General features: G+C 72.5%; 105 protein-coding genes, 2 pseudogenes and 1 riboswitch (2 of these 108 running past the window's edge). Of the genes and pseudogenes, 59 read left to right on the top strand and 48 right to left on the bottom strand.

All coding sequences use genetic code 11. From position 1 onward, the window contains the following. Positions 1-483 carry the 5' portion of a peptide deformylase gene (def, locus tag WBK31_RS19000; protein WP_364053151.1) on the bottom strand. It extends 51 nt beyond the left edge of the window, so the window shows 483 of its 534 coding nt (coding positions 1-483); the start codon lies at positions 481-483; its stop codon lies off the left edge, out of view. Between the two features lie 60 nt (positions 484-543). On the opposite strand from def, the gene WBK31_RS18995 reads away from it, so the two are divergent. Both WBK31_RS18995 and WBK31_RS18990 read left to right on the top strand, forming a co-directional pair. Next, positions 544-1428: a class I SAM-dependent methyltransferase gene (locus WBK31_RS18995; RefSeq protein ID WP_406675328.1), complete on the top strand. Its 885-nt coding sequence runs from the start codon at positions 544-546 to the stop codon at positions 1426-1428. A gap of 281 nt (positions 1429-1709) precedes the next feature. Further along, positions 1710-2054 carry a hypothetical protein gene (locus WBK31_RS18990; protein ID WP_378788291.1) on the top strand — a complete coding sequence of 115 codons (345 nt, stop codon included), beginning with the start codon at positions 1710-1712 and terminating at the stop codon, positions 2052-2054. A gap of 54 nt (positions 2055-2108) precedes the next feature. On the opposite strand, the gene WBK31_RS18985 is transcribed toward WBK31_RS18990, so the two are convergent. After that, entirely contained in the window at positions 2109-2624 is a 516-nt protein-coding gene (locus tag WBK31_RS18985) for a hypothetical protein (protein ID WP_364053142.1), read from the bottom strand. A 100-nt stretch (positions 2625-2724) separates the two neighbouring features. Then, positions 2725-3675 (bottom strand): hypothetical protein, encoded by a 951-nt coding sequence (locus WBK31_RS18980; protein ID WP_378788293.1) that lies wholly within the window; start codon positions 3673-3675, stop codon positions 2725-2727. A gap of 130 nt (positions 3676-3805) precedes the next feature. Between WBK31_RS18980 and WBK31_RS18975 the strand changes: the two genes are divergently transcribed. The 8 genes from WBK31_RS18975 (at position 3806) to WBK31_RS18940 (ending at position 14106) form a co-directional block, all read left to right on the top strand. Then, complete coding sequence (locus WBK31_RS18975) at positions 3806-4753, top strand: GNAT family N-acetyltransferase (protein WP_364053136.1); 948 nt, start codon at positions 3806-3808, stop codon at positions 4751-4753. Between the two features lie 140 nt (positions 4754-4893). Continuing rightward, positions 4894-6759 carry a propionyl-CoA synthetase gene (locus tag WBK31_RS18970; protein ID WP_364053133.1) on the top strand — a complete coding sequence of 622 codons (1866 nt, stop codon included), beginning with the start codon at positions 4894-4896 and terminating at the stop codon, positions 6757-6759. 96 nt (positions 6760-6855) lie between these two features. Next, on the top strand, positions 6856-9687 hold the full coding sequence (locus WBK31_RS18965; RefSeq protein ID WP_406675327.1) for an NACHT domain-containing protein: 2832 nt from the start codon (positions 6856-6858) through the stop codon (positions 9685-9687). 78 nt (positions 9688-9765) lie between these two features. Next, positions 9766-10125: a hypothetical protein gene (locus WBK31_RS18960; RefSeq protein ID WP_364053127.1), complete on the top strand. Its 360-nt coding sequence runs from the start codon at positions 9766-9768 to the stop codon at positions 10123-10125. Beyond that, positions 10056-11204 carry an MMPL family transporter gene (locus tag WBK31_RS18955; protein WP_406675326.1) on the top strand — a complete coding sequence of 383 codons (1149 nt, stop codon included), beginning with the start codon at positions 10056-10058 and terminating at the stop codon, positions 11202-11204. Before WBK31_RS18960 ends, WBK31_RS18955 begins: the two co-directional genes overlap by 70 nt. 48 nt (positions 11205-11252) lie before the next feature. Continuing rightward, complete coding sequence (locus tag WBK31_RS18950) at positions 11253-12140, top strand: hypothetical protein (protein WP_364053121.1); 888 nt, start codon at positions 11253-11255, stop codon at positions 12138-12140. Positions 12141-12175: 35 nt separating this feature from the next. Beyond that, positions 12176-13081, top strand: coding sequence for a hypothetical protein (locus WBK31_RS18945; RefSeq protein WP_364053118.1), 906 nt, complete (start codon positions 12176-12178; stop codon positions 13079-13081). Between the two features lie 20 nt (positions 13082-13101). Beyond that, positions 13102-14106, top strand: a complete 1005-nt coding sequence (locus WBK31_RS18940) for a hypothetical protein (protein ID WP_406675325.1) — start codon at positions 13102-13104, stop codon at positions 14104-14106. Between the two features lie 47 nt (positions 14107-14153). Here the strand turns inward: WBK31_RS18940 and WBK31_RS18935 are convergent, their stop codons facing one another. Further along, on the bottom strand, positions 14154-15311 hold the full coding sequence (locus WBK31_RS18935; RefSeq protein WP_406675324.1) for a UDP-N-acetylglucosamine--N-acetylmuramyl-(pentapeptide) pyrophosphoryl-undecaprenol N-acetylglucosamine transferase: 1158 nt from the start codon (positions 15309-15311) through the stop codon (positions 14154-14156). Between the two features lie 5 nt (positions 15312-15316). Beyond that, positions 15317-16132, bottom strand: a complete 816-nt coding sequence (locus WBK31_RS18930) for a formylglycine-generating enzyme family protein (RefSeq protein WP_364053112.1) — start codon at positions 16130-16132, stop codon at positions 15317-15319. 448 nt (positions 16133-16580) lie between these two features. On the opposite strand from WBK31_RS18930, the pseudogene WBK31_RS18925 reads away from it, so the two are divergent. Together WBK31_RS18925 and WBK31_RS18920 are read left to right on the top strand one after the other, a co-directional pair. Then, positions 16581-17539: pseudogene (locus WBK31_RS18925) on the top strand (Ppx/GppA family phosphatase). Positions 17540-17615: 76 nt separating this feature from the next. Beyond that, entirely contained in the window at positions 17616-18419 is an 804-nt protein-coding gene (locus tag WBK31_RS18920) for a hypothetical protein (protein WP_406675323.1), read from the top strand. Positions 18420-18457: 38 nt separating this feature from the next. Here WBK31_RS18920 and WBK31_RS18915 read toward each other — a convergent pair whose 3' ends face one another. Further along, complete coding sequence (locus WBK31_RS18915) at positions 18458-18946, bottom strand: ATP-binding protein (RefSeq protein ID WP_364053103.1); 489 nt, start codon at positions 18944-18946, stop codon at positions 18458-18460. Between the two features lie 36 nt (positions 18947-18982). Beyond that, positions 18983-19528 carry a helix-turn-helix domain-containing protein gene (locus WBK31_RS18910; protein WP_364053100.1) on the bottom strand — a complete coding sequence of 182 codons (546 nt, stop codon included), beginning with the start codon at positions 19526-19528 and terminating at the stop codon, positions 18983-18985. 126 nt (positions 19529-19654) lie between these two features. On the opposite strand from WBK31_RS18910, the gene WBK31_RS18905 reads away from it, so the two are divergent. Next, positions 19655-20584 carry a GNAT family N-acetyltransferase gene (locus WBK31_RS18905; protein ID WP_364053097.1) on the top strand — a complete coding sequence of 310 codons (930 nt, stop codon included), beginning with the start codon at positions 19655-19657 and terminating at the stop codon, positions 20582-20584. A 55-nt stretch (positions 20585-20639) separates the two neighbouring features. Here WBK31_RS18905 and WBK31_RS18900 read toward each other — a convergent pair whose 3' ends face one another. From WBK31_RS18900 to WBK31_RS18875, 6 genes are all read right to left on the bottom strand, one after another. After that, complete coding sequence (locus WBK31_RS18900; protein ID WP_364053094.1) at positions 20640-21917, bottom strand: AAA family ATPase; 1278 nt, start codon at positions 21915-21917, stop codon at positions 20640-20642. Continuing rightward, positions 21914-23341 carry a hypothetical protein gene (locus WBK31_RS18895; RefSeq protein WP_364053091.1) on the bottom strand — a complete coding sequence of 476 codons (1428 nt, stop codon included), beginning with the start codon at positions 23339-23341 and terminating at the stop codon, positions 21914-21916. The genes WBK31_RS18900 and WBK31_RS18895 overlap by 4 nt, the downstream gene beginning before the upstream one ends. Before the next feature lie 64 nt (positions 23342-23405). Beyond that, a complete protein-coding gene (locus WBK31_RS18890) occupies positions 23406-24536 on the bottom strand; it encodes a hypothetical protein (protein WP_364053088.1) in 1131 nt (376 codons plus the stop codon). Then, entirely contained in the window at positions 24533-25327 is a 795-nt protein-coding gene (locus tag WBK31_RS18885) for a hypothetical protein (protein WP_364053085.1), read from the bottom strand. Before WBK31_RS18885 ends, WBK31_RS18890 begins: the two co-directional genes overlap by 4 nt. Positions 25328-25420: 93 nt before the next feature. Then, complete coding sequence (locus WBK31_RS18880) at positions 25421-26107, bottom strand: class I SAM-dependent methyltransferase (protein ID WP_364053082.1); 687 nt, start codon at positions 26105-26107, stop codon at positions 25421-25423. Positions 26108-26138: 31 nt separating this feature from the next. Further along, entirely contained in the window at positions 26139-26573 is a 435-nt protein-coding gene (locus WBK31_RS18875) for an ATP-binding protein (RefSeq protein ID WP_364053079.1), read from the bottom strand. A gap of 168 nt (positions 26574-26741) precedes the next feature. On the opposite strand from WBK31_RS18875, the gene WBK31_RS18870 reads away from it, so the two are divergent. After that, positions 26742-28559 carry a glycoside hydrolase family 15 protein gene (locus WBK31_RS18870; protein WP_406675322.1) on the top strand — a complete coding sequence of 606 codons (1818 nt, stop codon included), beginning with the start codon at positions 26742-26744 and terminating at the stop codon, positions 28557-28559. Here the strand turns inward: WBK31_RS18870 and WBK31_RS18865 are convergent. Next, positions 28556-28978, bottom strand: coding sequence for a hypothetical protein (locus WBK31_RS18865; RefSeq protein ID WP_364053073.1), 423 nt, complete (start codon positions 28976-28978; stop codon positions 28556-28558). The two genes, WBK31_RS18870 and WBK31_RS18865, sit on opposite strands and share 4 nt — an antisense overlap. Beyond that, positions 28975-29589: a PadR family transcriptional regulator gene (locus WBK31_RS18860; protein WP_364053070.1), complete on the bottom strand. Its 615-nt coding sequence runs from the start codon at positions 29587-29589 to the stop codon at positions 28975-28977. Before WBK31_RS18860 ends, WBK31_RS18865 begins: the two co-directional genes overlap by 4 nt. 202 nt (positions 29590-29791) lie before the next feature. Between WBK31_RS18860 and WBK31_RS18855 the strand changes: the two genes are divergently transcribed. The 7 genes from WBK31_RS18855 (at position 29792) to WBK31_RS18825 (ending at position 36873) form a co-directional block, all read left to right on the top strand. Continuing rightward, entirely contained in the window at positions 29792-30934 is a 1143-nt protein-coding gene (locus tag WBK31_RS18855; protein ID WP_406675321.1) for an inositol-3-phosphate synthase, read from the top strand. Between the two features lie 190 nt (positions 30935-31124). Next, a complete protein-coding gene (locus WBK31_RS18850; RefSeq protein ID WP_406675320.1) occupies positions 31125-32039 on the top strand; it encodes an SCO3242 family prenyltransferase in 915 nt (304 codons plus the stop codon). Further along, complete coding sequence (locus WBK31_RS18845; RefSeq protein ID WP_364053061.1) at positions 32036-32926, top strand: sugar phosphate isomerase/epimerase family protein; 891 nt, start codon at positions 32036-32038, stop codon at positions 32924-32926. The genes WBK31_RS18850 and WBK31_RS18845 overlap by 4 nt, the downstream gene beginning before the upstream one ends. Further along, complete coding sequence (locus WBK31_RS18840; protein WP_364053058.1) at positions 32923-33528, top strand: EboA domain-containing protein; 606 nt, start codon at positions 32923-32925, stop codon at positions 33526-33528. Before WBK31_RS18845 ends, WBK31_RS18840 begins: the two co-directional genes overlap by 4 nt. Next, on the top strand, positions 33528-34382 hold the full coding sequence (locus tag WBK31_RS18835) for a TatD family hydrolase (RefSeq protein WP_364053055.1): 855 nt from the start codon (positions 33528-33530) through the stop codon (positions 34380-34382). Before WBK31_RS18840 ends, WBK31_RS18835 begins: the two co-directional genes overlap by 1 nt. After that, complete coding sequence (gene eboE, locus WBK31_RS18830) at positions 34382-35509, top strand: metabolite traffic protein EboE (RefSeq protein ID WP_364053052.1); 1128 nt, start codon at positions 34382-34384, stop codon at positions 35507-35509. Before WBK31_RS18835 ends, eboE begins: the two co-directional genes overlap by 1 nt. Further along, positions 35506-36873 carry an alkaline phosphatase family protein gene (locus WBK31_RS18825; protein WP_378788316.1) on the top strand — a complete coding sequence of 456 codons (1368 nt, stop codon included), beginning with the start codon at positions 35506-35508 and terminating at the stop codon, positions 36871-36873. The genes eboE and WBK31_RS18825 overlap by 4 nt, the downstream gene beginning before the upstream one ends. A 36-nt stretch (positions 36874-36909) precedes the next feature. Here the strand turns inward: WBK31_RS18825 and WBK31_RS18820 are convergent, their stop codons facing one another. Next, positions 36910-37110, bottom strand: a complete 201-nt coding sequence (locus WBK31_RS18820) for a hypothetical protein (protein WP_378788317.1) — start codon at positions 37108-37110, stop codon at positions 36910-36912. Positions 37111-37422: 312 nt separating this feature from the next. On the opposite strand from WBK31_RS18820, the gene WBK31_RS18815 reads away from it, so the two are divergent. Next, positions 37423-37875 carry a hypothetical protein gene (locus WBK31_RS18815; RefSeq protein ID WP_364053046.1) on the top strand — a complete coding sequence of 151 codons (453 nt, stop codon included), beginning with the start codon at positions 37423-37425 and terminating at the stop codon, positions 37873-37875. Positions 37876-37892: 17 nt separating this feature from the next. On the opposite strand, the gene WBK31_RS18810 is transcribed toward WBK31_RS18815, so the two are convergent. Genes WBK31_RS18810 through WBK31_RS18800 form a run of 3 tightly spaced genes read right to left on the bottom strand, consistent with a single transcriptional unit; the run spans position 37893 to position 39618 of the window. Further along, positions 37893-38108, bottom strand: coding sequence for a hypothetical protein (locus tag WBK31_RS18810; protein ID WP_364053043.1), 216 nt, complete (start codon positions 38106-38108; stop codon positions 37893-37895). Positions 38109-38154: 46 nt separating this feature from the next. Beyond that, complete coding sequence (locus WBK31_RS18805) at positions 38155-38763, bottom strand: acyl-CoA dehydrogenase family protein (protein ID WP_406675319.1); 609 nt, start codon at positions 38761-38763, stop codon at positions 38155-38157. Between the two features lie 51 nt (positions 38764-38814). Further along, the gene (locus WBK31_RS18800) at positions 38815-39618 is read right to left on the bottom strand and encodes a CPBP family intramembrane glutamic endopeptidase (protein WP_406675318.1); all 804 of its coding nucleotides are present in this window, start codon (positions 39616-39618) and stop codon (positions 38815-38817) included. A gap of 505 nt (positions 39619-40123) precedes the next feature. On the opposite strand from WBK31_RS18800, the gene WBK31_RS18795 reads away from it, so the two are divergent. Then, positions 40124-40474 carry a DUF6285 domain-containing protein gene (locus WBK31_RS18795; protein WP_406675317.1) on the top strand — a complete coding sequence of 117 codons (351 nt, stop codon included), beginning with the start codon at positions 40124-40126 and terminating at the stop codon, positions 40472-40474. A gap of 168 nt (positions 40475-40642) precedes the next feature. Here the strand turns inward: WBK31_RS18795 and mctP are convergent, their stop codons facing one another. The 7 genes from mctP to WBK31_RS18760 form a co-directional block, all read right to left on the bottom strand. Then, on the bottom strand, positions 40643-42250 hold the full coding sequence (gene mctP, locus WBK31_RS18790) for a monocarboxylate uptake permease MctP (protein ID WP_364053031.1): 1608 nt from the start codon (positions 42248-42250) through the stop codon (positions 40643-40645). Then, positions 42247-42456 carry a DUF3311 domain-containing protein gene (locus WBK31_RS18785; RefSeq protein ID WP_364053028.1) on the bottom strand — a complete coding sequence of 70 codons (210 nt, stop codon included), beginning with the start codon at positions 42454-42456 and terminating at the stop codon, positions 42247-42249. Before WBK31_RS18785 ends, mctP begins: the two co-directional genes overlap by 4 nt. 280 nt (positions 42457-42736) lie before the next feature. Next, positions 42737-43696 (bottom strand): WYL domain-containing protein, encoded by a 960-nt coding sequence (locus WBK31_RS18780; RefSeq protein WP_364053025.1) that lies wholly within the window; start codon positions 43694-43696, stop codon positions 42737-42739. Continuing rightward, entirely contained in the window at positions 43678-45291 is a 1614-nt protein-coding gene (locus WBK31_RS18775) for a CocE/NonD family hydrolase (RefSeq protein WP_378788328.1), read from the bottom strand. The genes WBK31_RS18780 and WBK31_RS18775 overlap by 19 nt, the downstream gene beginning before the upstream one ends. 233 nt (positions 45292-45524) lie before the next feature. Then, complete coding sequence (locus WBK31_RS18770) at positions 45525-49022, bottom strand: S8 family serine peptidase (protein ID WP_406675316.1); 3498 nt, start codon at positions 49020-49022, stop codon at positions 45525-45527. Between the two features lie 145 nt (positions 49023-49167). Beyond that, positions 49168-49767, bottom strand: a complete 600-nt coding sequence (locus WBK31_RS18765) for a TetR/AcrR family transcriptional regulator (protein WP_364053016.1) — start codon at positions 49765-49767, stop codon at positions 49168-49170. A gap of 40 nt (positions 49768-49807) precedes the next feature. Further along, entirely contained in the window at positions 49808-50140 is a 333-nt protein-coding gene (locus WBK31_RS18760; protein WP_364053013.1) for a hypothetical protein, read from the bottom strand. 409 nt (positions 50141-50549) lie between these two features. Here WBK31_RS18760 and WBK31_RS18755 point away from each other — a divergent pair, with 409 nt between their 5' ends. The 4 genes from WBK31_RS18755 to thyX all read left to right on the top strand — a co-directional run bounded on the left by WBK31_RS18755 (position 50550) and on the right by thyX (position 58380). After that, positions 50550-52676 (top strand): anthranilate synthase component I, encoded by a 2127-nt coding sequence (locus WBK31_RS18755; RefSeq protein ID WP_378788333.1) that lies wholly within the window; start codon positions 50550-50552, stop codon positions 52674-52676. Between the two features lie 45 nt (positions 52677-52721). Beyond that, the gene (locus WBK31_RS18750) at positions 52722-53927 is read left to right on the top strand and encodes an amidohydrolase family protein (RefSeq protein WP_364053008.1); all 1206 of its coding nucleotides are present in this window, start codon (positions 52722-52724) and stop codon (positions 53925-53927) included. A gap of 872 nt (positions 53928-54799) precedes the next feature. Beyond that, positions 54800-57430: a M4 family metallopeptidase gene (locus tag WBK31_RS18745; protein WP_406675315.1), complete on the top strand. Its 2631-nt coding sequence runs from the start codon at positions 54800-54802 to the stop codon at positions 57428-57430. Between the two features lie 167 nt (positions 57431-57597). Further along, positions 57598-58380, top strand: a complete 783-nt coding sequence (gene thyX, locus WBK31_RS18740; protein WP_364053002.1) for an FAD-dependent thymidylate synthase — start codon at positions 57598-57600, stop codon at positions 58378-58380. A gap of 145 nt (positions 58381-58525) precedes the next feature. On the opposite strand, the gene WBK31_RS18735 is transcribed toward thyX, so the two are convergent. Further along, positions 58526-58834, bottom strand: a complete 309-nt coding sequence (locus WBK31_RS18735; protein ID WP_364052999.1) for a molybdopterin synthase sulfur carrier subunit — start codon at positions 58832-58834, stop codon at positions 58526-58528. A 3-nt stretch (positions 58835-58837) separates the two neighbouring features. After that, a complete protein-coding gene (locus WBK31_RS18730) occupies positions 58838-59917 on the bottom strand; it encodes an exo-alpha-sialidase (protein ID WP_364052996.1) in 1080 nt (359 codons plus the stop codon). 142 nt (positions 59918-60059) lie between these two features. On the opposite strand from WBK31_RS18730, the gene WBK31_RS18725 reads away from it, so the two are divergent. Next, entirely contained in the window at positions 60060-60875 is an 816-nt protein-coding gene (locus tag WBK31_RS18725; protein WP_364052993.1) for a helix-turn-helix transcriptional regulator, read from the top strand. Here WBK31_RS18725 and WBK31_RS18720 read toward each other — a convergent pair. Next, positions 60862-62298 (bottom strand): sialidase family protein, encoded by a 1437-nt coding sequence (locus tag WBK31_RS18720; protein ID WP_364052990.1) that lies wholly within the window; start codon positions 62296-62298, stop codon positions 60862-60864. The two genes, WBK31_RS18725 and WBK31_RS18720, sit on opposite strands and share 14 nt — an antisense overlap. A 74-nt stretch (positions 62299-62372) precedes the next feature. Continuing rightward, positions 62373-63491: a globin domain-containing protein gene (locus WBK31_RS18715; RefSeq protein WP_364052988.1), complete on the bottom strand. Its 1119-nt coding sequence runs from the start codon at positions 63489-63491 to the stop codon at positions 62373-62375. 661 nt (positions 63492-64152) lie between these two features. Between WBK31_RS18715 and WBK31_RS18710 the strand changes: the two genes are divergently transcribed. Genes WBK31_RS18710 through WBK31_RS18700 form a run of 3 tightly spaced genes read left to right on the top strand, consistent with a single transcriptional unit; the run spans position 64153 to position 66417 of the window. Then, positions 64153-64710, top strand: coding sequence for a gamma-glutamyl-gamma-aminobutyrate hydrolase family protein (locus WBK31_RS18710; RefSeq protein ID WP_406675314.1), 558 nt, complete (start codon positions 64153-64155; stop codon positions 64708-64710). Positions 64711-64720: 10 nt separating this feature from the next. Further along, positions 64721-65635, top strand: a complete 915-nt coding sequence (locus WBK31_RS18705; RefSeq protein ID WP_406675313.1) for an alpha/beta hydrolase — start codon at positions 64721-64723, stop codon at positions 65633-65635. After that, on the top strand, positions 65632-66417 hold the full coding sequence (locus tag WBK31_RS18700; RefSeq protein WP_364052979.1) for an enoyl-CoA hydratase/isomerase family protein: 786 nt from the start codon (positions 65632-65634) through the stop codon (positions 66415-66417). The genes WBK31_RS18705 and WBK31_RS18700 overlap by 4 nt, the downstream gene beginning before the upstream one ends. A gap of 449 nt (positions 66418-66866) precedes the next feature. On the opposite strand, the gene WBK31_RS18695 is transcribed toward WBK31_RS18700, so the two are convergent. Continuing rightward, positions 66867-67454, bottom strand: coding sequence for an SAM-dependent methyltransferase (locus tag WBK31_RS18695; protein WP_364052976.1), 588 nt, complete (start codon positions 67452-67454; stop codon positions 66867-66869). Positions 67455-67583: 129 nt separating this feature from the next. Here WBK31_RS18695 and WBK31_RS18690 point away from each other — a divergent pair, with 129 nt between their 5' ends. The 13 genes from WBK31_RS18690 to WBK31_RS18630 all read left to right on the top strand — a co-directional run bounded on the left by WBK31_RS18690 (position 67584) and on the right by WBK31_RS18630 (position 82841). Next, entirely contained in the window at positions 67584-69188 is a 1605-nt protein-coding gene (locus WBK31_RS18690; protein ID WP_378788343.1) for a sensor histidine kinase, read from the top strand. After that, a complete protein-coding gene (locus WBK31_RS18685; RefSeq protein WP_364052970.1) occupies positions 69185-69859 on the top strand; it encodes a response regulator transcription factor in 675 nt (224 codons plus the stop codon). The genes WBK31_RS18690 and WBK31_RS18685 overlap by 4 nt, the downstream gene beginning before the upstream one ends. Before the next feature lie 155 nt (positions 69860-70014). After that, positions 70015-70431 carry a hypothetical protein gene (locus tag WBK31_RS18680; protein ID WP_364052967.1) on the top strand — a complete coding sequence of 139 codons (417 nt, stop codon included), beginning with the start codon at positions 70015-70017 and terminating at the stop codon, positions 70429-70431. A gap of 10 nt (positions 70432-70441) precedes the next feature. Next, positions 70442-71038 carry a phosphoribosylanthranilate isomerase gene (locus WBK31_RS18675; protein ID WP_364052964.1) on the top strand — a complete coding sequence of 199 codons (597 nt, stop codon included), beginning with the start codon at positions 70442-70444 and terminating at the stop codon, positions 71036-71038. Beyond that, on the top strand, positions 71031-72080 hold the full coding sequence (locus tag WBK31_RS18670) for a GNAT family N-acetyltransferase (RefSeq protein WP_406675312.1): 1050 nt from the start codon (positions 71031-71033) through the stop codon (positions 72078-72080). The genes WBK31_RS18675 and WBK31_RS18670 overlap by 8 nt, the downstream gene beginning before the upstream one ends. Before the next feature lie 597 nt (positions 72081-72677). Then, on the top strand, positions 72678-73259 hold the full coding sequence (locus WBK31_RS18665) for a CDP-alcohol phosphatidyltransferase family protein (protein ID WP_364052958.1): 582 nt from the start codon (positions 72678-72680) through the stop codon (positions 73257-73259). Positions 73260-73263: 4 nt separating this feature from the next. Next, positions 73264-75768, top strand: a complete 2505-nt coding sequence (locus WBK31_RS18660) for a mannose-1-phosphate guanyltransferase (protein WP_364052955.1) — start codon at positions 73264-73266, stop codon at positions 75766-75768. Between the two features lie 268 nt (positions 75769-76036). After that, positions 76037-76549 carry an FHA domain-containing protein gene (locus WBK31_RS18655; protein WP_364052953.1) on the top strand — a complete coding sequence of 171 codons (513 nt, stop codon included), beginning with the start codon at positions 76037-76039 and terminating at the stop codon, positions 76547-76549. A 23-nt stretch (positions 76550-76572) separates the two neighbouring features. After that, complete coding sequence (locus WBK31_RS18650) at positions 76573-77199, top strand: MerR family transcriptional regulator (RefSeq protein WP_364052951.1); 627 nt, start codon at positions 76573-76575, stop codon at positions 77197-77199. 131 nt (positions 77200-77330) lie between these two features. Further along, a complete protein-coding gene (locus WBK31_RS18645; protein ID WP_090771501.1) occupies positions 77331-77801 on the top strand; it encodes a bifunctional nuclease family protein in 471 nt (156 codons plus the stop codon). Between the two features lie 147 nt (positions 77802-77948). Continuing rightward, positions 77949-78569, top strand: a complete 621-nt coding sequence (locus WBK31_RS18640; RefSeq protein ID WP_364052948.1) for a MerR family transcriptional regulator — start codon at positions 77949-77951, stop codon at positions 78567-78569. Positions 78570-78764: 195 nt separating this feature from the next. Beyond that, positions 78765-78861: riboswitch (glycine riboswitch) on the top strand. Between the two features lie 179 nt (positions 78862-79040). Further along, a complete protein-coding gene (gcvP, locus tag WBK31_RS18635) occupies positions 79041-81872 on the top strand; it encodes an aminomethyl-transferring glycine dehydrogenase (protein ID WP_364052945.1) in 2832 nt (943 codons plus the stop codon). A gap of 159 nt (positions 81873-82031) precedes the next feature. Continuing rightward, a complete protein-coding gene (locus tag WBK31_RS18630; RefSeq protein ID WP_364052942.1) occupies positions 82032-82841 on the top strand; it encodes a hypothetical protein in 810 nt (269 codons plus the stop codon). A 37-nt stretch (positions 82842-82878) separates the two neighbouring features. Here WBK31_RS18630 and WBK31_RS18625 read toward each other — a convergent pair whose 3' ends face one another. Further along, a complete protein-coding gene (locus WBK31_RS18625; protein ID WP_406675311.1) occupies positions 82879-83226 on the bottom strand; it encodes a hypothetical protein in 348 nt (115 codons plus the stop codon). An 82-nt stretch (positions 83227-83308) separates the two neighbouring features. Between WBK31_RS18625 and WBK31_RS18620 the strand changes: the two genes are divergently transcribed. Further along, positions 83309-83899 (top strand): alpha/beta family hydrolase, encoded by a 591-nt coding sequence (locus WBK31_RS18620; RefSeq protein ID WP_406675310.1) that lies wholly within the window; start codon positions 83309-83311, stop codon positions 83897-83899. 452 nt (positions 83900-84351) lie between these two features. Here the strand turns inward: WBK31_RS18620 and WBK31_RS18615 are convergent, their stop codons facing one another. Together WBK31_RS18615 and WBK31_RS18610 are read right to left on the bottom strand one after the other, a co-directional pair. After that, positions 84352-84543 (bottom strand): DUF5999 family protein, encoded by a 192-nt coding sequence (locus WBK31_RS18615; protein ID WP_364052933.1) that lies wholly within the window; start codon positions 84541-84543, stop codon positions 84352-84354. Positions 84544-84740: 197 nt separating this feature from the next. Beyond that, positions 84741-85301 (bottom strand): TetR/AcrR family transcriptional regulator C-terminal domain-containing protein, encoded by a 561-nt coding sequence (locus WBK31_RS18610; RefSeq protein WP_364052930.1) that lies wholly within the window; start codon positions 85299-85301, stop codon positions 84741-84743. A gap of 136 nt (positions 85302-85437) precedes the next feature. On the opposite strand from WBK31_RS18610, the gene WBK31_RS18605 reads away from it, so the two are divergent. Then, the gene (locus WBK31_RS18605) at positions 85438-85815 is read left to right on the top strand and encodes a hypothetical protein (RefSeq protein ID WP_364052927.1); all 378 of its coding nucleotides are present in this window, start codon (positions 85438-85440) and stop codon (positions 85813-85815) included. A 347-nt stretch (positions 85816-86162) separates the two neighbouring features. Here the strand turns inward: WBK31_RS18605 and WBK31_RS18600 are convergent, their stop codons facing one another. The 3 genes from WBK31_RS18600 to WBK31_RS18590 form a co-directional block, all read right to left on the bottom strand. Next, a complete protein-coding gene (locus WBK31_RS18600) occupies positions 86163-87542 on the bottom strand; it encodes an RNA polymerase sigma factor (RefSeq protein WP_378788350.1) in 1380 nt (459 codons plus the stop codon). A gap of 177 nt (positions 87543-87719) precedes the next feature. Further along, positions 87720-88091: a hypothetical protein gene (locus tag WBK31_RS18595; protein ID WP_364052921.1), complete on the bottom strand. Its 372-nt coding sequence runs from the start codon at positions 88089-88091 to the stop codon at positions 87720-87722. A 43-nt stretch (positions 88092-88134) separates the two neighbouring features. Beyond that, complete coding sequence (locus WBK31_RS18590; protein ID WP_364052918.1) at positions 88135-89283, bottom strand: AMP-binding protein; 1149 nt, start codon at positions 89281-89283, stop codon at positions 88135-88137. Between the two features lie 336 nt (positions 89284-89619). Between WBK31_RS18590 and menD the strand changes: the two genes are divergently transcribed. Beyond that, on the top strand, positions 89620-91284 hold the full coding sequence (menD, locus tag WBK31_RS18585; protein WP_364052915.1) for a 2-succinyl-5-enolpyruvyl-6-hydroxy-3-cyclohexene-1-carboxylic-acid synthase: 1665 nt from the start codon (positions 89620-89622) through the stop codon (positions 91282-91284). A 202-nt stretch (positions 91285-91486) separates the two neighbouring features. On the opposite strand, the gene WBK31_RS18580 is transcribed toward menD, so the two are convergent. After that, entirely contained in the window at positions 91487-92380 is an 894-nt protein-coding gene (locus tag WBK31_RS18580) for a 5'-3' exonuclease H3TH domain-containing protein (RefSeq protein WP_364057440.1), read from the bottom strand. A gap of 49 nt (positions 92381-92429) precedes the next feature. Beyond that, positions 92430-93626, bottom strand: a complete 1197-nt coding sequence (locus WBK31_RS18575) for a SpoIIE family protein phosphatase (protein ID WP_364052912.1) — start codon at positions 93624-93626, stop codon at positions 92430-92432. A gap of 142 nt (positions 93627-93768) precedes the next feature. Between WBK31_RS18575 and WBK31_RS18570 the strand changes: the two genes are divergently transcribed. The 5 genes from WBK31_RS18570 (at position 93769) to WBK31_RS18550 (ending at position 98088) form a co-directional block, all read left to right on the top strand. Further along, entirely contained in the window at positions 93769-94878 is a 1110-nt protein-coding gene (locus tag WBK31_RS18570) for a M24 family metallopeptidase (protein ID WP_406675309.1), read from the top strand. A gap of 5 nt (positions 94879-94883) precedes the next feature. Then, a complete protein-coding gene (locus tag WBK31_RS18565; protein ID WP_364052906.1) occupies positions 94884-95648 on the top strand; it encodes a protein phosphatase 2C domain-containing protein in 765 nt (254 codons plus the stop codon). A gap of 319 nt (positions 95649-95967) precedes the next feature. After that, on the top strand, positions 95968-96741 hold the full coding sequence (locus WBK31_RS18560; protein WP_406675308.1) for a hypothetical protein: 774 nt from the start codon (positions 95968-95970) through the stop codon (positions 96739-96741). A gap of 256 nt (positions 96742-96997) precedes the next feature. Next, positions 96998-97591, top strand: a complete 594-nt coding sequence (locus tag WBK31_RS18555) for an ATP/GTP-binding protein (protein ID WP_364052900.1) — start codon at positions 96998-97000, stop codon at positions 97589-97591. A 23-nt stretch (positions 97592-97614) separates the two neighbouring features. Then, a complete protein-coding gene (locus WBK31_RS18550) occupies positions 97615-98088 on the top strand; it encodes an Lrp/AsnC family transcriptional regulator (protein ID WP_364052897.1) in 474 nt (157 codons plus the stop codon). Between the two features lie 6 nt (positions 98089-98094). Here WBK31_RS18550 and WBK31_RS18545 read toward each other — a convergent pair whose 3' ends face one another. Further along, a complete protein-coding gene (locus WBK31_RS18545; RefSeq protein WP_406675307.1) occupies positions 98095-98259 on the bottom strand; it encodes a hypothetical protein in 165 nt (54 codons plus the stop codon). 261 nt (positions 98260-98520) lie between these two features. Then, entirely contained in the window at positions 98521-99717 is a 1197-nt protein-coding gene (locus WBK31_RS18540) for an ROK family transcriptional regulator (protein WP_364052891.1), read from the bottom strand. Positions 99718-100029: 312 nt separating this feature from the next. Here WBK31_RS18540 and WBK31_RS18535 point away from each other — a divergent pair, with 312 nt between their 5' ends. From WBK31_RS18535 to WBK31_RS18520, 4 genes are all read left to right on the top strand, one after another. Further along, a complete protein-coding gene (locus tag WBK31_RS18535) occupies positions 100030-102222 on the top strand; it encodes a HelD family protein (protein ID WP_406675306.1) in 2193 nt (730 codons plus the stop codon). A gap of 770 nt (positions 102223-102992) precedes the next feature. After that, a complete protein-coding gene (gene lnt / locus WBK31_RS18530; RefSeq protein WP_364052885.1) occupies positions 102993-104540 on the top strand; it encodes an apolipoprotein N-acyltransferase in 1548 nt (515 codons plus the stop codon). Then, entirely contained in the window at positions 104537-105289 is a 753-nt protein-coding gene (locus tag WBK31_RS18525; protein ID WP_364052882.1) for a polyprenol monophosphomannose synthase, read from the top strand. Before lnt ends, WBK31_RS18525 begins: the two co-directional genes overlap by 4 nt. 210 nt (positions 105290-105499) lie before the next feature. Further along, the gene (locus tag WBK31_RS18520) at positions 105500-106006 is read left to right on the top strand and encodes an FxsA family protein (RefSeq protein ID WP_364052879.1); all 507 of its coding nucleotides are present in this window, start codon (positions 105500-105502) and stop codon (positions 106004-106006) included. Between the two features lie 240 nt (positions 106007-106246). Here WBK31_RS18520 and WBK31_RS18515 read toward each other — a convergent pair whose 3' ends face one another. Next, on the bottom strand, positions 106247-106591 hold the full coding sequence (locus WBK31_RS18515) for an RNA polymerase-binding protein RbpA (protein ID WP_364052876.1): 345 nt from the start codon (positions 106589-106591) through the stop codon (positions 106247-106249). A gap of 492 nt (positions 106592-107083) precedes the next feature. On the opposite strand from WBK31_RS18515, the gene WBK31_RS18510 reads away from it, so the two are divergent. The 3 genes from WBK31_RS18510 (at position 107084) to WBK31_RS18500 (ending at position 110226) form a co-directional block, all read left to right on the top strand. Then, a complete protein-coding gene (locus WBK31_RS18510) occupies positions 107084-107290 on the top strand; it encodes a cold-shock protein (protein WP_364052873.1) in 207 nt (68 codons plus the stop codon). Between the two features lie 317 nt (positions 107291-107607). Beyond that, positions 107608-108630 carry a universal stress protein gene (locus WBK31_RS18505; RefSeq protein ID WP_406675305.1) on the top strand — a complete coding sequence of 341 codons (1023 nt, stop codon included), beginning with the start codon at positions 107608-107610 and terminating at the stop codon, positions 108628-108630. A 333-nt stretch (positions 108631-108963) separates the two neighbouring features. After that, entirely contained in the window at positions 108964-110226 is a 1263-nt protein-coding gene (locus tag WBK31_RS18500; RefSeq protein ID WP_406675304.1) for an MFS transporter, read from the top strand. Positions 110227-110474: 248 nt separating this feature from the next. Here the strand turns inward: WBK31_RS18500 and WBK31_RS18495 are convergent. The 6 genes and pseudogenes from WBK31_RS18495 to WBK31_RS18470 form a co-directional block, all read right to left on the bottom strand. Beyond that, positions 110475-110579 (bottom strand): annotated as a pseudogene (locus WBK31_RS18495) (ArsR family transcriptional regulator); the annotation flags it as partial. A gap of 400 nt (positions 110580-110979) precedes the next feature. Further along, the gene (locus WBK31_RS18490; protein ID WP_364052861.1) at positions 110980-112413 is read right to left on the bottom strand and encodes an MFS transporter; all 1434 of its coding nucleotides are present in this window, start codon (positions 112411-112413) and stop codon (positions 110980-110982) included. 69 nt (positions 112414-112482) lie between these two features. After that, complete coding sequence (locus WBK31_RS18485; RefSeq protein WP_364057437.1) at positions 112483-113277, bottom strand: glycerophosphodiester phosphodiesterase; 795 nt, start codon at positions 113275-113277, stop codon at positions 112483-112485. A gap of 39 nt (positions 113278-113316) precedes the next feature. Further along, the gene (locus WBK31_RS18480; RefSeq protein ID WP_364052858.1) at positions 113317-113856 is read right to left on the bottom strand and encodes a TrmH family RNA methyltransferase; all 540 of its coding nucleotides are present in this window, start codon (positions 113854-113856) and stop codon (positions 113317-113319) included. Beyond that, on the bottom strand, positions 113853-114443 hold the full coding sequence (locus WBK31_RS18475) for a methyltransferase (RefSeq protein ID WP_364052855.1): 591 nt from the start codon (positions 114441-114443) through the stop codon (positions 113853-113855). The genes WBK31_RS18480 and WBK31_RS18475 overlap by 4 nt, the downstream gene beginning before the upstream one ends. 11 nt (positions 114444-114454) lie before the next feature. Then, on the bottom strand, positions 114455-115343 hold the 3' portion of the coding sequence (locus tag WBK31_RS18470) for a VWA domain-containing protein (RefSeq protein ID WP_364052852.1). Its footprint extends 59 nt past the window's final position; 889 of the gene's 948 nt are visible here — the last part of the coding sequence; its start codon lies off the right edge, out of view — the gene reads right to left on this strand; its stop codon occupies positions 114455-114457.

Below are 115343 nucleotides of genomic sequence, written 5' to 3'. Positions count from 1 at the left end.
CTGCTTGCGCCGCTTGGCCGGCAGGCGGTCGATGTAGAGGTGGCCGTCGAGGTGGTCGGTCTCGTGCTGCAGGCAGCGCGCCAGCAGGCCGGTGCCCTCGACGGTGACGGGCGCGCCGGTCACGTCGAAGCCGCGCACGATGGCATGGTCGGGGCGGGGGAGCGGTGCGTACTGGCCGGGCACCGACAGGCAGCCCTCGTCGCCCGCGTCGAGGTGCCGCTCGCCGAGGCTCGGCAGCTCGAGTTCGGGGTTGACGACCACGCCCTTGTGCTGCTTGCCCTCGGCGTCGGGGCAGTCGTAGACGAAGACGCGCAGCGACACGCCGATCTGATTGGCGGCGAGGCCGACGCCCTCGGCCGCGTACATGCTGGCGAACATGTCCTCCACCAGCGCCGCCAGCTCGTCGTCGAAGCGGGTGACCGGCTCGCAGGGATTGTGCAGGACGGGGTCGCCCACGAGGGTGATCGGCCGGACCTCTGCCACGGACTCCGCCTTTCATGCAGTTCTCGTACGTCGTCGGGAAAAGTCTACGTACGCTGATCGATGTCTTGTCATGTGAGACAATATCTCTTGAATGATGAGACAGCGGCTAGGGTGGTGGAGTCCGCGATTGGAAGGAGTTCACCGATGAACGCCGTCTACACCCACGGCCACCACGAGTCCGTGCTGCGCTCGCACCGCTGGCGCACCGCCGAGAACTCCGCCGCCTACCTGCTGCCTCACCTGCGACCGCACATGAGGCTGCTCGACGTGGGCAGCGGACCCGGCACCATCACCGCCGACCTGGCGGGCCGCGTGGGGCACGTGACGGCCTCGGAGGTGAACGACGACGCCCTGGCCCTGGCCAGGGCCGAGATCGCCGCCAGGGGGCTGACGAACGTCGACTTCGCCGTGGCCGACGTGCACGACCTGCCGTTCCCCGACGGCTCCTTCTGCGTCGTGCACGCCCACCAGGTGCTCCAGCACGTGGGCGACCCCGTACGCGCGCTGCGCGAGATGGGCAGGGTCACCAAGCCCGGCGGCATCGTCGCCGCCCGCGACAGCGACTACGCCGCCTTCGCCTGGTGGCCGCGGGTGCCCGCGCTGGACGAATGGCTGGCCCTGTACGAGAAGGTCGCCCGCGGCAACGGCGGCGAGCCGGACGCCGGGCGGCGGATGCTGTCGTGGGCCCGCGCCGCCGGCTTCGGCGACGTCACCGCCACCTCGTCCACCTGGTGCTTCGCCACCCCGGGCGACCGGGAGTGGTGGGGCGGCATGTGGGCCGACCGCATCCTCGCCTCCGCGATGGCCCAGCAGGCCCTGGCCACCGGCGCCGCGACCGAGGCCGACCTGAGGCGCATCTCGGTGGGCTGGCGCGAGTGGGCGGCGGCCGAGGACGGCTGGTTCTCCGTCCTGCACGGCGAGATCATCTGCCGCGTCCCCGCCTGACCCGCCGTACGCGCGCCGCGGGAGCCTGACGCGCAGGAAGGGTGGCGCGGCGGGCACCCGGTCACGATGCCACGGCCTTGATCGCGCGAGCCGAAGAGGCGGCATGCGCCGGGTAATGACCGCACAATGCCCGGCCGCAACCCTGGCCGAGAGACCGTTCCCGATGGAGATTTGAGCGGGCGGGGAGACCTCCCTCTCCCCGCCCTTCGGCCGCCCGCCGCCTGGCGGGTGCGGCGGGGAGCGCCGCAGAAGGTCCAGTCAGTCCAGGGAAAGGGAAAAGGATGTCCGCATTCGCCAGAGGTGCCGCCGCGATCGCCGCCGCGCTGGCGCTGACCGCCCTGTCAGCCGGGCCCGCGCAGGCCGCGGGATCGGCAGCGAGCGCCGGTACGGTGTGCGTGACCGCGGTCGAACCCGACCGCGCCGTCTGCGTCTCCGCCGATCCGGGCTTCCACCCGCTCCAAGCGTCCGTCACGCGAGCGCAGAACCTCAGTTTCAACGCCGTACGGCTGCGCCCCGCCGAGGGGATCAGCGTCGCCTGCCTCGCTCCCGGCGCTTCGGTCACCTACTCCCAGCCCCGCAAGATCCTCGGCATCGACGTGCTCTCCAGCAGCACGTGCGTCGTCTGACCGGCTGACATGATCCGGCCCCGGGCGAGCCGCCCGGGGCCGCAATCCGGACGTCTAGCGGCCGACGGTGCGGACCCGCTGCCACTGCGGGTCGCGGTAGAGGACCATGTCGGTGCCGATCATCTCGTCGGGCGCCGACACCATCGCGATCTCGCCCGCCGCCTGCAGCTGCAGCAGCAGGTCGCGGACGCGCGGGCCGACCGGCAGCCGGCCCGCGGGCAGGCCGAGGCCGTTCCTGACCGTGTCGGCCACCTCGGACAGGTGGAACGGGCCGTCGAACCCCGCGACGACGCCGCGCACGATGGTCATCGTGATCAGGTGCTCGGCCTCGGCGTGCGCGAGCTGCCAGGTCACCTGCTCCTTGCGACGGCCGGTGCCGGCGCAGGAGGTGCACGGGCGCACCAGGTCCGGCGCCACCTCCTCCTCCGCCGTGCCCAGGCAGGCCGAGCACAGCCCGCTCTCGGCGGCGTGCACCTCGGCCGTCATCCGGCCGGCCATCAGCGCGCCGCACACGCAGGCGAACGTGTCACCCAGGATGCCGGTCTGTGGGGAGATCGCATGCTTGGTCACCGAGCCGACTCTACCGGTGATCGCCGCGTGCGCCGTCCCACGTGTCCCGCATGTCACTCCGGTCACACGGCGGAGAACGGGCCACATGGCGAAGCGGCGGTCAGAGCCGGACGTCGGCGAGGCCGCGCAGGCGGCGCAGCGCCTTGCGGGCAGCCGACACGACCTTCTCGTCCGGATGGTGGTCGATCAGCACCTGTAGCACCCGTCCCGTCCACGGATGGTCGCAGAAGGCGAGGATCGCGATCGTGCCGGCCTGCTCGTCGGCGTCCATCCCCATCGAGATCGACTCGATGACCTCGCGGATCTCGCCGCCGAACTCCAGCAGCGCCGCCGCCATGTCCACCAGCACCCAGGACATCTCCTCGGGCGCGGGACGCCGGTTGTCGCGGCCGGTCCTCGCCGCGATCACCGCGCCGAGCTTCGGCTGGTCGAGCAGCCGGGTCAGCGCCAGCCGCCCCTCGTCGCCGAGCGCCGTGGACAGCACCTCCACGCCGACCGCGCGGGCCAGCGGGCTCACCGTGCCGAGCGCGGAGGCGATCTCGGCGGCCGCGTCCGCCTGTCCGCGGCCCTTGAGCCAGCCGGCCAGCTCCTCGGTGCGCTCGGCCTCCGGGTACGAGCGCAGCCCGTGCAGCAGCGCCGCCGCGTCCGCCTCGGCCAGCGAGCCCATGACGGGGATCTCCTGCCCGGTGGTCTCGGCGATGATCTGCCGCGCCACCCACAGGCCGAGCCAGCTCAGCGTGTACGGCTCCTCCTGCCGCACCAGGCCCAGCCCGGTCAGCGTGGCGGAAGGCGCGCTCGCGGCCGGCTCCCTGGACAGGAACAACCTGATCAGCTCCAGCAGCAGGCCCTCGTCGCCGGCCAGCCGTTCGCGGCAGTGCGCGGCCCAGAAGCCGAGCACGTCCGAGTCCTCGGCGTCCGGCTTCAGCTCCCCGGCCTGCTCGCTCACCTCCTCGAACGAAGGCGCCGAGCGTACGGCGGAGGCGAGCGTGGCCGCGGCGGGCAACCGGATCGGAGGCTGCAGGGGCAGTGTGTCGTCGTCGTAGGAGCTCACCCGCCCATCCTGGCGCGAGATCTGGGCTAAAGTGCCCTCTGACACCGAAAAGCCGGAAGAAAGGAGGCGCTGAGATGTTCCGCACGTCCAGGGGCGCGCTCCGCGCCCGCTTCTGCTTCTCGGAGGATGCATGCGTTTCCGTCCCGCCCGGCGAGACGATCTAGACCGCCTGCTCGGCTGCGTCGTCGACGAGCCGATCAGCTGGGCCCACCCGGATCGGCTGCTGACGTTCCTCGGCACCGGCAGCTACCGCTACGACCGCATCTGGCTCGCCGAGGACGAGCAGACCGGCGAGATCATGGCCCGCGCCGTCTGGTGGAGCTTCCCCGACGGCGACCGCCCGCTCGCGCTCGACTGCCTGTACGTCCACCCGTCCGTCACCGATCGCCGCGCCCTGGCCGCCGAGCTGCTGCGCCGCGCCCACGACGCCTACGGGACCGTGCCCGAGTACCACGTGTTCGTCACCCCGGGCTGGCGCGACGACCCGGGCACGCGCGCCGCCGTCGGCTGGCGATGGGAGGCGGCCGGCAAGGCCGGGCTGACGGAGGAGCTGGAGCGCCTGCGCTACGCCTGGACCGACGGCGAGGCCCCGGTGCCGGAGCCGTCACGGCGGCTGGTGTTCCGCGCCGATGACGACGACGAGGCGTTCGTGGCGGCGTTCCGCCGGGTGGCGGAGGGCACGCTCGACTTCCACACCCGCCAGGCGCTGGCCGTCATGGACCCGGAGGAGCAGGCGCGCGCGGACGTGCGCGACTACACGTCCATGCGCGGCGACCGGTCATGGTGGCGGCTGGCCTACGACCACGGCGGCGACCTCGTCGGGGTCGCGCTGCCGTCGGCCAACGACGCCGGTCCCGTGGTCGGCTACCTCGGGGTCGTGCCGGAACGGCGCGGCCAGGGGTACGTCGACGACCTGCTCGGCGAGATCACCCGCTTCCACGCCGGACGCGGGGTGCGGCGCATCGCGGCCGACACCGACGTGGGCAACGTGCCCATGGCGCGGGCGTTCGAGCGGGCCGGCTACCGCGTCTTCGCCGTCCGGCTGGTCCTGTCGGCCGCCACGGGACGTTCCGTCTGACACGCTGAGCGATCGCCGTACGGCCGCTCGGCGACGCCGGCCGACCGTACGGCGACGCTCATCGACCGTACGGCGATCGCCGCCCGAACTCCCGCGCGTCACGTCTTGCGCCATCGGCGCACGCTTGTTCTGATCGACAAGTGAGTGCTTACGAGGCGGTCTACCGGCGCAGCATCGAGGAGCCCGAGGCGTTCTGGGGCGAGGCGGCCCGCGGCATCGAGTGGGACACGGCGGCGAGCACCGTGTACGCCGGCGGACGCTGGTTCCCCGACGGGCGGCTGAACACCTGTCACAACGCGCTCGACCGGCACGTCGCGGCCGGCCGGGGCGAGCAGGCGGCGCTGATCCACGACAGCCCGGTCACCGGCGTCACCCGCACCTACACCTACGCCGAACTGCTGGAGGAGACGGCGAGGACCGCGGGCATGCTGCGCGGGCTCGGCGTCACCGCCGGCGACACCGTGGTCATCTACATGCCCATGGTGCCCGAGGCGGTGGTGGCGATGCTGGCCTGCGCCAGGCTCGGGGCGGTGCACTCGGTGGTGTTCGGCGGGTTCGCGGCCGGGGAGCTGGCGGTGCGCATCGACCACGCGCGGCCCAAGGTCGTGCTGTCGGCGTCGTGCGGGATCGAGCCGAGCCGGGTGGTGGCGTACAAGCCGCTGCTCGACGACGCGCTCGCGCAGGCGAGCCACCGGCCTGACCGCTGCGTGATCCTGCAGCGGCCGCAGTGCCGCGCCGAGCTCACCGAGGGCCGCGACCTCGACTGGGCGCAGGCCGTCGCGGCGGCCGAGCCCGCCGGGTGCGTGAGCGTGGCCGCGACCGACCCGCTCTACATCCTCTACACCTCCGGCACCACGGGCGCGCCCAAGGGCGTCGTGCGCGACAACGGCGGCCACGCGGTCGCGCTGCACTGGAGCATGTCGAACGTGTACGGCGCCGCGCCGGGCGAGGTCTTCTGGGCCGCCTCCGACGTGGGCTGGGTGGTCGGCCACTCCTACATCGTCTACGGGCCGCTGCTGGCGGGCTGCACCACCGTGCTGTACGAGGGCAAGCCCGTCGGCACCCCCGACCCCGGCGCGTTCTGGCGGGTGGTGGCCACGCACGGCGTGCGCACGCTGTTCACCGCGCCGACCGCGATCCGCGCCATCAAGAAGGAGGACCCTTCCGGCGAATACGCGAAAAAGCATGATCTGTCGGGGCTGCGGTACCTCTTCCTCGCCGGCGAGCGCCTCGACCCCGACACCTACCACTGGGCCTCCGGCCTGCTCGGCATCCCCGTCATCGACCACTGGTGGCAGACCGAGACCGGCTGGCCCATCGCCGCGAACTGCGTCGGCATCGAGCGGCTGCCCGTCAAACCCGGCTCGCCGACCAAGCCCGTGCCCGGCTGGGACGTCCACATCCTCGACGGCGAGGGCCGCGACTGCGCGCCCGGCGCCGAGGGCGCGGTCACCGTCAAGCTGCCGCTCCCGCCCGGCGCGCTGCCCACCCTCTACCGCGACCCCGAGCGCTTCACCCGCTCCTACCTCGACCGCTATCCCGGCCACTACCTGACCGGCGACGGCGGCCACTTCGACGCCGACGGCTACCTCTACGTCATGGGCCGCATCGACGACGTGATCAACGTCGCCGGGCACCGCCTGTCCACCGGCGCGATGGAGGAGGTCATCGCCGCGCACCCCGACGTCGCCGAGTGCGCCGTGATCGGCGTCGCCGACGAGCTGAAGGGCCAGCTCCCCGTGGGGTTCGTGGTGCTCAAGGCGGGCACGTCCCGCGACCCGCAGGAGGTGGAGCGCGAGCTGACCGCCCTCGTACGCGAGCGCATCGGCCCGGTCGCCGCCTTCCGCCGCGCCGTCGTGGTGTCCCGGCTGCCGAAGACCCGGTCGGGCAAGATCCTGCGCGCCACGATGCGTGACATCGCCGACGGCCGCCCGTACACCACCCCGTCCACCATCGAGGATCCCGCGGCGCTGCCGGAGATCGAGACCGCGCTGAAGGGTACGTGACGATCAGGGCGAACCCCGACCGTCCTGGCGAACCGCCTGCGGCGCTCGGGACCGACGACGCATGATGGGACATCCCCAGTCCCCCGGGAGAAGGCCATGATCGAAACCCCGAGCTACGCCGACGCCCTGAGGATCCTCGGATGCAAGGACACCAGGCTCGTCAAGGTCATCGGGCTGGCCTCGGCGGCCGAGCGCACCGGCTGGGCGCTGTCCGGCGGGCCGCAGCTCTCCGGCGGCCTGCGCGACCTGCGCGATGCGATCGTCGCCTACGGCGAGGACGTCGTACGCCGCCTGCCCGAGCTGCGGGCCGGGGTGGACCGGCACACCCGCACCCGCCGCCTGGCCGCCGCGCACGCCGCCGTCGTCGTGTCCGCCTACTTCGAGGCGCTCGGCGAGGCCAAGCTGCCGTTCACGCTCGACCGGCTCGACCGGGGCGAGCAGATCTCCCGGGTGGTGCCGGCGGCGGAGCGCTTCACCCGGCTGGTCGCCGAGCTGCTGCTGGAACGCCTGCCCACGCCCGAGCCGCACGTGCCGTACGCCGACACCCGCGCCGCCGTGGAACGTGCCTACCTGCGCATGTCGGAGTGCCTGGCCGCGTACGTGAGCGGCCTGTCCTTATGGGACGAGCTGCCCGTGGACGACCAGCTCCAGCTCCCGCGCCTGCTCGCCGACGGGCCGCCCGCGCACGCGCTGCGCATCTACGACGAGGACTACCGGTCGCTGGCGCTCGACAGCCACGAGTTCGGGGTGCGCAGCCTCGTCACCGAACCGCCGCCGCCCGCCACCGCCCTGTCGCGGGTGGCCTGGCTGCTCGCCGAGCTGGCACCGCCCCGCGCCGGCGACCGCCCCGTGATCCACCGCGTCAGGATGGCCGCCAACGCGCTCGACCAGCCGCTGCTCGTAGTCGGCAAGCTGCCGGAGGACGTCTACCTGCCGCTGCTCGGCGAGGGCTACCTGAGCCCCCGCTGCCGGGTCGCCGAGCTGACCCAGGAGTCCACGCCCGCGCTGCGCGGCTGGTGGGAGGGCCAGCGGATGCTGGCCGACACCGAGGCGTTCCTCGTCGGCCACCTCACCTCGCTGCGCGCCACCCAGGTGCCGCTGCTCGTGCTCGGCGAGCCCGGCTCAGGCAAGACCAAGCTCACCGAGGTGCTGGCCGCCCGGCTGGCCCGCTCGGAGTTCCTGCCGATCCGGGTGGAACTGGGCAGCGTGCGGGCGCGGGCGAGCGTCACCGAGCAGATCGAGCAGGCCGTGGCCGAGGCGCTGGGGGAGGAGGTGGCCTACGCCGACCTCGTCGCCGCCGCCGACGGCGCCATGCCGGTCATCCTGCTCGACGGCATGGACGAACTGGTCGCGGGCGCCGCCGCCCGCTACGACTACCTGGAGCGGGTACGCGAGTTCCAGGCCAGGGAGGCCGAGGCCGGGCGGCCGGTCGCGGTCATCGTGACCAGCAGGACGGTGGTGGCCGACCGCGTCCGCTTCCCCGACGGGCTGATCGCGCTGGAGCTGCGGCCGTTCGACGACGACCAGGTACGCCAGTGGCTCGACGTCTGGGACCAGGCCAACCGCGCCCTGCTGGCCAGGCGCGACCTCACCCCGCTGCCGCCCGAGGCGGCGCTCGCCCACGGCGAGATGGCCAGGCAGCCGCTGCTCCTGCTGCTGCTCGCGCTCTACGACGCCGGCGGCAACGCGCTCCAGCGCGACCACGGGCCGCTCGGCCGCGCCCGCCTGTACGAGGTGCTGCTGCGCGACTACACCGAGCGCGAGACAGGAGGCGCGCACCGCGTCCTCATCGACCAGGAGCTGGTGCTGCTCGGCGCGGTCGCGCTGTCCATGCTGGCGCGCGGCAGCCAGGTCATCACCGACGAGCAGCTCGAACGCGACGTGCCCGCCCTGTGCCGCGGCGGCGAGGACGAGCCGGACGACGACGTCGAGCCGGGCGGCTGGGCCCGCAAGGCCACCGAGCGGTTCTTCTTCGTCCGCCGCCGCGGCCACGCGTTCCTGCACGCCACCTTCGGCGAGTTCCTCGTCGCCTGGATCACCATGTACGCGCTGCGCGACCTCGACCGGCGCCGCCGCCTGGCCGGCGACGAGCCGCTCGCCCTCGTGCAGGCCGTGGACGACGACCTGCTGTACGCCGTCACCTCGCACTCCTGCCTGGCCGAGCGCACCCCCACCATCGGCTTCATCCTGGAGCTGCTGGCCGAGGTGCCGTCCGCGGTCCGCGCCCGCTGTGTGGACCTGCTCACCGGGCTGCTGCGCCGCGCCCTGCACGAGCGGACCCGCCGCCACTTCACCAAGTTCCGTCCGGTCCGGCTCACGATGACCCGCCGCCTGGCCGCGTACTCGGCGAACCTCGCCCTGCTCATCGTCTGCGCATCCGAGCAGCCCGTCGCGGTCTCGGCCCTGCTGGGCGGCCCCGACCACCTCGAACGCTGGTCCACGCTCACCCACCTGTGGAAGGGGGAGCTCGGCCAGGAGGGCTGGACTGGCCTCGTCACCACTCTGGCCGCCCGCCGCGTCGTCGTGGACGGCCGCGAGGACGTCATGCTCGGAGGCGGCGCCGACTCCGCCGGCATGGGCGACGTCATCACCGCGATCGCCACCGGCCACGACTCCCGGCACCGGCGCCTGCTCGACCTGCTGCTGCGCGCGCTGGGCGCGGGGGAGGCGCTGCCGTTCGGCCAGCGGGTGGCGCTCATCGAGGAGCTGCTGCGCACCGCCGGCGTCCGCTCGCCCGCGCTCTACCGCGCCCTGGGCGCGCTGTGGTACGAGGAGGGCGCCGACCGCACCGTCCTGCGGCCCCTGCTGCGCACCCTGCTCGACGACCCCGCCGACCGGATGGCGACCTGGGAGCAACTGGTCAAGGCCGGCATCCCGGAGAGCGCCCTGTGGGAGATCCAGCAGGCCGCCCTCCTGCAGGGCGAGTGACCGTACCCCTTGCGCGGTAGCGCGAGTACCGCCACGGCGGTATCGCGCGGGGCGGAGACGCCGCACTACGGTGCGGGTATGCGGACGACCGCTCTCGTGCTCGTCATGGCGGTGAGCGTGCACGCCTCCACCGTCATGGCGTACGCCAACCAGCCGCACGCCCGGCCGCTCGACCTGCTCGGCCACGTCCTGCTCGCCGCCTCCGCGCTCGGCCTGGCGCCGCTGCCCAGGCGTCCTGACCTGGCGCTGGCCGTGTGCGCGGGAGCGGCGGCGGTGATCTTCGCCCGCGGCTACGCGATCGCCCTGTGGCCGGTGCCCGCGCTCATCGCGCTGTTCGCCACCATCGCCGCCGGGCGCAGAACCGCCGGGTGGGCGGGGGCGGCGTGCTCATGGTGCTGCTCGCCTCGCTCACCCTGCTGCCCGCCCTGCTGGCGCTGATCGGCACCGGCATCGACAGGTTCTCCCTGCCGCGCAGGAGCGGGGGAGTGCCGCTGTCGTACCGGTGGAGCAAGGTCGTGCAGCGCCGCCCCTGGACGGCGGGAGCCGTGGCGCTGGTCGCGCTCATCACGCTGGCCCTGCCCGCCACGCACCTGCGCGTCGGCTGGTCCGACGCGCAGAACCGGCCGGTCACCGACACCACGCGCCGGGCGCACGACCTGCTCGCCAAGGGCTTCGGCCCCGGCATGGCGGGGCCGCTCATCCTGGCCGCGCCCGCCACACCAGAAGGCGGGGCCGAGCTGCGCACGGCCGTCCGGCAGGCGGCCGGCACACCCGGCGTCGCCCGCACCCTCCCGGCGGGGGAGAGCGCCGCGCTCGTGATCCCCGAGACCGGCCCCCAGGACGAGCGCACCGAGGACCTCATCCACCGGCTCCGCGCCGAGCTGCCCGAGCAGGTGCTGGTGACGGGCTCGACCGCGGCCGCCGCCGACTACGCCCGCCACACCGCCGACCGGCTGCCCTGGGTGGTGTGCGCCGTGCTGCTCGCCGCCTTCGCGCTGCTCGTGCCCGTGTTCAGGAGCGTGGTCCTGCCGCTGAAGGCCATCGTGGTCGACCTGCTGTCCATCGGCGCCGCCTACGGGGTGGTGGTGGCGGTGTTCCAGCTGGACGTGCTCGGCCAGGGCACCGCGGGACCCATCGACGCGTGGGTGCCGATGATGCTGTTCACGATCATGTTCGGGCTGTCCATGGACTACGAGGTGTTCTTGCTGTCGAGGATCAGGGAGGAGTACCTGAAGGACCGCGACAACACCCGCGCGGTCGCGGACGGGCTCGCCAGGACCGCCGGGGTCATCACCTCCGTGGCCACGATCATGTTCTGCGTGTTCGCCGCGTTCGGCGCGTTCGACGATCGCGCGCTGCGCATCATGGGCGTGGGACTGGCCGTCGCGGTGCTGGTGGACGCCACAGTGGTGCGGCTGGTGCTCGTGCCCGCTGCGATGGAGGTGCTCGGTGACCGCAACTGGTGGTTCCCCGGACTGACCTTTCGGAGGCTGACACCTGGGCAGAAATCTACGTAATATCCCAATATCACGAGCGTTGGGGGCGCCAGGGTGCCAGGGCAGAACGTGGGTGTGGTAGTGGATCCGGCCGTCCGGCTGGAGGACGCGACGACGTTGCGCGCCAACGCCCCGCTGCTGTCCAGGATCAAAGCCGGATGGGTGCCGCCCGCCGAGGTGGTCCCGGCCCGCCGCCGCAGCCCGTCGAGCGCGCTGCTCCTGGCCGCCACGCCGGTGGTCATCGCGCTCATGGCGGTGCTGCTGGCCTCCCGGTACGCCGCCGCCGGCTTCGTGCTGCTCGGCACGTACGTCTTCATCGTCCTCATCAAGATCGCCTCCATGAGCGAGGTCCCCGAGGACGACCGCCCGCACGAGCGCGCCGTCTACGAGAAGGCCCGCCTGTACGAGGGCCGCTACCTGCTCCCCGAGGACTTCGACGAGGAGGCCGCGGCCGTCCTGGCCAGGGCGCAGCGCGCGATCGGCACCGTGCTGCGCTCCCACGTCAACGCCGAGGGCCTGCTGGACGGCGCGCGCAACGGCGTGATGCTGCCCGCCCAAGAGTGGGAGATCGCCCGGCTGCTCGCCAAGCTGTCGGCGCTGCGGATGGAGCACCGCGAGCTGCTGGCCAGGGGCATCGCCCCCGAGGTCGCGCAGGTCATCGAGCCGCTCGAACGCGCCCTGGCCGGCAGCGAGGCAGCCGTGGTGGCCCGGGTTGAGGCGCTGGAACGTTACGCCGGCCACGTCGCCGAGGCCGAACGCGCGTACCACGCCCGCAGCCAGATCGAGGAGCTGCGCGCCCGGCTGCCGCGCTACGAGGAGCTGCTCGCCGAGTCGGGCGCCGACAAGCTGTCCGTACCCGAGATCGACCGGCTGGCGCAGGACGCCGACGCGCTGGAACGCACCTTACGCCGCAGTGTGAAGTCCGCCCACGAGGCGTTCCGCCACCTGGAGAGCTGACGACCGGACAGGAACACGCGCGGAGGATCGAGGACGTGCCCGGACGATACGCGAAGGTCATCGTCGATCCGTCCGTGCCGGACGAGGTCGCCGCGGTGCTCCGCGACAACCGCAAGCTCCTGCTCAGGATGCGGGCCGGGTGGGTGCCGCCCTCCATGGGCCGCCTGCCGCTGGCGGGCGCCGCACGGGCCGCCGCCGCGGTGACCGCGCTGATGGCGGCCGTCTACGGGCTCGTGCTGTTCAACGCCGAGCGCTACACCCCGTTCGTGGTGATCATGACGGCGTCGGCGCTGCTCATGGTCGCCGTCCTGCTCAAGCCGCGGCCCGACGCCCAGACGCGGCGGCGCATGGCCCTGGAACGCGAGGTCTACGAGATCGCCCGCGCCCACGAGGGCCGCTACGTGCTGCGCGACCGCCTCGACGAGCAGGCCAGGGCGCTGCTCACCCGCGCCCAGACGGCCATCGACCAGGTCATGTCGTCCAGCGTGCACGCCGAAGGGCTGCTGGACGGCGCGCGCAACGGCGTGATGCTGCCCGCCCAGGAGTGGGAGATCGCCCGGCTGGTGGCCAAGCTGTCGGAGCTGCGCGCCGAGCACCAGGCGATCATCGCCGAGGGCGTCACCCCCGAGGTCGAGGCGGTGGCCGAGCCGCTGGCCCGCGCGCTCGACAGCAGCGAGAAGGCGGTGCTCGCCCGCGTGGAGGCGCTGGAACGCTACGCCGGTCACGTCGCCGACGCCGAACGCGCCTACCGCGCCCGCAGCCAGATCGAGCGGCTCGGGGCCAGGCTGCACCGCTACGAGGAGCTGCTGGCCGAGACCGGCGCGGACGGCGCCGAGATCCCCGAACTGAAGCGGCTCTCCGACGACGCCGACCGCCTGGAGCAGGCGCTGCGCGACAGCGTCAGCTCCGCGCACGAGGCTTTCCGCCACCTCGGCGACTGACTTCGCTTAGGATCCGGGCTGTGGCGGACATGGTGATCGATCCGGAAATACCGCCCGACGACGCCCGGCTGCTCAGCGACGGCCGCCGTGTCCTGCTGAAGATGCGCGCCGGCTGGGTGCCCCGGCCCAGGGCGAGCAGCTCCGGCAGGCGCGTGCGCAGGGCAGTGGCCGCCAGTGCCGCTGTCTTCCTGTGCGTGCTGCTCGGCTTCGGCGCGCTGCGCATCGGCGTCAGCCTCCTGCTGCTCCTCGTGCTCGGCCTTCCCTTGCTGATGGTGGTGTTCACCCGCGACGACCTGTTCGAGGACGAGGTGACCGAGTACGAGCGCGGGCTCTACGAGCGGCTGCGCTGGTACGAGGGCCGCTACGTGCTCCCCGACGACCTCGACGAGTCGGCCGCCCGCCTGCTGGAACGCGCCCAGCGCGCCATCGCCTCCGTGACCGGCTCCCGCGTCAACGCCGAGGGCCTGCTCGACGACGTGCGCAACGGCGTGATGCTGCCCGCCCAGGAGTGGGAGATCGCCCGGCTGCTCGCCAAGCTGTCCGCGCTGCGCACCAAGCACAGGGAGACCGTGTCCAAGGGGCTCACCCCCGAGGTGGAGGCCGTGGCCGAGCCGCTGGCCCGCGCGCTCGACGACAGCGAGGCGGCGGTGCTGGCCAGGGTCGAGGCGCTGGAGCGCTACGCCGCCAACGTCGGCGAGGCCGAGCGCGCGTACCTGGCGCACCAGCAGATCGAGGAGCTGCGCGGGCGGATGCACCAGTACGAGGAGCTGGTCGCCGAGACGGCGCCGGCGGGCTCGCCGTACCGGAGATCGAGCGCCTGGCCCAGGACGCGGACCGGCTGGAACAGGCGCTCAGGCGGAGCATCAGCTCCGCCCGCGAGGCGTTCCGCTCCCTGGACCCGGGAACCGCCGAGCCGGACCCCGGATCCCCTAGCCGGCCCCGGATCTCGTGAGTCGGACCCTGGATCTCGTGAGTCGGACCCTGGATCTCGTGAGTCGGACCCTGGATCCTCCGAGGCGCCCTGACGGCGGCGGGCCGGAGATGCCCCGACCGTCCGCCAGGAGAGCGGGACCTACCGGCCGCCGGTGTAGACCTGCGGCATGCCGTAGCTCGCGGTCTCCAGCAGCAGGTCGCACAGCGCCTCGGCCGCGTCGAGCCGGCCCAGCTTGGCCGCCGCCTGCCCCATCGTGTGCCGCAGCTCAGGATCGGCGAGCAGCGGCATCAGCTCGGCCAGCAGCATCTCGCCCGTGGGATGCGGCTCCAGCAGCGCCCGCGCCGCCCCCGCCGAGGCCAGGTAGGAGGCGTTCTTGCGCTGCTCGTCGCCGCCGGTCGGGATGAGCGGGATCAGCACCGACGGCTTGCCGATGGCGGTCAGCTCCGACACCGTGCCCGCGCCGCTGCGCGAGATCACCACGTCGGCGGCGGCGAACAGGTCGGCCAGCTCGCTGCCGACGTACGGGACCGGGTGGTAGCGCTCGGCCAGGTCGGGCGGCAGCTCCACGGCCCGCATCTGGTCGATCCACGCCGGGCCGCACTGATGCACGATCTGCGCGTGCGGCAGCAGCCGCGGCAGGATCTCCATGATCAGCGTGTTGATCTGCTTGCTGCCCTGGGCGCCGCCCGTCACGTAGATCAGCGGCACCTCGAACGTCAGCCCGAACAGGTCGTACGCCGCCGCCCGGTTGCCCTGCAGCAGCTCCGGCCTGATCGGGTTGCCGGTCACCACGGCCTTCTTGCGGGCCTTGGCGGGCAGGTAGTCGAGCGACGACTCGTGCGACAGCGCGATCCGCGTCGCCAGCCTGGCCAGGATGCGGTTGGCCAGCCCCACCACGGTCGTCTGCTCGTGCATCACCAGCGGCCTGCGGATCAGCTTGGCCGCCACGCCGATCGGCACCGCCACGTAACCCCCCGTCGACAGCACCACGTCGGGGAGGTACCGGGCGGCGTGCCCCACCGCCTGCAGCACCCCGATCGGGATGCGGAACATGTCGGCGATGTTGGTGCCCAGCTCCTTGAGGTTGGGCAGGCGGCGCAGCTTGCCCGTGGTGATCGCCTTGAACGGAATGCCGTGCTCGGCCGTGATGCGGGCCTCCAGGCCGTTGGCGGTGCCCACCCAGAGCACGTCGTGCGGCACCTGACGTCGCTGGACGGCCGACAGGGTCGTCAGGGCCGGGTAGGTGTGACCACCGGTGCCGCCGCCGGTGATCAGCAGTCGCAGGGTTCGTGACATGACGCTCAGACTATGGCCGCGCAGCGGAAGCCGGTGTGCCCGGTCGACGAGTCGGGCGTGTTCGACGTGCGCGCCGCCACGCGGTAACGGTTGCAGTAGGAATCGTGACACATGTACGAGCCGCCCCTGATCACCTTCGCCGTGCCGTCCGCCGGGCCGAGCGGGTTCTCCGCGTACGGCTCCCACTCGGTGCCCCACCAGTCGGCCGTCCACTCCCACACGTTGCCGGCGACGTTGTAGAGGCCGTAGCCGTTCGGCTGGAACGACTTGACCGGCATCGTCCCCTTGCTCGGCGCGGTGGGGAAGGGGCCCTGCCAGATGTTGCAGCGCTGCCGGCCGTTCGGCGCCAGCTCGTCGCCCCACGGGTAGCGCTTGCGCTCCAGGCCGCCCCTGGCCGCCATCTCCCACTCGGCCTCGGTGGGCAGCCGCTTGCCCGCCCATTCGGCGTACGCGGCGGCGTCGTTCCACGACACGTGCACGACCGGGTGATTCTGCCGGTCGCCGATCGACGAGCCGGGCCCCTCGGGCGAGCGCCACGTGGCGCCCTCGACGCCGACCCACCAGGGCGCGCCCGGCACGGTCGCGTCCATCACCCCGGCCCTGGCGAACTGGTAGAACACGAACGACCAGCCGATGCGCTCGGCCTCCGTCACGTAACCGGTCTCCTTGACGAACGTGGCGAACTGCGCGTTCGTCACGCATGCCGCGTCGATGAGGAACGGGTCCAGGCGCACCTCGCGCACCGGCCCCTCGCCGTCCTCCGGCCTGCCGTCCGGGTCGTCGCCGCCCATGAGGAACGTCCCGCCGGGGATGCGCACCATCCCGCGCGTCGTCGCCTTGCGCTTACGCGCCGGCGTGGGCGCGGCGAGCCGGACGGCCTCGTGTGACGGCCCGGCGGCCTCCTGAGACGGCCCGGCGGCGCTCTCCCTGCTCGGGCCACAACAAGCGGTCAAAGGTCCCCCAAACGTGTCATGCCACCAAGGAAGGGTAGTGCCTGGAGCGTGCCCACGATCACGCGGCGGGGCGAGACGGCGGTGGGCGCCGCGGTCGGTCCGGGAGATCCCCGCCCCGGGAGTGTGCCCCCAGGGTGCAGCGGGGGCTCCAGCCGGTCGCATCGCGAGAGCAACGTTCCGGGAGGCTCCGCACCCGGTCACATCGCGAGAGCAACGTTCCGGGAAGCTCCGCACCCGGTCGCATCGCGAAGGTGGCGTTTCGGGAGGCTCAGCCCGATCACCTTGCGAAAGCCGCAGAACGGTAGCGTGTTCTCCCATGCGACTCGGCGTGCTGGACATCGGCTCGAACACCGTCCATTTACTGGTCGTCGACGCCCACCGCGGCGCGCGCCCCATGCCTGCCTTCTCCCACAAGGCCGAGCTGCGCCTGACCGAATACCTCGACCAGGACCAGAACCTCGGCAAGGAGGGCGTCGAGCGGCTCGGCGACTTCGTCGAGGAGGCCGTCCGCATCGCCGAGGACAAGGGCGTAGAGCACCTGCTCGCCTTCGCCACCTCCGCCGTACGCGAGGCCGCCAACGGCGAGGAGGTGCTCGCGCGGATCGACCGGCGCTGCGGCGTGCACATCGCGGTGCTGTCCGGGCGTGACGAGGCGCGGCTGACGTTCCTCGCCGTGCGGCGGTGGTTCGGCTGGTCGTCGGGGCGGCTACTGGCCTTCGACATCGGGGGCGGCTCGCTGGAGATCGCCGCGGGCGTGGACGAGGAGCCCGACGTCGCCGTGTCGCTGCCGCTCGGGGCCGGACGGCTGACCCGCGACTGGTTCACCGCCGACCCGCCGGCCCCGAGGAGGTGCGCGGCCTGCGCAAGCACGTACGCGCCGAGATCGCCCGCACGGTCGGCGACGTCATGCGGTACGGCCGTCCCGACCGCGCGGTCGCCACCTCCAAGACCTTCAAGCAGCTCGCCAGGATCGCCGGCGCGGCGCCCTCCAGCGAAGGCCCGTACGTCGCCCGCTCCCTGTCCCGCCAGGACATGGCCGACTGGGCGGCCAAGCTCACCACCATGGAGTCGGCCGCGCGCGCCCGGCTGCCGGGGGTGTCGCCGGGGAGGGCCGCGCAGCTCGCCGCCGGGGCGCTGGTGGCGGACGCGGCGATGGACATTTTCGAGGTGGAACGGCTCGACGTGTGCCCGTGGGCGCTGCGCGAAGGCGTCATCCTGCGGCGGCTCGACCTCATGCCCGGACGGCTCGACCAGCTCGACGCCGGGGCGAAGTAACCTTGATCTATCCCAAATTCCTGGAATAAACCGCTGGTAGGCGGGCATTGTCCGGCGAATGATGACCGTGCTCGGCTTGATCGGGACCCTGATGGTCGTCCTGGTCCTCATCGTCTCGGCGGTACTGCTCATCGCGGTGGCCTCGATGCTCACCTTCCTCGGCCTGGCCGCCACGATGATCCGCTGGCGAAAAGCCATGACCCGCCTCCTCCGGCTCCTCCGCCTCCCCACCGGCCAGCGCTCCACCCAGAACCCCCGCACGACATCACCCCGCCCGGCAGCGGCCAGGGCCGGCTCGGCGGCGGAAGCCGGCCCGGCGTCCCGCCCGGCCGCGAGCCCGGACCTCGCGGAGCGGAAACCGCACGCGCGGCCCGCCGCGGGGCAAGCGGGCGTCGGACGGGAGTCTCGCGCCGGGCAGGCGGGCTCGGGCGTGGGACGGGAGTCTCGCGCCGGGCAGGCGGGCTCGGGCGTGGGACGGGAGTCTCGTGCCGGGCAGGCGGGTTCGGACATGGGACGGGAGTCTCGTGCCGGGCAGGCGGGCTCGGGCGTGGGACGGGAGCCGCACGTCGGGCGAGCAGGCCCAGGCGTGAGACCGGAGCCCCGCAGCGGGGAGACGGGCGGGCTGGAGCTGAAGCAGGCGAACGGCCGGGCCGGCGACAGCCTGGGCCGCGCGAACAGCCGGGCCGGTGACCACGCGCACCGCGTGGCGGGCCGGAGCGACGACCGGCTGGAACGTGCCGGACGCCACGCCGACGATCAAGAACCGGGCGCGCAGGACCGTCGTGACGACCGTCCGGCGGGCGAGCAAGCACCGGAGAGCGCAGTGAGCGGGCGTCCCGAGAGCAGCAGCGTGGGGGAGCGGATACCCCAAGGGCGGTGAGCGGTCGGCCAGGGGGAGGGGGCCGCCAGGGGGAGGGGTCAGGTGGCCATGAGGTGGCGGCCGGCGGCGCCGGGGGCGTAGCGCAGGCGCTTTTCCAGGCAGACGACCGCGCCGTGCTCGCGGCGGTTGGTGAAGCGGACGTCGTCGGCGAGCGCGCGCATGATCTGCATCCCGCGCCCCTGCTCGGCGCCCGGCTCGGGTTCGAGCAGGCTGCGCGGGTCGAAGCCGCCGCCGGTGTCGATGACCTTGATGACGCACAGGTGGTCGTGGACGGACGCGCTGACCGTGTAATCGTCGCTGGGCCCCGCGTGCTTGATGACGTTGGAGCACGCCTCGGTGAGCATGAGCTCGATGTCGTCGCGCACCTGCGGCTCGACGCCGAGCGACCGCAGCGTGCCGTCGAGCAGCTGCCTGATCAGCGGCACGCTAGCCGCATCCCTGGGCAGTCGGAGCGCTATCGTAGCCTCCACCACGTCTCCTCCCCTTTGGATGCGTGACGGGTCACTGCCCCGAAAATGCCGCCCCATTCGTCCGTATAGGGGGCATCGCGCCGGAAATCGCGGTCAGGCGTCCAGGAGCCGGAGCGCCACCTCGACCGTCGCCTTCTGGATCTCCTCCTCCGGCAGCTCGTCCTCTTTCAGCAGCCACTTGCCCGCGTGCAGGGCGAAGAGCGCCAGCGAATAGCTGACGCGCTCGGTGGGCGTGGCGCCGGACTCGCTGAGCTCGGAGATCAGCTCCATCATCCGTTCGCGGATCTTGATGAGCGTGGGGTGGTCGCGCAGCGCGGTCTGGTTGCGCTCCAGGAACCGGGCGATGCCGTGGTGGCGGGAGTCGCGGAGGTCGGCGGCGTAACGTTCGACGAGCTCGCGGCGCGTCTCCGGCGTCTTCGGCCGGCTGCGCACCCACTCCAGCAGTTTCTCCAGCTCGATCAGCCGCTTCTCGACCAAGCTGGCCACGATGTCGTCCTTGGTCTTGAAATGGTAGTAAAGTGCGGCCTTCGTCACCCCGAGCTCCTCGGCGATCTCCCGCAGCGAGGTCGCTTCGTATCCCTGCTCCGTGAAGCGCCGGAGGGCGACTTCCTGGATGCGGGTTCGGGTGTCTTCGCGCACTTCACACCTTTTCGACTTGTCGGCCGGTAAGTATGCGCCTTCATTCTACGGCGCATGCCCCCCGCCCCCGCCGCCGGTACGGAAAAGGAGAGGCGGTTTCGCCGGGGTTTGGGGACAATCCGGAGCATGTACACCATCAGGCGGCCCACGGCGGACGACGCCCCCGCCATCTTCGAGCTTGTCTCGGCGCGCAACACAGAGGTCATCGGCGAGCCGGACACCACGCTCGCCGACATCGTGGACGACCTGAACGAGCCCGGCTTCCACCCCGCCAGGGACGGCTGGAACGCCTACGCCCCCGACGGACGGCTCGACGGGCACGCCTGGGTCTACCGCAACGGCGACAGCGACCTGGTGGACGTGGACGTCATCGTCCGCCCCGGCGTCCAGGACCTGGCGGACGAGCTGTGGCGGCTGGTGCTCGACCGCGCCGCCGAGCTCGGGGCCGCGTGCGGGCACGAGAGCGTCACCCTGCACTCCGGCGTCTACCGCGCCGACCGCGAGAAGCAGGAGACGCTCGGCAGGTTCGGCTTCGAGCCCGGCACCTGCTTCCACCGCATGCGCATCGACCACGACGGCCCGGTCGAGGCCCCGGAGGTGCCCGGCGGCGTCACCCTGCACACGGGGGAGAGCGAGGAGGTGCGGCGCCAGGCCCACCAGGTGCACCAGGTGGCGTTCGCGGAGCACTTCGGCTTCGTCGCGGTCCCGTACGAGGAGTGGTACCAGCGCCGCCAGGCCATGTCCGCGACCGACTGGGCGCAGCTGACGCTGGCCAGGGTGAACGGCGACCCGGCGGCGGTGGTCGTCGGCAACGACCAGTTCGTGGCCGACGAGCAGTGCGGCTACGTCGCCACGCTGGCCGTGCTGCCCGAATACCGGGGCCGGGGGCTCGGCCGGTTCCTGCTGCGGCACGCGTTCGCCGCCGACGCCGCCCGCGGGCGCAAGGGGACGCTCCTGCACGTCGACTCCAACAACACCACGCCGGCCCTGGACCTGTACGAGTCGGCGGGCATGCGCCCGGTCCTCATCGTCGACGTCTGGCGCCGCCGCCTATGACCGGCCTCTCCGACCCGGCGCCGCCACCATGCCGCCTGCGATGGACGTCCCGGCCTCACACGCGGTGCTCGGCCAGGTGCTCGAGCACCGCCTGGTTGGCCTCCCAGCCGTCGGGGAACTTCACCGGCACCCCGAGCTGCACCGGCTCGGCCGACGGGTGCGCGTCCAGCAGCTCGGCGATGCCCGCCCTGGCGACCACCACGCAGGCGTGCCGGTGCCGGGACGTCAGCACGCACAGCCGCCCCGACTCCAGGTGGAACGCCGTGGCGTCGCGGCGGCCCGACAGCGGGTGCAGCACGATCGTGACGTCGTACTCGCGGCCCTGTAGCCGGTTGGCGGTGTCGACGGTGATCTCGGGCGGCAGGCCCGCGGCGCGGATGGCGGCCACCTGGTCCCGGTGCGCCGCGCCGACCGCGATCCTGTCGGCCGTCACGGGCCGTTCGCCCTGCTCCGAGCCCGCCACCGCGCCGCGCTGCAGCAGCCGCTCGGCCAGCATCGCCACCGCCTGCACGGCCTCGCCGTCGGTGCGCACGGTGTGGCGGTTGGGCAGCTCCAGCAGCGCCCACCCGGACCTGGCGGCCTCCTCGAGCGCCCGGTCGTGCACGGTGCCCATGCCGCCGGTGGACAGCTCGAGCCACCGCTCGCCCTCCGAGGTGCCCGAGCGGAACCCGGTGAACGGATAGAACGCCTGCGACACCACCGGCGCCGCCGACGCGGGCAGCCGCCACGACACCGGCAGCCGGTGCACGGGCAGGTCGGGATTGTGCCGCAGCAGCACCGCGACCGCGCTCTGCAGCGGGTCCCACGACAGGCCGGACCAGCGGTCGCCGTCCACGATCGAGAACGGGTCGAGCTGCCCGGGATCGCCCACGAACAGCGCCCGCTCGAACAGCCCCGCGATGCGCAGCAGCTTGTCCGAGCGCATCTGGTACGCCTCGTCCACGATCGCCCACGGCCACACCCGGTCGCCGATCCACGCCCACTTGTCGGCGGTGGCGATGACGATGTCGGGGTCGCCGAGGTCCTGGATGCGGGTGCCGACGCGGACGCCGGGCAGCTCCAGCATGCGCAGCGGCGGCACGTACCCGCTCGCCGACAGCCGCCCCACGGTCAGGTGCGGATGCTTGTCGCAGATCCTGGCCACCAGGTCGTCGACCTGCTCGTTGGTCTGGGCGACGATCATCAGCGGCTCGCCGGTCGCGGCGATGTGCGCGGCGGCGCGTACGACGAGGGTCGACTTGCCCGCGCCGGGCGGCGAGTCGACCACCACGCCGCGGTGCCTGGGCAGGTCGGCCAGGACGTTCCTGATGACCTGCTCGGGGCTGTCGGTCACGACCAGTCCTCCAGAGCGTCCTCGTCGTCGGGCACGTACTCCTGCGGCGGGCCGCCGTGCGTCCACGGCGTGGCCTCGGCCTCGGGCAGGGCGGGCGAGCCCTGGAAGTCGTCGGTGAGCGAGGTGTAGCAGACCCGCTCGCCGACCTCGGGCACCGCTCCGGGCGCGGGCGTCTTGCCCCGGCCCATGCCCTTGGTGATCTTCAGGGTGACCAGGCCCTCGGCCGCCTCCACCAGCTCGGCGCCCTGGCCGCGGCGCTGCGGGGTGCCGAGCGAGGTGCCGGGCGCCAGGCGTACCGGATCGTCCGTCTTGATCACCACGAGCGGCCGGAGCTTGCGCGAACGGCCCTCGCCCTCGGTGTTGTCCGGCACCGTCTCGACGACCTCGCCGGCGAACGCCTCACCGGTCAGGCGGTACTCGGCCATGACCAGCGGGTCGTCGTAGGCGCGCTGCACCTCGTAGGCGGCCTGCGCGCGCTCCATGCGGGCCAGCCGGGCCGCGGCGGCCACCGCGCCGTCGCGGCGGGGCTGCGGCGGCGCGCCCTCGGCGATGCTCTCCGCCATGCCGCTGAACGAGCCGCGGTCCTGCTCCCACCGCTGCGCCACGCTCGCGCCCTCGGGCAGCCCGGCCAGCAGGTCGATCGCCTGCCACATCAGCCGCCAGGTGGGTTCGAGCTGGGTGCGCAGCGCCTCGGTGATGCGCTCGGGCGACCCGCTCTCCATCGCCGGGGCGAGCACCTCGGCGTCGAACCCCGGATCGGTGGCGGGCCCCGCGGGCGGCCAGATCAGCGGGTCCTCGGCCTCGTCGCTGGGCCCGGTGGTGATCCAGCCGATGAGCGAGGCCAGGTTGGCGTCCTCCAGCGCGCTCTGCCCGCTGGCCCAGTGGCGGCCCAGCTCCTGCGTCGCGGCCAGCATCAGCGACGACCCCGGGTACGCGGCCCGCTCCCCGAGATAGGTCAGCCACCGCCCGAGCAGCGGCACCGACTCCGGCACCGGGTAGGGCCCGTCGGGGCGGCGGAACCGGGTCGAGCGGCCGAGCAGCCGGGTGAACGCCACGCCGCCCAGATTCGGCACGATGAGCTGCGGGGCGTCCAGCGCACGCTCGTAGGGGTCGGCGTTCCTGCGCTCGACCGTCTCGGTGTCGTGCAGGAAGCCTTCGATGTACGGCAGCAGCACGTCGGCCACCTGCGCCGCCCACGCGAAGCGCAGGTCGCGGTTGCGCGGCTGGGTCACCACGAGCAGGTGCGGCCGGTCGCGGTCGGTGCCGAGCATCGCGGCAAGCGGCGCGGCGGCCTCGCCCGACAGCTTCAGCGGGATGAACACCATGGGCCGCTCGGACAGGTGGCAGTGCCTGACGGTCGCGACGGGCTGGGCGATGCCCTCGTCGAGGGCGCGCAGCCGGGCGAGCGAGGTCAGCAGGCTCATGCCTGGCCCTCCCCCTGGGGCGCCGGGCGCAGCGGCGGGGCCGGCGGCGGGATCGGTCGCGGGTTCATGCGAGGCACTCTCTTCGCAGGCGTTCGGCGTTGCGGAGCAGGCGGGCGATCTCCTCCTGCCCCTCGGCCGGGTCGAGCGTGCCGTCGGCCAGGCCGAGCGCCTCGGAGACCGAGGCGACCCCGCCCAGCTCGTCGCGCACCTGGCGGCCGAGCAGGTCGGACGCGCCCTCCTGGCGGGCCTCGTCGCGGCAGAAGAAGCACAGGTCGCAGGTGGACAGGCAGTCGGGCGCGTAGCGGGCGGTCGTCCTGCGCAGCGCGTCGGCCAGCTCGGCCACCGGCCTGGTGGGCCGGCCGTCCTCGTCGGGACGCAGGTCGAAGCTGAGGTCGTCGGGCAGGTCGGCGAGCAGCCGGTCGAGCGTGGTCATCCTGGTGAGCTGGCGGCGCAGCACCGCGAGCTGCTTGCGTACGTCGACCAGCGACGCGACCGGACGGTTGGCGAAGTTCTCCGGGCAGACCAGCACCACGTCGTGGGAGACCTTGAGCGGGTCGTGGCCCAGCTCCTCCAGCAGCGTGCGCAGCGCCAGCACGTAGACCGCGGCCTGCCGGGCGGCCGCCGCGACCGCCGACGGGTCGGCCTGACCGTCGATCACCGCGAACGACTTGATCTCCACGATGTGGAAGCGCCCGCCGAGCTGGAAGGCCACCACGTCGGGCTCCAGGTAGGCGGTGTGCCCGGCGATCTCCAGCGTGAGCAGCGGATGGTCGTACAGCGTGCCCGCGTCGTGCTCGTCGCGGGCCGCCCGGTCGATCAGCGCCCTGGTGTGGGCGTGGCGCAGGTGGGCGCCGACGTTCTCCACGTCGTGGTAGGCGACCTCCGCGATGGGCAGCCCGAGCAGCTCGCGCAGCATCCGCAGCAGCTCCGCGCACCCGTCGGCCTTCACCTGCGCCTCGAACATGTTGCCGCGCGTGATCGCGAACGGCGACTGCCCGAACGGGGCGGGGAAGCCGAGGTGGCGGGCGGCGGCGTCCTTGTCGATGCCGGCGCCGTCGAGCAGGGCCCGGCGGGCACAGCCGGGGTTGGCGGCCAGGGCCGCGATGGCGCGGGCGTCGTGCGGCCGCGGCGGCGTGGTGCCCCGCAGCGCCTCCAGGCGGTGCACGTGGTCGCCCTCGCGCTTCAAGCCGCTCACTTGGCGTTCTCCTTCTTGATCGTGCTCAGCGTAGCGGCGCCGAACAGCCGGGCGGCGTCACCGAGCTGCGCGGCGGCGCGTTCGGCCAGCTCAGCGCGGTCCCGCGTGTCGCGATCGACGTGGACGCGCAGCTCGGCCTGGGCCGCGCGGGTCACCCGCTCGGGGTCGGGCGGGCCCAGCGTGCCGTCCGTGGCGCCGGGGATGTTCCTGGCCATGCGCAGCAATAAGCGGCTCGCCCGCTCATCCAGCGGCTCACGCCCCTCCCGCTCCCGCGCCGCGTGCTCGCGGGCCACCGCGATGGCGCAGGTCAGGAAGTCGACGCGGGGGCTGAGCGGGCCGACCACGCGCCGCTCCAGCGGCCAGGTGCTCAGCGTGAGCAGGCCGCGGGCGGGGGAGAGGCGGTCGGTGAGCGCCGCGCACAGGTAGTACGGCCGGCCGTACGGCGAGGACCGGAACGAGCGCTCCTCGTCCCTGCGCAGGCTGGTGAGCTGGCCGCTGCGGATGGTGCCGCCGAAGAACGCGTCGCTGACGGCCACGATCAGCCGGGGCTGGGCGGGCGCGCCGAGCAGCCGCAGCCCCTGGTGCACCTGCTCGCGCACGGTGACCAGGCGCGGCGGCTCCTCCTTGACCGGCTCGGTGCCGCACACCAGGGCGTCCCAGGCGCGCTCGGCGCTGCGCAGCTCGGCGCGCAGCACGCGCGCGGTGGCGCCGTCCCTGGCGCGCATCGCCTTGCGCACGGCCGCACGCAGCTCGTCGATCCGCCGTTCGAGATCGTCCAGCCGGTCACTCATGGCGCGACTTTACCAACAGTCCCAGCATTTTCCAGTAAATCGGGGAAGATCGGCGCCATGCTGAGATCTACACTGTAAAGGCGCCCGCCCGGGTCAGGCCGGCCTGGCGACCGCCCACGTGTGGTCCTCGGTGAGGAACCGGTCCAGGCGCAGCCCGGCCGCCGCGAGCTGCGCGGCGAGCTCGTCGTCGGTCAGCCGCAGCGACTCGAAGGACTGCGTCCAGACCTTCCTGGTGCCGTCCTTGACGTAGCCGTACTCCATCGTCACCGCCGCCACGCCGGGCCGGACCGGCTCGTACGACGCCATCTTGATCGTGATGTCGCCCTCCGAGCGGCTCCTGCCCACCTGCCAGCGGTCCTGCGACGTGGCCGGCATCCATTGGATGAGCACCGACCCGCCCGGCTTGACGTGCCGGACGCAGGCGTCGAGCAGCTCGCGCCGCTCGGCGTCGTCGGGGGTGTTGACGAGCTGCGAGGCCAGCATGACGGTGTCGAAGCGCTCGTCCAGGTGCAGGTCCTGGATGCGGGACAGGACGGTACGCGCGCCCCGCACGTACGCCAGCATGTCCGGCGACTCGTCCACGGCGACCACCGTGAAGCCGCGCTCGATGAGCGGATGTGTCACCCGCCCGACGCCGCAGCCCAGCTCCAGCACCGTGCCGCCGTGCGGGGTCACCTCGGCGACATGGTCGGGTTCCGAGCCGGCGCCGACGAGGGTGTAGAACTCGACAGGGGATCCGTCAGGGGTGATGGGGCCGGGGCCCGTGCCTGTTTGACGCATGCTCCGAACGTAACCCGGGACCCCGCGAAGATCAGCCCCCTATGCGCTGCCGCCGGGAGCCGTCGCCGGCCGGACGCTCCGGGGCGTGGCAGACCCACATGCTGAGCAGTGAGCCCGCGCCGGTCTGCTCCACCGTCACCGCGTCGCACAGATGCCGGATCACCCACAGTCCGTAGCCGCGCGAGGCGGTCCGGTCGAGCGCGGCGGCGGCGAGGTGGCCGCCGGTGAGCAGCCCGGCGACGTCCAGCACCTGCACCATGACCCCGTCGGCGAGGCCGCGCGCGGTCAGCACGCCGGAGGCGCCGCCGTGGTCGAGCACGTTGGTGACGGCCTCATTGGTCGCCAGCACGAGGTCGTCAAGGCGCCGCTCGGGAAGGCCGCAGCAGCGGCCGTGCAGGCGGACCAGGTCCCTGATCAGGCCGAGGTCGGCCGTGATGGGACAGCGCAGTTCGAACTCGGATGCCATCGTCCTTCGTGCCCGCCGAGGGCCGGGAGGATCGGCGGGCGTCCGGCACCTGACCGAGCAGAAGATCGCCAAACCCCGCCGGCGCGCTGACGAAGATCTCGGGGCCTTTGACGCGGCTCTGACACGGCACAGAACCCGACAAAACGGGCGTCGGCGTACGTTGGTGACATGCAGGCACCCGGTGGTGACTCCCGATACCTGCCGATCGGCGAGCACGGGCTGATCGGCGACCTGTGCACGGTCGCGCTCGTCGGCACCGACGGCACGATCGACTGGTACTGCTGCCCGCGATTCGACGCCCCCAGCGTCTTCGCCGCCCTGCTCGACGCCGGCAAGGGCGGCTCCTTCGAGCTGCACGCCGACGTGCCCGCCACGACCAAGCAGTTCTACTTCCCCGACACCAACGTGCTGATCACCCGGTTCTTCGCCGACGACGGGGTGGGCGAGATCCAGGACTTCATGCCCATCGCCACCGACCCCAGCGAGGCAGACCGGCACCGGCTGATCCGCCGTGTCTCCTGCGTACGCGGCCGCATCCCGTTCCGCGCCCGCGTGGCGCCCCGCTTCGACTACGCCAGGCAGCCCCACGTCGTCACCCGCGAGGCGGGCACCGTCACCTTCGCCTCGCCGGCGCTGGCGCTCGCGCTGACCTCCAGCGTGCCGCTGCAGACCGACGAGCGCGACGCCTGGACGACCTTCGAGCTGAACGAGGGCGAGCACGCCGTATTCGCGCTCGACAACATGGCGCCCGGCATCGCGCCGCGCGGCTGCCCGACCGAGGAGGCGGAGGCGGAGTTCACCGCCACCGTGCGCTTCTGGCGGCGCTGGCTGTCGGCCTCCCGCTACCGGGGCCGCTGGCGCGAGGTCGTGCACCGCTCGGCGCTGACGCTCAAGCTGCTCACGTACGCGCCGACCGGCGGCATCGTCGCCGCGCCCACCACCAGCCTGCCGGAGCGCATCGGCGGCGGCCGCAACTGGGACTACCGCTACGTCTGGATCCGCGACGCCGCGTTCTGCGTCTACGCGCTGCTCAGGCTCGGCTTCACCGAGGAGGCCGACGCGTTCATGAGCTTCCTGTCCGACCACGTCTCGCTCGGCCGCGGCGGCCGCGACGGCCCCTTGCAGATCATGTACGGCATCGACGGCCGCTGCGACCTGCCCGAGCAGGAGCTGCACCACCTGGAGGGCCACCGCGGCTCGGCCCCCGTGCGCATCGGCAACGCCGCCGCCGACCAGCTCCAGCTCGACATCTACGGGGCGCTCATCGACTCCGTCTACCTCTACAACAAGTGGGGCGCGCCGATCTCCAGCGACCGCTGGGAGGAGGTGTGCACGCTGGTCGACTGGGTCTGCGACAACTGGAACCAGCCGGACGAGGGCATCTGGGAGACCCGCGGCGGGCGCAAGAACTTCGTCTACTCGCGGCTGATGTGCTGGGTGGCGATCGAGCGCGCGATGCGCATGGCCACCCAGCGCGGCCTGCCCGCCGACATGCCCCGCTGGCGGCACGCCCGCGACAACATCTACCGCGACATCATGCGGCACGGCTGGCGGCCCGATCTCGGCGCGTTCGTGCAGCACTTCGACGAGGACGTGCTGGACGCCTCGATCCTGATGATGCCGCTGGCCAAGTTCGTCTCGCCGACCGATCCCAAGTGGCTGTCCACGCTCGACGCGCTCGGCGCGGGGCTGGTCTCCGACTCGCTGGTCTACCGCTACGACCCCGAGGTCAGCCCGGACGGGCTGGAGGGGCCCGAGGGCACCTTCTCGATCTGCTCCTTCTGGTACGTCGAGGCGCTGGCCCGTGCGGGCCGCCTGGACGAGGCGAGGCTGGCGTTCGAGAAGATGCTCACCTACGCCAACCACCTCGGGCTCTTCGCCGAGGAGATCGGGCACAACGGCGAGCAGCTCGGCAACTTCCCGCAGGCCATCACGCATCTCGCGCTCATCAGCGCGGCCTTCAACCTCGACCACGCGCTCGGCTAGGGGGCGGCCTCGACCGGCCGGGTGGCACACCCCAGCCTTCCGGCGACGGCCGCCAGCCTGGCCTCGAACGCCCGGCGCGTCTCCGCCGCGAACCCGGCGAACATGCGGTTGGCCAGCGGCACCGCCCAGCGCGCCGTCCGCGCCACGTTGAAGACGCGGTGGACGAGCAGCGCGCCCTGCGGGTGCGGCTCGACGCTCCACTCGCCCCGGTACCACCAGCCGCCCTGGAACGCGATCGTGCGCCCGGAGATCTCGACGGTGGAGGTGTGTCCTGGGGCGTCCTCGACGGTGAACCGGCCGGAGCGCCGCCCGTCGGGCAGCAGCTCGCCGGCCAGCGCGTCCCAGACCGCGGCGACCGGCGCCTCCAGGATCGCGGCCGCCTCGGCGAGCGCCGGCGCACCCCGGCGGCCGCGTTTCATGACTCGCTCTCCTGCTCGTCGAGCACCTCGGCGAGCAGGCCCTGGTTGACGGTGCCCGACCAGGTGAGCTCGCCCGACTCCAGGCGGGCGATGAGCCCCCTGATCCAGCCGAGCTCGGCCTCGCTGAGCGTGCGCTCGTAGTCGAGCTCCACCGTCAGCACCTCCGGCAGCCCGGAGGTGCGCAGCGCCTCGAGGTGGGCGTTGAGCCCGGCCAGCTCGCCCTCCAGGGAGGCCGCCCTGGTGCGCAGCGACTGCAGCGCGTCGGGCACCGGCAGCACCCCCATGAGGGAGACGGCGGCGGTGAACGTGCGGCGCTCGCCCTGCGGGCTCTCCAGGAGGGCGCGCAGCCGGGTGGCCAGCTCGCGGCGGCCCTCGTCGGTGATCTCGTAGATGGTGCGTTCGGGACGGCGGCCCTGCCTGCTCGTCTCGACGGGGACGATCAGCTCCTGGCCGGCCAGCTTCTCGACCGCGTGGTAGAGACTTCTGGGCAGGCCGGTCACGTAGTCCTTGTGCGTGTCGACGATGAAGCGGTGCAGCTCGTAGGGGTGGGCCGGGCGTACCGACAGCATGGCGAGCACGGTCAGGCCGACCAGGTCGGGACGTCGCGCCATCGTTCCCCTCCGCTTCTCGTGCGCTTCGCACTTTAGCCCAGCCGACCCCTCATAGTGCAACTCGCCATATTAGGGAGAGCATCGGCGGGTGAATGTGAACAGGCGTCGGTTCCTGCTTGATCGACGGCGCATTCGAGCGCATTCTCAACACGAAAGCCCGATCATCTCCACGCCCAGCCGACCGCCCGCCGGAGGAGAGCGCATGAGAACGGGAGCATGGCTGATCGGAGCCCGTGGTTCGGTCGCCGTCACCAGCATGATCGGTGCCCTGGCCGTCAGGTCGGGCCTGACCGGCCCCACCGGATGCGTCCTCGAGTCGCCCGCGCTGCGCGACCGCGTCCGGCCGGGGATCGGCGACCTGGTGTTCGGCGGACACGACGTCACCTCGGTGCCGCTCGACAAGAAAGCCGCCGAGCTGGCCGCGGCCGGGGTCGTGCCGGCGGCCGTCGCGTCGGCCGTGCAGGCGGAGCTGACGGCCATCGACCAGCGCTTACGCCCGTTACCTTCCGCCGCCCGCCAGGCCGAGACCGCCGCCGCCATCAGCGCCGACCTCGACGCCTTCCGCCGCCGCCACGACCTCGAACGCGTCGTCGTCATCAACGTCTCCACCACCGAGCCCGCCCCGCCGCCGCATCCCGCCCACGCCGAGCTGCCCGCGCTGCGCGCCGCGCTCGACCGTCCCGGCAACGTCCTGCCGCCCAGCGCGCTCGCCGCCTACGCCGCCTTCCACGCCGGCTGCCCGTACGTCGACTTCACCCCCTCCACCGGCGCCCGCCTGCCCGCGCTCGACGCGCTCGCCCGCGAGCGTTCCCTGCCCTACGGCGGGCACGACGGCAAGACCGGCGAGACGCTGGTGAAGTCCGTGCTGGCCCCGATGTTCGCCCAGCGCAACCTGAAGGTCCGCACCTGGTCGGGCGTCAACCTGCTCGGCGGCGGCGACGGCGCCAACCTCGCCCGCCCCGGCGCCAACGCCGCCAAGGCCGCGAGCAAGCAGCGCGTCCTCGCCGAGACCCTCGGCTACGCGCCCCAGGGGGAGACCCGCATCGACTACCTGGAGGACCTGGGCGACTTCAAGACCGCGTGGGACCTCGTCACGTTCGAAGGCTTCCTCGGGACCGCGATGCGGATGGAGTTCACCTGGCACGGCTGCGACTCCGCGCTCGCCGCGCCGCTCATCCTCGACCTGGCCCGCCTCACCGCCGCCGCGCACCGGCTCGGCTGCGTGGGGCCGCTGCCCGAGCTGGCCTTCTTCTTCAAAGACCCCCTGGGAGAGGTCCCGCACGGGCTCGCCGAGCAGTGGCAGGCCCTGTGCGCCTTCATCGACACCCTGGAGCCCGCTCGGTGACCTCCTGTCCGTCCGTCCTCTCGAAACCCGTCCTCCTGCCCGCCCACGCGCCGTCCGTCCCGCCCACGCATCGGGGCGCGGTCACCCGCCCGCGGCTCGTGCGCGGCGGCCCGGGGCACCTCCACCCCGCATGGGGACCTCGGCGGGTGAGCCGGTCGAGAGCAGGGTCGCCGGCGAAAGGAGCGCGGATGTGAGACTTCGGGACCTGATCGACCTCGTGCGGGCCCCGGCCGCGCTGTCGGTGCCCGGCGACGTGATCGCCGGAGCCGCCGCGGGGAAGGCGCTGGGGCCCGGGACGGCCGGGCTGGTCTGCTCGTCGGTCTTCCTGTACTGGGCGGGGATGGCGGCCAACGACTGGGCCGACCGGCACCTCGATGCGGCCGAGCGGCCGGAGCGGCCGATCCCGTCCGGGCGGGTGCGGCCGGGGGAGGCGCTGGCGGTGGCGGCCGGGCTCACGGCCGCGGGCCTCGCCGTCGCGGGGCTCACCGGCGGGCGGCGCGCACTCGCGGTCGCCGCGCCGCTGGCGGGGGCGGTGTGGGCGTACGATCTGGTGGCCAAGAACACCCGGGCCGGACCGCTGGTGATGGCGCTCTGCCGCGGCCTGAACGTGCTGCTGGGCACCACGTCGGCACCCTCGCCCGCCGCCCCGCGCCCCGCACCAGCCGGACCGGGCCGTTCGTCGGGTGCGGCGGTTCCCGCGGCGCTGACCGTGGCGGCGCACACGTACCTGCTGACCGCTCTGTCGCGGGGCGAGACGGCCGGGACCACCTCGGCCCGCCCCGCCGCCACGCTGGCCGCCACCCTGGCGCTGGCCACGACCGCCGCCGTTCCCTCCGGACAGGTCCGAACGGCCGGCGGACCGGCGGCGCCCGCGCAGGGGGCGCTGGCGCTCTGGTACGCCGCGCAGTTCGGCCGCCCCCAAGCGCGAGCCGTCTCGGACCCCTCCGCGAGCAGGGTCAGGGACGCCGTGACGGCCGGGATCGTCAGCCTGCCCGCGCTCCAGGGCGCGCTGGCCGCCAGGGCGGGCAGGCCGCTCGCCGGAGTCACGCTCGCCGCGGCGGTGCCGCTCGCCCGCCGCCTGGCCAGGAAGGTGTCGCCCACATGATCAGGTTCGGTTACGGCACCAACGGCTTCGCCAATCACCGCCTGACCGACGCGCTGGACATCATCGCCGGCCTCGGCTACAGCGGCGTCGCGCTCACCCTCGACCACCACCACCTCGACCCGTTCGCCCCCGGCCTCGCCCGCAGGGTGGCCGAGGTCGCAGACCGGCTCCGCACGCTGGGCCTGGCCGTGGTGATCGAGACCGGCGCCCGCTACCTGCTCGACCCGCGCCGCAAGCACGCGCCCACCCTGCTCGACGACGACCGCGCCGAGCGGGTCGGCTTCCTGCGCCGCGCCGTCGCCGTGGGAGCCGACCTGGGGGCGGAGGCGGTGTCGTTCTGGTCGGGGGTGCGCCCGGCCCGCGTACCGCCCGCAGCGGCCTGGGAACGGCTGGTGGCCGGATGCGCGCAGGTGCTGGAGCACGCCGGCGGGATGCCGCTGGGGTTCGAGCCCGAGCCCGGCATGCTGGTCGACACGATCGCGGGCTGGCGCAGGCTGCGGAAGGCCCTGGGCGAGCCGGAGGGGTTCGGCCTGACGCTCGACATCGGGCACTGCCGCTGCAACGAGCCCGACCCGGTGCCCGACTGCGTGACGGCCGTGGCGGGGCACGTGGTGAACGTCCAGATCGACGACATGCGGCGCGGGACGCACGAGCACCTGGAGTTCGGGGAGGGCGAGATCGACTTCCCGCCGGTGCTGCGGGCGCTGTCCGACTCCGGCTACCGGGGCCTGGTCGCCGTCGAGCTGCCCAGGCACTCGCACGCCGCCCCGGACGTGGCGGCCCGCTCACTCGCCTTCCTGCGCCGCGCCGAGGAAGCATCGCGCCGCCTCGTACGTACCGGAGCAGGCGAGGGGCGCGTGCCCACGACGGAGGGAGGCGGCGCGTGACCACCATCGACGCACTGCGCAAGGCGCTGACCGGCACCCCCGGATGGCCCTGGCTGGAGGAGGCGCTGGCGAAGGCCGCGGAACGCCCGGAGTCGGCCGTGCGGCCGTTCTCGTCGGCGGGACGCAAGGCCGGGCGGGCGGAGCTGCCCGACGCCCCCGGCTGGACGGCCGACGAGGCGGCCAGGGCGCTGCTGCTGGCCGCGCTGCCGCCCGACCGGGTGGCCGGGGACGTCACGGCCTTCTACCAGTACGGCGACGCCGACGAGAAGCGCGCCGTGCTGAAGGCGCTGCCGCTGCTGCCCATAGGCGCGCAGGCGGTGCCGCTGCTGCTCGACGCCATCCGGACGAACGACGCCCGCCTGCTGGCCGCCGCGCTCGGCCCCTACGCCCGCCACCTGGACCCGCCGGCCTGGCGGCAGGCGGTGCTGAAGTGCGTGTTCATGGGCGTGCCGCTGGACGCGGTGCACGGCCTCGGCGAACGGGCGGACGCCGAGCTGGCGGAGATGCTGGCCGCGTTCGCCGAGGAGCGCGCCGCGGCCGGACGTCCCATGCCCGCCGACGCCGCCGCCCTCCTGAGCCGCCTCACCAGCGAGGAGACCTGATGCGCATCTTCGACCCCCACATCCACATGACCTCGCGCACCACCGACGACTACGCCAGGATGTCCGCCGCGGGCGTGCGCGCCGTGGTCGAGCCGGCGTTCTGGCTCGGCCAGCCGCGCACCAACCCCGGCTCGTTCACCGACTACTTCGACTCGCTGCTGGGCTGGGAGCCGTACCGGGCGGCGCAGTTCGGGGTCGTGCACCACGCCACGATCGCGCTCAACCCCAAGGAGGCCAACGACCCGCGCTGCCGTCCCGTCCTGGACCTGCTGCCCCGCTACCTCGACAAGGACCGGGTGGTCGCGGTCGGCGAGATCGGCTACGACTCGATGACGCCGGAGGAGGACGACGCGTTCGAACGCCAGCTCGCCCTGGCCGTCGAGCACGCGCTGCCCGCGCTCGTCCACACCCCGCACCGCGACAAGGCCCGCGGCACCAGGCGCACGCTGGAGGTGGTCGCGGCATCCGGCATCGCGCCCGAGCGGGTCGTGATCGACCACCTCAACGAGGTGACGATCGAGCTGGTGCACGGCTCGGGCTGCTGGGCGGCGTTCTCGATCTACCCGGAGACGAAGATGTCGCCGCCGCGCATGGTGGAGATCCTGCGCCGGTACGGCCTGGAGCGCATGCTGGTCAACTCGGCCGCCGACTGGGGCGTCTCCGACCCGCTGCTGACGCTGGAGACGGCCGAGGCGATGCTGAAGGCCGGGTTCGACGAGGACGACGTGGACAAGGTGTTCTGGCGCAACCCCGTCGAGTTCTACGGCCAGTCGGGGCGGCTCGACCTGTCGGCGGTCGCCGGCGCGGACGAGCCGACGTTCGCGGGCAGCTCGATCAAGCGCGGCGGCGAGTGATGCGGCTCCTGCATCCGTCGGGCACGCCGCTGCACCTTGGCTACTGCACCAACGTGCACCCCGCCGAGGACCTCGACGGCATCGTGGCCCAGCTCGACGCGTACGCCGCCCCCGTCCGCGACCGCCTCGGCACCGACGTGCTCGGCCTCGGCCTGTGGCTGGCCGCTCCCGTCGCCGGGACGCTGGCCGCCGACCCGTCCGCGCTCGGGCGGCTGCGCAGGGAGCTGGACGCGCGCGGCCTGGAGGTGGTGACGCTCAACGGCTTCCCGTACGCGGCCTTCCACGACCCGGTCGTCAAGCACGCCGTCTACCGGCCGGACTGGACCGAGCGGGAGCGGCTGACGTACACGCTGGATCTCGCCCGCGTCCTGGCGGGGCTGCTGCCGGACGACGCCGCGCGCGGCTCGATCTCCACGCTGCCGCTCGGCTGGCGCGAGCCCTGGGACGCCGCCATGGCCGATGCCGCCGCCCGCCACCTGGACGAGCTGGCCGCCGGGCTGGCGGAGGTCGAGGCGGCGACCGGGCGGACGATCAGGGTCGCGTTCGAGCCGGAGCCCGGCTGCGTCGTGGAGACCACCGAGCAGGCCGTCGCCCACCTGGCGCACGCCGACACCGAACGGCTCGGCGTCTGCCTCGACCTCGCCCACCTCGCCTGCGCCTGGGAGCAGCCCGCCGCCGCGCTCAAGGCGCTGGCCGCCGCCGGGCTGCCCATCGTGAAGGTGCAGCTCTCCGCCGCCCTGGAGACCGCCGAGCCCGAGGCGCTGCGCGAGTACGCCGAGCCGCGCTTCCTCCACCAGACGCGTACGAGGACCGGTGAGCGCGCCGACGACCTGGACGAGGCGCTCGACCGCCGCCTGCCCGGCACCTGGCGGGTCCACTACCACGTGCCGCTGCACGCCGCCCCCGCCGCGCCGCTGGCCACCACCGCCCCCGTGCTGCGCGACGCGGTCGCCGAGCTGGCCGGCGGGCCCGAGCCGCTGTGCGACCACTACGACGTCGAGACCTACACCTGGAGCGTGCTGCCCGCCGCGCTGCGCCCGCGCACCCCCGCGGAGCTGGCCGCGGGCATCGCGGCCGAGCTGGAGTTCGCACGTACCGAGCTGCGGAAGGCGGGAGTGACGGCATGACCAAGCTGCTGGTCCTCGACGTGGTGGGGCTGACCCCGCGGCTGCTCGCCCACATGCCCCGGCTGCGCGCGATCGGCGAGCGCGGCTTCCAGGCGGGGCTCGGCACCGTGCTGCCCGCCGTCACGTGCAGCGTGCAGTCCACGTTCCTCACCGGCCTGCCTCCGTCGGGACACGGCATCGTCGGCAACGGCTGGTACTTCCGCGACCTCGGCGAGGTGTTCCTCTGGCGGCAGCACAACGCCCTGGTCGAAGGGGAGAAGCTGTGGCAGGCCGCGCGGCGCGAACGCCCCGGCTACACGGTGGCCAACGTCTGCTGGTGGTACGCCATGGGCGCCGACGTCGACTGGACCGTCACGCCCAGGCCCATCTACTACGCCGACGGCCGCAAGGAACCCGACTGCTACACCGACCCGCCGGAACTGCACGACGAGCTGACCGCCCGGCTGGGCACGTTCCCGCTGTTCAGCTACTGGGGGCCGGGCGCCGGCATCGCCTCCTCCCGCTGGATCGCCCGCGCCACCCGGCACATCATGACCGCGTACGACCCGGACCTCACCCTCGCCTACCTGCCGCACCTCGACTACGACCTGCAGCGCTACGGCCCCGATGACCCGCGCGCCGCCGCTGCCGCCGCCGAGCTGGACGCCGAGCTCGCGCCGCTGCTGGACGTCGCAGGCGACCGGACCGTGGTGGCGCTGTCGGAGTACGGCATCACCGGCGTCGGCCGCCCCGTGCACGTCAACCGCATGCTGCGCTCCGAAGGGCTGCTGCGCGTCCACACCCAGGACGGCATGGAGTACCTCGACCCGTGGACGTCCAGGGCGTTCGCCGTCGCCGACCACCAGATCGCGCACGTCTACGTCCGCGACCCCGCCGACGTGCCCGCCGTGGCCAAGCTCTGCGCCGCCCTGCCCGGCGTCGGCACCGTGCTCGACGAGGACGGCAAGGCCGCCCACGACCTCGCCCACCCCCGCTCCGGCGAACTGGTGCTGCTCGCCGAGCCGGACGCCTGGTTCACGTACTACTACTGGCTGGACGACGCCCGCGCCCCCGACTTCGCCCGCCTGGTCGAGATCCACCGCAAGCCCGGCTACGACCCGGCCGAGCTGTTCTTCGACCCCGCCGCGCCGGGAGCCGCCAAGCGGCGCGCCGGTCTCGCGCTGCTGCGCAAGAAGCTGGGGCTGCGCTACCTCATGAGCGTGGTCGGGCTGGACGCGGGCGCGCGCGCCGTACGCGGCTCGCACGGGCTGCTGCCGGCCGATCCCGCCGACGCGCCCGTCCTGCTCTGCTCCGACCCCGCGCAGGCCCGGGAGCGGTACGCGGCCACCGAGGTCAAGGACCTGCTGCTCCGCCTCGCCCGGTGAGCGGGTCACCGCCCTGGGAGCCGGCCGGGACTCCGCTCAGGAACCCCATGCGATCCTGACGATCGCCAAAAGCGCGACGCAGACCACCATGGCGACCTGAGCCAGCCGGCCCAGAGCGGAAACCGCGCCCTCGACGCCCCGGACGGACCGCTGCGCCCGCCAGATGAGGAAGGCGCAGACGATGACGATCGGCGCGAAGATCAAGGTCAGCCAGTCGGCCAGCACCGGCAAGTTCATCGGGGGATCTTTCCTCTGGCCACATTCCTCTGGCCACGCGAACGGCGGTCGGACGGGACGGCCGGAGCCGTGGAGAGCCCCATTGTGCGGCACACGCCCCGGGACCCCTCCCGGCGCCTGTGCGCGCACGCGGGGCACCTGGCGCACCGCCCCCGCATCCGCCGCCGGAGAGCCGCGACCCCGCACGACCCCCGCCGAGGCCGGGCGCGACGGGCGGGCCGTTGATGAGAAGCCGGCTGTTTTCGCAGGCAGGCAGCGCGAAAGGCCCTGCGGCGGCTAAGGTTTCCACGACCGGACGAGGAGGGGTGGCAGGTGAAGCGAGGCGGGCAGCTCCTGGCGGCCGTCGCGGGCCTGGTCGCCGCGATCCCCGTCTACTACCTCACCGACGCCGCCGCGAGGGCGCTGCGCGGCGGCACCGTGGCCTTCGCCCCCGCTCCGTCCGCGCTGGCGTACGTGGCGGGCGTCGCCGTCCTGGTCAGGCTCCTGACGGTGTGGCCGGTCGCCGCCCTGGCCTGCGGCGTGCCGCTGACGGCGGCCGGTGTGCTGTTCGCGCTCGACCTCGGCTCCGCCGTCGATCTGGCGGCCACGCTGCCGTGGGCGCGGGCGGGCGGCCTGCCGTGGACGTCCGGTCCGGTCCCGTGGGCCGAGCCGGGCGAGCCGCCGGGCACCCTCGCCGGGATGACCGGCCTGTACGCGCTCACCGGCGCCTTCCTCGTGCTCTCCGCCCTGCTCCCGGCCCGCAGGAGACCCCTGCTCGGCGGATGAGCGCGTACACGACCGGGTCACCGGTCGCGGAGCAGCCGCAGCAGGTCCCACTCGGTCTCGCAGACCCGCCGCCCGATCGCCGCCGGCTCCACCGAGCGCGCGCCGCCCCGCAGGCGCCGCATCGTCAGCATGACGCAGATGACGCCCCACTTCAGCACCCCGAACGTCTCCCACCAGCGCAGCGGCTCCCGGTCCACCGGCTGCCCGCCCGCCTCCTCGCAGGCGCGGATCAACCCAGCCTCCACCTCAAGCCCCGGCCCCACACCCGCATCACCCGCGTCAGCCCCAGGTGCCGCCCGCCGCGTACACGCCCGGAATGCGCCGCCCCACCGAGTCGATGTGCACCTCGTCGGGACCGTCGTAGATGCGACCGGCCCGCGCGTGCCGGTACATCCGCTCCAGCGGCGTGTCCGGAGTGAGCCCCGCCGCGCCGTACACCTGGATGGCCCGGTCGATGACGTTGTGCAGCATCCGCGCGCCCACCACCTTGATCGTGCCGATCTCCACCCGCGCCTGCGAGCCCGCGTCGATCGCCTCGGCGGCGTGCGGCGTGAGCAGCCGCGCCGACTGGATCTCGGCGTAGAAGCCGAACACGTGCTGCCGCATGAGCTGTTCGGCCGCCGGCGGCTCGCCGAACGCGCGGCGCTCGTGCAGCCTGCGGCACATCAGGTCGAAGGCCCGCTGCGCCTGCCCGAGCCAGCGCATGCAGTGGAAGATCCGCCCCGGGCCGAGCCGCTTCTGCGCGATGACGAAGCCCTGCCCGCGCGGCCCGAGCAGGTTCTGAGCGGGCACGCGGACGTTCTCGTAGCGCACCTCGCAATGCGACCCGCCGAGCCCCAGCACGGGCGTCTCGCGCACGATCGTGTAGCCGGGGGTGTCCGTCGGCACCAGGTGGTCATGAACCGACCCGACAACAGAACGTCATTCTGGTCAGCGGTCTCAGGGCAGCCAGCTCACCTTGCCGTGCAGGAAGGCGTACCCGACGAAGGCGACGGCGTCGATCAGCGTGTGCGCGACGATCAGCGGCATCGAGCGGCCCCACCGCTGGTAGAGCCGCCCGAACACCAGTCCCATCACCACGTTCCCGACGAACCCTCCGAACCCCTGATACAGGTGGTACGACCCGCGCAGCAGCGACGACACCACGACCGCCTTCCATGGCCCCCACCCGGCCTGGCCCAGCCGGTGCAGCAGGTAGCCGGCGACGATGACCTCCTCGAGCACCCCGTTCTGCGCCGCCGCCAGCAGCAGCACCGGCACCTGCCACCACACCTCGGGCAGCGCGCCCGGCACCACGGTCAGGTTCACCCCTGCCGCCCACACCGCGAGGTAAAACGCCAGGCCCGAACCGCCGATCGCGGCCGCGAGCGCCGCGCCGCGCAGCAGGTCGCCGCCCGGCCTGCGGAAGTCCGCGCCGATCGTGCGCAGCGACTCGCCCGAGCGCACCATCAGGTATGCCACCAGTCCCACCGGCGCCACCGCCACGGCGATCTGCACCAGCTGCAACGTCAGGTCCAGCCACGGTCGCCCGGGGGCCATCGACCCGACGAGCACGGCCTGCTGCCCCTTCAGCTCGCGCGGCGCGGTGAGCGCCCCGATCAGCCGTACGAACGCCACCAGCGCGCTGGCCCCGAGCGACACCGACAGCACGACGAAGACCTCGGCCCGGATCAGCCGGGGAGTGAGCAGGTGGGGCGGGGCGAGGGGGACTGTGTCTGCATGGCCGCAGACTAACCCCGACATGATCGGATCCCGATAAAGCCCACATTCCCGATGCGCCCCACGACCACCGACCCCGCCCACCCTCCGCGCACGCCTGCAGCGCCGCCCGCCGCCGATTCCGCACGCCTCCAGCCATCCAGCGCCGAGCCTGCGCGCTTGCGTCGCTGCTCACCCCGCCCCCGCGCGCTTGCGTCGCGGCCCATCGCCGACCCCGTGCGCTGCGGCGCCGCCCATCCCGCGTGCCTGCGGCGCCGCCCTCGCCCAACCCGGCACGGCCCCCTCGCCGGCCGCCACCTGAACTCTTCGGACGGCGCCCCCACCTCCCAGACCGGCGCTGGGCTCTCCGCGCGGTCCCACCAGCGGTCCCGCTCTCAAGACCGCTGCGTGGCCGGTGTCCGGCCTCTTTCAGCGGCACCTGGGTGAGCGTCCACTGCCCTGCGGCGGAGCTTGCGTCCGTCCGAGCCGGGGAGGGGCGGGCTGCGGCGGGATGTTGGGATCGGGGCGTGGGCGTGTCAGGCAGGACGGTGTGACAGGCACCGAACCGCACGACGTTCCCAGCGCGGCGCAGCTCGTGGCCGCCGTCCGCGAACTCCTTCAGAGCGACGTGCTCCCGGCCGTCGAGGGCCCGGTCCGTTTCCACACGCGGGTGGCCGTGAACGTGCTGGCCATGGTCGAGCGGGTGATCGAGCTGGGTCCTGCCCAGGCCCGTGAGCACGCGGCCAGGCTGGCCGGCCTGGGCGTCGCGGACGAGGCCGAGCTGGCCGCCGCCATCCGCGCGGGCCGTCTGCCGGACGACGAGCGCCTGCTCACCGCCCTGGAGGCCGCCGTACGCGCCAAGCTGGAGGTCGCCGATCCCGCCTACCTCACGGCGGACTGACCGGAGACGAGCGGATCGCCCACCCGCCGGCCAGGCGGGGAGAACGGCGAGCGGCCCGCCTCCCTCAGATCGGGAAGCGGGCCAAGGGTGCGCCGAGAACGGCGAGCGGCCCGCTCCCAGGTCGGGGAGCGGGCCGCGAAGAGACGCCGGACGGGTCGTCCGCCGAGGTCAGTGAGACCCGGTCAGGTCGAGGTCCTTGACCTTGGGGTCGCCCTCGTCGGCGAAGTAGTCGTCCTGCTTGGTGGCGTCGTCGCCGTCGGCGACCTTGGCGGCCTTCAGGATCGCCGTGGCCACCACCGCCACCACCAGGTTGACGATCAGCGCCAGGAACCCGGCGTAGATCGTCATCGAGGTGTCGAAGCCGAAGTTCGACAGCGGGAACGCCGAGCCGCCGAAGTGCGCCTTGCCGTTGGCGGGGTTGGGGATGAGGTACAGCATCCACATGCCCGCGGCCAGGCCGGCCGCCCAGCCCGCGATGAGCCCGCCCTTGTGGAACCAGCGGGTGTAGAGGCCGAGCGCCACCGACGGCAGCGTCTGCAGGATAATGACGCCGCCGATGAGCTGCAGGTCGATCGAGAACTGCGGGTCGAGCAGCAGGATGCACAGCACCGCGCCGATCTTGACCAGCAGCGAGACGATCTTGGAGACGTTCGCCTCCTGCGCGTCGGTGGCGTTCTTGTTGATGTACTCGCGGTAGATGTTGCGGGTGAACAGGTTCGCCGCCGCGATCGACATGATGGCGGCCGGCACGAGCGCGCCGATGCCGACGGCGGCGTAGGCGACGCCCGCGAACCAGTCGGGGAACATCTGGTCGAACAGCTGCGGCACAATCGTGTTGGCGTCGGCCTTGCCGTCGGTGGTGACCGGCTTGGTGCCGGCCGCGATGGCCATGAAGCCGAGCAGCGCGATCAGGCCCAGCACGAAGCTGTAGGCGGGCAGCGCCGACATGTTCCGCTTGATGACGTTGCGGTTCTTGGAGGCGAGCACGCCGGTGAGGCTGTGCGGGTAGAGGAACAGCGCCAGCGCCGAGCCGAAGGCCAGCGTCACGTACTGGAGCTGGTTGTTGGCGTTCAGGACGAAGCCGTCGCCAGGAGCCGGGGTGGCGTCGAACTTGGCCTTGGCCGCGTCGAAGATCGAGTCCCAGCCGCCGAGCTTCGCGGGGATGTAGATGACCGCGGCCAGGATCACGATGTAGATGAGCGAGTCCTTGACGAACGCGATCAGCGCGGGCGCCCGCAGGCCGGACTGGTAGGTGTAGGCGGCCAGGATGGCGAAGGCGATGATGATCGGCAGGTGCCCGGTGATGCCCATCGTCTTCAGCACGGCCTCGATGCCGACGAGCTGCAGCGCGATGTACGGCATCGTGGCGATCAGGCCGGTGATGGCGACGGCCAGCGCGAGCGTGGGCGAGCCGAAGCGGGCGCGCACGAAGTCGGCAGGGGTGACGAACCCGTGCACGTGCGAGACCGACCACATGCGGGCCAGCACCAGGAACACCAGCGGGTAGACGACCACCGTGTACGGCAGCGCGTAGAAGCCGAGCGCGCCGGAGCTGAAGACCAGCGCGGGCACCGCGACGAAGGTGTAGGCGGTGTAGAGGTCGCCACCGACGAGGAACCAGGTGATCCAGGAGCCGAAGCTGCGCCCGCCGAGGCCCCACTCGTTGAGGCTGGCGAGGTCGTTCGGGCGGCGCCAGCGGGCGGCCACGAAGCCCATGCCGCTGACGATGAGGAACAGCAGAACGAAGATGACCAGCTCGGTCGTGTGAGCGCTCACTTGGTCATCCTGTAAACGAGAGTGGTGGTGGCCACGCCGACGATGATGAAGGCGAGCTGCAGCCAGTAGAACAACGGAAAGCCGAACAGCCGCGGCTCGTCGTAGTTGTACAGGAATGTCAGCAACGGCAGCACGATGGGCACGATCAGCAGCCAGTTCCATGGACTGCGATCGCTACGTGGCTGCCCGGGTTCCCCGGTAGTCATCTGGCCCTCCGATGAGTTGATCAAGCGCGCTGGCGGTGACCAGGCTCGTGACATGAAGTCAACGGAGGGAGGTTAGCTTTTCGAGGGGATTAAACCCAATGAACGCTATGTTACGGTTTGGCCTAAATGCCGAGTTGATATCTCGATATCTGAGACGGACATTCGGTCAGGCCGCTCAGAACCCTAACTCTGGCGAGGCGGAGAGCGCCGCACATTGTCGCCGAGCGGTCGGTTGGCCGCGACGAACGGTCATCCCATTAACCCAGGAAGTGCGGTCAGGTCAGGGTGAAGAGTCAGGACCGTCGTAGAGGCGGGTCATCCGGGCGGCGGCGTCGGCCACCATCGCCCGCAGCCGCGGCGGGGCGAGCACCTCTGCCTCCGGCCCGAACCGCAGCACCTGCGAGAAGGCCACCGGCAGCGACTCCACCGCCAGCCGCACCGTCCCGTCCTCCTGCAGCGAGGCCATCGCGTCCGGCACCGCCGCCGGGTCGGCCACGTGCCGCAGCATGCGCACCCCCCGCTCGGTCAGCCGCAGCGTGATCTCCTCCCGCAGCAGCGACCTGGCGAACGCCGCCGCCTGCTCCGCCCAGAAGGCCGCCAGGTCGAAGTCCTGGTCCCGGTCGAACGTCTCCTCCAGCACCGAGATCTCGCCGAACCGGTGCACCCGGAAGATCAGGAACCTGCCCCGGTGCCGCGCCGCGAGGTACCAGACCCCCGCCTTGAGCACCAGCCCGTACGGCTCCAGCACCCGCAGCACGTCCTTGTAGACCGCCGAGACCCGCCGGTCCCGCCACACCGCCCTGGCCAGCGGCGCCAGCGCGGCGGGCGGCGGGTCGTCGCCCGCGAACCAGCCGGGTGCGTCCAGGTGGAAGCGCTGGGCGGCGGTCGCAGGCGCGTCGCGCAGCGCGGGGGCGAGGGCGGCGGCGGCCTTCAGCCGGGCCGCCGCCGCCACGTCCTGCAGGCCCATCTCGCGCAGCGCGGCCGGCACGCCCGACAGGAACAGCGCCTCGGCCTCGGCCCTGTCCAGCCCGGTCAGCCGGGTGCGGTACCCGTCGAGCAGCCGGTAGCCGCCGCCGCGGCCCCGGTCGGCGTAGACGGGCACGCCCGCCTCCGACAGCGCCAGCATGTCGCGGTGCACCGTACGCTCGGAGACCTCCAGCTCGTCGGCCAGCTCGGCCGCCGTCATCCCGCCCCTGGCCTGCAGCAGCAGGACCAGCGACATCAACCGCGAGGCGCGCACAGCGGCAGCACCACGGCCGAGGGCCGCTCGGGCGAATGGAACACTTCGACGTCCACGGGCACCATCCTGCCGTCTCCGCCGGGGGAACCGAGCGGTTCGCCGGTGCCCGGGTTGCGGGCGATCGTCGGGTACGCCCCGGCCGCCACGTGCACCCTGATCCGGTGCTCGCGCCGGAACCGGTGCCCGATCGGCCACAGCTCCACCTCGACCCGCCGTACGCCGTCGCCGTCGAAGTCCCCGTCGAAGTCCCCGTCTCGGGGCCCGAGCCGCCTGACGCCCTCGCACACGTTGTACGAGCGCCCGTCGGGATGCACGTCGCACACCCGCACCACCACGTCCACGTGCGGCGTGCTGGAGCGCACGTAAAGCTCGGCGCGCACCGGCCCGATCGCCTCCAGCGGCCGGTCGAGCGCGGGGGAGCTGTAGACCAGCACGTCGCGCCGCTGCTCCAGCCGCCGCTGGTCGCGCGGCCTGGAGTCGCCGAGCAGCACGGGACCGCCGATGCGCGGCGTCGGGTACGCCGGGTGGTAGCGGAAGCGGTCGGGCCCGCCCTCCAGCGGCCCGTCGGGCCCGAGGCCGAAGCCGTGCTGGAGATGCCAGCGCGCCTCCCGCATGCCGGGCACCGGCCAGCCGGGGTAGTCGCGCCACTCGCCCGCCCCCGTCACGTGGATGCGCACCGGGTCGGGCCGCAGCAGCGAGGAGTCGCCGAGCAGGTGGGCGCGGAACCAGGCCGACGCCTCCTCCATGGTGGCGCGGCCGTGCCGGGCGTCGATGTGGTACCAGGGCCCGATCGTCAGGTACGGCCGCCGCCCCGCCGCCCGCAGCGCCGCGTAATCCTTAAGCTGCCACGGCAGGAACACGTCGTACCAGCCGCCGAGCATCGTCACCGCCGCGTCCACCTCGCCCACCTTGGCGGAGAAGTCCCGCTTGTGCCAGTACGGGACCGCGGGGTTCTCGTGGTGGGCGAGCAGGTCCCGGTAGAAGCGCAGCGGACGGCCCGCCGAGACCAGGTCGAGCTCCGCCACCGGTCGCCCCGACAGCACCGCCCTGCGGGTCAGGCGGGGCGCGGTCAGTATCGACGCGCCGCCGAACCTGCGCGACATGCCGTCGGTGAGCGTGGTCCAGCTCAGCGCCGACTCCAGCGCGAACGCGCCGCCGACGTACGCGGCGTCCCTGAACTGGGAGGCGGTGATCTGGGTGGCCATCGCCTTCAGCTCGGGCCCGGCGAAGGGCGCGACGGCCCACTGCGCGTAGCCGAGGTAGGAGGGGCCGAACATGGCGAACGAGCCGCCGTAGAACGGCTGCTCGCGCAGCCAGGCGACGGTGGCCAGGCCGTCCTCGTGCTCGTCGCCGAGCGGGTCGAGCAGGCCGCCCGAGCCGAAGCCGCCGCGGCAGCTCTGGATGACGACGTGCAGGCCCTGCCGGGCGAAGCCGCGCCCGAAGTACCAGCCGAGCAGGCCGCGCCGCCCGTACGGCGAGCGCATGAGCACCACGGGGCCCGGCCGTCCGTGCGGAGGGGCGTAGTGGTCGGCGAGCAGCGTCACGCCGTCGGGCATCGGCACGTGAAGGTCGCGCCGGATCCGCACGCGTCTCATGTACCAAGCAGTAACATACGCCGCCCCGGGCGGGTAGCCCGGGGCGGCGTCAACGAAAGCGCCGGACGGCGGCCGGCACCCGGCGTCATCAGGAGCGCCGGACGGCGGCCGGCACCCGGCGTCATCAGGAGCGCCGGACGGCGGCCGGTCAACCGGCGTCACCAGGAGCATCGGGTCGCGGCCGCCCCGCCCCGCCGCGCGCGGCGGGGCGGACCGGAACCGCCGGGGTGCCGTTAGGGCGTCGCCCGGTCAGGACGCTCCGAGATGCGCAGCGCGTTGACGATCGGCGAGCCCTGCCGCGTCGCGAACCGCACGTTGAGCTGACCGTCGGTCACCTTCACCGTGTACTGCCTGCTCACCGCCGTGTACGTGCCCGCCTCCAGCGCGAGGTCCAGCGCCGGGATCGCGAGCTCGCCCTCGACCAGCACGTCGAAGACCCGCTTGCCCATCTGGGTGCGCGACAGGTCGGCGAAGTCCAGCTCGACGGTGTACGTCCCGTTCGGCACGTTGTCGAAGCGGTACTCCAGCATGCCCTCCCTGGCCGTCTGGAACAGCGTCTGGTCGGCGGTGCCGGAGACGCTCTTCGACGTCTTCACCGTCTTGCTCTTGGTGGCCACGTAGCCGTGGCCGCCCTGGGTGTACTTGCGGTCGGGCGTCCAGGCGTCGCCGGCGGAGTCCACGGCCTTCTTGGTCGCGCCGACGTCCACGGCGACCTGGAGCTTGGGCACCACGACGGTCACCTTGACCTCGATGGTCGGCTGCCGCCCGCTGGCCGACTTCACCAGCAGCGTGCCCGTGCGGAACGTGCCCGCCGCCACCCCGGCGCTGGACACCTCCACGGTCAGCGTGGCCTTCTGTCCCTTGGCGAGCTCCCCGGAGGCCGGGGTCACCGTGAGCCAGGAGTCGCCGGTCACCGTGTACGGCGTCGCCGTCCCGAGGTTGGTCAGTTCGAGCGTGCGCTTGCGGGTGGAGTCCGCGGGCTGCACCACGGTCAGCTCCGCCGCCGACGCGCTCACCCGGCCGGTGACCAGCTCCGTGTCCACCCGCGTCACCGCTGCCGGGGCCACCGTGACCTGCTGGGCGAACGAGCCGTAGTGCTCCTTGGTCACCTCGACGTCGTAGTCGCCGGCCAGCACCTGGCCGTAGAAGGCGCCGTCGTCGCCGGTGGTGAACGTCGCCACGTCGCCCACCGTGACCGTCGCCCCGGCGATGGGCTCGCCGTCGTTGGCGTCGGTCACCGTGCCAACCACCAGGCCGTGCCTGCTCGCGGTGAACGCCAGGCTCTGGCCGGTCGCGAGCACCGGCTCGTTGTAGGAGTAGAGCAGCGCGTCGTCGCCCGCCGCGTTCTCGACGCCCACGGTGGCGCTGGAGCCCTGCTCGCGCTCGCTCTCGATGTCCTTGTACCGGAACCCGATCGAGCCGTCCTCACCGAGCAGCGCCGAGAACGAGATCCGCTGCGAGGGCTCGTTGTAGAAGGTGACGTTGCGCCACTCGACCACGAACACCCGGTTCGGCGCGGTGCCCGTCACCGCCGTGTAGACGCCGGCCTGGTCGTCCACGATGAAATCGTCCCAGTACGGGTAGATCGCGTTGTTCGGCGTGGCCGACGACGGGATCCGGACGTTGCCCGCGGTGGTGACGCGGGAGTCGCCGAAGGTGAGGAAGCCGTTGGTGGCGATCCACGCCCGGCTCTGGCCCGTGCCGTAGAACGGCACCGGGAACGGCAGCGTGACCTGCACCGCCTCGTCGTCGCCCGTCAGTGCGAGCTTCTCGGTGCCCGCCACGTACGGCTGGGCGCCGGAGGCGCAGGTGTAGCCGAAGTTGTCGCCGCGCAGCGGCAGCTCGATGTCCTTGACCAGGTCGCCCTCCAGGGTGATCGACTCGGTCGTGGAGCTGGAGCAGCGCGAGGCCGGGGTGACGGTCAGCTCGTACGTGCCGTGCGGCAGCGTCAGGCTGTAGCGGCCCGCCTCGTCGGTCACCGCGCTCACCGGCGTGCCCGTGGCGGCGACGGTCGCGCCCGGCTCGGGCGTGCCGGCCGTGCTGACGGTGCCCGACACGACGGCGGCCGGCTGGGCCTCCAGCGTCAGGTCTGCGGTGCTCGCCTGCTCGGCGGTGATCGTCACCTCGGTGGTGGCCTCGGCGTAGCCGAACTTGGCCGCGGTCACCTCGTAGTCGCCGGGCAGCAGGCGCGGCAGCGCGTACGTGCCGTCCTCGCCCGTCGTGACCGAGCGGGTCAGCGGGCCGGTGACGGTGATCGTGGCGCCGGGCACCGGCTCGCCGCCGGAGGTGACCGTGCCGGACAGGTCGCCGAGGCCCTCCTTGGGCGCGGCCTGCACGGCGGCGTAGGCGTCCAGCCTGCCCTCGCCCCACACGTTGTTGTCGGCCGCGGTGCCGCCGCAGCTGGTGTCGTCGACGTCGATGGCGGTGCCGTCGAGAAGTGCCCTGGTGGAGTCGATGGCGCCGGTCAGGCCCGGCGCGGCCGACCAGATCAGCGCCACCGTGGCGGCCACGTGCGGTGAGGCCATCGAGGTGCCGGTGTAGGAGTCGTAGCCGTTGCCGGGCACCGAGGAGCGCACGTTCACGCCCGGGGCGGCGATGTTCGGCTTGATCTCGCCGTTCTCGCCCTCGCCCTTGCTGGAGCGGGCGTAGAGGTCGTTGTTCACGTCGAAGGCGCCGGCGCTGTAGGCGGTGATGTACTGGCCGGGGGAGCCGCTGGTGCGGCAGGCCGGGCCCTCGTTGCCGTTGGCGAAGGCGGGGAAGATCCCGGCGGCGAGCCAGGTGTCGACGACCTCCTTGTACCAGGGGTCGAAGCCGTCGCCGCCCCAGGAGTTGTTGACGATGTCCGGCGCGAGGTCGGGGCGCGGGTTCTCACCGTTCAGGTCGGTGGGCCGGGCGATCCACTGGCCGGCCGCGAGCAGCGAGGCGTCGGTGCAGGTGTTGTACTCGCAGCCCTTGGCCGCGATCCACTTCGCGCCCGGGGCCACGCCGATGCCGTTCGCGCCGACCATCGTGCCCATCACGTGGGTGCCGTGGCCGTTGTTGTCGCACGGCGCGGACGACGGGCAGACGCGGGCCGGGTCGAACCAGTTGTAGTCGTGGGTGTAGGTGCCGTCGGGGTTCCTGCCCCGGTAGGCGGCGGCCAGGTCGGGGTGGTCGAACTGCACGCCGGTGTCGATGTTAGCGACCACGATGCCCTCACCGCGGTCGCCCAGCTCCTCCCAGACGCGCGGGGCGTTGATCCGGTCGATGTTCCACTCGACCGCGTTCACCCTGGCCTGTGCCTGCCCATGGTCCGGCTTGGGCACGGAGACGGTGCGGATCGGCTCGATGCTTCGGACCTCGGGCAGCTCGGCGATCTCGGAGGCGAGCTTCTCGCCGGCGGTCACCTTGACCGCGTTGACGATCCAGTACGGGGTGTAGTCGGCCTTTCGGGCGTCGAGTAATTTGCGTAAGCCCTCCTGGGAGGACTTCGCCCGCTCGCTCTTGGCTTTGTAGACGGCCTCGACCTTCGCCTCCTTGGTCACGGCACGGCGGGCGCCGCTGAGATCGGCGGAGCCCTTCATCCTGACCCAGAAAGTGGCCTTGCCGTCCTGTTCCAGCCGCGCCTGCACGGCGGCGTCGATCTTGTCGGATTCCGGCGCCGCCTGAGCCGCGGTCTGCGGGACCAGCAGACCGGTGGCGGCCACGACGATCCCCGCGAGGATCGCTCGCCAGCGGGAGATGTGGGGCACGTGCTCTCCTTCTCGACGGGTGAAGAGGTGATCTTCACGCCTCTGTCGAGAAGAGTGAAGTGATCAAGTGAAGAAAGCAATAGTTGTCAGAAAAAGTTACTTTGCGATCATAAATGTAATCTGGTCAGGTCGCCTGCCGGTACGGTCAGTGAGCGCGGTGACCGAATTGGTCAATGATCGCCATGAAATAGGCGGCGATGCGTTTCGGCTCCTCGTCGTCGGGGTGCGTGCCCACGTGCAGCATGACCGCCGCGGTGAGCACCTCCTGCACGACGTCCACGTCCAGCGCCGCCGGCAGCCGGCCGGACTCGCGGGCGCGCACCAGCACGTCGCGCACCGCCGCCGCGCGCCGCCCGCCGTTGACCTTGCGCCACGTCTCCAGCAGCTCCGGGTGGTCGTCGCGGCTGCCGTACAGGCGGCGCAGCAGCCGCCGGTTGCGGGGCACCGCGAGATAGCGGCCCCAGTCGGCGAACAGGTGCTCGAGGTCGCGCCAGCCCGTCAGCGCCGGGTCGTGGTCGTGGTCGGCCCACTCCAGTGTGCGCACCAGCAGCGCCGTCTTGTCGGCGAACCTGCGGTAGACGGTCGCCCTGGTCACCCCGGCCCGCCGCGCCACCTGCTCGATGCTGGTCTGCTGGGCGCCCTGCTCGATCAGCAGGTCGAGCGCGGCCGACAGGATGGCCAGGTCGGCCTCCTGGCTGCGCGGCCGGCCCGCCGTCCGCGCCCGCGGCCGCTGATCGTCGCTCATGCCTCTCCGGTAGCCGTCCGTCGTCGCGTCCCGCGCGAGTCTAGTGATCCCCAGGTGACGGGCTGTTGGTCCACGCCCGCCGCGCCGAGCGGCATGAACCCGACGCGCCCAGCTCGGGGCCGATCGGCCGGGCCATCTCGGCGACGAAGCCCGCCCGGTCCTGCTCGGGCACGCCGAGCGGCGCGCAGATGACCGCGGCGGGTATCGGCGCGGTGCACGCCTCCACCACGTCGATCGGCGGCCCGTGCCGCTCCATCGCGTCCAGGCGGGCCCGCGTGACCTCCTCGATCCGCTCGGTCAGCCGCCGCATCCTGCGCACGGTGAACTCGCCGGTCAGCAGGCGGCGGTAGCGGGTGTGCCGGGGCGGGGCCATGGCGACGAACAGCCCCGGCGGTGCAGGCCGCCCTGCGGCGCGTCCGACGGTGTGGGCAGGCGGCGCGGCTCCGAGCGGGCGGTGAAGCGCGGATCGGCCGGCACCTCGCGGGCGAACGCGTGGCCGGTGACCAGCCACTCCCTTCGGAGGAAAAACAATACAGTACAGATCTGTATTGAAATAGGGGTGGCCGGGGAGCGGTACTGTGCGAAGACGCGCCACACCAGCGGGCTCGTTGCGCGATCATGGTCGGGGGGTTAACCTTGACGGCATGCGAAATCACGCTCAGCTCCAGTGGTGGCGCCGCTCCTAGGCGGCGCGTGTTTCGCATTCCACAACGGACGGCCGCCCCGGATGGCGGCCTTTCTCGTGTCCGCCCCCGGGGCTCGATCATTTGAAGGGGCAGGAAGTGGAGAAGAGCGGATATACCACCGCCGGGGGCATCGGTGTCGAGCGCGAGACACGCGAGGTGGACGAGGCCGCCCTCGAAGAGATCGTCACAGCCCTGTCGGAGCGGCGCGGTGGCGCCTTCTCCTCCGGCATGGACTACCCGGGCCGCTACAGCCGATGGGCGTTCGGCTACGTGAATCCATGCCTCGAGCTCGTCGCCAAGGGCCGTACGATCTCGGCGACCGCGCTCAACGAACGCGGCCGGGTCGTGCTGCCCGCGATCGCCACGTGCCTGCTGAGCGCGGGCAAGCCCGTCACCGACCCCACCGCCGACCGGGTCTCGGTGTACGTACCGGAGTCCGAGGACCTGCTGCCCGAGGAGCAGCGCAGCCGCAGGCCCACCGTGTTCACCGCCATCCGCGAGGTCATCGCCGCCTTCAAGGGCGACGATCCGCACCTCGGCCTGTACGGCGCGTTCGGCTACGACCTCGCCTTCCAGTTCGAGCCCATCAGGCAGGAGCTCGTCCGCCCCGACGACCAGCGCGACCTCGTGCTGCACCTGCCCGACCGGCTCGTCGTCATCGACCGCCAGCGCGAGACCTGCGTCGAGCACCGCTACGAGTTCACCGTCGACGGCGCCACCACCCGCGGCCTCGAACGCACCGGCGAGATCGTCACGCCCGCCGCGCCCGGCGAGGTGCCGCCCAACCCGCCCAAGGGCGAGTACGCCAAGGTCGTGGCCGCCGCCAAGGAGAAGTTCAAGCGCGGCGACCTGTTCGAGGTCGTGCCCGGCCAGGTCTTCCACGCCGTCTGCACCGACCCGTCGGCCTTCTACCGCAGCCTGCGCACCAGCAACCCCGCCCCGTACGAGTTCATCATCAGCCTCGGCGAGGGCGAGCACCTGGTCGGCGCCTCACCCGAGATGTACGTCCGGGTCAACGGCGACCGCGTCGAGACCTGCCCCATCTCCGGCACCATCGCCCGCGGCCGCAACCCGGTCGAGGACGCCGAGGCCATCCGCACCCTCCTGTCCAGCGTGAAGGAGGAGTCGGAGCTGACCATGTGCACCGATGTCGACCGCAACGACAAGTCGCGCATCTGCGTCCCCGGCACGGTCAAGGTCATCGGCCGCCGCCAGATCGAGCTCTACTCCCGGCTCATCCACACCGTCGACCACATCGAGGGCCGGCTGCGCCCCGAGTTCGACGCGCTCGACGCGTTCCTCACCCACATGTGGGCCGTCACCGTCACCGGCGCGCCCAAGACGTGGGCCATGCAGTTCATCGAGGACCACGAGGCCACCACCCGCCGCTGGTACGGCGGCGCCATCGGCTTCATCGGCTTCGACGGGTCCATGAACACCGGGCTCACCCTGCGTACCGCGCAGATCAAGGACGGCATCGCCGCCGTCAGGGCCGGCGCGACCCTGCTGTTCGACTCCGACCCCGAGGCCGAGGAGCGCGAGACCGAGCTGAAGGCCAGCGCCCTGCTCGGCGCGCTCGCCGCCGTCAACCAGCCCGGCACCGTCAAGGCCGCCGAGCCCAGGCAGCAGGCGGGCCTCGGCATGAAGGTGCTGCTCGTCGATCACGAGGACTCCTTCGTCAACACCCTGGCCGACTACTTCCGCCAGGAGGGCGCCGACGTCGTCACGCTGCGCCACGGCTTCCCGACCCACATGATCGACGAGATCGCGCCCGACCTGGTCGTGCTCTCGCCCGGCCCCGGCTGGCCCACCGACTTCGGCATGTCGGCGCTGCTCGACGAGGTCTACGCCCGCGACCTGCCCGTCTTCGGCGTCTGCCTCGGCCTGCAGGCCATGGTCGAACACGCCGGCGGCACGCTCGAGCTGCTCGACTATCCCGAGCACGGCAAGCGCGGCCGGGTCTCCAAGATCGCCGAGAGCGTGCTGCTCGACGGCCTGCCCGACGAGTTCACCGCGGCCCGCTACCACTCGCTGCACGCCAAGCGGCCCGGCGTGGTCGGCTTCACCCCGACCGCGCTCACGCCCGACGGCAACGTCATGGCCATCGAGGACACCGAGCGGCGGCGCTTCGCCGTGCAGTTCCACCCCGAGTCGATCCTCACCCAGGAGGGCAACGCGGGCGCGAAGATCATCGCGAACGTGCTCCGGCTCGCCCGCAGATGAGTAAAACCCGAGCGGGGGCATGCGGGGCTCCCCTAGAGTCTCCGCATGCTCCCCGTAGACCTGCCCGGCACGGTGCGTGACGCGCTGCTCGCCCCGCTCGTCGACCACCACTGCAACGGGGTGCGGCGCGACGACCTCGGCCGAGCCGGCTTCGAACTGCTCATCAGCGGCTCCGGCAGCCCCGCGCCGCCCGGCACCACCCACTTCGACACGCCGCTCGGCGTGGCCGTACGCCGCTGGTGCGGGCCGCTGCTCGACCTGGAGCCGCACGCGCCGCCCGCCGTCTACCTCGCCCGCAGGACCGAGCTGGGGGCCGCCGAGGTCAACCGGCGGATGCTGGCCGGGGCCGGGGTGGTGGCGTTCCTCGTCGATTCTGCGGCGCAGGACGGCGAGCTGCTCGGCGCCGCCGAGATGGGCCGCCTCGGCGGGGCCGCCGCCGACGAGCTGGTCCGCGTCGAGCACATCGAGCGCGACGTCGCCGCCTCCGCGCAGCTCGCCGTCGACTACCTCGACGACCTCGGCGAGGAGCTGACCGCCAGGGCGGCGCGGGCGGTCGCGCTCAAGACCGTCGCCGGCGCGCTGTGCGGGCTCGACCTGGAGGCCGGCAGGCCCGCCAGGGGCGCGGTGATCGCGGCGGCCAACCGTCGCCTCGCCGACCCCAAGGCGCCGCTGACCGACCCCGTCCTGCTGCACTACCTGGTCTGGAGCGCCGTCGACGTGGCCAAGGAGCGCAACCTGCCGGTGCAGTTCCACGGCGGCTTCGCCGGGCTCGCCGGGCCGGGCGTCTTCGGCGGGCCGGGCGCGTCGAGTGCGGCCGGTGGCCCGGGCGGCCCGCTGGGGGAGCCGCACCGCGCGGACCCGGCCAGGCTGAGCGCCTTCGCCGCCGCGCTCCAGCCGCTCGGCGTGCCGATGATCCTGCTCCACTGCTACCCGTTCCACCGCCAGGCCGCCCACCTGGCGGCGACCTTCCCGCACGTGTACGTGGATGTCGGCTTCGCCCCGCAGCACACCGCCGCCGCGACCCGCGTCATCGACGAGCTGCTGGAACTGGCCCCCTTCCACAAGCTCCTGTACGGCTCCGGCGCGTGCGGCCTCGCCGAGACCGCCTACCTGGCCGCCCTCGCCCACCGCCGCGCCTTGGCCGTGGCCCTGGCGGCCAGAATCGGCACGGGGGAGTGGAGCGCCGCCGACGCCGCCCGCGTCGCCCACATGATCGGCTCCGCCAACGCCCGCCGCATCTACCGCCTCTGACCGCCCCGGAACGACAGCGCCGCCCCGCCCGCCCGATGCCACGCGGGGCCGCTCCTTCACCTCGGCGAACACACCGGCAGCCCCGCTCTGCCCACCCCGGTGACCGGCGGTGAGGATGAGCGCCGAGCGAACCGGCGCGTGTGGACGAGCCTGACCATCGCGTGGGGCGGGGGCAGAGCGCCGCCCCGATCCGGCACCCGAGGCGCCCGCACCCTGACCGCCTCTGCGGGTTGAGGGACCGCAGGTCGGTGCAACGTCGGGCCATGGCTGCGCCCGCGCTACGTCCGGGTGGATGGGCGAGCGCTGGTCGGTGCGGCGCAGGCGGGCTCGCGCCTGTGCCACGTCCGGGCGAGCGCCGGTTTGTGCGGCGCGGGTGTGTCAGCAGCCTCACCGGCCTTTCGCTGCGATCCGGATGGCGGCCGCTTGCGATCGTGCGCGCCCGGTCTGATCGCCGCCGACGCGCAGGCCCGATGGGCGCTTCCTGCCTCTGTGGCGTGCGGCCTCAGGCGCGGCGCCCCAGGCCCGTCTCACAGATCGTCTCGTGGCTGCGTCGGGCCGACGTCGCGTCGTGGGCCTGGGTGCGGTGGCTCCTCGCGTCGCTTGCGGACCGCAGGGCGTGAACGCTACCCGCTCCAGCGGTCGTGTGGCCCTCGCGCCAACGGTCGTGTGGCCTTTCGCGCCGGCGTTCACCGACGTGTTGCCGTAAACCCTCCGAAAGGCGCTTTCGACGTGCGGCGCCGGGCCCGCACAACAGGAAATGTCAAAATAAAAATCCAAATTTCCTGATTACGCTCCATCTAATGGCTCTTGTCGATGTGTAAAAAGCGCTGTCATGATCGGGAACGCCAGACAACCTAGCCCTTGGAGGTGTCGTGTCCTGGCGTCCCATCACCCTCATGGCCGCGTTATGCCTGGCACTGGCGGTGCCCGGCACCGCCGCAGCCGATGATCCGCCGCCCGAGGTGGAGCAGCGCGCGGGCACCCGCGCCCCCGCCGAGGTCTACGGCCTGTCCGAGCCCGCGCAGGCGGGCGACCCGGTGGCGGCGGCCAAGGCGCACCTGGCCGATCCCCGCTACCACATCGACCCCGCCGACCTCGTCCCGCTCAGGACCGTCGTGGACGGCAGGGACGAGACGGTCAGGTTCGCCCAGCGCCACCGGGGCGTGCCCGTCTTCGGCGCCCACTACCTCGTGCACTTCCGCAAGGACGGCGACCGGCGCGAGGTCGTCGGCGCGGGCGGCCGCTTCCTCACCGAGCTGACCGTCGACACCACTCCCGCCGTCACACGGGAGTCCGCCGCCGCGATCGCCCGCATCGCCTTGATCCGCGACCGCCGGGCGAAGGAGAGCGCCAAGGCCGAGACCGCCGGGCTCGTCGTGATACCGCACGGCGCCGGACAGCTCGCCTGGCACGTGGTGCTCACCGGGCGCGACCCGGTCGCCGGGCGGCCGCTGCTGCTCGACGCCTACGTGGACGCCCACTCCGGCCGGCCCCTGTTCGCCGTGGACCGCCTGCGCATGGAGGGCCCGGTGACGGGCACCGGCGAGACCGCGCACGGCCGTACCGTCGAGCTGAACGCCTACCAGCGCGCCGACGGCGCCTACGAGCTGCGCGACCGCGCCCGCCCCATGTGGGACGGCTCCGACGGTGAGATCCTCACCTACGACGCAGCGGGCGGCGACATCACCGCCTGGCTCGGCGCCGGCGTCCCGGCGGACGCCGAGCCCGCCCGCTCCGGCACCCTCGCCTTCGGCCCCGAGCACACCGCGAGCGGCGCCGTGGACGCCCACTGGGGCGCGGGGCAGGTCTACGAGTTCTACCGCAGGCTCGGCCGCGACGGGCTCGACGGCCGGGGCGGCACCATGCATTCGGTGGTCAACGTCACGATGGAGGGCGAGCCGTTCGCCAACGCCTTCTGGGACGGCACCAAGATGATCTACGGCGGAGGCGTCGGCGACTACCGCTCGTTCGCCTCCGGGCTCGACGTCGTCGGCCACGAGATGACCCACGGCGTCATCGAGCACAGCGCCGGACTGGTCTACATCGGCCAGTCGGGCGCGATGAACGAGGGCCTGGCCGACTACTTCGGCAACGCCATCCAGGTGGACAGCTTCGGCATCCCGATGAGCGACCCGAACGCGAGCCTGCTCGGCGAGACGCTGTGCACGACGCTCCCGCCGGAGCAGTGCGCCGCCCGCGACCTCGACGACGGCCGCGTGGCGGGCGAGGACTACCTCGGGATGACGGTCGCCCTCGACTACGGCGGCGTGCACTACAACTCCACGATCTTCTCCGGCGCCCTGTGGGACGTCAGGGAGGCTCTCGGCGGCGCGTCCGCCGACCGGCTCGTCTACAAGGCGCTCACCGAGTACATGACGCCGCTGGACGACTTCGTGGACGGCCGCCGCGCGGTCGAGTTGGCGGCCCGCGCGCTCGGCATGTCCGCCCGCGACCGGCTGACCGTGAGCCGCGCGTTCGACCGGCACGGCATCAAGCCCGGCTGGGAGCGCGCCCTGCGCACCGACACGCGCGTGCTGATCGACGGCATCACCGATCCGTACGCGCGGCCCGACGTGGCCGGCGGCCGGTACGTGGTGTCGAACTCCTCGCCCGACGTCGTGGAGCCCTCCCACATCCTCACCGGCCGGGTCGGCGGCGGCAAGCCGGTGCGCCTGTCGGAGAACGACCGGTGGAACTTCATGCCGGCCACCGACGGCAAGCGCGCCGCGTGGATCTCGTTCGACGCCACGCGGCAGAGCTACCGGATCCACACGCGTCCGCTCGACCGCTCGTCGCCGGAGAAGCTCGTCCACGACGGCACCGTCGTCATCGAGTCGGTGGCCATCGACGGCGACACGATCGCCTGGGACGGCGTCGGCCCCGACGGCGAGCACTCGGTCTGGGTCAAGCGCGGCGACGCGCCGCCCGTCGATGTCACCGCCGCGGCCGGGGTGCGCGGTTACGCGCCGTCGCTCAAGGGCGGCAGGCTCGCGTACCACAAGGTCTGGACGGAGGGCGACGCGGCCCACAACGCGCCCGCCGTCCTCGACCTCGAGAGCGGCGCGGAGACCGTCGTGCCGATGCCGCAGGGCTCGGTCAGCGCCGAGCCGACCCTGACGGGACGGCACCTCGTCTGGATCTACGACGAGAACGGCGACGGCCGCGCCGGCATCATGCGGGCCGCCATCGACGGCACCCGCACGGCCGTGGTCGTGCCGGACGGCCCGCAGGCGCCCACGGCGTACTGGTTCGACGCCAACGACGCCTTCGCCACCATCGGCGTGTGGCCCGACGGCACCGAGCTGTCGAACGACATCCTGCTGAAGATCCACCAGGTGCCGCTCAGCGGCGGAACCCTGCAGCGGTTCTCGTGCAACCGGGGCTTGCAGGAGGCCTTCGCCTCCGGCGACGGCAGGACCGTGGTCTGGCTGGACGGCACCGACGGCAACACCGACCTGGTCACCCGCGACCGGCCGGCGGGGCGCTGCCGCGGCGGCGCGTGACGCCCGGTCAGGCGACCGGCAGGCGTCGGCCCGCGCACGCGGGCTGACCTGGACAGGCGCCCGCCGCACCACAGTGAGGGGGGCGGCGGGCGCCGAGTCGCGTACGCTCGCCCGACCTGGTTTGCTTAAGGGCCGTCACACTGCCGAAACCGAGCGGGGGGCTATCCATGCGCACTGTCGAACCAGAGGTCTTCATCGTCGCCAGGCCGGCGCTCGACTACGACGAGCTCGCCCGCTACCTCAGGGAGGTCGGCGGGGAGAGCTGGCTTGAGCGTCTCGACCGCGGCGACCTCGACGCGCAGAACCTCGCCGAGTTCGCCGGCCGGCTCTGCTACCGCTCGTTCGAGCCGGGCCTCAACCCCAACGTGGTGCGGATCAGGGAGAACCAGGACGACTACCTGCGCAACATCCTGGCCAGCGCGCACGGCTCGGTGCTCGAGCACGTGAGCTTCAGCTTCGTGCTGCACAACGTGAGCCGGGTGCTGACCCACGAGCTGGTGCGCCACCGGCCGGGCGTGGCCATCTCGCAGGAGTCGCTGCGCTTCGTCCGCCTCGACGAGCTGCCGTTCTGGTTCCCCGAGTGGGCGCGCGAGGACGAGGAGCTGATGAAGCGGGCCACGGCCGTGCTGGAGCAGCTCGAGCAGTTCCAGCTCTGGATGGCCCAGCACTTCGGGCTCGACGAGGAGGGCGTGCCGTTCTCGGAGAAGAAGCACCGCACGTCGTTCATGCGCCGCTTCGCCCCCGAGGGCGTGGCGACCGGCCTGGTGTGGACCGCGAACGTGCGCACGCTGCGGCACACCATCGAGGCCCGCACCGCGGCCGGCGCGGAAGAGGAGATCCGCCTGCTGTTCCAGCGCATCGGCGAGCTGATGCGCAAGGAGGCGCCCGCGCTCTTCGGCGACTACGTCGTCGAGGACGGCGCCTGGATCCCCGGCTGGCGCAAGGTCTGACCACCCGCCCGGAACAGGCGCGGGCCACAGTGCGGGCGGCCCGCCCGAGCGGGCGCGGGCCACGGTGCGGGGCGGCCCGCCCGAGCGGGCGCGGGCCACTGTGCGGGGCGGCCCGCGCGCACGGGCGACGGCCAGGAGGCGAGGGTCAGGCGAGGGCCGGCAGCACGTAGACCTCGGCCCCCGGAGGCATGGCGCAGTCGAGCCCGCCCAGCCCCCGGGAGTGCGTACCGCACACGAACATGCTGATGTGACGGCGGATGCGGCCGCACTCGTCGCGCAGCCGCTCCTCCAGCAGGGGGTGGCTGCGCCGCAGCGCCTCCAGGGCCGAGCGCAGGGTGGGCGGCGAGTCGCGGTCGTCGCCCACCGCGAAGACCGCCACCTCGCCGCGCCCGCTCACCCACCGCCGCAGCGAGGCGGGCAGCACGAAGACGACCATGGTCACCGGTCTGGCCATGGCCTAGAGCACCGCGGCGCGCACGGTGAGCACGTCGGGCAGGTAGCGGGCGACCGTGGACCAGGTCTCGCCGTCGTCGCGCGAGGCGTAGACCTCGCCCGATCGGGTGCCGAAGAACACCCCGGCAGGCGAGGCGGTCATCGCGTCGCGCAGCACGGTGGAGTAGACGGGCTCGCCGGGCAGGCCATCGGAGAACGCCTGCCAGGTGGCGCCGCCGTCGTCGGTGCGGTGGACGCGGTAGCGGTGGCCGACCGGCGTGCGGTCCATGTCGGCGTGGAGCGGCAGTACGTAGACCGTGTCGGGCCGCGACGGGTGGACCGCGATGGGGAAGCCGAAGTCGGACGGCAGCGACGAGCCGATGTCGCGCCAGGTGCCGCCGAAGTCGTCGCTGCGGTAGACGCCGAAGTGGTGCTGGAGGTAGAGCCGCTCGGGATGTGAGGGGTGCATCGCCACCTTGTGGACGCACTGCCCGAACTCCGGATATTGCTGCCCCTCCGGCATGAACGGGGCCCGGATGTTCTTGTTGGCCGCCTCCCACGACAGCCCGCCGTCGGCGGTGCGGTAGAAGCCGGCCGCCGAGACGGCCACCGCCATGACCTTGGGGTCGGTGGGGTGGGTGACGATCGTGTGCAGGCACAGCCCGCCGCCGCCCGGCTCCCACCGCTCGCGGTGCGGGTGCTCCCACAGGCCCTCGACCAGCCGGTAGGTGACGCCGCGGTCTTCGGAGCGGAACAGCGCCGCGGGCTCGGCCCCCGCCCACACCACGCCGGGCTCGGACGGTGACGGCGCGAGCTGCCAGACCTTGGCGAGCGTCGCGCCGGTCTCTCCGGGGAAGGCGACGGGGGGCCGGTCGGCCTCGTGCCAGGTGGCGCCGAGGTCGTCGGAGTACATCACCGACGGGCCGAAGTGGCCGTACTCGATGCCCGCCAGCAGCCGGGGCGCGGCGCCGCCGGTGTCGATCGCCACCGAGTGGACGGCGATCGAGGAGAACTGGATCGGCTGGACCTCGAATGGGCCGCCGCCCTTCGACAGGGCCAGGAACAGGCCCTTGCGGGTGCCGACCGCGAGCAGTGCGTCACTCATGACTTCGCTCCCATGTTCGCTTGCCGGCCATCGTGACACGCGCCACCGACAGTTACCGAGGATCGGGAGATTCGGTGCGCGGGCCGCCGCTTACCCGGGGGGTAATCGAGGCGCTTCCCTGTGATCGCCTAACGTGGGCGGCATGGAAGCGGTCGCCGTACATGAGGAGTCTTTCGGCCCGCTGCTGCGCTCGTGGCGGCAGCGGCGCCGGGTGAGCCAGCTCGACCTGGCCATCGAGGCGGGGGTGTCGGCCCGCCACGTCAGCTTTCTGGAGACCGGGCGTGCCCGGCCGAGCCGGGAGATGGTGATGCGGCTGGCGGAGGAGCTGGACGTGCCGCTGCGGCACCGCAACCGGCTGCTGGTGGCCGCGGGGTTCGCCCCGATCTATCCGGAACGCGAGGTGCACGCGCCCGAGCTGGAGGCCGTCAGGCAGGCGCTGGACACGATACTCGCGGGGCACGAGCCGTACCCGGCGGTCGTGGTGGACGCGGCGTGGAACCTGGTGGCGGCCAACGCGGCGGCCGGCCTGTTCCTGGAGGGCGTGCCGGAGGAACTGCTGAAGGAGCCGGTCAACGTGCTGCGGCTGTCGCTGCACCCCGACGCCCTGGGCGGGCGGCTGCTCAACCTCGCCGAGGTACGCGCCCACCTGCTGCGCCAGCTCCGCCGCCAGGCCGAGTCGTCGGGCGACGGGCGGCTGGCCGAGCTGCACGACGAGCTGGCCGCGTACACCTATCCGGACGCCGCCGGCGACGCGAGCGTGGCGCACCTGCCGGGCCCGTCCGACATCCTGGTGCCGATGCGCGTCACGGCGGGAGACCGGGTGCTGTCGCTGTTCACCACCATCGCGACGTTCGGCACACCGCTGGACGTCACGGTGTCCGAGCTGGCCATCGAGACGTTCTGGCCCGCCGACGAGGAGACGGCCGCCGCGCTGCGGGCGCGGATCAGCGAGCGGTGAGCGGCAGCGCGGGCGGCGGCTCGCCGGTGGCGACCGCGGCCTCGATCGAGACCAGCGGCTGCGGGCCGGGCACGATCGGCAGGCCGCCGGTGACGGTGTGCGTGCGCACGTCGGGCGTCCCGTTCGCGGGCGGCCCGGCGACGGCGAAGGCGGGGAAGGCGTTGCCGCCGGGCACGACCGAGGTGGAGATGTAGTCGCCCACGCTCCTGCCCTGGTCGGTGAGCGCCAGCCAGCCGACCGCCATCGGGCCGTGCAGCTCCAGCGGCGACGACCAGCTCGCGCCGCCGTTGGCCGACGAGGTGTGGCCGACGGTGAGGCGGCAGGTGGCGGGCACGCAGGCGGCGTCGGCGTAGCGGTAGTAGGTCACCGCGAGCCGCGCGTGCCCGCCGTCGCTCGTGCGGTCCACGCCGAGCCCGGGGATGACGTGGTCGCCGCCGTCGGCGGTGACCCGCAGCACGTCGCCCCACTTCTCGCCGCTTTCTGACGTGCTGAGCACGATGTCGTTGCCGGCGCAGCCGTGCTGGAAGCGGCAGTCGTGCCAGGCGACGTAGACCGTGCCGGCGGCGTCGGTCTCGGCCGACGGCAGCGGCAGGGCCCGTAACCCGCCCGCCGGCGTGTGCCGCTGCACCCGCGAGACCAGCACGCTCTCGCTCCAGGCGGTCCCGCCGTCGCGGGAGCGGAAGGCGCGGATCTCGCCGTCGTTGCTCAGGTACGGCACCACCACCGTCCCGTTGGGCCGCACCACCGGCTGCCCGCCGAGCCCCGTGGCCTCGGTGGCGGCGACCGACCAGGACAGGCCGCCGTCGGCCGAGCGCGCCACCCTGATCGCGTTTCCCGCCGCGTGGTCGTCGAAGACGGCGTAGCACTGCCCCCGGTACGGGCTGCGCTCTCCGTTGTCGCAGACCACCCAGCTCTTGTCCAGGTCGCCGCCCACGGCGGTGACGACGGGCGGCGACCACGCCACCCCGTCGGTGGAGCGGCTGGTCAGCACCGCCGCCCCGGACACCCCGCCGCTGTCGGAGAGCCCCAGCGAGGTGATCAGCCACACGCCGTGCCCGGCGTCGTAGGCCACCGACGGGTCGGCGGTGCGGGCGTGCACGCCGCCCGCCGCCGTGGTCAGCCCGGGTAACACGCCCCGCGTCCAGGTGGCGCCGCCGTCACCGGAGGTCGCGAACGCGATGCCGGCCGCCCCTCCGTCGGATGAGCGCCCGATCTGGTGCGCCGCCACGATCACGCCGTCCCACTCGTAGGTGTCGGCTCCGCCCTGCGGGCCGGGACGACCCTCGGAGACGCCGATCTCGGTGAGCGGGACCGCCTCAGACGCCGCTCCGGCGGCCGTGGCGGGGACGGACGTGACCAGCGACGCCGCCGCGAGGACGGCCACGAGCCCGCCGATCACGCGGCGCCGGGCGGGAAGAGGCACGCTCCACCTCCACGAAGGGGATCATCTCCAGATGGCCTCTTCCCCGCCCGATTGTCAACCGTTCGAGTGAGTTGTCAGCGTTCGCCGTGCACCACGTCCCGGTGAATGCGGGCGGGCGGGACGCCGTCGCCCTGGAGGCGGCGCACGGTCTCGTTGACCATGCCGGAGGGGCCGCACACGTACACGTCATGCTCCGACCAGGAGTGGAAGCGCTGGGTCACCTCGGGCAGACGGCCCCGCATGCCCTCGTAGCCGGGCTCGTCCGACACCACGGGCAGCACCCGCAGCCAGGGGAACGACGACTGCATCCTGATCAGGTCCGGCAGGTCGTACAGCTCGGCGGCGGTGCGCGCGCCGAACAGCAGATGGATGTTGGGACGGCGGCCGGAGGCGATGATGTGCTCCACGATCGCCTTCAGCGGCGCCAGCCCGGTGCCGCCCGCCACGCACAGCACGTCGCGCTCGCTGTGCTCGCACGGCGTCATCGTGCCCATGGCCGGGCCCAGCATGAGCGTGTCGCCGATGCGGGTGTGCCGGATCAGCGCGGTCGAGACCCAGCCGCCGGGCACCGACCGTACGTGCAGCTTGATCATGTTGTCCTCGCGCGGCGCGTTGGCGATCGAGAACGTCCGCCAGACGCGCGGCCAGCGCGCGGTCTGCACGGTGACGTACTGCCCCGGCGTGTACGGCAGCGGCTGCGCCGGGCGCAACGTGATGACCGCGATGTCGCGGTGGCGCAGCTCGTGGTCCACGACCTCGGCCAGCCACCACGCGGGCGAGGTGCCCGCGTCCGACTCGGCCGCCTCGATCATGATCTTGGAGGCTTCGGAGAACGCCGCGGACCAGGCCGCCTCGATCTCGTCGTTCCAGACCTCGGCCGCGAAGCGGCGGATCGTGGCCAGCAGGGCGTTGCCCACGGCCGTGTAGTGCTCGGCGACGACGCCGTACTTGCGATGGTCACGGCCGAGCTGCCCGAGATAGGCGGCCATGCCCTCCGGGCTGTCCAGGCTCCACACGATCCTGGTCAGCGCGCTGAACAGCCGGTCCCGCTGCACGTTCATGGCAGGCGGGAACATGCTCCGCAAGTGCGGGTTCTCGGCGAACAAGCGGCCGTAGAAGTAGGCCGTGGCCTTGTCGGCCACGGGTTCGACGAGAGAAAAACTCTCCTTCACCAGGCGCGGATTCAACGACATGAAAACAACCCCACCCCTTGACCGGAATCGCATTCCGGCCCTCGCCGTTCACCTCCCTGACGTTCCGGGTGATGAGCGCGGGACCCCTCCCCGGCATGTCCGTACGCTCGAAATCGAGTGTTACACCGGCGATGACCCCCCACAACCGTTTCGCCCAATACGGTGCTAAGCAGAACTATCAGTAATGGATCCGTGATTCTCCGCGTTCGGCGGCCTGTGAATTGCGGTCGTGAAATACGAAAAGAAGTAATTTTCATATTGAGTGGCGATTTTCCCGTGCGTCGCCGGAGATGTGCCGTTCCCGTCGATCAGGGGAGGGCGCGCGGCGCGGCGATTTCCGCGTGCATCGACGGAGCACCGGCACCCCGGCCGGCCGGGAGGGCCCCTCACGCGGCGGGCAGGCCGGGGGAGGGGATCTTCAGGAGGGGTGACATATCGGAAAGACTGTGCGCCATGATGGGGAATGCATGGGGCCGCCGCCGCACCTCGGCGGATGGCGGCCGTACGAACTCCACCATGCCCCTGGAGATCGCATGTCCCGACCGCTGATCGGCATCACCGCCTACTGGGAGGCCGCCCGCTGGGGCGACTGGGTACGCGAGGCCGTGCTGTCTCCCCCTCCTACGCCAAGGCGGTCGGCCGGGCCGGCGGCGCGCCCGTCGTGCTGCCGCCCATCGCCCCGAGCTCGGCCGGCGACTACGTGAGCGGCCTGCGCGGCGTCGTCCTGGCCGGCGGCGCGGAGCTGGGCGCCGACACCTACAACGGCGAGCAGGACGCCAGGGCCGACGAGCCCCAGCCGCACCGCGACCGCTTCGAGCTGGCGCTGGCCAAGGCCGCCATCCGGGCCGACCTGCCCGTCCTCGCCATCGGCCGCGGCATGCACGTGCTCAACGTCGCCCAGGGCGGCACGCTCATCCCGTGGCTGCCCGACGTGCTCGACAGCGACCGCCACTCCGAGCCCGACGGGCCCCACGTCATCCAGGTCAGCGTCACCAGCAGACTCGGCAAGGCCGTCGGCGACCGCGTCGAGGTCAGCGCGCCGCACCGCCAGTCCGTACGCAGGCTCGGCACCGGCCTGCTCGCCGTCGCCTGGGCCGAGGACCAGATCGTCGAGGGCATCGAGCTCCAGGGGCACCGCTTCGGCGTCGGCGTCCAGTGGCACCCCGAACGCGGCACGGACAACCGGCTCTTCGATGCGTTCATCGAGGCGGCCCGATAGGCTGCGGATCATGCCGCTGCACCCCCAGGCGCGGGATTACGTCGCCCAGATCCAGGCCGGCTCCGACGAAGGGCTGGCAAGCCTCGACCTGGCCGCCATCCAGGAGATGCGCGCGACCGACCCCATGGCCGTCCATCGGGGGCCGCTGACCAAGCTGCCGTTCGTCCGCGACGAGGTGGCCGAGGGCGTGCCCATCCGCATCTACCGCGCCGACCCCGGCGACGGACCCCTGCCGGTCCTGGTCTACTTCCACGGCGGAGGCTGGGTCTTCGGCAGCGTCAAGCGCAACGACGCGACCGCCCGCGACCTCGCCATCCGCACCGGCGCCGTGGTGGTCTCCGTCGACTACCGCCTGGCGCCGGAGAACCCGTTCCCCGCCGCCGTCGACGACGCGTGGACGGTCGTTCGCGACCTGTTCGCCCGACCGGCCTTCTACCAGAGCAACGGCAGCGTCGCCGTGCTCGGCGACAGCGCCGGAGCCAACCTCGCCGCCGTGGCCGCCTGGCAGGCCCGCGACGCCGGCCTCACCCTGTCGCACCAGGTGCTCGTCTACCCGGTGCTCGACGCCGCCATGGACACCCCCAGCTACACCGAGAACGCCACCGGCTACGGCCTCGACGCCGCCGACATGGCCTGGTTCTACCGCCAGTACGCCGACGGCGTCGACCCCGCCGACCCGCGCCTGTCGCCGCTGCGCCTGCCCGACGTCTCCGGCCTGGCCCCCGCCACCGTCATCACCGCCGAGTACGACGTGCTCAGAGACGAGGGCGAGCGCTACGCCGCCCGCCTCACCGAGGCCGGCGTGCCCACCGAGCTGCGCAGGTACGACGGCGCCGTCCACGGCTTCTTCGTCCTGCCCGGCCTGTTCGACCAGGCCGTCGAGGCGCGCGACTACGTGGCACAGCGGCTGCGGGGGCACCTGTGAAAGACACCTACACCAAGCTGCGGCTGGACACCCCGGCAGACGGCGTGCTGCGCGTCACGATCAGCGAGCCCGCCAGGCTCAACGCCGTCGACGCCACCGCCCACCGCGAGCTGGGCGAGATCTGGCGCGACGCCGACCGCGACGCGTCCGTACGCGCGATCGTGGTCAGGGGAGAGGGCACCGCGTTCTCCGCGGGCGGCGACCTGTCCATGATCGAGGATATGATGCGCGACCACGACACCCGCATGCGGGTGTTCGCCGAGGCCCGCGACATCGTCTACAACGTCCTCAACTGCTCCAAGCCCATCGTCTCCGCCATCCAGGGCCCCGCCGTCGGCGCGGGACTCGCGGTCGCGCTGCTCGCCGACATCTCCGTGGCCGGCCGTACGGCCCGCATCATCGACGGCCACACCCGGCTCGGCGTCGCGGCCGGCGACCACGCCGCCATCATCTGGCCGCTGCTGTGCGGCATGGCCAAGGCGAAATACCACCTGCTGCTGTGCGAGCCGGTCACCGGCGAGCAGGCCGAGCGGATGGGCCTGGTCAGCCTGTGCGTCGACGACGACCAGGTGCACGAGCGGGCGATGGAGATCGCGGTCAGGCTCGCCTCCGGCGCCCAAGACGCGATCAGGCTGACGAAATACGCGCTCAACAACTGGCTGCGCCTTGCGGGGCCGTCCTTCGACGCCTCGCTCGCCATGGAGTTCCTCGGCTTCACCGGCGCCGACGCCGCCGAGGGCGTGCGCGCGCTGCGCGAGAAGCGGCCGCCCTCGTTCGGCTGAGCTCATCGACCCTGGTGGGGTGTGCTTCGCCAACCATCGGGTAGTCGGGGCGCGTGGGCGACGACGGCGCGGCCGGGCATCTGTCCGTCGAGGTCGAGAACGCCGCCCCGGCACGCAGCGCCGAGATCCTTTGGCGGCCCGCGTGACCGTCGGGCGTCCACGCGCAGGGGGAGGAGGTCAACCAGCCGCCGTGGCCACGGCCGCGGCGACCAGCCCACCGGCCGGTCCACCCTTCGCCATCATGGCGGGACCAGGGACGTGATCGCTACGGCGATGGGCACGCCGGTCCGCAGGCCGGCGGGAACCGCGGGGGCGGTCCGGACACTCGCGCCGCCGGGAAGTTGAGCAGGCAGCTCCCGGCCGCAGGCGCAACCCGTCCGATCCCGGCGCCGATCGGGCGGCCGGACACCCCGCGCTCCTCCTCCTACGCCCGGCCGGCCGCAGGTGTGTCAGCGCGGCCGGCGGGCGTGGAAGACGAACGCGGGAGGCGTGTTGCGCCACACCGTACGTCCCGGCACGACCTCCTCGAACCGCTCGGCCAGCAGCGCGCGGAACCGCCGCGCCGAGCTGAGCGGAATCGCGTGGATGTAGGAGAACGTGGTGAACGCCGCGCCCGGGCTCATCGCCTCCGTGACCGCGCCGAGCAGCTCGCGCTGCATCACGTCGGGGAACGCCGCCCACGGCAGGCCGCTGATCACCACGTCGGCGGAGCGCAGCCCTCGCTCGGCGAGCAGCTCGCCCAGCCGCATCGCGTCGGCGTGCGCCACGTCAACGGCCGGATAGCGCCCGGCCAGCAGCCGCGCCAGCTGCTCGTTCACCTCAACGGCCAGATGATGCCCGCGCCCACCGAGCCGCTGCTGGATCTCCGCCGTGAACGCGCCCGTACCGGGCCCCAGCTCGACCACGATCGGCTCGCCCCGCTCGGGGATCGGCGCGCAGACGGCCGCCGCCAGCCGCCGTGAACTGGGCGCGACCGCGCCGATCGTGCCCGGGGAGCGCAGGAACTGACCGAGGAAAAGTGCGGTGTCGTTGGGCATGCCATGAACGTAGGCCGATCGGCGCCGGTGATCGCTCCCCCTCCCGGGCGGACCTGCGGCCACTTGGAGGAGGCGGGCTCCTCCACTCGGAGGATCAGCAGGCCGGACGAGGCGGCTACCGTGTGGTTCATGCGTTGGCGTGGCGTGCCGCTCGATGTCCTCCTTGCGGCCTCGGGGGTGGGCCTCGACCTGCTCACCACGGCGCACGCGGGCGACACCGAGTACCTCCCCGCCGAGGCGGCCATCCCCATGGCGCTGCTCGTCGGCCTGCCGATGGGGCTCGTCCGCCACCGGCCCATCGCCGTCACGCTCTACCTCGCGGCCGTGCTCGCCGTCACCGACCAGCTCGGCTCGTTCACCTCCAACACCGCGCAGATCCTCCTCTGCGTCGCGCTCGGCGTGGCCGGATACCGCGCCAGCGTGCGCGCCACCGCACTCGCGGTCGTCGCCGCCATCGGCGCGACCGCGATCAACATCGCAGACCCCGGCATCGCACTCACCGGCAACACGTGGATGTACGCCATGCTGCTGCCCGTCTTCCCCGCCGTGCTCGGCGGCTACCTGCGCGGCTCGGCGGAACGCCTCAACGAACGCGACGTCACCCCCGACGCGCTGCTCGCCGCCGGCGGCGTGGCGATCACCGTGCTCAGCACCTGGACGTCCTGGCACTCCGGCAACCAGCCCGTCTGGGTCATCGGGCTGCTCGCCGTCGTCGGCGGCCTGTCGCTCGGCGTCGCCAGGCGGCTGCCCGGACTGGTCTTCCTGCTCCAGGGCGTGCTGCTCGTCTCCGCCGACGCCTACCTCAACCAGGCCGTCAACACCTGCGTGATCCTCACTCTGATCGCGATCGGCGTGTTCGCCATGCGGGTGGTGTCGTGGGCGTGGACGCTGGCCGCGTATCTGACCGGCTGCCTGCTCACCGCCATCGCCGTCGTCGGCCCCGCCACCGAGATCACCCCCTTCCGCGTCGGCGTGCTCATGACGCTCGTCGCCACGCCCATCGCCATCGGCCGCTACCTCGGCATGCGCCGCGCCGCCGCCGCCGCCGAGCGGCTGCGCGCCGAGGAGGCCGCGCGCGCCGCCGTCGCCCAGGTCCGCGCCGACCAGCTCGCCGAGCGCGAGCGCATCGCCCGCGACGTGCACGACATCGTCGCCCACCACGTCGGCGCCATGGTGCTGCGGGCCAGCGCCGCCCGCTACACCGCGCCCGACGGCCCCGTCGCCGACGCGCTCGACGACATCCGCGAGACAGGACACCAGGTGCTGCAGGACCTGCGCGACCTGCTCGACCTGCTGCGCGACCCCGAACGCCAGCCCGACCTGCTCGCCAACCCGGCCGACGTCGTACGCGAGTCCGCCGAGCGCATGGCCGCCGCCGGCCTCGTCGTGGACCTCGACCTCGACCCGGCCATCGACCAGACCCCGCTCATCGCCCGCGCATCCGCGGCCAGGATCGTCCAGGAAGGACTCACCAACGTGCTCAAACACGCCGGCCCAGGCACCCGGGTCCGCGTATCCGTGACCTCCTCAGACGAAGGACTCGCCGTCGAGGTCCGCAACGGCCGCCCCCCGACCGCCATCGAACGCCTGCCCTCCTCCGGACGCGGCCTCGCCGGCATGCGCGAGCGGGTCCGCACGCTCGGCGGCACGCTCAGCGCGGGTCCCGACGGCGACGGCGGCTGGGTGCTCGCCGTCCAGCTGCCCGCCCGCCTGTCCTCGGGGAGCGTCGCGTGATCCGCGTACTGGTGGCCGACGACCAGGCGCTCGTACGCGCGGGCGTGCGCATGCTGCTGCAGGCCACGGGCGACATGGAGGTGGTCGCCGAGGCCGAGGACGGCGCCGAGGCCGTCCGCCTGGCCGAGCGCCACCTGCCCGACGTCATCCTCATGGACCTGCGCATGCCCAGGGTCGACGGCCTGGAGGCGATCAAGCGGGTGCTCGCCGCCCGGCCCTCGACCAGGATCGTGGTGCTGACCACGTTCGCCGAGGACGGCAACGTCTACGCCGCCCTGCGCGCCGGCGCCGTCGGCTTCCTCGTTAAGGACGACGACCCCGAACGCATGGTCGACGCCGTCCGCCGGGCCGCCGCCGGCGAGCAGCTCCTCGCGCCCTCGGTGCTGCGCCGCGTCGTCGAACGCTTCCTCGCCGCCGAGGAGCAGGCCGCGCCCGTCGTGCCGCCCGGCCTGACCGAGCGCGAGCTGGAGGTCCTCGCCCTGGTCGGCACCGGCCTGTCCAACGCCGAGATCGCCGAGGAGCTGCACGTCGGCGTCACCACGGTCAAGACCCACATCGCCGCCGCCATGGAGAAGCTGGGGCTGCGCAACCGGATCCAGGCGGCCGTGGTCGCCCACCGTACGGGGCTGGTCGACGCCTCCTTCCGCCCCGTACGCCACCCCCGGAGCTGACCTGGCGGGCGCGGCGGGCCTTCCGGCGGCGTACGGCAGGGACGGCGGGTTCACCCCGGGGCGTACCGGCGTCTCATCCGGCGGATGGACGACGGGACGCCCCCGCTACGCGATCATGTGAACGCACATCGATCGCGGCAGCGGAAGGACCCGCCATGCAGAAGACCCTCGGTGCCCGGGCCCGGCCGGACGGCGCGGCGGGCAGGATCTCCGCCGGCCTGCTGTACGGCCTGCGCCTGGCCGTCACCGCGCAGGCCGCGGCGCTCCTCGTGGCCGCCGCGTTCGCCGGGCAGGCCGCGGGGAACGCGGCGATGGCCGAGGCCCACATCATGGCCGGGATGGTCGTGCACGTCGTGGCGTTCGTGCAGATCGTGCTCGCGGTGCTGTTCTGGCGGCCCGGTGGCGGGGCGGGCGGGCCCGCGCTGGGCAGCATCGCGCTGTTCGCCGTCGGTCTCGCCCAGCACGTCACCCTGCCGGTCGCGCACCCGCCCAGCGGCGTGATCCTCCTCGTCCTCATCCTGGCGCTGCTGTTCTGGGTCTGGTTGTCACCGTCAGCCACCTGGCGCCGCTAAGGTCGAAGGCGTGTACGTGAAGATCTGCGGGCTGAGCGAGCCCGAACACGTCGCGACCGCCGTCGAGGCCGGCGCGGACGCCATCGGATTCGTCATGACCAAGAGCCCACGCCGCATCACGCCCGAGCGGGCGGCCGAGCTGGCCGCGCTCGTCCCGCCGCACGTCCTCACCGTCGGCGTCTTCCGCGGCGAGGACCCGCAGACCGTGCGCGAGGCGGCGCTGGCCTCCGGCGTACGCGCCGTCCAGCTCCACGGCAAGCACCCGCACGGCGACTTCACCGCACTCAAAGACCTCGGAGTCCGCCTGATCAGGGCCGTCGACGCCCAGGCCGACCTGCGCTGCGGGGCGTACGACGAAGACCTGCTCATCGTCGATGCGCCCCACGCAGGCTCCGGTCAGCCGTGGGACTGGGCGGCCGTGCGCGGGCGCCCCTCCGGCCAGTGGATGCTGGCCGGCGGCCTCGCGCCCGGCAACGTCGCCGAGGCGGTCGCCGCCGCCGAGCCCTGGGGCGTCGACGTCTCCAGCGGCGTCGAGACCGCGCCGGGCAAGAAGGACTCCGACCTGATCAGAGCGTTCCTCAAGGCAGTACGGGATCTCGATGCCTGACACCCCCCTCTCTCGTGGCCCGCAAATCGCCGTCGCTTCGCCGGCCCCGCACGAGGCCGATGACCTGGCACGGGTGCTCGGCTTCCTGCACGGCTTCGCCCGCCGCCGGGCGTCCCGCGTGCTGCCCGCGCCGGGCGGTTTCGCGGTGCTCGACGATCGCTACCCCGGCTCGTACGACGACAACAAGCTGATCGTCACGACCGCCCCCGACCCGGACCCCGGCCGGGCCACCGAGCTCCTGCTGAAGGCGGCCGACGAGCTTTTGGCCACGCGGGCCCACCGCCTGATATGCGTCGACGACGACCGGCTCGGCACCGCCTGCGCGCCCGCGTTCGAGGACGCCGGCTACGAGCGCGAGACGACGTTCGTGATGACCTACCACGGCGAGCTGCCCGAGTCGCCGCCCCCGGTCGAGCGGCTGGAGCTGTCCGAGCTCATCCCCGTGCTGCGCCGCGACTGGCGCCAGACGCTCCCGCAGGCACCGGACGACGTGATCGAGGGCCTCGCCCGCCGCGTCGAAACCCGCCTGGACGGGGCCGACGTTGTCCGCTTCTATGGGGTGCGCGCGCCGGACGGCGAGGTGGCCGCTCGCGCCGACCTGTACGTTCATGGAGGCGTCGCCCAGATCGAGAACGTCTTCACCAGCCCTGCCCACCGCGGCTCCGGCCACGCCAGAACCTTGATGACCGCCTTGCTGGCAGAGGCCGCCACCCTCCTATCCGGCACCTCACCCGCGGACACCCCGAACGCGCGGCATGGTAAGACCGAGGGGATCCCCATCGCCGGCACGGGCGAGCCTGTCGGGAGCCCTACCGCTGGGGCGGGCCAGCCTGTCGAGAACTCCGCCGCCGGTGCAGGCGAGCCCGTCGGGTACTCCCCCGCCGGGGCGGGCGAGCCCGGCGAGAACACCGAGGTGAAGACCGGCAGCGGCACGGGCGGCCTGATCTTCCTCCTGGCAGACGCCGACGACTGGCCCCACCAGTTCTACCGCCGCCTCGGCTTCACCCCGGTCGCCCGCACCCACGCCTTCCTCCACACCTGACCCGCCCGGCTCGGAGCGCCCCTGACGCTCCCGGCACGACGCGGTTCGCCGTGAGCCGCCCTCGGCACCATGCGGCCCGCCCCGGCCGTAGCCCGTCCACCGGGGCTGCGGCCGTTACCCCGCCAGGGTGGCTTGCGCGCGGCCGAGCGGGAGCCCGCTTCCGGGGCGCCCGCCGCGACGCGTCTCGCTTCCCGGCCGCCCCCGGCGCGGCGCGGCCCGGCTTCAGGGCGGCCATGCGCGGCGACCCGACCTCCGTGTCGCGCTATCCCGTCAGCCCCCGTGTTCCGTAGTCCCGTTGTGTGGGCTCTGCATGCCGTTCCTGCCTTGCGGTCCGGCCGTCGGGACGTGGCCGCGGTCGCGAGCCAGGCACACAGGGCGGTTGTCGGCGTGCGCCTGGCAAGGGGGAGCTTCGTCCTGGCAGAGTCCGAGCCCGTCGCCGTCCAGCGGGCTCCTGGGGCGCTCTGGCACGTCGGGCCGGCGGGTCGGTGTCGTTGCTCGGATGGCGCGTTCCAAAGCCCGGAGGGAGCTTCACAGGCGGCCGGAGGGCGGGCGGATGGGGACCGCTGCGGCGGAGTTCCAGGCAGTAGGGTCTCCTGCGTGAGTGAAACTTCCGCCGAGGACCGGATCTGGACGGTTCCTAACCTGCTGAGCTTCCTGCGCCTCCTGGGCGTGCCCGTGTTCTTCTGGCTGGTGCTCGGGCCCAAGGCCGACGGGTGGGCCATCGGGATCCTCGCGGTGGCCGGTTTCACGGACTGGCTCGACGGAAAGATCGCCCGCGCGTTCAATCAGACGAGCAGGCTCGGCCGGCTCATCGACCCGGCCGCGGACAAGCTGTACGTGTTCGCCACCGTCATCGCCCTCCTGCTGCGCGACGTGATCCCGTGGTGGCTGGTCGTGGTCGTGCTCGGTCGTGATCTCTTCGTCGGCTGTTTCGGCCCTGTTCTTCGCAAACACGGCTACAGGGCACTTCAGGTGCATTTCCTGGGCAAGGCGGCCATGTTCAATCTCATGTACGCCTTCCCGCTCCTCTTCCTTGCCTCGCACTCCGGGTGGTATGCCGAAATAGCACGAATTGTCGGGTGGGCGTTCGCGCTCTGGGGAACCGGCCTCTACTGGTGGGCGGGCGTCTTGTATGTCGTCCAGGTGCGCCAGCTCGTGGCGGAGGCCAGAAGGGGATGATCGGGTGAAGGCGGTCGTCATGGCGGGCGGGGAGGGCACTCGGCTGCGTCCGATGACCGCCAACCAGCCCAAACCTCTGCTTCCCGTGGCCAACCGCCCGATCATGGAGCACGTGCTGCGCCTGCTCAGGCGGCACGGCGTCACCGAGACCGTGGTGACGCTGCAGTTCCTCGCGGCCCTCGTGCGCAACTACTTCGGCGACGGCGGCGAGCTGGGCATGAGCCTCCAATACGCCACCGAGGACGTGCCGCTCGGCACCGCGGGCAGCGTCAAGAACGCCGCCGACCGCCTGCGCGACGACCGTTTCCTGGTCATCTCCGGAGATGCCCTGACGGACATCGACTTATCGGCGATGATCCGCTTTCATCGCGAAAAAGGCGCTTTAGTCACGATCGGCCTGAAACGCGTCCCCAACCCGCTCGAATTCGGGATCATCATCGTGGACGAGGAGGGCCGGGTCCAGCGCTTCCTGGAGAAGCCCACCTGGGGCCAGGTCTTCTCCGACACCGTCAACACCGGCATCTACGTCATGGAACCCGAGGTCCTCGACGCCGTCGCCACCGGCCGCCCCGTCGACTGGTCCTCGGACGTCTTCCCCGCCCTCCTCGCCCGCGGCGCCGCCATCTACGGCTACGTCGCCGACGGCTACTGGGAGGACGTCGGCACCCACGACAGCTATCTCAAGGCCCAGGCCGACGCCCTGTCGGGCCGGGTCGCGCTCGACATCGGCGGCTTCGAGGTCTCGCCCGGCGTGTGGGTCGCCGACTCGGCCTCCGTCGATCCCGACGCCGTGCTCAAGGGCCCGCTGCTCATCGGCGACTACGCCAAGGTCGAGGCGGGGGCCGAGCTGCGCGAGTACACCGTGCTGGGCAACAACGCGGTCGTCCGCGAGGGCGCGTTCCTGCACCGCGCGGTCGTCCACGACAACGTCTACCTCGGCCCCGGCACCCACCTGCGCGGCTGCGTCATCGGCAAGAGCACCGACGTGATGGCGGGCGCCCGCATCGAGGAGAACGCCGTCATCGGCGACGAATGCGTCATCGAGGCCGAGGCGTACGTCTCCAGCGGCGTCAAGGTCTATCCGTTCAAGACCATCGAGGCCGGCGCGGTGGTCAACACCAGCGTCATCTGGGAGTCGCGCGGCCAGCGCAACCTGTTCGGCCCGCGCGGCGTCAGCGGCCTGGTCAACGTGGAGATCACCGCCGAGCTGTGCGTGCGCCTGGCCAGCGCGTACGCCACCACGCTGAAGAAGGGCGAGCACGTCGTCACCTCCCGCGACTGCTCGCTGGCCGCCAGGGCGCTCAAGCGGGCCGTCATCGGCGCGCTGACCGCGGGCGCCATCAACGTCCTCGACCTGGAGGCCGCCCCGCTGCCGGTCACCCGTTTCCACACGGCCAGGGTGTCCGCGGCCGGCGGCATCGCGCTGCGCACCACTCCGGGCGACCCGCAGAGCGTCGACATCGTCATCATGGACGACCGGGGCGCCGACCTGCCGCCCGCCGCGCAGCGCAAGCTGGAGCGGGTCTTCTCCCGCCAGGAGTTCCGCCGCGCCTTCCCCGGCGAGATCGCCGAGCTGACCTACCCGTCGCGCGCGGTCGAGGACTACACCCACGAGCTGCTGCGCCATGTGGGCGTGAGCGGCGTGCGGGACATGAAGGTCGTCGTCGACTGCGCGGGCGGCACCTCGTCGCTGGTGCTGCCCACGCTGCTGGCCAGGGTCGGCGTCGAGGTGCTCACGGTCAACGCCAGGCTCGACGACGTCTCGCCCACCGAGACGCTGGCCGAGCGCCGTCGTGACCTGCAGCGCCTGTCGGAGCTGGTCAGCTCGTCGAGGGCGGCGTTCGGGGTGCGGTTCGACCCGGTGGGGGAGCGCATCGCCCTGGTGGACGAGAAGGGCCAGCTCATCAGTGAGGAACGCGCCCTGCTCGTCGTGCTCGACCTGGTGGCCGCCGAACGGCGGGGCGGCCAGGTGGCGCTGCCGGTCACCACGACCAGGGTCGCCGAGCAGGTCTGCCGCTTCCACGGCGTGCAGGTGCAGTGGACGCCCACCGCGCTCGACGCGCTCACCTCGGCCGCCGCGGGACCCGACATGATCTTCGCCGCCGACGGGCGCGGCGGGTTCGTGGTGCCCGAGTTCAGCCCGGCCATCGACGGGCTTGCCGCGTTCATGCGGCTGCTCGGGCTGGTGGCGCGCACCCGGCTGTCGCTCAGCCAGATCGACGCGAGGATCCCCGAGGCAAGGCTGCTCAGGCGGTCGGTGCCCACGCCGTGGGCGGCCAAGGGAGCGGTCATGCGCTCGGTCATCGAGGCGGCCGAGGCCGAGCCCGACGGGCACCGCGTCGACACCACCGACGGTGTGCGCGTGGCCCGCGACGACGGCAGCTGGGTGCTGGTGCTGCCGGCCGCCACGGAGCCGGTCACCGACCTGTGGGCGGAGGCGGCGGATCTGGACGGCGCCCAGGCCCTGCTCGAACGCTGGGCGCGGGTCGTGGAGCGGGCGGCGGGCTGAGCCCGTCACGCAGAGTCAACGGAAAGGGTTTGCCGATGACGTGCCCAGAGAGTGCCGCAAGATCGTAATGTAGAAACGCGCGGCGGCATGGACCACGGGGCGGGGGCGGCGGTAACTTTATCTGCGTCCGAACCACAGTGCAGCGCCCCGCCTTGACCTTTGCCGCTGATCAGCGTAAGTTGCGGCATTCGCAAACGTGAAAATAGCGAAGCGAGGCGCGCCCAGAGCACCGTCGCCGCGTCTTCGCGGTAGGAGGCCGAGCCGATCGATGCCGAGCGTCTACTGCACGCAGTGCGGGCACGCCAACCCCGAGGATGCCCGTTTCTGTTCCCGTTGTGGGTCGCCGCTGACCAGACACGAGGTCTCCGGGGACACCACCTCGACGATCTCCATAGCGGGAATCGAGGCGTACGAGGCTGAGACAGGCGACATGCTCCAGGCCGAGCGGGCGCTCGTCGAGCAGCTTCCGCCCGGCACGGCGTTGCTCACCGTGACCAGGGGCCCCAACCAGGGGAGCCGTTTCCGGCTCGACAAAGACCTGACGACGACGGGGCGCCACCCCGAGAGCGACATCTTCCTCGACGACATCACGGTCTCCCGCCGCCACGTCGAGTTCTACCGCCACCCGGGCGGTCAGTTCTCCGTGCGCGACGTGGGCAGCCTCAACGGCACGTACGTCAACCGCGAGCGTATCGAGGAGGTACCCTTGCACTCGGGCGACGAGGTGCAGATCGGCAAGTTTCGCCTTCTCTTCCTGATGCGGGGCAGCTCCGGCGTATGACTTCACAGGCGGCACGCTCGCACATGAGCATCGGGGAGGTGCTCGCGCTCCTGCGGAGCGAGTTCCCCGATGTGACGATCTCCAAGATCAGGTTCTTGGAGGGCGAAGGGCTGATCGAGCCCGAGCGCAGCCCCTCCGGCTTCCGCAAGTTCACCCACCTGCACGTCGAGCAACTGCGCTTCATCCTGACCGAGCAGCGCGACCACTACCTGCCGCTGCGCGTGATCAAGGACAAGATGGCCGAGAGCTTCGGCCGGCCGCGCGCGGTGCAGCAGGCGCAGGAGGTCAAGCTCAGCCGGGCCGAGCTGCTCGAGAGGGCGGGCATCGACGACGAGACGCTCACCGAGCTGGAGGACTACGGCCTGCTGGCCCCGGTGGCCAGGCGCTACGACGAGGAGGCGCTCAAGATCGCCCGCACCGTCGGCGCCCTGGCCCGTTTCGGCCTGCACGCCCGGCATCTGCGGGCGGTCAAGGCGGCGGCCGAGCGCGAGGCCGGGCTGGTCGAGCAGACGGTCGCCCCGATACTCAAGCGGCGCCGCCCCGGAGCCATCGGAGAGGCCGACGAGGTCGCCCGCGAGCTGTCGAATCTTCTGCTCGACCTGCACGCATCCCTTGTGCGCACGGAGGTGCGGTCGGTCCTGGGTCGTTGACGACGAAGCGAGCTGGGAGGCGAGGGCACATTCCGGGCCCACCGGGTGTTACGTTGAATTGCAGGAACCAGTCAGCAGAAGCGATGTTCACAAGCTGTGCCGGGTGACCGGTCAGGAATACGGAGCAGCCCGTGTTGCAGATGGAGGTCGTGGGCGTTCGAGTTGAAATGCCCACAAATCAGCCGATCGTCTTGCTCAAGGAGGCACACGGGGAGCGGTTCCTTCCTATATGGATCGGCATGACCGAAGCCACGGCCATCGCACTGGCCCAGGCTGAGGAGCCGCCGCCGCGGCCGCTCACCCACGATCTCTTCCGAGACGTGCTGAGCGCCCTGGGTGTGGGCCTGCGAGCGGTCAACATCGTCGCCCTGCGCGACGGCATCTTCTTCGCCGACCTGGTGTTCTCCAACGGCGTGGAGGTGAGCGCGCGGCCGTCCGACTCGATCGCGCTCGCCCTGCGTACGGGGGCGCGGATCTTCGCCAGCGAAGAGGTCGTCCAGGAGGCCGGGGTGATCATTCCGGACGACCAGGAGGACGAAGTGGAGAAGTTCAGGGAGTTCCTTGACACGATCACTCCTGAAGACTTCGGCAGGGCGGGGTAGGTATTTCAGTGCATTTACGCTTCACGACGCGCCGAGCCGGATCGTTGACTGAGCATGGTCACGGTCCTACGGTGCAAGTGAAACCCGTGGCCGCCCTTTACGAACCCCCAGATCAGGCCACGGGATGAGAGAAAGCCGGAGGTCCGCGTGGCGGTCAGCAGCGGCGAGGGAAAGACGGCCGGCCAGGAAGATCCGGTGCGGCGCGAGAGCGCGCGGCAGCGTGCCGGAGAGCAGGGACTGCTCTTCGACGAGCAGCCGACGGCGCTGCCGGGTGACATCGGATACCGCGGGCCCACGGCCTGCGCCGCCGCCGGCATCACCTACAGGCAGCTCGACTACTGGGCGCGCACGGGCCTGGTAGAGCCCACGATCAGGGCCGCGCACGGTTCGGGCTCACAGCGGCTCTACAGCTTCCGCGACATCCTGGTGCTCAAGGTCGTCAAACGGCTCCTCGACACCGGGGTGTCGCTGCAACAGATCCGTACGGCCGTCCAGCACCTGCGTGACCGCGGGGTCGCCGACCTCGCCCAGATCACGCTCATGAGCGACGGCGTCAGCGTCTACGAGTGCACCTCGGCCGACGAGGTGATAGACCTCCTCCAGGGCGGGCAGGGCGTGTTCGGCATCGCGCTCGGCCGGGTCTGGCGCGAGGTCGAGGGATCCCTCGCGGAGCTGCCGGGGGAACGAGCGGCGGTCGAGGACACCGTCCCGGCCGACCACCCCGCTGACGAACTGGCCCGCAGGCGGCGCGCCCGCCGCATCGGCTGACCTGATCACTTCCGTACCGCTCGCACCCGGGGGAACGCCGCCCGGGGCGGGGCACGCAGGGGAGCGGAGAGGCGGCACAGCGTCACCGCGCCATCAGGCCCTCACCGCCGGACCTGCGGTGAAGTGCGCCCTTCACGCGTGGTGCGGTGCACGGCAATCCCGGCCTAACGTAGTAATCTAGGACAGCAAAGCTGACGACCCCGTGCGGGAGAGTCCCCGGGCACCGTGCCCAGGGCGCCGAAGGAGCAACCCTCCCCGGAATCTCTCAGGCAACCGGTACCGCTCGGGCGAGGCGACTCTGGAAAGCAGGCGCGCCCGCCAGGCGTGTCTCACCGACGGTGCAAGCCCTGCGTCAGGGTGAAGCTCTCAGGTCGTGGCGCCGCGCAACGCGTGGCCCGCGCTGACAGAGGGGGAGATCCGGCACTCGCCCGCGCCCCGGCGCCGGTCTCCGAAAGCCTCGGGAGGCACACCATGACCGATCTGTCAGCTCCGCCGTTCTCGTCCAGGCATATCGGCCCCTCCGAGTCCGAGCAGCAGCGCATGCTCGAGGCCGTGGGCTTCGAGTCCGTCGCCGACCTCGTGGCCGTGGCCGTGCCGGAGTCGATCAGGGCCAAGGACCGGCTCCGGCTGCCCGCCGCGATCGGCGAGGCCGAGGCCATCGCCGAGCTGCGCGCTCTGGCCGGCCGCAACAAGGTCCTCACCTCCATGATCGGCCTGGGCTACTACGACACCGTCACGCCCGCCGTCATCCGCCGCAACCTGCTGGAGAACCCGGGCTGGTACACCGCCTACACGCCGTACCAGCCGGAGATCTCGCAGGGCCGCCTTGAGGCGCTGCTGAACTTCCAGACGGTCGTCTCCGACCTCACCGGCCTGCCCGTCGCCGGCGCGTCCCTGCTCGACGAGGGCACCGCCGCCGCCGAGGCCATGACGCTGGCCCGCCGGGCGGGCAAGTCCAAGAGCAACGTGTTCGTGGTGGACGCCGACGCGCTGCCGCAGACCAAGGCCGTGCTCGCCACCAGGGCCGAGCCGCTCGGCATCACGCTCGTCGAGCACTCGCTCGACGGTGAGCTGCCCGAGTGCTTCGGCGTGCTCGTGCAGTACCCGGGCGCCTCCGGCCGGCTGCGCGACTTCCGCGACGTCGCCGCCGCCGCGCACGACAAGGGCGCGCTCGTCGTGGCCGCCGCCGACCTGCTGGCGCTCACGCTGATCGCCGCCCCCGGCGAGCTGGGCGCCGACATCGCCGTCGGCTCCTCCCAGCGCTTCGGCGTGCCGTTCGGCTTCGGCGGTCCGCACGCGGCCTACATGTCCGTACGCGACGGGCTGCAGCGCCAGCTCCCCGGCCGCCTGGTCGGCGTGTCCGTGGACGCCGACGGCGACCCCGCCTACCGGCTGGCCCTGCAGACCCGCGAGCAGCACATCCGCCGCGAGAAGGCCACCAGCAACATCTGCACCGCCCAGGTGCTGCTGGCCGTCATCGCGAGCATGTACGCCGTCTACCACGGCCCCGAGGGCCTGCGCCGCATCGCCCGCCGCGTGCACCGCCAGGCCAGCGCCCTGGCCGAGAGCCTGAAGGGCGCCGGCATCGAGGTCGTGCACGGCGAGTTCTTCGACACCGTGCTCGCCCGCGTGCCCGGCAGGGCCGCTGAGGTCGTGGCCGCCGCCGCCGAGCGGGGCATCAACCTCTGGCAGGTGGACGCCGACCACGTCTCCGTCGCCTGCGACGAGAAGACCGGCGCCGCCGAGCTGGCCGCCGTACGCGCCGCGTTCGGCGTCACCGGCGACGCGATCGAGCCCGAGCAGGCCCCCGACGCGCTGCCCGCCTCGCTGCTGCGCGAGAGCGACTACCTGACCCACCCGGTCTTCCACCAGCACCGCTCCGAGACCGCGATGCTGCGCTACCTGCGCAAGCTCCAGGACAAGGACATCGCGCTCGACCGCTCGATGATCCCGCTCGGCTCCTGCACGATGAAGCTGAACGCGACCACCGAGATGGAGCCGATCACCTGGCCGGAGTTCGCCGCCATCCACCCGTTCGCGCCCGAGTCGCAGGCCGAGGGCTACCGCGAGCTGATCGGCACGCTGGAGAGCTGGCTCGCCGAGGTGACCGGCTACGACGCCGTCTCCATCCAGCCGAACGCCGGCTCCCAGGGCGAGTTCGCGGGCCTGCTGGCCATCCGCGCCTACCATCGCGCCAACGGCGAGGACCGGCGCGACGTCTGCCTCATCCCGTCGTCCGCTCACGGCACCAACGCCGCCAGCGCCGTCATGGCCGGCATGCGCGTCGTCGTCGTGGCCTGCGACAAGGACGGCAACGTCGACCTCGCCGACCTCGACGCCAAGATCGAAAAGCACCGCGACGCGCTCGCCGCGATCATGGTGACGTACCCGTCCACGCACGGCGTGTACGAGGAGGCCATCACCGAGATCTGCGCCAAGGTGCACGAGGCCGGCGGCCAGGTCTACGTCGACGGCGCCAACCTCAACGCGCTCGTCGGCCTGGCCAAGCCGGGCGAGTTCGGGGCCGACGTGTCCCACCTCAACCTGCACAAGACCTTCTGCATCCCGCACGGCGGCGGCGGGCCCGGCGTCGGGCCGGTGGCCGTCCGCGCCCACCTCGCCCCCTACCTGCCCGGCCACCCGCTGCGCGGCGGCACCCCGGTCGGGCCGGTCTCGGCGGCGCCGTACGGGTCGGCGGGCATCCTGCCCATCTCGTACGCCTACGTCAGGATGATGGGCGCCGACGGCCTCACCGCCGCCACCCAGCAGGCCATCCTGTCGGCCAACTACCTCGCCCGCCGGCTGGCCCCGCACTACCCGGTGCTCTACACCGGCCGCGGCGGCCTGGTCGCGCACGAGTGCATCATCGACCTGCGGCAGATCACCAAGGAGACCGGCGTCACCGTGGACGACGTGGCCAAGCGCCTCATCGACTACGGCTTCCACGCGCCGACCATGTCGTTCCCGGTGGCCGGCACGCTGATGATCGAGCCCACCGAGAGCGAGGACCTCGCCGAGCTCGACCGGTTCGTCGACGCGATGATCGCCATCCGCGGCGAGATCGCGAAGGTCGCCTCCGGCGAGTACGACAAGACCGACAACCCGCTGCGCAACGCCCCGCACACCGCCGAGTCGGTCACCGCCGACGAGTGGACGCACCCCTACAGCCGCAGCGAGGCCGCCTACCCGGTGGCGTCCCTGCGCGAGAACAAGTACTGGTCGCCGGTGCGCCGCATCGACCAGGCGTACGGTGACCGCAACCTGGTGTGCTCCTGCCCGCCGCTGGAGGCGTACGAGGACTGAGCGGAGACCGGAGGGCGGGCCGCACGAGCCCGCCCTCCGGCATGCGCGGCCGCTCCCGCGCCCCGCCGGCGAGCCCGCCAGTCCTTCGGCGTCAAGTGAGCAGACATGATCGACGGAAGTCGTTAGGCTCGGGGCCGACCGTCCCCACAAGGAGCTCCGTTGACGTCCTCAGAACTGGAGACCTCGCCCCTCGACACCGCCCGCCGCCTGGCCGAACGCGGCGAACTCGACGCGGCGGCGGCGATACTCGGCGAGCTGGCCGACGATCCCGACGAGCCCGACCGCGCCCAGGCCGCCGTGGGCCTCGCCGTGGTCCTGGAGCAGCGCGGCGACGTCGAGGCCGCACGGCGGGCGGCCAGGACCGCCCTGGCCACAGGACACCCCGAATACGCCGCCCAGGCCGCCTGCCACCTCGCCCAGGGGTTCGAGCGCGAAGGGCGCGACGAGCAGGCCAGGGGCGCCTGGCAGGCGGTGCTGGGGGTCGGCACGCCCGCGTACGTGCCGCTCGCGCGCCTCGGGCTGGCCAGGCTCGCCGTCCGCGAGGGCAACCTGGCCGAGGCCGAGAAGGAGCTGCGCGAGGCCATGCAGGCCGGCGTCGAGGCCGGAGACGCGCGGATCGGCGCGCACGCCGCCCAGCGCCTGGCCGATCTGATGGTCGAGCACGGCGAGCCGGGCGCGGCGGCCGAGGTGCTGCTCGACGCCCTGGAGTTCGCCCCGGAAGACGAGATCCCCGGGCTGCGGGTGCAGCTCGGCATCGCGCATCTGGAGCTCGCCTGCGCCGAGTTCGCCGAGAGCGTCGAAGGCGGCGCCGACCCGCAGACCAGCGCCCTGGCCATCGAGCTGCTGGCCCGCACGCTGCCGCTGCGCGGGCGCAATGAGGACGCCGAGCGGGTGTGGACGTACGGGCTGGAGCACGAGGACGAGACGCTCGCCGCCGAGGTACGCCTGCGCTACCACCGCGACACCTGACGCGCTGGCGGATCGCGTCGCCTGGGCGCCGCGCCGGTCAGCGGCGCCGTATGATCACGGCGGCGGCCGCCACGTTGATCGCGACGATCGCCATCCAGGTGATCAGCAGGCCGCCCGCGCCCGCGCTCGCGACCGCGATGCCGGTCAGCGGGATGCTGAGGGCCAGCGAGCCGATCACGATCGCGACCATCGGCCCGGCCGGGCTCTGCCGCTTGCCCTGCGGCGCGGGCTCGTGGCGGTCGAGCTCGGCGCGTACGCGGTGTGCGATCGTGGCGTCGAGACGCTCCATGAACGAGTCGATGAGGGCGGCCTCGTACTCCGGGCCCAGGTCGCGCCGGGCGTCCAGCGTGGCCTGCAGGTCGTCCCTGAGGCGTTTGTCTGACATGCGATCTATCATCCACGGGCCGTGGCACGCCGTCATCCCACCTGAGAGGTAGGGCGTGATCCTCCGGAGGTACGGTGCTGCCATGCAGGTGATGACCCCGAGAGGCCCGGCGATGGCCGAGATCGACGAGGCCGAGGACCCCAGGCTGTTGCTGGTGATGACCCACGGCGCCGGCGGCGGCGTGGACTCGCCCGATCTGCTGGCCGTGCGCGATGCGGCCCTGGCGGTGGGGGCCACGGTGGCGCGGGTGACGCAGGCGTTCCGGGTGGCGGGGGCGCGGGCGCCCGGCTCCGCGGCTGCGCAGGACGAGGCGTGGGAGAGCGTGGTGAACGCGCTGCGCGAGCGCTTTCCCGGGCTGCCGCTGGTGCAGGGCGGGCGGAGCAACGGCGCGCGGCTGGCCTGCCGTACGGCCAAGGTCGTCGGCGCCGTCACCGTGGTGGCGCTGGCCTACCCGGTGCACCCGCCGGGCAAGCCGGAACGTTCACGGGCCGACGAGCTGCGCGAGGCCGGGGTCGATGTGCTGGTGGTGAACGGCGATCGCGACCCGTTCGGCATACCCGATGCGGAGGACGCGGCCCGGCTGGTGGTGCTGCCGGGGGAGAACCACGACCTCAACAAGAACCCCGCCCGGGTGGGCGAGATCGTCGCGGAGTGGCTCACCCGGTACGCCTAGCCCGCACTGTCCGGGCCTGAGCGCTTGTGCCTGCGTGGGTGTGGTTCGCCCGCACCGCGCGGGCCTGCGCGCGTCGTACGCTCCTTACCCGCGCCGCCTGCCCGGCCGGACCGGGCGGGCCTGCACGGGCGCTGCGCGATCTTCATGCGCGTCGTGTGGCTTGCTCAGGCGCCTTGCTCGGCCTGTGCGCGGCATCGCGTGCGCTTCTTGCGCACGTCGTTCGGTTGCAGGTTCACGCGCGCTGTGCGGGCCGTCGCATCAGGCCGCACGGGCGGGATGCCGGCTTCTGGGCTGGCTTTGTACGGGTCTAGAAGGGTCTTCGCGCGAAACCTCTGGGCGGCCCTTCACGGGCCTTCGTATGGGCCCGCGCGCGGCGTTCATGTGCCGCTGGCGCGGGCCGGCGAAGATGGGCGGCCTGGCGCGGAGCCGCGCAGCGGCCGCCCGGTGGCGGGTCAGGCCGCGCCGACCACGGGCCGGTGCGGCGCGATGGCCGCGCCGCTGGGCAGAAGCTCTCCGGTGTCCTCGAACAGGACGACACCGTTGCAAAGCAGGCTCCACCCCTGTTCGGGGTGACTGGCGAGTGTGCGGGCCGCTTCGCGGTCCGGCGCCTCTGCATCCGGACAGGCCGGTTCATGCGGGCACATCGGCGTGCCTCCGATATCTCGTGGGATGCTCCCGTGGTGGAGGGGCGGGAGCCGGCTCGGGTAGTTGTGCTGGCCCGTGTGGCGAGTCACACGTTTCGGCATGGCCCGCAGGGACTGTTACAGGAGGGTCCCCGAACCGTGTGACCTTCGACACAACGTGCCTCTTGCAGGATAACGGGCCGAGCGCACCACGCGCATCACGTTTGCAATCCCTTGAGAAGAGCGTCGAGTCCGCGCTCGAAGTCCTCATCCGCTCTTTCGTCCCGCCTGACCCATTCATCGACCTCGGGGTCGGCCCAGCCGGACTGCTGCACCTCGACCGCCACGCTGCCGAACACGAAGGCCCGCAGCGCGCGTACGGCCTCGGCGGCGTTCTCCAGGCCAGCCTCGGCGAGCTGCTCGGTCTGCTCCCTGATCGCGATCGCCGTGGCGCCCTTGGGCGGCTTGGTCAGCGCCAGCGCCAGTACGCCCGGGTGCTCGCGCAGCAGCTCCCTGCTCGCCCGGCACCACGCCTTGGCCGTCTCCTGCCAGGTCGATCGCGGCTCGACGTGCACGGACGTGACGTGCTCCGCCAGGGCGTCCATCAGCGCCTCTTTGCCGCGGGGCAGGTGGTGGTAGATGGCCATGGCCTCGACCTGCAGCGCGTCGCCCAGGCGGCGCATCGTGAGCCGGCGCAGGCCCTGGCTGTCGGCGATGTGCAGCGCGGCCTCGATGATCCGCTCGCGCGAGAGGGGGACCGGCGGTCTCTTGGCAGGCATGCCGGTGATCTTACTATGTAAAGGCGCTCGCGCCGGGGCGATTTCCGTCCGTGTCGCCGGACGGCGTACGCTTGGCGGTTGAACGAGTAACGACAGCGTGAAAGGGCCGGGTCGAATGGCGTTTTTCCGTCCGCGGGTGAGCCGGGAGGCAGAGGTTCGCTACCACGCGGACCAGGAGATAGCCAAGAGCTTCCCCGAGTTGCTCGACAAGGCCAGGCAGGCCGAGCGCACGCTGCAGGAGCTGCGTGCCGCCGACGCCGACGAGTTCGAGCTGCGCGAGGCCGGGCTGGCGTTCGACCGCGCGCTGACCGAGGCGCTGCGGGCCGCCGAGGCGGGGCAGCGGGCCACGTTCGGAGTGAAGGCCTACGACGACCGGATCGCGCGCCGCAAGGCCAAGGCGACCCCCAAGGGCGCCATGTGGACCGCCGAGGTCAACCGCCTGCGCACGCTGCGCGAGGAGAACCGCCTGTGGGGCATCCCGCGCGTCCCGCAGCGCGTCCCCGCCGCCCGCTGAACACCACCGTTTTCCGCTGACGGCCGCGCCGCTCGCTGACCAGCATCGTCTTGCGCTGACGGCCGCGCCGCCCGTTGAGCGGCACCGTTTTCCGCTGACGGCCGCGCCGCTCGCTGACGCCGTGCGCCTGGTGAACGGTCGCGGCCGCCCGGCTCGGCGTCCGCCGGACGCAGGCGACCCCCGCGCTCGCCGCCGCCTTCGGCGGTCTCTTCGCGGTGGGCGGCTTTTCGTGGTTTCAGCGGTCTAAGTGGCTCGTGATCGCCCGGCGGGCCGGTCGGGCCCCGTGCATGACAGAGCCCCGGTGGATCACCGGGGCTCTCGGTGCCGGCACGCCCAGCCGGGCGGCGTCAGCTCGCCCAGTCCAGCAGCGGACGCGTGTTGCTGGGGTGGCGGAGCTTCGACAGCGACTCCTTCTCCAGCTGGCGGATCCGCTCCCGGGTCAGGCCCAGGTGCTTGCCGATCTCGTCCAGGGTGTGCGGCTTGCCGTCCACGAGGCCGAAGCGCAGCGCCATGATCTTCGACTCGCGCGGCGAGAGGTTGTCGAGCACGCCGCGCAGCTGGTCGCCCAGCAGCTGGCGGTCGACGATCTCCGACGCCTCGGGGGAGTCGACGTCCTCGATGAGGTCGCCGATCGTGGTCTCGCCGTCCTCGCCGATCGTCGCGTTGAGCGAGATGGGCTGCCGGCTGGTGCGCAGCAGTTCCTCGATCTGATCGGGCGTCTTGTCCAGCTCGACGGCCAGCTCCTCGGGGGTGGGCTCGCGGCCCAGCCGCTGGTGCATGTCACGCTCGACCCGCGACAGCTTGGAGAGCATCTCCAGCACGTGCACGGGCAGCCGGATGGTCCGCGCGGAGTCGGCGAAGCCGCGCTGGATGGCCTGCCTGATCCACCACATGGCGTAGGTGGAGAACTTGAAGCCCTTGGTGTAGTCGAACTTCTCCACGGCCCTGATCAGGCCGAGGTTGCCCTCCTGGACGACGTCCAGCAGGGACATGCCGCGGTCGGTGTACTTCTTGGCCACCGACACCACGAGGCGCAGGTTGGCCTCCAGCATGTGGTCCTTGGCCTGCTTGCCGTCCTCGACGACCATCTTGAGGTCTTCGCGCAGGTCCTCGGGCAGGTCGGGCTGGGTCTCCAGCTTGTACTCCGCGTACAGGCCCGCCTCGATGCGCCTGGCCAGCTCGACCTCCTGCGCGGCGGTGAGCAGGGTGCGGCGGCCGATGGACTTGAGGTAGGTGTGCACGGAGTCGCCCATGACGGACGCGGTGTCGTCGAGGTCGAGCGGCTCGTTGTCGAGGTCGGCGTCCTCGCCGTCGATGGCGAGGTCCTCGGCGACGTCCTTCACCGGGTCCTCGACCGGCTCCGGCGTGGGCTCGGGCTCGGCGCCGTCGGTCTTGCGGGACTTCTTGCCGTTGGGCTTCGCCGGCGCCTTCGCGTCGGTTTTTGCCTCGCTCGCCTTGCGGCCGGTATTCTTTGCCCGCGAGGTGGTCTTCTTGGCGGTGGCCTTCTTGGTGGGGGTCGTGGTGCTGAGAGACGGCTCGTTCTCGGCGGCCAGGCTCACGCCGGCCTCTGAGAGTTCACGCAGAATCGTGCGGCCTTCAGAGGGGCTGATACCGGCCTTCGCGAAAGCGTCACGCAGCTCCGCCAGAGAGAGGTGACCCTGCGCTCGCCCTCGTTCAATGAGCTGGTCGAGAGATACGGGCGGGGTCGCCACGGCGGTTCTGGGCATGAGGACACCTCCTCCGTACGGAGTGGAAGCGATCAGGCAGGTTGTGGTGGGGCGGTCGACGTCCGCACGGCGCACCAGTATCAATAACGCCAATCGCCGTCATTTGTTCCCGTGCGCCCGATGCGGGGGATGAGAAGGGGCCGATGGCCCGAATACTCAACCGCCCCGTCCCGGTTCTTATTCCGGCTGCCCGGCGATCTCTCCGGATTCGCCCTCGCTCGGCTGCTGCCCGCCCGGCTCGGCGTCGCCGATCTCCAGCTTGCCCACCTCGGGCATCGGCATCGGCTGGGCGTCCTCCATCCGCTGGTCGCTCCAGTAGCGGAGCACCGTCTGGGGGTCGGGGTTGACCTCCGTGGAGACCACGGCGGGCTCGCTGCTCTCGGGGCTGGGCTGCTCGCCGGACGGTGACGCCTTCTCCATTTCGGCTCTGGTCTCCCTGGCGACCTGGTCGAGCTTGCCCGCCGAGGCGGCCGCCGCGACTGAGGCGCCCCCGACGATGATGACGCCGACGACGGCCGCGGATGCCCACATCTTGCGGGTCTGGTCCATGAAGGCTCCCTCCTTCTCCCCACTATGACGCAGCCGCAACTCGTCAGGTTCCTGCCCTCAGCCGTACTAGATCGGTCTTTCCGTTCGGCAGCAGTGGCAGCCGGGACATCAGCCGCAGGTCGCGCGGGGCGGCGTGGGGAGGAAGCCTATCGCGGCAGTATGCCCGCAATTGTGAAAGTGTTGGTGGTGCGTCGGGGTCGGCGGGGACCACGACGGCGGTGACCAGCTCACCCCACTCCGGATCCGGTACGCCGATCACGGCCACGTCGGCGACCTCGGGGTGCGTGGCGAGCACGGCGGTCACCACGCCCGCCACCACCTTCTCGCCGCCGGTGTTGATGACGTCGTCGGCCCGGCCGAGCACGCGCAGCCGCCCGCCGTCGAGGTCGCCGAGGTCGGAGGTGACGAACCAGCCGCCGTCGAGCGGGGCGGGCGGCCGGTCGAAGCGGTAACCGGAGAACAGCACCGGCCCGGCGATCCTGATCAGGCCGTCATCGCCGATCTTGACGTCGACGCCGTCGAGCGGACGGCCGTCGTAGACGCAGCCGCCCGAGGTCTCACTGCTCCCGTACGTCGTCACCACCCGCGCGCCCAGCTCGCGGGCGCGCTCCAGCAGGCCGGGACGGGCCGCGGCGCCGCCGAGCAGGATCGTCTTGAACACCGACAGGTCCGCGCCCATCTCGACCAGCCGGTGGAGCTGGGTGGGCACCAGCGAGACGTGGTCGGCGCCGGATTCGAGCACCGCCCGGGGGTCGAAGGCCGGGTGGATCACCGGCTCGCTGTCCGAGAGCAGCGCGCGTATCAGGACCTGCAGGCCGGAGACGTGGGAGACGGGCAGGCAGCACAGCCAGCGCTCGCCCTTGGCCGCACCGACGCGGCGCAGCGAGGCGGTGGCGGAGGCGCGCAGCGCGGCGGCCGAGAGCATGACGCCCTTGGGCGGGCCGGTGCTGCCGCTGGTGGAGATCACGACCGCCACGTCGCCGGGGACGCCGGCGCCGTCGTCGCGGGGTGAGCCGCCGACATGGGTGGGCCGCAGCGCCTCGATGGCGGGACCCTCCTGGCCGGGGGTGAGCGGGAGGATCGCGGGCCCCTCACCCGCCAGCGCGTCGCGGATCGCCGCGAACAGGGCAGGTCCCGGAGGCTGCACGATGGCATGCAGTGGCCGGTCCGGATGCGACGGGTTCCTCCACATGCTCGTAAGGTTAATGGCGACAGGTCGGACAGCGGGTTCAGGGAGGGTCGTGACGCGTTCCCCCGTGGTCTTCCGGATCCCGATGCGTACACGGCTTCGCGGGCAGACCGCCACAGCGGGGCCGCCCCCGCGGGCTTGCGCGCGGCGGTCTGAGCGCCCCGGTCCGCCTGGCGTGTCCCCGTGCGACCCGCCGGGGGAGCGGGCGGCGCGGCCGTCCGCCGGCGTGCGGCGGATGGAGGCGGCGCCTCCGGTGCCCCCGCTCCGCCTTATGGGGAATTTTCAGCATTTGTCGGCATTTGAGATCCACTGGCTTGGCCGGAAGCAGGAGGCGTCCCGTTGAACCCCGCTACCGCGCTGGCCACGGTGCTGGTCGACGAGCTGGTGCGCTGCGGCCTGACCGACGTGGTGCTGGCGCCAGGCTCGCGTTCCGCACCGCTGGCCATGGCGCTGCACGCCGAGTCGCGGGTGCGCCTGCACGTGCGCATCGACGAGCGCTCGGCGTCGTACCTGGCGCTGGGCCTGGCCAAGCGCTCCGAGCGGCCGGTCGCGCTCATCTGCTCATCCGGCACCGCGGCCGTGAACTTCCACCCGGCGGTCGTCGAGGCGTCGGAGTCGGGGGTGCCGCTGCTGGTGCTGACCGCCGACCGCCCGCCCGAGCTGCGCGGCACCGGCGCCAACCAGACGATCGACCAGCTCAAGCTGTACGGCACCGCGACCCGCTGGTTCGCCGAGGTCGGCGTGCCCGAGGAGCGTCCCGGCCAGGTCGCCTACTGGCGGTCGCTGGCCTGCCGCGCCTACCAGCACGCCGCCGGCGCGGGCAACCCCGGCCCCGTCCACCTCAACGTGGCCTTCAGGGAGCCGCTGATCCCCGACGGCGACACGAGCTGGTGCGAGCCGCTCGACGGCGCCGCGAACGGCCCGTGGGTGCGGGCCAGGGTCGCGCCGCCGCCTGTCGCCCTGCACCTGCCGCCCACCAGGCGCGGCGTGCTCGTGGTCGGCGACGGCGCGGCGAACGTGCGCCGCTACGTGGCCGCGGCCGGCATGGCGGGCTGGCCGGTGCTGTCGGAGCCCAGCGGCGGCGGCCGTTACGGCGACAACGCCATCTCCACCTACCACTACCTGCTGAGCACGCCCGAGTTCGCCGACGCCCACCGGCCCGACGTGGTGGTCACGCTGGGCAGGCCGGGGCTGTCGCGCCCGCTGCTGTCGTGGCTGCAGCGGGCGGAGGAGCACATCGTGGTCGCGCCCGACCTCGACCGCTGGCCCGACCCGACCCGCTCGGCCACCCAGGTCGCGCAGGCCGTGGAGATCCCGGTCGCCTCCGGCGACGACAGCTGGCTGCACGCCTGGCGGCGCGCCGACCGGGCGGTCAGGGCCGTCATGGACGAGGTGCTCGACCTCACCGGCACCAGCGAGCCGCGCCTGGCCAGGGACCTCGTCGACGCGCTGCCGAACGGCTCGCTGCTGTTCTGCGGCTCCTCGATGCCGATCCGCGACCTCGACCAGGCGATGCGGCCCCGGCGGGGCATCAGGTTCATGGCCAACAGGGGCGCCTCCGGCATCGACGGGCTCGTCTCCACCGCCATGGGCGCCGCGCTGGCGCACAACGGCCCCTCGTACGCGCTCATCGGCGACCTGTCGTTCCTGCACGACCAGAACGGCCTCATCCTCGGCCCCCGCGAGCCCCGGCCCGACCTGTGCCTGGTCGTCGTCAACAACGACGGCGGCGGCATCTTCTCGCTGCTGCCCCAGGCGGCCATCCGCGACCCGTTCGAGCGGGTGTTCGGCACGCCGCACGGCGTGGACCTCGGGTACGTGGCGGCGGCGACCGGCACGCCGTACACGCTGGTGTCGGACATCGGCGACCTGCCCAAGGCGCTGCGCGGCCAGGGGCCGCGCGTGGTGGAGGTGCGCACCGACCGCGAGGAGAACGCGCTCGTGCACGCCCGCCTGCGCGAGGCGGCACAGGACGCCGTGCGCGCCTTCCTCAGCGCCTCCTGAGCGCCCTCACCGGACCGCCTCGTCGGCGTCCCCGCCGGACCGCCTCGTCGGCGTCCCCGCCGGACCGCCTCGTCGGCGTCCCCGCCGGACCGCCTCGTCGGCGTCCCCGCCGGACCGCCTCTTGGGCGCTCTCGCCGGACCGCGTCCTGGGCGTGCCCGCTGGACCGCGTCCTGGGCCTCCCCGCCGGACCGTGCGGGGGCGTCAGCGGGCGAGCGCGTCGAGCAGGCGGTTGAGCGGGCCGTCGATGCCGTAGCGGTCGGCCAGCGCGACCAGCGCCTCGGCGTCGCGCGGCTTGCTCGGCAGCGTCAGGTCGGCGTCCGGCAGCGGCGCGTCCTTGGCCACCTCCACCACGGTGGGGGCGACGCGCAGGTAGTCGCGGGCGGCGGCCAGCTTCGTACGGCTGCCGGCCGGGAAGCCGTCGGTCTCGCCCGCGTCGAGCGCGTCGAGCAGCCCGCCGAGCGAGCCGAAACGGGTGATGAGCGCGGCCGCCGTCTTCTCGCCCACCCCGGACACGCCGGGCAGGCCGTCGCTGGGGTCGCCGCGCAGGGTGGCGAAGTCGGCGTAGGCGCGGCCGGGGATGCCGTACTTGGCGGTGACGAACGCCTCGTCGACGATCTGCAGGTTGCGGATGCCGCGCGCGGTGTAGAGCACGCGCACCGGGCGGGAGTCGTCGACGAGCTGGAACAGGTCGCGGTCGCCGGTGACGATGTCGACCGCGCCGCTCGCCTGATGCGCCAGGGTGCCGATGACGTCGTCGGCCTCGTAGCCGGGCGACTCCAGGCGGGCGATGCCGAGCGCGTCGAGCACCTCCTGGATGACCGCGATCTGCGGCACCAGCGCCTCGGGCACCTCCTCGGTGTCGCCGTGCGCGACCCGGTGCGCCTTGTACGTGGGGATCGCCGCCACCCGGAAGGCCGGCCGCCAGTCCGCGTCCATCGTCGCCGCGAGCTGATCGGGCGCGTACTGGCGGACGAGCGTGGCGATCATGTCGATCAGCCCGCGCACCGCGTTGACCGGCGACCCGTCGGGAGCCTTGATCGACTCGGGCACGCCGTGGAAGGCGCGGAAGTAGAGGGACGGGGTGTCCAGAAGCATCAGCACGGACCCATGCTGCCATCCTCCACCGACAACCCGCCCGCACCGCTCACTGGTCGAGGATGCCGACCGCCAGCAGGCACGCGTCGTCCTCCGGGTTCGGGCCGCCGATCTCGGCGAGCAGCGCGTCCAGCCCGTCGTCCAGGTCGCGGCCCGACAGGCGGCGGGCGGCGGCCAGCACCTGGTCCAGGCCCTCGTCGATGTCGCGGGTGCGCCGCTCCACCAGCCCGTCGGTGAACATCAGCAGCAGGTCGCCGGGCAGCAGCCGGGTGGTGGCCAGCTCGTACGGGCTGCCGGAGGCCGCGCCCAGCAGCACGCCCCTGGGCTTGGGGAGATGGCTGGCCACCCCGTCGCGCACCAGGATCGGTGCGAGGTTGCCCGCCTGACCCCAGGCGAACACCCGCGTCGCCGGGTCCAGGTGGCCCACGATCGCGGTGGCGGTGGTGTCCTTGAGCTGGTGCATGACCAGCTCGTTCAGCCAGTCGAGCAGCCGGTTGGCGGCCTGGCCGGTCATCGCCAGGCCGACCAGGGCGTGGCGGAGCTGGGCCATCCGGGAGATCGCCGGCAGGCCGTGGCCCGAGACGTCGCCGATGGTCAGCAGCAGCCGGCCGTCGGGGGCGGGCGCGGTCTCGAACCAGTCGCCGCCCAGGTTCGCGGTCTTCTCCGCGGGCACGTACCGCACCGCGACCCTGGTGTGCGGCAGATCGAGACAGCCGACCGGCTCGGGCAGGATCGCCTCGCGCAGCGCCAGCATCACGTGGCGCTCCTCGGCCGCCTGCTCGCGCGCCTCCAGGAGCTGGCGGCGCGACTCCGAGACCATGCGCTCGGCGCGGCGGCGGCCGGTGATGTCCTGGATGACGCCGTGCATGCCGATCGTGCCGCCGGGGCCCGGCAGGGGTTCGAGCACGACCCGCAGGTCGCGTACGTCGCCGGCGCCGCGGCGGATGCGGAACTCGGCCTGCACCGGCTCGACCCCCTGCACCACCGACCACAGCAGCCGGTCGAGCGTGGCCACGTCGGCGGGATCGACGTGCTCGGCCAGGTCGGGCAGCGGGATGGGACCTTCCTCCGGGTCCCTGCCGAAGATCACGTAGACCTGCTCGGACCAGATGGTCTCGCCCGTGTGCAGGTGCCACTCCGCCCAGCCCATGTTGCCCAGCCGCTGGGCGTGCGCCAGCCGTACGGCGAGCATCTCGGCCTCGCTCTCGTGCCCGAGCAGCTCGGCCGCGCCTATGACGTCGACCATCGTTCTCACTCTCGAACGCAGTGGAACTGGACAATTGGCCCCACACTACGTGATCGACCGCTAACGTGGTGTAGTTCTGAGTTGGTGCGTGGCGAGACCTTTTCCCGGTTTTTAGGCGGTGCCGCAAGAGTAGATTGGGCCTGTGACGTCCTCAGATCTGTATCCCGTGTCCCGTCTGGCCGCCGTCCAGGAGGCCACCGCCAAAGCCGGTCTCGACGCCCTGCTGCTCACGCCGGGGCCCGACCTGCGCTACGTCAGCGGCTACGACGCCAAGCCCTTGGAGCGGCTGACCTGCCTGGTGGTGCCGGCCTCGGGTGAGGCGTACATGATGGTGCCCCGCCTGGAGCTGCCCGCCGCCGAGGCGTCGCCGGCGTTCCGGCTGGGGCTCGAGTTCGTGGCGTGGGACGAGACCGACGACCCGTACGCGATCGCCGCCGCCCGGCTCGGCAGGCCGGCCAAGGTGGGGCTGGCCGACCGCATGTGGGCCATGTCCACGTTGCGTTTCCGCGAGGTGCTGCCCGGCACCGAGCAGGTGCTGGCCGGCAGCGTGCTGCGGGAGCTGCGGATGCGCAAGTCGCCCGCCGAGGTGGCGGCGCTGCGCGAGGCAGGCGAGGCCATCGACGGCGTGCACCGCCAGGTGCCCGAGCTGCTGCGGGCCGGGCGCACCGAGCGCGAGGTGGCCAGGGACATCGCCGAGGCGATCCTCGCCTCGGGGCACGCCACCGTCGACTTCGTCATCGTCGCCTCCGGGCCCAACGGTGCGAGCCCGCACCACGACGTGTCCGACCGGGTCATCCAGGCGGGCGAGCCGGTCGTGGTGGACATCGGCGGCCAGCTGCACAACGGCTACTGCTCCGACTCCACCCGCACCTACAGCGTGGGCGAGCCGCCGGCCGGGTTCGCCGCCTACTACGAGGTGCTGCGCCAGGCCCAGGAGGCCGCCTGCCAGGCGGTGCGTCCGGGCGTGTCGTGCGAGTCGATCGACGCCGCGGCCCGCGACGTCATCGCCGCCGCCGGGTACGGCGAGTACTTCGTCCACCGCACCGGCCACGGCATCGGCATCGAGACGCACGAGGAGCCGTACATCGTCTCCGGGAACGGCGAGCCGATGGAGCCCGGGTTCGCGTTCTCCGTCGAGCCCGGCATCTACCTGCCCGGCCGCCACGGCGCGCGGATCGAGGACATCGTGGTCTGCACCGACGACGGCTTCGAGCGGCTCAACGACACGCCGCGCGAGCTGGTCGTCGTCTGACGGGCGTGTTCCGCGAGGTCGTATGCGCCACCAGGCCCGGCTCCGCGCGGCCCAACGAGGACCTCGTGATCGCCGGGCCGTCCTGGATCGCCGTGCTCGACGGCGCCACGGCCCCGTCCGGCGTCGACAGCGGCTGCGTGCACGACGTGGCCTGGCTGGTGGGGCGGCTCGGCGGCGCGCTGGCCGCCGAGCTGGCCGGCGACGCCCCCGGCTCGCTCGCCGCGATCCTGGAGCGCGCCATCGAGGCCACGGCGGCGTCCCACGCCGCCACCTGTGACCTCGCCAACCCCGACTCGCCGTCCGCCACGGTGGCCATGGTGCGGGTGCGTGAGCGGCTGGAGTACCTCGTGCTGGGCGACTCGCCCGTGGTGCTCCGGCTGGCCGGGGGAGGGGTGCGGGTGGTGTACGACGACCGGCTCGACCGGCTGCCCGGCGGGCGGCCGTACTCGCTGGAGCTGGTGCGCCGCCTGCGCAACGCGCCCGGCGGGTTCTGGGTGGCCGCCGCCCGTCCCGAGGCCGCCCGCGAGAGCGTCACCGGCGAGATCGCTCTCGGTGACGTGCGCGGGGCCGGGGTCTTCACCGACGGGGTGGCGCGGCTCGTCGACTGGTACGGCCGGCGGTGGGAGGACGTCCTCGACCTGCTCGCCGGGCAAGGGCCGCAGGCCGTCATCGCGGCGGTGCGGGAGCTGGAGAGCGAGCGCGGGCCGGTGTGGGGCAAGCGCCACGACGACGCCACCGCCGCCTGGGGACTGCTGCACGGCCCCGCCTGAGCGCCGTCCCCGCGCGCTTCCGGCAGTCTCACAGGTCCGGCCGTCTCGCAGGCCGCTGAGGCGCGTGAGGGATGGCGCGGGGGAGAGCCGGAGGGGACGGTGCGGCCAGGCTACTGATACCTTGATCGATAGTACGTGATCATGAAAGAATTCCCCTGACAGGTGTATATCCAGGGGAAATGGGGGTCGTCGGGCATGATCCGCGAGCCGATCGAGCGGCCCTAGGATGCCGGGCGACGAGCTGGACGAGGCGTTCGAGCTCGGCGAGACGTGCGCCCTGGCCGCCGAATGCGGCCGAGATTTGCGGCGATGTGCCGAAATGTACGGTGGGTTGTTCCCGGCTGCCGCCTTCAGCTCCGAGCTCTTCACCGCCCTGACGCTGTCCACCGCCTTCAGCGCGCCGTGGGCGAGCGCTCACCGGCTGAAGGTCGTCAACCGGGCCGCCCTGTGGGTCCTCGCGGTGGACAGGCTCATCGATCACCGCGCGCTCACCCGTTCCCACGTCGACCGCCTGGCGAAGGACTGCCTGGACGTCGCCGAGGGCGCGGCACCGCGCTCGGCGGCCTCCCGGTTTCTCGCCGATCTGCGCGACGAGCTCGGCACGGTCAAGGAGTTCGGCGGCCTGCAGGACGTCTGGGCGGACCAGCTCGGGTGCATGCTTGAGGGCATGGCGCGGGCCTGGACGTGGCGCGACAGGCGCGACCGGCCCTCGCTGGCCCGCTACGTCGACAACGCCGACAGCAGGGGCTCCTGCTTCGTGGACCTGTGTCACTGGATCTACGCGGCCGACGACTGGGCCAAAGCCCACTTGGAGGAGTTGCGCGCGGTCAGCCGGCAGGTGCAGCGCTACCTGCATCTGCTCGGCGACGTCGTGAGCTACCGGCGGGACCTGAGCTGGGGCGGGCTGAACGTGCTTGCGCTGGGAGTGGAGCGCTCGGAGGTGACGCTGGCGATGGCGGATCTGGCCCGCCGGGCGGAGGAGCTGATCGAGCCGGTCGCCGTTCACAGCCCGCGCACGGCCTTCTACCTGCGCAGACAGCTCGGCTTTCACACCGGGTTCACCGGCGTTTCGGACTTTCACTCGCCACGGTAAAGTGCTCGTCTGCATACATGACAGACAAACTTGACTCTTTGCCTGTTAGATCACCGAATAAGCGTGCGACTCGCCACAAACCGTGACATTTTCATTCTTGTAAAAGATTGCGGCTTGAGTGGAAAATGTGGCGTTGCTAGGGTGTCTCGATGCCAGGCATGTGGGCCGACCTTCACAAGCTTCCTTGACAGGTACCACTGACCACGGCACCTGGGGCGGGGTCGCGCATGCGCGAAATTTGTACGGGCGGTGCTGGATGGAATTCGGTCGCTCAGACCGTTGGCGGCTGCCGACCGCGATCAAGATCTTGATCGCCGGAGGTTTCGGCGCCGGCAAGACCACGATGGTAGGGGCCGTCTCGGAGACCAGGCCGCTGCGCACGGAAGAGGCGCTCACGCAGGCGGGCACCCACATCGACGACCTGTCGGGCGTGGAGCGCAAGCTCGCCACCACCGTGGCGATGGACTTCGGCCGCATCACGATCCGCGACGACTACATGCTCTACCTGTTCGGCACCCCGGGTCAGGAGCGTTTCTGGTTCGTCTGGGACGAGCTGGCCATGGGCGCGCTCGGCGCGGTGGTGCTGGCCGACACCCGCCGCCTCGACGACTGCTTCCCGGCCGTCGATTACTTCGAAAAGCGCGACCAGCCGTTCATCGTGGCGCTCAACCACTTCGAGGGCACCACCCCGTTCACGATCGGCGAGGTGCGCTCGGCCATCGGCCTGGAGCCGGACATCCCGATCGTGCGCTGCGACGCCCGCCGCCGCGACTCCGGCAAGGAGGTGCTCATCACGCTCGTCGAGCATGCGATGCGCAGGGGAGCCTCTCCTGTCGGGACCATGTCGTGACCATGACGGGCTACCTTTGACCGATGGAGGAGATCGACCGCCGCATCGTCACGTTGCTGGCCCGTGACGGCCGCATGAGCTTCACCGACCTGGCCAGGGAGACCGGGTTGTCGGTCTCGGCGGTGCACCAGCGCGTACGCCGCCTGGAAAAGCGCGGCGTCATCCGCGGATACGCCGCGATCATCGACCACGACGCGGTGGGGCTGCCGCTGACCGCGTTCGTGTCCATCAAGCCGATCGATCCGGCCGCGCCCGACGACGCCCCCGAGCGGCTGGCCCACCTGACCGCCATCGAGGCCTGCCACAGCGTGGCGGGCGACGAGAGCTACATACTCAAGGTCCGGGTGGCCTCGCCGGTCGCGCTGGAGGACCTGCTGCAGCAGATCCGCGCATCGGCCAACGTCTCGACCCGCACCACGGTCGTGCTCAGCACCCCTTACGAGCACCGCGCCCCCGACGTCGCCGGCGAGCCGCCCGTGGCCGCCGAAGGCGCCTGAGCGGCCTCAGCGGGGCCCGTACGCGGCAAGCAGCGCCGCCAGGGCGCTTCCGGCGGCGCCCAGCCGTTCCAGGCCGAGCGGCGCGGCCCCCATGACCGGTGGCCGGTCGGCCACCACCGGCTCGGCGTGCGGCACCCGCAGCGCGAACCCCGACTCCGGCGGCGTGGTCATCAGCGGGTCGCGCGGTCGGCAGGCCGCCGCCGAGCACCACCTCCATCGGCGTCTCCAGCAGGCCGTGCCGGCGCAGGCGCACCTCCGCCGGCACCGCCACCTCCTCGGCCTGCCGCTCGACCGGCTTCCTGGCCACCGCATCGCCGTCAACGGCCGTCGATGTGACGCCCGCCTGTGTGAGCGCCCAGCAGAGGCCGTACGCACCGGCGCGGCGGCGACCGCCAGAGGGACGAAGCGCAGGGGGGTGCCTCCTGCCGTCCATCATGACGGGACGGTCGAGCTGAACACCTCGTCGCGTACGGCGGCGAGGGCGAGGTCGAGCGCACCGGCGAGGACGGGGTTGCCCTCGACGCTCGACAGGCGGACGGGCGGCTGGGGAATGGTCAGCGCGTGCAGCTCGTGCTCGACCAGCTCGCGCAGGGTCTCGCCGCCCGGCAGCACGACGCCGCCGGTCAGCACGATCAGGGCGGGATCGACGACCGAGGTGATGGCCGCCAGGCCCACCGCCAGGCGGGCGGCCACGTCGCGCAGCCCGGCCCTGGCGTCGTCGGCCTCCTTCCCGGTGCCGGCCGCCGCACGCACGGCGTTCGCGACGGCCTGGCGGAAGTCGGAGCCGCGCACGCCGTACGAGCGCAGCAGCTCCAGCACCGCGGGCCCGCCGGTCAGCGCCTGGTAGCCGTGGCTCGCGTAGCGCCCGGCCTCGCGGGCCGTCGGCGCGCCCGGGATCGGCATGTAGCCCACCTCGCCCGCGCCGCCGGTCGCGCCCCGGTGCATGCGGCCGCCCAGCACGATGGCCGAGCCGATGCCCTCGTCGGCCCACAGCAGCACGAAGTCCTGCTGCCCGCGCGCCGCGCCGTGCGCCTGCTCGGCCACCGCCACCAGGTTGACGTTGTTCTCCACGTCCACCGGCACGCCCAGCCCGGCGCTGAGCGTGGGCACCAGGTCGGGGATCTGCCAGCCCGGCACGTCCTCGGCGGCGGCGTAGCCGAGCCTGCCGGTGGTCGGGTCGATCGCTGCCTGCACGCCGATCACCACCCGGCGCAGCTTGTCCGGCGGGTTCGCGCCGCGCAGCGCCGCGTTCAGCCGGTCCACCAGCTCGCCGTGCGGGCGGCGCGGAGTCGGCAGCACGTACTCGCCGGCGACCGTGCCGGTGATGTCGGCCACCTTGGCCTCGATGCGGTCGGGGGTGACGTCGAGCGCGGCCACGTACGCGGCGGCCGGGTTGATCCGGTAGACCTCGGCCGTACGGCCCGGCAGGCCCTCCCTGACGCCGTCCTGCACGACCAGCCCCGCCTGCTGGAGCCGGAGCAGGAGCTGGGAGGCCGTCGGCTTGGACAGGCCGGTGATCGCGCCGATCTCGGGACGGGTCAGCGGCCCCCGCTCCAGGAGCGCCTGCAGGGCCGCGCGATCATTGATGGCACGTAGCAGACTGGGGGTTCCCGGCACCGGGCCGCTCACAGCGTCTCCTTCGCTAGGTTAGGAAACTTTCCTAACTGACGATGACCCTAAGAAGCCGCAGGCGAGACGGTCAAGAAGTGAGACCAAGACGTGATCGGGAAAGGGGGAAAGTGCTGAGACCAGTGAAGCAGGCGTGCTAATGTCGGCGTTTGTCGCAACAACAAGCAGAATGGCCCGGAGTGTCCCATTAACCACATTAACGGTCAGGCGGCAACGCGTCAAACCGAACTGGCAAAAGAGCAGGCGTACGTCACCCGCCTCTACGACCGCCTCGACACCCTGCGCGAGCGTACCCAGCGGCAGCTCAAGGAGGTGCTCGCCGCGGGCGCCGTCGGCACGATGCAGAACAGGTCCGAGCGCGACACGTTCGCGGGCATGTACGCCTCGCGCCTCGCCCGGCTCTGGGCGGTCGAACGCGGCCTCGCCTTCGGCCGGCTCGACCACGTCGAGGAAGGGCGGCTCTACATCGGCAAGATCGGCATGACCGACGACGAGCAGCGCCGCCTGCTCATCGACTGGCGGGCGCCCGTCGCGCAGCCCTTCTACCGCGCCACCCCCGCCGCCCCCATGGGCGTCACCCGCCGCCGCCACCTGCAGACCAGGGGGCGCCAGGTGGTCGGCGTCGATGACGACCTGCTCGACATCGACGCGCTCACCGACGACGACCGCGCCACGCTCAACGGCGAGGCCGCGCTGCTCGCCGCGCTCGACGAGCGGCGCACCGGCCGCATGCGCGACATCGTCGCCACCATCCAGGCCGAGCAGGACCGCGTCATCCGCAGCGACCTCAACGGCGTGCTGGTGGTGCAGGGCGGGCCCGGCACCGGCAAGACCGTCGTGGCCCTGCACCGCGCCGCGTACCTGCTCTACACCCACCGCGAGCGCCTCGAACGCCGCGGCGTGCTCATCATCGGGCCCAACCTCACCTTCCTGCGCTACATCGAGCAGGTGCTGCCCTCGCTCGGCGAGACCGACGTGCTGCTGTCCACGATCGGCGAGCTCTACCCCGGCCTCACCGCCACCGCGCGCGAGCGTCCCGAGGTGGCCGCGCTCAAGGGCGACATCCGGATGGCCGACGTGATCGCCAAGGCCGTACGCGACCGGCAGCGCGTCCCGCGCAAGCCGATCGAGCTGCCGCTCGGCCGCATCACGCTCACCATCGACCGGCAGATGATGGAGACCGCCAGGAACAAGGCCCAGCGCTCGCGCCGCCCCCACAACCAGGCCCGCACCGTGTTCGTGCGCACCCTGCTCAACGCGCTGGCCAGGCAGCAGGCCCGCAAGATCGGCAAGGGGCTCATCGACGACGAGGAGCTGGCCGACCTGCGTGAGGACCTGCGCACCGAGCCGGTCGTCAAGGCCGCGCTCAACCGGCTGTGGCCCTACCTCACGCCGCAGGGACTCCTGCTCGGCCTGTACGGCTCCGCCGAGCGCCTCGACTACGCCGCCTCCTCGCTCACCCCCGAGGAACGCCTGCTGCTGCGCCGTGACGGCGGCGAGTGGACCGAGTCCGACGTCCCGCTGCTCGACGAGGCCGCCGAGCTCCTCGGCGACATCGACGAGCAGGTGCTGCGCGCCACCGCGATGCAGGCCGAGGAGGAGCTGGCCGCCGCCAGGCAGGCGGCGGAGAACGAGCGCGAGGCCGAGCTGGCCTACGCCCGCGAGGTGCTGGAGCTCACGGGCCTGTCCGACGTGATGGAGGCCGAACGCCTCGCCGAGCGCCAGCGCGCCGACGGCCCCCAGCTCACCACCGCCGAGCGCGCCGCCGCCGACCGCACCTGGGCCTACGGGCACGTCATCGTGGACGAGGCGCAGGAGCTGTCGCCGATGGCCTGGCGGGCCGTCATGCGCCGCTGCCCGACCCGGTCGATGACCATCGTCGGCGACATCGCCCAGACCGGCTCGGCCGCCGGGGCGCGTTCCTGGGCGGAGGTGCTCGACCCGTACGTGGCCGGGCGCTGGCGCCAGCAGGAGCTGACCGTCAACTACCGCACCCCGGTCGAGCTGATGGACGTCGCCGCCCGCGTGCTCGCCACCATCGACCCGGAGCTGCGGGCGCCCATGTCCGTGCGCGAGGCGGGCACCCGGCCCTGGTCGGCGCCGCTCGCGGCGCTGCCGGACCTGGTCGCCGCCGAGGCGGCCGATGGCGGCAAGGTGGCCGTGGTCGCCCCCGACGACATGGTGGCCGACCTCGGCGCCCGGCTCGCCGCCGCCGTGCCCGGCACGGTCGCCGTCACGCCGGGCGCCGGGCGGGGCAGGGGTGCCGAGGCCCTGGACGCGCCCGTCGCCGTCATGAGCGTCGCGGACGCCAAAGGGCTCGAATTCGACTCCGTCATCGTGGCGGAGCCCGATCTCATCGCCGCCCAGTCGCCACGAGGGCCCAGCGACCTGTATGTTGCTCTCACGCGTGCGACGCAGCGGCTCGGGGTCGTCCACGAGCGCCCGCTGTCGCCCGCGCTGCGGGACTTGCCAAGCCGCTCACCGGAGCCCGCGAATGGGGTTTGACCGGCTTTGAAGCCGCCAGTCAAACATGTCCTAGCTGCTGAAACTTGATGTTTCTGCTGATCGGGACACGGTTGACATCTGAGGTGGAGTCGGTAGTTTGCTGCGCAGTCCAGCACGGGACTTGGCCGGTTGGCCGTCTCTGACATCGCCGGATCCTGCGTCCGTGACGGAGCGCGACTCCGTCCACACAGCCAGGTGCAGGGCCGTCGGTCCGTCGAGTCGGGGCACCCCAACCGGGCGGGGGGTTGGACCCGGGACGGGTCCGGGAGCCCAGTAGACAACGGAATTCCGCGCTCGCCGCCGACGAGACGGGTCCGGTCCGAAGGGTTTCCGGGCCCTCTTCCCGTTCCCGTGTTCCAGGACCGCCGACGCGCCGGGTGGTCCCGCCCAGATCGCTGCGGGACCGCCCTGCCGTCTTTCCCCTTCTCCGATCTTCTGCGGGGTGTGCCGGTCTGAGTGCGGCCCGGGAGCGGTAGCGTTTTCGCAAGCAGGCGTTTGCGAGGTGGCGAGGAGAGCCCGGAGTGGTGCAGGACCGTACGAATCCCACGCCCGTGTCCGGGCGGGCCGCTGTCGGCACGACCGCCGACGCCCCGGTTGCCGCCGCGAAGCCGGAGCTTGACGCCCTGGCCGCCGCCGGTGAGGCGCAGCCGGCCGCCACGGCCGGCGCTGCTCAGGCGCCGCCCGATGTCCATGCCGCTGGAGCCGAGGCGCGGTCCGAGGCTCAGGGGGCATCCGAGGGCGATGCCGGGCGCTCGGGGGAGGGGCGTGCGGTGCCGGGGGAGAGGTGGCAGGTGCTGCTCGCGCGGATGCTCGCCGCCGTCACCGGTGGCGTGACGCTGTTCCTGGCGTTCCCGCCGCTCGACTGGTGGCTGTGCGCGCCGCTCGGCATCGGCCTGATCGCCGCCTCCCTCTACGGCGCCCGCCCCCGCCGCGCCGCCTGGCTCGGCTACCTGGGGGCGGCGGCGTTCCTGCTGCCCGGCGTCGCCTGGGTGCGCACGATCGGCGACGACGTGTGGCTCATGCTGGTGGCCACCGAGAGCGTCTTCTACGCCGCCATGGCCGCGCTCGCGGCGCCGGTGTTCCGGCTGCGGGCCTGGCCGCTGTGGTTCGGCGGCCTGTGGGTGCTGATGGAGTGGGCGCGCGGCCTGGTGCCGATCGGCGGCTTCCCGTGGGCGCGCGCGGCCTTCAGCCAGGGCGAGTCGATGTTCACCCCGTACGCCGCGCTCGGCGGCGCGCCGCTGGTGTCGTTCGCGGTCGCGCTGTGCGGTGCGCTGCTCGCGTACGCGGTGGTGGACCGGCGGCAGTTCGCGGTCAAGGGCCCGATCGGGGGCGCGGGCAGGCTGGTGCCGGTCGCGCTGGCGGTGGCCGTGCCCGTGCTGGGGCTCGCGGTGCCGAGGTACGGCGACGAGGGCCGTACCGTCAACATCGGCATCGTGCAGGGCAACGTGCCGGGCCGCGGCATGTACGCGCTCGGCGACGAGCCCGCCGTGGTGCTGCGCAACCACGCCAACGAGACCAAGCGCCTGGCCCAGGCCGTACGCGACGGCAAGCTGCCCAAGCCCGACATCGTGGTCCTGCCGGAGAACTCCACCGACATCGACCCCTACCGCGACGAGTACGCCCGCCAGGTCATCCACGACTCCGTGCGCGACGTCGGCGTGCCCACGCTGGTCGGGGCGGTCGTGGCCATCGGCGAGGAGAACCGCGCCACCCGCAGCCTCGTCTGGGACCCGGTGACGGGGCCTGGCGCCTACTACGACAAGCAGCATCTGGTGCCGTTCGGGGAGTACACCCCGTTCAAGGAGATCGTGCTGGCGCTGTGGGAGCGGGCGAACCTCGTCGGCAGGCAGTCGGTGCCCGGTGACAAGCCGGGCGATCTGAAGATGGGGCCGGTCACGATCGGCGCCGTCAACTGCTACGAGGTGGCCTACGACGACACCGTACGCGGCACCGTGCGGGCCGGCGGCACCCCGCTCGTCGTGCAGACCAACAACGCCAGCTACGCCCTGTCCAACCTGCCGCCGCAGCAGCTCGCGATGTCCAAGCTGCGTGCGGTCGAGCACAACAGGGCCGTGGTCACCGCCGCCACGACCGGTATATCCGCTTATGTCACGCCTGACGGTAAGGTCTCCTGGCAGACCCGTGAGCTTGTCGCTGACATGAACGTGGTCAAGGTGCCCGTACGTACGCAGGAAACAATCGCCACAAAGGTGGGCGCACTTCCTGAATGGGCATTGATGGTAATGGGAGCGGCGGCTGCCGGGTTCGCCGCGTGGCGTGGCAGGCGGCGAGCCGATCAAATGAGGAACGACGGATGATGGAGAGTCTCGGCCGGGTGCTCGTCGTCGTGCCGACATACAACGAGCGCGACAACCTGCCGGCGATCGTCCAGCGCGTACGCGCGGCCGTGCCGGAGGCCCATGTGCTGGTGGCCGACGACAACAGCCCCGACGGCACGGGCGAGGTGGCCGACGCCCTCGCCGCCGACGACGAGCAGGTGCACGTCCTGCACCGGCCGGGCAAGCAAGGACTCGGCGCGGCCTATATCGCCGGGTTCCGCTGGGGGCTCGACGAGGGCTTCGACGTACTGGTCGAGATGGACGCCGACGGCTCGCACCAGCCCGAGGAGCTGCCGAAGCTGCTGCAGGCGCTGGCCGACGGCGCCGACTTGGCCATCGGCTCCCGGTACGTGCCGGGCGGCAAGGTCGTCAACTGGCCGCAGCGCCGCGAGCTGCTGTCCAAGGGCGCCAACCTCTACACGCGGGTGATGCTCGGCCTGCCGGTCCGTGACGCGACCGCGGGCTTTCGCGCCTACCGCGCGGCCACGCTGGAGAAGGTGGGCCTGGCCGGCGTCGAGTCGCAGGGCTACTGCTTCCAGGTTGACCTGACGCTGCGCACCGCGCGTAACGGGCTGCGGGTGGTGGAGGTGCCGATCACGTTCGTGGAGCGGACGGTCGGCAAGAGCAAGATGAGCGGCAAGATCATGTCCGAGGCGCTGTGGCGGATCGGCATGTGGGGCGTCACCGGGTTGCCCAAGCGCCTCAAGGGGGACGGGCCGCGCGGCTAGCGCCAGAGGGCGGGCGGCTCCTGCGGCTTGCCGCAGGGGCGGAGGATCGCGCGGCCCGCGGCATCCGGCGGAACCCGTAACGGCGTGCCCGAGCGCTTCATCCCGATGCAGGCGGAGGATCGCGCGGCCCGCGGCATCCGGCGGAACGCTCAGCAGGCGCCGGGCGTTGTCCAGTGCAGTGACGCGTGTGCGGAAACGAGGATTTGAACGATGCGGCTGCTGCTCTTCCTGGCCTTTCTGGTCATCCCCATCCTGGAGATCTGGCTGCTCATCCAGGTCGGCCAGGTGATCGGCGGACCGGCCACGATCGCCCTGCTCATCGCCGACAGCCTGCTGGGCGCGTGGCTGGTGCGGCGCGAGGGCAGGAGGGCGTGGCGGGCGCTGCAGGAGGCCCTGCAGAGCGGCCGGATGCCCGATCGGGAGCTGGCCGACGGCGGCATCATCCTGGTGGGCGGCACGCTGCTGCTCGCGCCCGGCTTCTTCCTCGACGTGTTCGGCCTGCTGTGCCTGATCCCGGCCACGCGGCCGATGATGCGCCGGCTGGGCTCGTGGTTCTTCGAACGGCGGATCAAGCGGCTGGCGCAGTCGTCCCCCTACGCGAACCTCTTCCCGCCCACGTCCGGCTTCCCCGGCGACGACCCCGGCCCCGCCTCAGGCGCGCCTCGCGGCACCCGCGTGGTGCACGGCGAGGTCATCCGCGACGACAACGAGTCCTGAAGCGCATCCGGCTCTCAACCGCATCCGGCCCGAGGAATGCTCGACGGGTTGCAGGGGCGTTCGATTGGCCGAGGACACCACACGTGCGGCCGACAGAGGACACAACAGTGCGGCCGGCCGAGGACACAACACGTGCGGCCGACAGAGGACACAGCGGCCGGCCGAGGGCACAAGTGCGGCCGGCCGAAGGCACAGAGAAACCCCCGGGCCTGAAGCCCGGGGGTTCACCGTGAGAGGAGGTCAGGCGCTCTTGCGACGCTGGGCCCGGAGGACCGCGAGCCGCTCGTTGAGCACCTCCTCAAGATCTTCGATGGACCGCCGCTCCAAGAGCATGTCCCAGTGCGTCCGCGGGGGCTTGGTCTTCTTGGATTCCGGCTGCTCGCCGTCCACCCGCACCGCGGTGGCGCCGCACATCCGGCACTCCCAGCTGGCGGGAATCTCGGCCTCGGCGGCAAGCGGAACCTCGAAGCGATGGCCCTTCGGACAGGTGTAGGACACCTCCTGGCGCGGAGCCAGGTCCGTGTTACGGTCGTTCTCGTAGCTGGTTGCCCCGAGCCGGGTGCCACGAAGCGCGCGCTCGCCCATGTTTACATGCCTCCTACAGGGCCCCCTTGCGTGGGGGGTCTGTCTCCCACGGTGTCTAACGCTTGGTACCGTGATGGGATTCCCACCTGTGAGGTGATCCAATCGCGCTTGGGGCCATGGTTCTTCAGGTGATCGCCGATCAGGGCCGTAACCTGCGGTGATGCCGGTGCTCGCGCGGCACGGGGGGCATATATCCGGATTTTTTTGCCCGCACGTAGCCCGCCGTCCGGCGCGTGAGCCGCCCCGCCTGCCGTCCCGCCGCGTGCCATGAGGGGCGAAGCGCTCGCTCCGGTGGCCGGGTTTGGCGGCCGGGGGGATGCGTGATAGCGTGAACGAGTTGCAGTTGTTGTACCCATAAGACTTTGTGCGCGTCTGGCAGAGTGCGGCTGGACGCGTTTTTTGTTTTCTCCCGGTCATCTCCGGATGGGCTTTCACGCGGCGACACCGCGGTCCGCACGGTGCGGATCGCACCCATCTCTGAAGGAGATCGACATGGCTACCGGAACCGTCAAGTGGTTCAACTCTGAAAAGGGCTTCGGCTTCATCGCGCAGGACGGCGGCGGGTCCGACGTCTTCGCCCACTACTCCAACATCGTCTCCGACGGTGGCTACCGCGAGCTGTTCGAGGGGCAGAAGGTGTCCTTCGACGTCGTGCAGGGCCAGAAGGGCCCGCAGGCGGAGAACATCGTGGCCGCCTGACCAGGCGAGCATGTAACGGGCCGGGCCCGCATCCCTTCGGGGGTGCGGGCCCGGCCTTCTCGCGTGCGGGGCCTTCTCTCCGGCCGGTGCCGGCGGTTTTCAGGTGCGGGCCGGCTCGCCGTGTCCGGGCTCGCATCTGCTCCGGAGCGCAGGCCCGGGTGGTGCGCGCTGCGGAGGTTCGGGCTGCGGGGACGTCAGGCCGGTGGCCCAAGGGCAGGTCAAAGTCTCATGGCCGGAGAGTCGGGGCCGGTCGCCAGGGCAGCGCACCCATGAGGGCCGGACACCTCGTGGGGAGGGCCGTGGTGCGGGAGCCTGGCGTGGGGTTCGTCCTGGTGGGCTACGACGAGTCGCCGGGGAGCGAGCAGGCGCTGCGGTGGGCGGTGCAGGAGGCGCGGCTGCGCGGGCGCCCCGTGGTCGTCTGCCACGCCTGGCACTGGCCGTACGCGCTGCGCCCCGTGAGCCGGACGCTGCTGGCGGAGGTCGAGCAGGTCGCCGCCGGGGTCGTGGAAGAAGGCGTGCGGCGGGCGCGTGCACTGGGCGGTCCGCTGGACGTGCGTCCGCTGCTGGTCAAGCGGCCGGCCGCCGCGGTGCTGCTGGAGGCCGCTCACGAGGCGGAGCTGGTGGTGCTGGGCTCGCGCGGGGTCGGAGGGTTCGAGGACCTGCGGGTGGGGTCGGCGGCCGTCCAGGTGCCCGCGCACAGCCCCGCCCCGGTCATCGTGGTACGCCCCGACGGCTCGTCCGAGGAGCCGGCCGGTGGCGAGCAGGCCGTGGCGTACCCGGGCGACCTGTCCGGGGAGCGGGCCGGCGGTCTGGAGCGCCCTGGCGGGCCGTCGGAGAGGCAGGGCGGCGAGGAGTGGGACGTGGCGTACCCCAGCGGCGTGGCCGACGAGGACGCCGGTGGGGTGCGGATCGTGGTGGGGCTGGACGGGTCGCCGGCCAGTCAGGCGGCCTTCCGGTTCGCGTTGCGGGAGGCGGCGCTTCGCGGCGGCTCCCTCGAGGCGGTCTGCGGCTGGTGGGATCCCTGCGACCGTCCGGGGGAGGACGAGCAACCGTTCGTGGACGCCAGGTCCATCCGGGCCGGGGCCGAGAGGAGCTTCGAAGAGGCGGTGCGCCGCCTGGCCTCTGGAGGGCCTGGCGTGCCCGTGACGGCCGACTTCGTGACCGAGCGGCCGCCCAGGGCGATCGTGGAGCGCGCGAGCGGGGCGACGCTGCTCGTGCTGGGGCGCAGCGGCAGGCGGGCGGGCGCGCTCATCGGGCCGGTCCTCCAGGCCGCGCTCGCCGAAGTGCGCTGCCCCGTCGCCGTCACCCCGCCCCCGCACTCCCGGAAGTGCGCTGCGTGATCATCGTCACTCCGCTGACGCACATAGACTCCTGAGTGGTTAGCGTCCTCATGGGGAGTCTGGGGGCGGTTTTTCGGAAGAGTGATGTGTTTCACTCAACTCGATGGGCAATTCTTGCGTCGGATCTGACAGGGTGTTGATCGGTTCTGTGAAAGTGCCGGAACGCCGCATCCGGCGCGACGGCCCGTACGGCGGACCATCTCGCGTCGCGAGTTGACGTCGTACGGGCGGATCGGTTGAACTCCGGGCGGGGGCGCCAGGCGCGGAGAGCGTCCCCGCCCGGTCGCCCGTCGGCCGCCGCGCCGCGCCTCGCCGTCCACCTGAGCAGACCGCATGGCCCTGAACGGAAGGTCGATGCCCGCGCCCGATCAGCAAGCCCGGCGGGCCCGTGCCGCCGTCGCGGCGCTGTTCCTCACGAACGGCGCCGTGTTCTTCAACGTCGTCCCGCGCTACCCGGAGATCAAGGCGGGGCTCGACGTCGGCAACGCGGTCTTCGGCGGCGCGGTGGCGGGCATGCCGATCGGGGCGCTGCTGGCCGGGCTGTTCGCGGGTGCGGCCGTGCGCCGCTTCAGCTCGGCGCGGGTCGCGGCGTTCGGGGTCGTGGCCATGGCGGTCGTGACGCCGGCGATCCCGTTCGTGTCGCACTGGACGGCCTTCTGGGGCGTGCTGTTCGTCCTGGGCGCCCTCGACGCGGTCATGGACGTCGCCCAGAACGCCCACGGCCTTCGTGTGCAGCGCCTTTACCGGCGTTCCATCGTGAACTCGTTCCACGGCGTGTGGAGCATCGGCGCGGTCCTGGGCGGGCTGATGGGCTCGGCCGCCGCCGGGCTGCACCTGCCGCTCTCCGTGCACCTCACGATCTCCGCCGTGCTGATCAGCGCCGTCGCCCTGGTCGCCTACCGTTTCCTGCTCCCTGGCTCCGACGATGCCGAACGGGCGGTCGTGGCGACGCCGGCTCCTAAGCGGCCGGGCGTGCTCTCCGAGGCGTCCGGTGACGCGACGGGGCGTGCCGGCAGGCGGTGGCGGCCGGCCGTGCGGGCGCTGATCGCGCTCGGCGTGCTGGCCGCCTGCGGCGCGCTCGTCGAGGACGCGGGGGAGTCGTGGGGTGCGCTGTTCCTCAGCGGCGACCTGGGCGCCGGTGCCGCCACCGCCGGGCTCGCCGTCGTCGTCTTCCAGGCCGCCATGACCGTCGGGCGGCTCACCGGCGACCGCGTCGTGGACCGCTTCGGCAACCGGACGGTCGCGCGGGCCGGGGGCCTGCTGGCCGCCGCGGGGATGGGCGGCGCGCTGGCGGTGCCCTCCGTGGCGACGGCACTGGCCGGGTTCGCGCTGGCCGGGCTGGGCGTCGCCACCGTCGTACCGGCCGCCATGCACGCCGCCGACGAGCTGCCGGGGCTGCCTCCTGGCGCCGGGCTGACCGTCGTGAGCTGGCTGCTGCGCGGTGGTTTCCTCATCTCGCCGCTCATCGTGGGGGCCGTGGCCGACCTGGCCGGGCTGCGGATGGGCCTGCTGTCGGTCGTGTTCGCCGGAGTGATGACCGTCCTGCTCGCCCGATCCCTGGCCGGCCGCTTCCGCCCCAGAAGCGAGCGAGCGTGACGGCGGCCGTCCCTCTGCGGAGGGGCGTCAGGCGCGGCTAGGCGTCCTCCTGGGCCTCGGCGACGGCGGACTCGTACGCGAGCAGCGTGTCGACGACCAGCCGCCGCTGCTCGGCCGTCAGCGGCGCCAGCGCGCGCTGCCAGGCCCGCGCCCCCGGGGACAGCCACCGTGAGATGGCCGCGGCTCGCCGGGCTGATGTCGACGATGCGGCGGCGCCGGTCGGCGTCGTCCTCCCGCCGCTCCAGCACGCCTTTGCGGCTCAGCTCGCCGACCAGGAGGCTCACGGTGGTCGGCGCGACGCTCAGCCGGTCGGCGAGCTGGGAGACGCTCAGCGGGCCGTCGAGCAGGAGCATCGACAGCAGCGACAGATGCCGCGGCGCGAGGTCGAGCGAGCGCAGCTCCTCGGGCGGCGGATCGAGGCGCTGACCGACGCCGTCGTCGCCGTCTACGGTGAGTGGGCGCGCGAGATCGCCGAGGTCCGGCTCGTCGGCGTCCCGGCGGGCCGCTGGGGCATCGGCGGCAAGCCCGCCGCGGATCCCGCGCCGAGCGTGACGTTCGCCATCAAGGAGGCCGCCTTCGGCCGGCCGGACGCCGACGACATCGTGGCCCGCCTGATCTCCGGCGTGACGGACGTGATCGCCGCCGTCGTCGGCGAACGCGTCCGCCCCAGGGTGAGTGTCGACCTGGTGGGCATGCCCGCCGGGCGCAGCGGCGTCGGCGGGGTCGTGCTCACGTCCTAGCCGTCCGTGGGCGTCAGATGCGCTCGGGGACCTCGTTGCCGGCCGCGCGGATGGCCTTGGGCAGGTTCGTCAGCGCCAGCAGCACGAAGCCGATCACGAAGAACACGATCATCGACATGATCGCGATCCGGTAGCTGTTGGTGAGCTGCAGCGCGATCGTCACCGTCAGCGCGCCGATGAACGCCGAGCCCTTGTCGCTGATCTGCAGCAGGCTGAAGTACTCGGCCTCCCGTCCCTTCGGGATGACCAGCGAGAACAGCGAGCGCGACAGCGCCTGCGTGCCGCCCAGCACGATCGCGATCGCGAACGCCATGAGGTAGAACTGCACCGCCTGCCCCTCGGCCACGAACATGGCCATCGCCACGATCGCCGTCCACAGCACGAGGCTCGCCAGCACCGTGCGCTTGGTGCCGAAGCCGCGCGCCAGCCGGCCCAGCAGCAGCGCGCCGAAGAACGCCACGAACTGCACCATGAGGATCGCGGTGATCTGCACGGTCTGCGGCAGCTTCAGCGCCTCCGACGCGAACGCCGCGCTGTTGGCGATCACCGTCTGCACGCCGTCGTTGTAGACCAGGTACGCCACCAGGAACAGCAGCGTCAGCGGATACTTGCGCAGCCCGGCGATGGTGCGGCCGAGCTGCCGGAGGCTGCCGCCGACCGAGGCCAGCGCCGTCGTCTCGTGGGCGGGCACGGGACGGTTGCGCAGCCGCAGCAACGGGATGATCGTGAACGTCGCCCACCACAGGCCCGCCGACATCATGCAGATCCGCACCGCCATGCCCTCGGTCAGCCCGAGGTTCTCGTGCTGGAGGTAGAGGACCAGGTTGAGCGCGAGCAGCAGGCCGCCGCCGAGGTAGCCGATCGCCCAGCCGCGCGAGGAGACCGCGTCGCGTTCCTCGGCGGTGGAGATCTGCGGCAGGAACGAGTCGTACACCACGACCGAGGAGCCGTAGGCCAGGTTCGCGATGACGAACAGCACGCCGCCGAGCATGTAGCGGTCGCCCTCGACGAAGAACAGGCCCATCGCGGCCAGCGCGCCGATGTAGGCGAACACGCCGAGCATCTCGCGCTTGCGCCCGGTGTGGTCGGCCAGCGCACCCACGATCGGCAGGAACACGATCTGCAGCAGCACCGCGACCGTGGTGATCAGGCCGAAGAACGCGGCCGGCCGGATGTCGGCGCCGAGCACGTCCACGTAGCCGAGGCCGGGGTTGGCGGCGGCCAGCTCGTCGAAGGCCGACACGCACGTGTCGGAGGCCACGTCCGGGAAGTCCTTGGCACAGGCCGCGGTCTTGGCGACCGGGATCAGGTAGGGGCCGAGGAAGACCGAGATGACCGCGGTGTAGAAGGCGGAGTTGGCCCAGTCGTAGAAGTACCAGCCGCGTTGCTCGCGGCGGCGCGCTGCGGGGGAGTCGTCGAGGGCCGCGGGGGGTGCGGATGCGGGCATGGTGTCGTGTCGCTCCTCTGGGGCCCTCTGCGCGGGGGCCGGGCGTGTCGGGACGGTGCCGCTACGATCTCAGGCCGCCAGGCCGGAATGCCAGAGCCCGCGGCGGTCGAGCACGTTGCGCAGGCCGGTGACGTTGTCGGTCATGATGCCGTCGACGCCGAGATCCAGCAGCTGCTCCATGCGGGCGGTGTCGTTGATCGTCCACACGTGCACCTGCATGCCGATGGCGTGCGCCGTACGGACCAGGGCGCGCGTGGTGACCCGCAGCCCGCGGAAGCCGACCGGCACCTGCGCGCAGGGGATCCCGGAGCGCGACAGGCGCGCCAGCGTGCGGCCGTAGCCGGAGGTGGCGGCGGCGGCGCGCAGCGCGGCCACGCCGCGCGGGCCGAGCGAGGAGCACACCTCCCTGCCCAGCGCCCGCCTGGCCGCCTCCAGGCGCTCGTCGTTGAACGAGGTCAGGCAGATCCGGTCATAGGAGTTGGTACGCCTGATCGCCTCGGCCAGCGGGCCGATGGCCGCCCACTCCTTGACGTCGATGTTGAAACGGATCTCCGGCCACGTGCCGAGCAGGTCCTCCATCAGCGGGATCTCGTGCACGCCGTTGATGCGCGCCTGCTTGACCGTCCGGTAGGGCAGCTCGGAGATGCGGCCGCGCCGGTCGGTCACCCGGTCGAGGGTGTGGTCGTGGAAGGCGATCAGCACCCCGTCGGAGGTGGCGTGCGCGTCGGTCTCCAGGTACGTGTAGCCGAGCCCGATCGCGCGTTCGAAGGCGGCGACGGTGTTCTCAGCGCCCTCGGCCGCACCACCGCGGTGGGCGAAGGCCAGCGGGCCCGGATGGTCGAGGAAGGCGAATCGACGGCTCAGCACGTGGAGAAGTATGCCCCTTCGTGATGAACGGTGCGGTTACGAATCGGGGAGATTCTGCCACTCCTGCCGCCGCGCCTCGGCGAGCGCGATGGCCGCCGCGACCGCCACGTTGAACGAGCCGACCCGCCCGACCTGCGGGATGTAGCAGGCGCCGTCGACGGCCTCCAGCAGGGCCGGGGAGCAGCCGTGGTCCTCGCTGCCGACCACCAGGCACACGTCGCGGTCGAGGTCGGCGCGGTGCAGCGGCACCGACTCGGCGGTCAGCTCGATGGCCAGCACCGCGTAGCCCTCCTCGCGCGCCGCCTTGACCGCCTCGGTGGCCGGGACCGGGTCGTGCCAGGTGACCAGGCGTTCTGTGCCGAGCGCGGTCTTGCCCGCCTTGGGGTTGGTGGGCGGGGTGGCGTTGCCGGCCAGCCAGATCTCGTCCACGCCGAACGCGGCGGCGCTGCGGAAGATCGAGCCGATGTTGAACGGCCCGGTGACCGACTCGACGATGAGCGCGAGCCGGTTGCCGGTGTTCCTGCGCCAGGTGCGGTTGAGCCGCTTGACGTCGGTGGGGCGCAGCTGTTTTCTCAACGGGTCACCTTCAGGATGCGGTAGGCGGCCCGGCTGGCCTCGCGTGAGGCCTGCCAGCCCTGCTCGCCGAGCCAGCGCTGCAGGGAGTCCGAGCCGAGGTGTTTCTGGACGACCAGGTGGGCCACGCCGTCGGGCGTCAGCCGGGTCAGCCACCTGGTGAGCATCTCGTGCAGCGCCTGCTTGCCGATGCGGATCGCGGGGTTGGACCAGATGGCGCGGAACGTCACGCCGTCCGGCACCTCGTCGATGTGCACGGCGCGCACGTTGCCGAGGCCCGCCTTGCTCGCGTTGCGCTCGGTCAGCTCCAGGCCGCGCCGGTTGACGTCGATCGCCCACACCGTGGCGCCGGGCGCCCGCTTGGCCATGGTCAGCGCGATGGGCCCGTAGCCGCAGCCCAGGTCGAGCAGGTCGCCCTCCTGAGGCGGCGGCGGGACGCTCTCCAGCAGCACGCGCGTGCCGACGTCGATCCGCTCGGGCGAGAACACGCCGCGGTCGGTCTCCAGCCGCAGATGCAGGTCGGGCAGGACGAGATCGACCGACGCCGGCCTGCTCGCGGTCTCGGGCTGCTCGGAGAAGTAATGGGCCACGTCGCCAAACGTTACGGGATCCGCGTACCGAACAAGACCGCGGCGCCCGCCACCAGCAGCCCGGCCACGAGCGCGGCCACGATGAACCACTGCGTGATCTCCTGGTTGACCAGTTTGTAGCCGAGCGAGGTGCCGATCTGCTCGTAGACCTCGCGCAGCTCGCTACCGGACTCGGCGGTGTACGCCCGTCCGCTGGTGCCGTCGGCGAGCGCCTGCAGCGTCTGCTTGTTGACCGGCACGTTGACCGGGCGGCCGTCGATGTTGACCGTGCCCTCCTGGGTGCCGTACGCGATCGTGGAGACCGGCACGCCGGCCTGCGCGGCCGCCTCGATGGCCTCGCTGACCGAGCGGCCCGAGGTGTTGTCGCCGTCGGACAGCAGCACGATCGCGGCCGGCGGCGGGTCGGTCGCGGCCTGCTGGTCGAACGAGCGCACCGACTCCAGCGAGTTGAACACGGCCTCGCCGATGGCGGTGCCGGGCCGCGTGGTGAGGTTGCCGAGCGCGGTGATCACGGCCTGGTGGTCGGTGGTGGGGGAGACGATCACGTTGGCCGAGCGGGCGAAGGAGACCACGCCCACGTTGAAGCGGTCGGGCAGCTCCTGCGCGAACGCCTGCGCGGCGGCCTTGGCGGCGCTGATGCGGTCGGGCTGCACGTCGTCGGCGTCCATGGACAGCGAGATGTCCAGGGCGATGATGATGGTGGCGCGGTCGCGGGGGACGCGTACCTGGTCGGCGGGCTTGGCGGCGCCGATCACCAGCAGCGACATCATGACGAGGAACAGCGCGGGCGCCACGTGGCGGCGCCAGCCGGGCCCTGCGGGGGCGACGAGGTCGAGCAGGGCCAGATTGGTGAAGCGCACCGTGTAGCGGCGGCGCGCGAACATGGCCGCCACGTAGCCC

Origin of the sequence: Nonomuraea sp. N2-4H, from assembly GCF_045291505.1 — a bacterium.
Classification (GTDB): Bacteria; Actinomycetota; Actinomycetes; order Streptosporangiales; family Streptosporangiaceae; genus Nonomuraea; species Nonomuraea fastidiosa.
The sequence above is the reverse complement of the archived record's forward strand: the minus strand, read 5'-3'. Positions and strand labels throughout refer to the sequence as shown.

Bases quoted from the DNA above. Each gene is read 5' to 3' on its own strand.
- WBK31_RS18995 (WP_406675328.1), top strand. From the start codon at position 544: ATGTCTTGTCATGTGAGACAATATCTCTTGAATGATGAGACAGCGGCT.
- WBK31_RS18990 (WP_378788291.1), top strand. From the start codon at position 1,710: ATGTCCGCATTCGCCAGAGGTGCCGCCGCGATCGCCGCCGCGCTGGCG.
- WBK31_RS18975 (WP_364053136.1), top strand. From the start codon at position 3,806: ATGCGTTTCCGTCCCGCCCGGCGAGACGATCTAGACCGCCTGCTCGGC.
- WBK31_RS18965 (WP_406675327.1), top strand. From the start codon at position 6,856: ATGATCGAAACCCCGAGCTACGCCGACGCCCTGAGGATCCTCGGATGC.
- WBK31_RS18960 (WP_364053127.1), top strand. From the start codon at position 9,766: ATGCGGACGACCGCTCTCGTGCTCGTCATGGCGGTGAGCGTGCACGCC.
- WBK31_RS18935 (WP_406675324.1), bottom strand. From the start codon at position 15,311: ATGTCACGAACCCTGCGACTGCTGATCACCGGCGGCGGCACCGGTGGT.
- WBK31_RS18930 (WP_364053112.1), bottom strand. From the start codon at position 16,132: ATGGTGCGCATCCCCGGCGGGACGTTCCTCATGGGCGGCGACGACCCG.
- WBK31_RS18915 (WP_364053103.1), bottom strand. From the start codon at position 18,946: ATGGGGCGGCATTTTCGGGGCAGTGACCCGTCACGCATCCAAAGGGGA.
- WBK31_RS18905 (WP_364053097.1), top strand. From the start codon at position 19,655: ATGTACACCATCAGGCGGCCCACGGCGGACGACGCCCCCGCCATCTTC.
- WBK31_RS18895 (WP_364053091.1), bottom strand. From the start codon at position 23,341: ATGAGCCTGCTGACCTCGCTCGCCCGGCTGCGCGCCCTCGACGAGGGC.
- WBK31_RS18885 (WP_364053085.1), bottom strand. From the start codon at position 25,327: ATGAGTGACCGGCTGGACGATCTCGAACGGCGGATCGACGAGCTGCGT.
- WBK31_RS18880 (WP_364053082.1), bottom strand. From the start codon at position 26,107: ATGCGTCAAACAGGCACGGGCCCCGGCCCCATCACCCCTGACGGATCC.
- WBK31_RS18875 (WP_364053079.1), bottom strand. From the start codon at position 26,573: ATGGCATCCGAGTTCGAACTGCGCTGTCCCATCACGGCCGACCTCGGC.
- WBK31_RS18870 (WP_406675322.1), top strand. From the start codon at position 26,742: ATGCAGGCACCCGGTGGTGACTCCCGATACCTGCCGATCGGCGAGCAC.
- WBK31_RS18865 (WP_364053073.1), bottom strand. From the start codon at position 28,978: ATGAAACGCGGCCGCCGGGGTGCGCCGGCGCTCGCCGAGGCGGCCGCG.
- WBK31_RS18860 (WP_364053070.1), bottom strand. From the start codon at position 29,589: ATGGCGCGACGTCCCGACCTGGTCGGCCTGACCGTGCTCGCCATGCTG.
- WBK31_RS18855 (WP_406675321.1), top strand. From the start codon at position 29,792: ATGAGAACGGGAGCATGGCTGATCGGAGCCCGTGGTTCGGTCGCCGTC.
- WBK31_RS18845 (WP_364053061.1), top strand. From the start codon at position 32,036: ATGATCAGGTTCGGTTACGGCACCAACGGCTTCGCCAATCACCGCCTG.
- WBK31_RS18835 (WP_364053055.1), top strand. From the start codon at position 33,528: ATGCGCATCTTCGACCCCCACATCCACATGACCTCGCGCACCACCGAC.
- eboE (WP_364053052.1), top strand. From the start codon at position 34,382: ATGCGGCTCCTGCATCCGTCGGGCACGCCGCTGCACCTTGGCTACTGC.
- WBK31_RS18825 (WP_378788316.1), top strand. From the start codon at position 35,506: ATGACCAAGCTGCTGGTCCTCGACGTGGTGGGGCTGACCCCGCGGCTG.
- WBK31_RS18820 (WP_378788317.1), bottom strand. From the start codon at position 37,110: ATGAACTTGCCGGTGCTGGCCGACTGGCTGACCTTGATCTTCGCGCCG.
- WBK31_RS18800 (WP_406675318.1), bottom strand. From the start codon at position 39,618: ATGTCGGGGTTAGTCTGCGGCCATGCAGACACAGTCCCCCTCGCCCCG.
- WBK31_RS18785 (WP_364053028.1), bottom strand. From the start codon at position 42,456: ATGACTACCGGGGAACCCGGGCAGCCACGTAGCGATCGCAGTCCATGG.
- WBK31_RS18775 (WP_378788328.1), bottom strand. From the start codon at position 45,291: ATGAGACGCGTGCGGATCCGGCGCGACCTTCACGTGCCGATGCCCGAC.
- WBK31_RS18765 (WP_364053016.1), bottom strand. From the start codon at position 49,767: ATGAGCGACGATCAGCGGCCGCGGGCGCGGACGGCGGGCCGGCCGCGC.
- WBK31_RS18760 (WP_364053013.1), bottom strand. From the start codon at position 50,140: ATGGCCCCGCCCCGGCACACCCGCTACCGCCGCCTGCTGACCGGCGAG.
- WBK31_RS18750 (WP_364053008.1), top strand. From the start codon at position 52,722: ATGCTCCCCGTAGACCTGCCCGGCACGGTGCGTGACGCGCTGCTCGCC.
- thyX (WP_364053002.1), top strand. From the start codon at position 57,598: ATGCGCACTGTCGAACCAGAGGTCTTCATCGTCGCCAGGCCGGCGCTC.
- WBK31_RS18735 (WP_364052999.1), bottom strand. From the start codon at position 58,834: ATGGCCAGACCGGTGACCATGGTCGTCTTCGTGCTGCCCGCCTCGCTG.
- WBK31_RS18730 (WP_364052996.1), bottom strand. From the start codon at position 59,917: ATGAGTGACGCACTGCTCGCGGTCGGCACCCGCAAGGGCCTGTTCCTG.
- WBK31_RS18725 (WP_364052993.1), top strand. From the start codon at position 60,060: ATGGAAGCGGTCGCCGTACATGAGGAGTCTTTCGGCCCGCTGCTGCGC.
- WBK31_RS18715 (WP_364052988.1), bottom strand. From the start codon at position 63,491: ATGTCGTTGAATCCGCGCCTGGTGAAGGAGAGTTTTTCTCTCGTCGAA.
- WBK31_RS18705 (WP_406675313.1), top strand. From the start codon at position 64,721: ATGCCGCTGCACCCCCAGGCGCGGGATTACGTCGCCCAGATCCAGGCC.
- WBK31_RS18695 (WP_364052976.1), bottom strand. From the start codon at position 67,454: ATGCCCAACGACACCGCACTTTTCCTCGGTCAGTTCCTGCGCTCCCCG.
- WBK31_RS18690 (WP_378788343.1), top strand. From the start codon at position 67,584: ATGCGTTGGCGTGGCGTGCCGCTCGATGTCCTCCTTGCGGCCTCGGGG.
- WBK31_RS18680 (WP_364052967.1), top strand. From the start codon at position 70,015: ATGCAGAAGACCCTCGGTGCCCGGGCCCGGCCGGACGGCGCGGCGGGC.
- WBK31_RS18670 (WP_406675312.1), top strand. From the start codon at position 71,031: ATGCCTGACACCCCCCTCTCTCGTGGCCCGCAAATCGCCGTCGCTTCG.
- WBK31_RS18655 (WP_364052953.1), top strand. From the start codon at position 76,037: ATGCCGAGCGTCTACTGCACGCAGTGCGGGCACGCCAACCCCGAGGAT.
- WBK31_RS18650 (WP_364052951.1), top strand. From the start codon at position 76,573: ATGAGCATCGGGGAGGTGCTCGCGCTCCTGCGGAGCGAGTTCCCCGAT.
- gcvP (WP_364052945.1), top strand. From the start codon at position 79,041: ATGACCGATCTGTCAGCTCCGCCGTTCTCGTCCAGGCATATCGGCCCC.
- WBK31_RS18625 (WP_406675311.1), bottom strand. From the start codon at position 83,226: ATGTCAGACAAACGCCTCAGGGACGACCTGCAGGCCACGCTGGACGCC.
- WBK31_RS18620 (WP_406675310.1), top strand. From the start codon at position 83,309: ATGCAGGTGATGACCCCGAGAGGCCCGGCGATGGCCGAGATCGACGAG.
- WBK31_RS18615 (WP_364052933.1), bottom strand. From the start codon at position 84,543: ATGTGCCCGCATGAACCGGCCTGTCCGGATGCAGAGGCGCCGGACCGC.
- WBK31_RS18610 (WP_364052930.1), bottom strand. From the start codon at position 85,301: ATGCCTGCCAAGAGACCGCCGGTCCCCCTCTCGCGCGAGCGGATCATC.
- WBK31_RS18600 (WP_378788350.1), bottom strand. From the start codon at position 87,542: ATGCCCAGAACCGCCGTGGCGACCCCGCCCGTATCTCTCGACCAGCTC.
- WBK31_RS18595 (WP_364052921.1), bottom strand. From the start codon at position 88,091: ATGGACCAGACCCGCAAGATGTGGGCATCCGCGGCCGTCGTCGGCGTC.
- WBK31_RS18590 (WP_364052918.1), bottom strand. From the start codon at position 89,283: ATGTGGAGGAACCCGTCGCATCCGGACCGGCCACTGCATGCCATCGTG.
- WBK31_RS18580 (WP_364057440.1), bottom strand. From the start codon at position 92,380: ATGCTTCTGGACACCCCGTCCCTCTACTTCCGCGCCTTCCACGGCGTG.
- WBK31_RS18575 (WP_364052912.1), bottom strand. From the start codon at position 93,626: ATGGTCGACGTCATAGGCGCGGCCGAGCTGCTCGGGCACGAGAGCGAG.
- WBK31_RS18560 (WP_406675308.1), top strand. From the start codon at position 95,968: ATGTACGGTGGGTTGTTCCCGGCTGCCGCCTTCAGCTCCGAGCTCTTC.
- WBK31_RS18555 (WP_364052900.1), top strand. From the start codon at position 96,998: ATGGAATTCGGTCGCTCAGACCGTTGGCGGCTGCCGACCGCGATCAAG.
- WBK31_RS18550 (WP_364052897.1), top strand. From the start codon at position 97,615: ATGGAGGAGATCGACCGCCGCATCGTCACGTTGCTGGCCCGTGACGGC.
- WBK31_RS18545 (WP_406675307.1), bottom strand. From the start codon at position 98,259: ATGACCACGCCGCCGGAGTCGGGGTTCGCGCTGCGGGTGCCGCACGCC.
- WBK31_RS18525 (WP_364052882.1), top strand. From the start codon at position 104,537: ATGATGGAGAGTCTCGGCCGGGTGCTCGTCGTCGTGCCGACATACAAC.
- WBK31_RS18520 (WP_364052879.1), top strand. From the start codon at position 105,500: ATGCGGCTGCTGCTCTTCCTGGCCTTTCTGGTCATCCCCATCCTGGAG.
- WBK31_RS18515 (WP_364052876.1), bottom strand. From the start codon at position 106,591: ATGGGCGAGCGCGCGCTTCGTGGCACCCGGCTCGGGGCAACCAGCTAC.
- WBK31_RS18510 (WP_364052873.1), top strand. From the start codon at position 107,084: ATGGCTACCGGAACCGTCAAGTGGTTCAACTCTGAAAAGGGCTTCGGC.
- WBK31_RS18500 (WP_406675304.1), top strand. From the start codon at position 108,964: ATGGCCCTGAACGGAAGGTCGATGCCCGCGCCCGATCAGCAAGCCCGG.
- WBK31_RS18490 (WP_364052861.1), bottom strand. From the start codon at position 112,413: ATGCCCGCATCCGCACCCCCCGCGGCCCTCGACGACTCCCCCGCAGCG.